The 112,065-nt window shown below is 62.9% G+C and carries 119 protein-coding genes and 3 riboswitches (2 of these 122 running past the window's edge); of the genes, 55 read left to right on the top strand and 64 right to left on the bottom strand.

The annotated features are described in order from the left end of the window. The 11 genes from RQP55_RS01465 to RQP55_RS01415 all read left to right on the top strand — a co-directional run. Positions 1-868 carry the 3' portion of a GMC family oxidoreductase gene (locus RQP55_RS01465; protein WP_315608401.1) on the top strand. 761 nt of this gene lie to the left of the window's left edge, so the window shows 868 of its 1,629 coding nt (coding positions 762-1,629); the start codon falls outside the window, past its left edge; it ends in the stop codon at positions 866-868. A 68-nt stretch (positions 869-936) separates the two neighbouring features. After that, a complete protein-coding gene (locus tag RQP55_RS01460; protein ID WP_315608400.1) occupies positions 937-1,665 on the top strand; it encodes an enoyl-CoA hydratase-related protein in 729 nt (242 codons plus the stop codon). A 1-nt stretch (position 1,666) separates the two neighbouring features. After that, on the top strand, positions 1,667-2,350 hold the full coding sequence (locus RQP55_RS01455; protein ID WP_315608399.1) for a nitroreductase: 684 nt from the start codon (positions 1,667-1,669) through the stop codon (positions 2,348-2,350). A 250-nt stretch (positions 2,351-2,600) separates the two neighbouring features. After that, positions 2,601-4,496, top strand: a complete 1,896-nt coding sequence (locus RQP55_RS01450; RefSeq protein ID WP_315608398.1) for a DUF3604 domain-containing protein — start codon at positions 2,601-2,603, stop codon at positions 4,494-4,496. A 9-nt stretch (positions 4,497-4,505) separates the two neighbouring features. Beyond that, positions 4,506-5,342, top strand: coding sequence for a peptidylprolyl isomerase (locus RQP55_RS01445; RefSeq protein ID WP_315608397.1), 837 nt, complete (start codon positions 4,506-4,508; stop codon positions 5,340-5,342). Continuing rightward, a complete protein-coding gene (locus RQP55_RS01440; protein ID WP_315608396.1) occupies positions 5,339-6,322 on the top strand; it encodes a HupE/UreJ family protein in 984 nt (327 codons plus the stop codon). The genes RQP55_RS01445 and RQP55_RS01440 overlap by 4 nt, the downstream gene beginning before the upstream one ends. Continuing rightward, positions 6,319-7,296 (top strand): acyltransferase, encoded by a 978-nt coding sequence (locus RQP55_RS01435; protein ID WP_315608395.1) that lies wholly within the window; start codon positions 6,319-6,321, stop codon positions 7,294-7,296. The genes RQP55_RS01440 and RQP55_RS01435 overlap by 4 nt, the downstream gene beginning before the upstream one ends. A gap of 11 nt (positions 7,297-7,307) precedes the next feature. Beyond that, positions 7,308-8,114 (top strand): crotonase/enoyl-CoA hydratase family protein, encoded by an 807-nt coding sequence (locus tag RQP55_RS01430; RefSeq protein ID WP_315608394.1) that lies wholly within the window; start codon positions 7,308-7,310, stop codon positions 8,112-8,114. A gap of 57 nt (positions 8,115-8,171) precedes the next feature. Beyond that, the gene (ribB, locus tag RQP55_RS01425) at positions 8,172-9,473 is read left to right on the top strand and encodes a 3,4-dihydroxy-2-butanone-4-phosphate synthase (protein WP_315608393.1); all 1,302 of its coding nucleotides are present in this window, start codon (positions 8,172-8,174) and stop codon (positions 9,471-9,473) included. Beyond that, positions 9,473-9,892, top strand: coding sequence for a 6,7-dimethyl-8-ribityllumazine synthase (gene ribH / locus RQP55_RS01420; RefSeq protein WP_315608392.1), 420 nt, complete (start codon positions 9,473-9,475; stop codon positions 9,890-9,892). The genes ribB and ribH overlap by 1 nt, the downstream gene beginning before the upstream one ends. Continuing rightward, on the top strand, positions 9,889-10,809 hold the full coding sequence (locus tag RQP55_RS01415; RefSeq protein ID WP_315608391.1) for an aldo/keto reductase: 921 nt from the start codon (positions 9,889-9,891) through the stop codon (positions 10,807-10,809). The genes ribH and RQP55_RS01415 overlap by 4 nt, the downstream gene beginning before the upstream one ends. Before the next feature lie 199 nt (positions 10,810-11,008). Here the strand turns inward: RQP55_RS01415 and RQP55_RS01410 are convergent, their stop codons facing one another. From RQP55_RS01410 to eno, 5 genes are all read right to left on the bottom strand, one after another. Next, positions 11,009-11,536, bottom strand: coding sequence for a DUF1254 domain-containing protein (locus tag RQP55_RS01410; protein WP_315608390.1), 528 nt, complete (start codon positions 11,534-11,536; stop codon positions 11,009-11,011). Then, positions 11,533-12,117, bottom strand: coding sequence for a DUF1214 domain-containing protein (locus tag RQP55_RS01405; RefSeq protein WP_315608389.1), 585 nt, complete (start codon positions 12,115-12,117; stop codon positions 11,533-11,535). Before RQP55_RS01405 ends, RQP55_RS01410 begins: the two co-directional genes overlap by 4 nt. Continuing rightward, positions 12,107-13,192, bottom strand: a complete 1,086-nt coding sequence (locus tag RQP55_RS01400) for a hypothetical protein (protein ID WP_315608388.1) — start codon at positions 13,190-13,192, stop codon at positions 12,107-12,109. The genes RQP55_RS01405 and RQP55_RS01400 overlap by 11 nt, the downstream gene beginning before the upstream one ends. Before the next feature lie 107 nt (positions 13,193-13,299). Continuing rightward, positions 13,300-14,376: a phosphotransferase family protein gene (locus RQP55_RS01395; protein WP_315608387.1), complete on the bottom strand. Its 1,077-nt coding sequence runs from the start codon at positions 14,374-14,376 to the stop codon at positions 13,300-13,302. A 77-nt stretch (positions 14,377-14,453) separates the two neighbouring features. Further along, positions 14,454-15,737 carry a phosphopyruvate hydratase gene (eno, locus tag RQP55_RS01390; protein ID WP_315608386.1) on the bottom strand — a complete coding sequence of 428 codons (1,284 nt, stop codon included), beginning with the start codon at positions 15,735-15,737 and terminating at the stop codon, positions 14,454-14,456. Positions 15,738-15,897: 160 nt separating this feature from the next. Here eno and RQP55_RS01385 point away from each other — a divergent pair, with 160 nt between their 5' ends. The 5 genes from RQP55_RS01385 (at position 15,898) to RQP55_RS01365 (ending at position 17,970) form a co-directional block, all read left to right on the top strand. Then, complete coding sequence (locus RQP55_RS01385) at positions 15,898-16,482, top strand: hypothetical protein (protein WP_315608385.1); 585 nt, start codon at positions 15,898-15,900, stop codon at positions 16,480-16,482. A gap of 31 nt (positions 16,483-16,513) precedes the next feature. Next, the gene (locus RQP55_RS01380; RefSeq protein WP_315608384.1) at positions 16,514-16,900 is read left to right on the top strand and encodes a phage holin family protein; all 387 of its coding nucleotides are present in this window, start codon (positions 16,514-16,516) and stop codon (positions 16,898-16,900) included. Further along, positions 16,897-17,235, top strand: coding sequence for a hypothetical protein (locus RQP55_RS01375; protein ID WP_315608383.1), 339 nt, complete (start codon positions 16,897-16,899; stop codon positions 17,233-17,235). The genes RQP55_RS01380 and RQP55_RS01375 overlap by 4 nt, the downstream gene beginning before the upstream one ends. Continuing rightward, a complete protein-coding gene (locus RQP55_RS01370; protein WP_315608382.1) occupies positions 17,232-17,669 on the top strand; it encodes a hypothetical protein in 438 nt (145 codons plus the stop codon). Before RQP55_RS01375 ends, RQP55_RS01370 begins: the two co-directional genes overlap by 4 nt. 73 nt (positions 17,670-17,742) lie before the next feature. After that, on the top strand, positions 17,743-17,970 hold the full coding sequence (locus RQP55_RS01365) for a DUF4170 domain-containing protein (RefSeq protein WP_315608381.1): 228 nt from the start codon (positions 17,743-17,745) through the stop codon (positions 17,968-17,970). Positions 17,971-18,051: 81 nt separating this feature from the next. Here the strand turns inward: RQP55_RS01365 and greA are convergent, their stop codons facing one another. The 3 genes from greA to carA form a co-directional block, all read right to left on the bottom strand. After that, a complete protein-coding gene (greA, locus tag RQP55_RS01360; RefSeq protein WP_315608380.1) occupies positions 18,052-18,528 on the bottom strand; it encodes a transcription elongation factor GreA in 477 nt (158 codons plus the stop codon). A 106-nt stretch (positions 18,529-18,634) separates the two neighbouring features. Then, complete coding sequence (gene carB / locus RQP55_RS01355) at positions 18,635-21,958, bottom strand: carbamoyl-phosphate synthase large subunit (protein WP_315608379.1); 3,324 nt, start codon at positions 21,956-21,958, stop codon at positions 18,635-18,637. Continuing rightward, positions 21,958-23,124, bottom strand: a complete 1,167-nt coding sequence (carA, locus tag RQP55_RS01350) for a glutamine-hydrolyzing carbamoyl-phosphate synthase small subunit (protein WP_315608378.1) — start codon at positions 23,122-23,124, stop codon at positions 21,958-21,960. Before carA ends, carB begins: the two co-directional genes overlap by 1 nt. 137 nt (positions 23,125-23,261) lie before the next feature. Here carA and RQP55_RS01345 point away from each other — a divergent pair, with 137 nt between their 5' ends. From RQP55_RS01345 to rpsD, 10 genes are all read left to right on the top strand, one after another. Further along, positions 23,262-23,714 (top strand): GatB/YqeY domain-containing protein, encoded by a 453-nt coding sequence (locus RQP55_RS01345; protein ID WP_315608377.1) that lies wholly within the window; start codon positions 23,262-23,264, stop codon positions 23,712-23,714. 120 nt (positions 23,715-23,834) lie between these two features. Beyond that, positions 23,835-24,182: a GIY-YIG nuclease family protein gene (locus RQP55_RS01340; RefSeq protein WP_315608376.1), complete on the top strand. Its 348-nt coding sequence runs from the start codon at positions 23,835-23,837 to the stop codon at positions 24,180-24,182. 79 nt (positions 24,183-24,261) lie between these two features. Then, positions 24,262-26,064: a DNA primase gene (dnaG, locus tag RQP55_RS01335; RefSeq protein WP_315608375.1), complete on the top strand. Its 1,803-nt coding sequence runs from the start codon at positions 24,262-24,264 to the stop codon at positions 26,062-26,064. A gap of 29 nt (positions 26,065-26,093) precedes the next feature. Beyond that, the gene (gene rpoD / locus RQP55_RS01330) at positions 26,094-28,115 is read left to right on the top strand and encodes an RNA polymerase sigma factor RpoD (protein ID WP_315608374.1); all 2,022 of its coding nucleotides are present in this window, start codon (positions 26,094-26,096) and stop codon (positions 28,113-28,115) included. Between the two features lie 54 nt (positions 28,116-28,169). Further along, positions 28,170-28,250, top strand: a riboswitch (ZMP/ZTP riboswitch). 18 nt (positions 28,251-28,268) lie between these two features. Beyond that, a complete protein-coding gene (gene rpiB / locus RQP55_RS01325; RefSeq protein WP_315608373.1) occupies positions 28,269-28,706 on the top strand; it encodes a ribose 5-phosphate isomerase B in 438 nt (145 codons plus the stop codon). A gap of 11 nt (positions 28,707-28,717) precedes the next feature. Next, on the top strand, positions 28,718-30,019 hold the full coding sequence (glyA, locus tag RQP55_RS01320; RefSeq protein ID WP_315608372.1) for a serine hydroxymethyltransferase: 1,302 nt from the start codon (positions 28,718-28,720) through the stop codon (positions 30,017-30,019). Positions 30,020-30,022: 3 nt separating this feature from the next. Further along, a complete protein-coding gene (locus RQP55_RS01315) occupies positions 30,023-30,223 on the top strand; it encodes a hypothetical protein (RefSeq protein WP_315608371.1) in 201 nt (66 codons plus the stop codon). Positions 30,224-30,226: 3 nt separating this feature from the next. Then, entirely contained in the window at positions 30,227-30,688 is a 462-nt protein-coding gene (gene nrdR / locus RQP55_RS01310; protein WP_315608370.1) for a transcriptional regulator NrdR, read from the top strand. Continuing rightward, positions 30,672-31,403, top strand: coding sequence for an RNA methyltransferase (locus tag RQP55_RS01305; RefSeq protein WP_315608369.1), 732 nt, complete (start codon positions 30,672-30,674; stop codon positions 31,401-31,403). The genes nrdR and RQP55_RS01305 overlap by 17 nt, the downstream gene beginning before the upstream one ends. A 166-nt stretch (positions 31,404-31,569) precedes the next feature. Further along, positions 31,570-32,184, top strand: a complete 615-nt coding sequence (rpsD, locus tag RQP55_RS01300) for a 30S ribosomal protein S4 (protein ID WP_315608368.1) — start codon at positions 31,570-31,572, stop codon at positions 32,182-32,184. Between the two features lie 71 nt (positions 32,185-32,255). Here rpsD and RQP55_RS01295 read toward each other — a convergent pair whose 3' ends face one another. From RQP55_RS01295 to RQP55_RS01250, 10 genes are all read right to left on the bottom strand, one after another. Continuing rightward, positions 32,256-33,113 (bottom strand): hypothetical protein, encoded by an 858-nt coding sequence (locus RQP55_RS01295; RefSeq protein ID WP_315608367.1) that lies wholly within the window; start codon positions 33,111-33,113, stop codon positions 32,256-32,258. A 113-nt stretch (positions 33,114-33,226) separates the two neighbouring features. Beyond that, on the bottom strand, positions 33,227-34,021 hold the full coding sequence (locus RQP55_RS01290; RefSeq protein ID WP_315608366.1) for a class II aldolase/adducin family protein: 795 nt from the start codon (positions 34,019-34,021) through the stop codon (positions 33,227-33,229). Between the two features lie 79 nt (positions 34,022-34,100). Further along, positions 34,101-35,426, bottom strand: coding sequence for an alpha-amylase family glycosyl hydrolase (locus RQP55_RS01285; RefSeq protein WP_315608365.1), 1,326 nt, complete (start codon positions 35,424-35,426; stop codon positions 34,101-34,103). Between the two features lie 90 nt (positions 35,427-35,516). Next, the gene (tgt, locus tag RQP55_RS01280) at positions 35,517-36,647 is read right to left on the bottom strand and encodes a tRNA guanosine(34) transglycosylase Tgt (RefSeq protein ID WP_315608364.1); all 1,131 of its coding nucleotides are present in this window, start codon (positions 36,645-36,647) and stop codon (positions 35,517-35,519) included. Between the two features lie 10 nt (positions 36,648-36,657). Beyond that, positions 36,658-37,083, bottom strand: coding sequence for a hypothetical protein (locus RQP55_RS01275; protein WP_315608363.1), 426 nt, complete (start codon positions 37,081-37,083; stop codon positions 36,658-36,660). 55 nt (positions 37,084-37,138) lie between these two features. Continuing rightward, positions 37,139-38,179, bottom strand: a complete 1,041-nt coding sequence (gene queA / locus RQP55_RS01270; protein ID WP_315608362.1) for a tRNA preQ1(34) S-adenosylmethionine ribosyltransferase-isomerase QueA — start codon at positions 38,177-38,179, stop codon at positions 37,139-37,141. A 48-nt stretch (positions 38,180-38,227) separates the two neighbouring features. Beyond that, positions 38,228-38,902: a peptidylprolyl isomerase gene (locus RQP55_RS01265; protein WP_315608361.1), complete on the bottom strand. Its 675-nt coding sequence runs from the start codon at positions 38,900-38,902 to the stop codon at positions 38,228-38,230. An 86-nt stretch (positions 38,903-38,988) separates the two neighbouring features. Further along, complete coding sequence (gene coaD, locus RQP55_RS01260; RefSeq protein ID WP_315608360.1) at positions 38,989-39,498, bottom strand: pantetheine-phosphate adenylyltransferase; 510 nt, start codon at positions 39,496-39,498, stop codon at positions 38,989-38,991. Beyond that, entirely contained in the window at positions 39,498-40,424 is a 927-nt protein-coding gene (locus RQP55_RS01255) for a farnesyl diphosphate synthase (RefSeq protein WP_315608359.1), read from the bottom strand. Before RQP55_RS01255 ends, coaD begins: the two co-directional genes overlap by 1 nt. Then, positions 40,405-40,662, bottom strand: a complete 258-nt coding sequence (locus RQP55_RS01250; RefSeq protein ID WP_315608358.1) for an exodeoxyribonuclease VII small subunit — start codon at positions 40,660-40,662, stop codon at positions 40,405-40,407. The genes RQP55_RS01255 and RQP55_RS01250 overlap by 20 nt, the downstream gene beginning before the upstream one ends. Positions 40,663-40,724: 62 nt before the next feature. Between RQP55_RS01250 and RQP55_RS01245 the strand changes: the two genes are divergently transcribed. From RQP55_RS01245 to RQP55_RS01230, 4 genes are all read left to right on the top strand, one after another. Next, complete coding sequence (locus tag RQP55_RS01245) at positions 40,725-41,126, top strand: DUF2177 family protein (RefSeq protein WP_315608357.1); 402 nt, start codon at positions 40,725-40,727, stop codon at positions 41,124-41,126. A 23-nt stretch (positions 41,127-41,149) separates the two neighbouring features. Further along, positions 41,150-41,797: a hypothetical protein gene (locus RQP55_RS01240; protein ID WP_315608356.1), complete on the top strand. Its 648-nt coding sequence runs from the start codon at positions 41,150-41,152 to the stop codon at positions 41,795-41,797. 41 nt (positions 41,798-41,838) lie between these two features. Then, positions 41,839-44,019: a phosphoribosylformylglycinamidine synthase subunit PurL gene (gene purL, locus RQP55_RS01235; RefSeq protein ID WP_315608355.1), complete on the top strand. Its 2,181-nt coding sequence runs from the start codon at positions 41,839-41,841 to the stop codon at positions 44,017-44,019. 64 nt (positions 44,020-44,083) lie between these two features. Next, the gene (locus RQP55_RS01230) at positions 44,084-44,434 is read left to right on the top strand and encodes a DUF3052 family protein (protein WP_315608619.1); all 351 of its coding nucleotides are present in this window, start codon (positions 44,084-44,086) and stop codon (positions 44,432-44,434) included. Positions 44,435-44,443: 9 nt separating this feature from the next. On the opposite strand, the gene RQP55_RS01225 is transcribed toward RQP55_RS01230, so the two are convergent. Together RQP55_RS01225 and serB are read right to left on the bottom strand one after the other, a co-directional pair. After that, positions 44,444-45,283 (bottom strand): Coq4 family protein, encoded by an 840-nt coding sequence (locus tag RQP55_RS01225; RefSeq protein ID WP_315608354.1) that lies wholly within the window; start codon positions 45,281-45,283, stop codon positions 44,444-44,446. A gap of 84 nt (positions 45,284-45,367) precedes the next feature. Beyond that, entirely contained in the window at positions 45,368-46,243 is an 876-nt protein-coding gene (gene serB, locus RQP55_RS01220) for a phosphoserine phosphatase SerB (protein WP_315608353.1), read from the bottom strand. Here serB and miaA point away from each other — a divergent pair. The 4 genes from miaA to ilvC all read left to right on the top strand — a co-directional run bounded on the left by miaA (position 46,236) and on the right by ilvC (position 50,696). After that, a complete protein-coding gene (gene miaA, locus RQP55_RS01215) occupies positions 46,236-47,198 on the top strand; it encodes a tRNA (adenosine(37)-N6)-dimethylallyltransferase MiaA (RefSeq protein ID WP_315608352.1) in 963 nt (320 codons plus the stop codon). The two genes, serB and miaA, sit on opposite strands and share 8 nt — an antisense overlap. A 149-nt stretch (positions 47,199-47,347) precedes the next feature. Next, positions 47,348-49,090, top strand: coding sequence for a biosynthetic-type acetolactate synthase large subunit (gene ilvB / locus RQP55_RS01210; protein WP_315608351.1), 1,743 nt, complete (start codon positions 47,348-47,350; stop codon positions 49,088-49,090). Positions 49,091-49,103: 13 nt separating this feature from the next. Then, complete coding sequence (gene ilvN / locus RQP55_RS01205) at positions 49,104-49,619, top strand: acetolactate synthase small subunit (protein ID WP_315608618.1); 516 nt, start codon at positions 49,104-49,106, stop codon at positions 49,617-49,619. A gap of 57 nt (positions 49,620-49,676) precedes the next feature. Further along, positions 49,677-50,696, top strand: coding sequence for a ketol-acid reductoisomerase (gene ilvC, locus RQP55_RS01200; RefSeq protein WP_315608350.1), 1,020 nt, complete (start codon positions 49,677-49,679; stop codon positions 50,694-50,696). A gap of 119 nt (positions 50,697-50,815) precedes the next feature. On the opposite strand, the gene RQP55_RS01195 is transcribed toward ilvC, so the two are convergent. Further along, positions 50,816-51,472, bottom strand: a complete 657-nt coding sequence (locus RQP55_RS01195) for a response regulator transcription factor (RefSeq protein ID WP_315608349.1) — start codon at positions 51,470-51,472, stop codon at positions 50,816-50,818. Between the two features lie 591 nt (positions 51,473-52,063). On the opposite strand from RQP55_RS01195, the gene RQP55_RS01190 reads away from it, so the two are divergent. The 5 genes from RQP55_RS01190 (at position 52,064) to RQP55_RS01170 (ending at position 57,355) form a co-directional block, all read left to right on the top strand. Then, the gene (locus RQP55_RS01190) at positions 52,064-52,651 is read left to right on the top strand and encodes a helix-turn-helix transcriptional regulator (RefSeq protein WP_315608348.1); all 588 of its coding nucleotides are present in this window, start codon (positions 52,064-52,066) and stop codon (positions 52,649-52,651) included. Positions 52,652-52,759: 108 nt separating this feature from the next. Then, entirely contained in the window at positions 52,760-53,224 is a 465-nt protein-coding gene (locus tag RQP55_RS01185) for a hypothetical protein (RefSeq protein ID WP_315608347.1), read from the top strand. Between the two features lie 94 nt (positions 53,225-53,318). After that, complete coding sequence (locus tag RQP55_RS01180; RefSeq protein WP_315608346.1) at positions 53,319-54,071, top strand: hypothetical protein; 753 nt, start codon at positions 53,319-53,321, stop codon at positions 54,069-54,071. A gap of 40 nt (positions 54,072-54,111) precedes the next feature. Beyond that, positions 54,112-56,517 carry a hypothetical protein gene (locus RQP55_RS01175; protein ID WP_315608345.1) on the top strand — a complete coding sequence of 802 codons (2,406 nt, stop codon included), beginning with the start codon at positions 54,112-54,114 and terminating at the stop codon, positions 56,515-56,517. After that, entirely contained in the window at positions 56,486-57,355 is an 870-nt protein-coding gene (locus RQP55_RS01170) for a hypothetical protein (RefSeq protein WP_315608344.1), read from the top strand. Before RQP55_RS01175 ends, RQP55_RS01170 begins: the two co-directional genes overlap by 32 nt. Positions 57,356-57,457: 102 nt before the next feature. Here RQP55_RS01170 and RQP55_RS01165 read toward each other — a convergent pair whose 3' ends face one another. The 3 genes from RQP55_RS01165 to RQP55_RS01155 are packed head-to-tail and all read right to left on the bottom strand — an operon-like array spanning position 57,458 to position 60,207. Continuing rightward, positions 57,458-58,585 (bottom strand): epoxide hydrolase family protein, encoded by a 1,128-nt coding sequence (locus tag RQP55_RS01165; protein WP_315608343.1) that lies wholly within the window; start codon positions 58,583-58,585, stop codon positions 57,458-57,460. Position 58,586: 1 nt separating this feature from the next. Further along, a complete protein-coding gene (locus RQP55_RS01160) occupies positions 58,587-59,006 on the bottom strand; it encodes a PaaI family thioesterase (RefSeq protein ID WP_315608342.1) in 420 nt (139 codons plus the stop codon). Position 59,007: 1 nt separating this feature from the next. Next, positions 59,008-60,207, bottom strand: coding sequence for a serine hydrolase domain-containing protein (locus RQP55_RS01155; protein WP_315608341.1), 1,200 nt, complete (start codon positions 60,205-60,207; stop codon positions 59,008-59,010). Positions 60,208-60,461: 254 nt separating this feature from the next. Between RQP55_RS01155 and leuA the strand changes: the two genes are divergently transcribed. Continuing rightward, complete coding sequence (gene leuA, locus RQP55_RS01150; protein WP_315608340.1) at positions 60,462-62,138, top strand: 2-isopropylmalate synthase; 1,677 nt, start codon at positions 60,462-60,464, stop codon at positions 62,136-62,138. Here the strand turns inward: leuA and RQP55_RS01145 are convergent. Together RQP55_RS01145 and RQP55_RS01140 are read right to left on the bottom strand one after the other, a co-directional pair. Continuing rightward, positions 62,135-63,175: an alcohol dehydrogenase family protein gene (locus RQP55_RS01145; protein WP_315608339.1), complete on the bottom strand. Its 1,041-nt coding sequence runs from the start codon at positions 63,173-63,175 to the stop codon at positions 62,135-62,137. The two genes, leuA and RQP55_RS01145, sit on opposite strands and share 4 nt — an antisense overlap. Before the next feature lie 3 nt (positions 63,176-63,178). Further along, on the bottom strand, positions 63,179-64,405 hold the full coding sequence (locus RQP55_RS01140) for an acyl-CoA dehydrogenase family protein (protein WP_315608338.1): 1,227 nt from the start codon (positions 64,403-64,405) through the stop codon (positions 63,179-63,181). A 121-nt stretch (positions 64,406-64,526) separates the two neighbouring features. Between RQP55_RS01140 and RQP55_RS01135 the strand changes: the two genes are divergently transcribed. Beyond that, on the top strand, positions 64,527-65,573 hold the full coding sequence (locus RQP55_RS01135; RefSeq protein WP_315608337.1) for an amidohydrolase family protein: 1,047 nt from the start codon (positions 64,527-64,529) through the stop codon (positions 65,571-65,573). A 39-nt stretch (positions 65,574-65,612) separates the two neighbouring features. Here RQP55_RS01135 and RQP55_RS01130 read toward each other — a convergent pair whose 3' ends face one another. From RQP55_RS01130 to rpmF, 6 genes are all read right to left on the bottom strand, one after another. After that, positions 65,613-67,046, bottom strand: coding sequence for an NAD-dependent succinate-semialdehyde dehydrogenase (locus RQP55_RS01130; protein ID WP_315608336.1), 1,434 nt, complete (start codon positions 67,044-67,046; stop codon positions 65,613-65,615). A gap of 28 nt (positions 67,047-67,074) precedes the next feature. Continuing rightward, complete coding sequence (locus RQP55_RS01125) at positions 67,075-67,479, bottom strand: MerR family transcriptional regulator (protein ID WP_315608617.1); 405 nt, start codon at positions 67,477-67,479, stop codon at positions 67,075-67,077. Positions 67,480-67,520: 41 nt separating this feature from the next. Then, positions 67,521-67,817: an integration host factor subunit alpha gene (locus tag RQP55_RS01120; protein ID WP_315608335.1), complete on the bottom strand. Its 297-nt coding sequence runs from the start codon at positions 67,815-67,817 to the stop codon at positions 67,521-67,523. Between the two features lie 113 nt (positions 67,818-67,930). Continuing rightward, complete coding sequence (locus RQP55_RS01115; RefSeq protein WP_315608334.1) at positions 67,931-68,899, bottom strand: beta-ketoacyl-ACP synthase III; 969 nt, start codon at positions 68,897-68,899, stop codon at positions 67,931-67,933. After that, the gene (gene plsX / locus RQP55_RS01110; protein ID WP_315608333.1) at positions 68,896-69,948 is read right to left on the bottom strand and encodes a phosphate acyltransferase PlsX; all 1,053 of its coding nucleotides are present in this window, start codon (positions 69,946-69,948) and stop codon (positions 68,896-68,898) included. Before plsX ends, RQP55_RS01115 begins: the two co-directional genes overlap by 4 nt. 25 nt (positions 69,949-69,973) lie before the next feature. Then, positions 69,974-70,153: a 50S ribosomal protein L32 gene (gene rpmF, locus RQP55_RS01105; protein WP_147091317.1), complete on the bottom strand. Its 180-nt coding sequence runs from the start codon at positions 70,151-70,153 to the stop codon at positions 69,974-69,976. 149 nt (positions 70,154-70,302) lie between these two features. Between rpmF and RQP55_RS01100 the strand changes: the two genes are divergently transcribed. Beyond that, positions 70,303-70,698: an MAPEG family protein gene (locus tag RQP55_RS01100; RefSeq protein ID WP_315608332.1), complete on the top strand. Its 396-nt coding sequence runs from the start codon at positions 70,303-70,305 to the stop codon at positions 70,696-70,698. Here RQP55_RS01100 and RQP55_RS01095 read toward each other — a convergent pair whose 3' ends face one another. After that, positions 70,699-71,367: an MBL fold metallo-hydrolase gene (locus tag RQP55_RS01095; RefSeq protein WP_315608331.1), complete on the bottom strand. Its 669-nt coding sequence runs from the start codon at positions 71,365-71,367 to the stop codon at positions 70,699-70,701. Between the two features lie 41 nt (positions 71,368-71,408). Further along, positions 71,409-72,059, bottom strand: a complete 651-nt coding sequence (locus RQP55_RS01090) for a S24 family peptidase (RefSeq protein WP_315608330.1) — start codon at positions 72,057-72,059, stop codon at positions 71,409-71,411. A gap of 116 nt (positions 72,060-72,175) precedes the next feature. On the opposite strand from RQP55_RS01090, the gene RQP55_RS01085 reads away from it, so the two are divergent. Continuing rightward, a complete protein-coding gene (locus RQP55_RS01085) occupies positions 72,176-72,364 on the top strand; it encodes a hypothetical protein (RefSeq protein WP_315608329.1) in 189 nt (62 codons plus the stop codon). Beyond that, on the top strand, positions 72,354-72,722 hold the full coding sequence (locus RQP55_RS01080; protein ID WP_315608328.1) for a hypothetical protein: 369 nt from the start codon (positions 72,354-72,356) through the stop codon (positions 72,720-72,722). The genes RQP55_RS01085 and RQP55_RS01080 overlap by 11 nt, the downstream gene beginning before the upstream one ends. Here the strand turns inward: RQP55_RS01080 and RQP55_RS01075 are convergent. The 8 genes from RQP55_RS01075 to fsa are packed head-to-tail and all read right to left on the bottom strand — an operon-like array spanning position 72,719 to position 80,358. Next, a complete protein-coding gene (locus RQP55_RS01075; protein WP_315608327.1) occupies positions 72,719-73,657 on the bottom strand; it encodes a D-2-hydroxyacid dehydrogenase in 939 nt (312 codons plus the stop codon). The two genes, RQP55_RS01080 and RQP55_RS01075, sit on opposite strands and share 4 nt — an antisense overlap. Beyond that, on the bottom strand, positions 73,654-74,013 hold the full coding sequence (locus RQP55_RS01070) for a hypothetical protein (RefSeq protein WP_315608326.1): 360 nt from the start codon (positions 74,011-74,013) through the stop codon (positions 73,654-73,656). Before RQP55_RS01070 ends, RQP55_RS01075 begins: the two co-directional genes overlap by 4 nt. A gap of 53 nt (positions 74,014-74,066) precedes the next feature. After that, entirely contained in the window at positions 74,067-75,542 is a 1,476-nt protein-coding gene (gene cysS, locus RQP55_RS01065; RefSeq protein ID WP_315608325.1) for a cysteine--tRNA ligase, read from the bottom strand. A 31-nt stretch (positions 75,543-75,573) separates the two neighbouring features. Continuing rightward, positions 75,574-76,473, bottom strand: a complete 900-nt coding sequence (locus tag RQP55_RS01060; protein ID WP_315608324.1) for an EamA family transporter — start codon at positions 76,471-76,473, stop codon at positions 75,574-75,576. An 8-nt stretch (positions 76,474-76,481) separates the two neighbouring features. Continuing rightward, positions 76,482-77,153 carry a nitroreductase gene (locus RQP55_RS01055; RefSeq protein ID WP_315608323.1) on the bottom strand — a complete coding sequence of 224 codons (672 nt, stop codon included), beginning with the start codon at positions 77,151-77,153 and terminating at the stop codon, positions 76,482-76,484. A gap of 12 nt (positions 77,154-77,165) precedes the next feature. Beyond that, the gene (locus tag RQP55_RS01050; protein ID WP_315608322.1) at positions 77,166-77,843 is read right to left on the bottom strand and encodes a nitroreductase; all 678 of its coding nucleotides are present in this window, start codon (positions 77,841-77,843) and stop codon (positions 77,166-77,168) included. Between the two features lie 38 nt (positions 77,844-77,881). After that, positions 77,882-79,696, bottom strand: coding sequence for a cobaltochelatase subunit CobT (gene cobT, locus RQP55_RS01045; RefSeq protein WP_315608321.1), 1,815 nt, complete (start codon positions 79,694-79,696; stop codon positions 77,882-77,884). Positions 79,697-79,707: 11 nt separating this feature from the next. Continuing rightward, entirely contained in the window at positions 79,708-80,358 is a 651-nt protein-coding gene (fsa, locus tag RQP55_RS01040) for a fructose-6-phosphate aldolase (protein ID WP_315608320.1), read from the bottom strand. Between the two features lie 97 nt (positions 80,359-80,455). Here fsa and RQP55_RS01035 point away from each other — a divergent pair, with 97 nt between their 5' ends. From RQP55_RS01035 to RQP55_RS01025, 3 genes are read left to right on the top strand one after another with little or no spacing between them, the layout of a single operon-like run. Then, entirely contained in the window at positions 80,456-82,621 is a 2,166-nt protein-coding gene (locus RQP55_RS01035; RefSeq protein ID WP_315608319.1) for a primosomal protein N', read from the top strand. Then, positions 82,618-84,192, top strand: a complete 1,575-nt coding sequence (locus RQP55_RS01030; RefSeq protein WP_315608318.1) for a cryptochrome/photolyase family protein — start codon at positions 82,618-82,620, stop codon at positions 84,190-84,192. The genes RQP55_RS01035 and RQP55_RS01030 overlap by 4 nt, the downstream gene beginning before the upstream one ends. Then, positions 84,186-84,818 carry a glutathione S-transferase gene (locus RQP55_RS01025; protein ID WP_315608317.1) on the top strand — a complete coding sequence of 211 codons (633 nt, stop codon included), beginning with the start codon at positions 84,186-84,188 and terminating at the stop codon, positions 84,816-84,818. Before RQP55_RS01030 ends, RQP55_RS01025 begins: the two co-directional genes overlap by 7 nt. Here the strand turns inward: RQP55_RS01025 and RQP55_RS01020 are convergent. The 3 genes from RQP55_RS01020 to RQP55_RS01010 form a co-directional block, all read right to left on the bottom strand. Further along, positions 84,811-85,698: a type II CAAX endopeptidase family protein gene (locus RQP55_RS01020; RefSeq protein ID WP_315608316.1), complete on the bottom strand. Its 888-nt coding sequence runs from the start codon at positions 85,696-85,698 to the stop codon at positions 84,811-84,813. The two genes, RQP55_RS01025 and RQP55_RS01020, sit on opposite strands and share 8 nt — an antisense overlap. Before the next feature lie 34 nt (positions 85,699-85,732). Then, positions 85,733-86,782, bottom strand: coding sequence for a methylated-DNA--[protein]-cysteine S-methyltransferase (locus RQP55_RS01015; RefSeq protein WP_315608315.1), 1,050 nt, complete (start codon positions 86,780-86,782; stop codon positions 85,733-85,735). A gap of 79 nt (positions 86,783-86,861) precedes the next feature. Further along, on the bottom strand, positions 86,862-87,542 hold the full coding sequence (locus tag RQP55_RS01010) for a dienelactone hydrolase family protein (RefSeq protein WP_315608314.1): 681 nt from the start codon (positions 87,540-87,542) through the stop codon (positions 86,862-86,864). Positions 87,543-87,700: 158 nt separating this feature from the next. Here RQP55_RS01010 and RQP55_RS01005 point away from each other — a divergent pair, with 158 nt between their 5' ends. Genes RQP55_RS01005 through RQP55_RS00985 form a run of 5 tightly spaced genes read left to right on the top strand, consistent with a single transcriptional unit; the run spans position 87,701 to position 92,465 of the window. Next, positions 87,701-88,255 (top strand): F0F1 ATP synthase subunit delta, encoded by a 555-nt coding sequence (locus RQP55_RS01005; protein ID WP_315608313.1) that lies wholly within the window; start codon positions 87,701-87,703, stop codon positions 88,253-88,255. A gap of 2 nt (positions 88,256-88,257) precedes the next feature. After that, positions 88,258-89,787 (top strand): F0F1 ATP synthase subunit alpha, encoded by a 1,530-nt coding sequence (atpA, locus tag RQP55_RS01000; protein ID WP_315608312.1) that lies wholly within the window; start codon positions 88,258-88,260, stop codon positions 89,785-89,787. 23 nt (positions 89,788-89,810) lie between these two features. Then, positions 89,811-90,689 carry a F0F1 ATP synthase subunit gamma gene (locus tag RQP55_RS00995; protein ID WP_315608311.1) on the top strand — a complete coding sequence of 293 codons (879 nt, stop codon included), beginning with the start codon at positions 89,811-89,813 and terminating at the stop codon, positions 90,687-90,689. A 25-nt stretch (positions 90,690-90,714) separates the two neighbouring features. Beyond that, positions 90,715-92,202 carry a F0F1 ATP synthase subunit beta gene (gene atpD, locus RQP55_RS00990; RefSeq protein WP_315608310.1) on the top strand — a complete coding sequence of 496 codons (1,488 nt, stop codon included), beginning with the start codon at positions 90,715-90,717 and terminating at the stop codon, positions 92,200-92,202. A gap of 5 nt (positions 92,203-92,207) precedes the next feature. Continuing rightward, entirely contained in the window at positions 92,208-92,465 is a 258-nt protein-coding gene (locus RQP55_RS00985) for an ATP synthase F1 subunit epsilon (protein ID WP_315608309.1), read from the top strand. 55 nt (positions 92,466-92,520) lie between these two features. On the opposite strand, the gene RQP55_RS00980 is transcribed toward RQP55_RS00985, so the two are convergent. From RQP55_RS00980 to RQP55_RS00970, 3 genes are all read right to left on the bottom strand, one after another. Then, positions 92,521-93,357, bottom strand: a complete 837-nt coding sequence (locus RQP55_RS00980) for a PhzF family phenazine biosynthesis protein (protein WP_315608308.1) — start codon at positions 93,355-93,357, stop codon at positions 92,521-92,523. A 5-nt stretch (positions 93,358-93,362) separates the two neighbouring features. Further along, positions 93,363-93,824, bottom strand: coding sequence for a DUF6265 family protein (locus RQP55_RS00975; RefSeq protein ID WP_315608307.1), 462 nt, complete (start codon positions 93,822-93,824; stop codon positions 93,363-93,365). Positions 93,825-93,907: 83 nt separating this feature from the next. Further along, positions 93,908-94,822, bottom strand: coding sequence for a DMT family transporter (locus RQP55_RS00970; protein WP_315608306.1), 915 nt, complete (start codon positions 94,820-94,822; stop codon positions 93,908-93,910). A gap of 173 nt (positions 94,823-94,995) precedes the next feature. Here RQP55_RS00970 and RQP55_RS00965 point away from each other — a divergent pair, with 173 nt between their 5' ends. Further along, the gene (locus tag RQP55_RS00965; protein ID WP_315608305.1) at positions 94,996-96,519 is read left to right on the top strand and encodes a CpaF family protein; all 1,524 of its coding nucleotides are present in this window, start codon (positions 94,996-94,998) and stop codon (positions 96,517-96,519) included. Here the strand turns inward: RQP55_RS00965 and RQP55_RS00960 are convergent. Further along, a complete protein-coding gene (locus RQP55_RS00960) occupies positions 96,516-96,731 on the bottom strand; it encodes a hypothetical protein (protein ID WP_315608304.1) in 216 nt (71 codons plus the stop codon). The genes RQP55_RS00965 and RQP55_RS00960 overlap by 4 nt on opposite strands. A 111-nt stretch (positions 96,732-96,842) precedes the next feature. On the opposite strand from RQP55_RS00960, the gene RQP55_RS00955 reads away from it, so the two are divergent. Next, positions 96,843-96,977 (top strand): entericidin A/B family lipoprotein, encoded by a 135-nt coding sequence (locus tag RQP55_RS00955; RefSeq protein WP_315608303.1) that lies wholly within the window; start codon positions 96,843-96,845, stop codon positions 96,975-96,977. 142 nt (positions 96,978-97,119) lie between these two features. Further along, positions 97,120-98,292, top strand: a complete 1,173-nt coding sequence (locus RQP55_RS00950; RefSeq protein ID WP_315608302.1) for a hypothetical protein — start codon at positions 97,120-97,122, stop codon at positions 98,290-98,292. Positions 98,293-98,296: 4 nt separating this feature from the next. On the opposite strand, the gene RQP55_RS00945 is transcribed toward RQP55_RS00950, so the two are convergent. The 15 genes from RQP55_RS00945 to RQP55_RS00875 all read right to left on the bottom strand — a co-directional run. Beyond that, a complete protein-coding gene (locus tag RQP55_RS00945; protein ID WP_315608301.1) occupies positions 98,297-98,773 on the bottom strand; it encodes an ABA4-like family protein in 477 nt (158 codons plus the stop codon). Between the two features lie 6 nt (positions 98,774-98,779). Further along, positions 98,780-100,339 (bottom strand): aminomethyl-transferring glycine dehydrogenase subunit GcvPB, encoded by a 1,560-nt coding sequence (gene gcvPB, locus RQP55_RS00940; protein ID WP_315608300.1) that lies wholly within the window; start codon positions 100,337-100,339, stop codon positions 98,780-98,782. Next, positions 100,336-101,691 (bottom strand): aminomethyl-transferring glycine dehydrogenase subunit GcvPA, encoded by a 1,356-nt coding sequence (gcvPA, locus tag RQP55_RS00935; protein ID WP_315608299.1) that lies wholly within the window; start codon positions 101,689-101,691, stop codon positions 100,336-100,338. Before gcvPA ends, gcvPB begins: the two co-directional genes overlap by 4 nt. Before the next feature lie 4 nt (positions 101,692-101,695). Beyond that, positions 101,696-102,067 carry a glycine cleavage system protein GcvH gene (gcvH, locus tag RQP55_RS00930; protein WP_315608298.1) on the bottom strand — a complete coding sequence of 124 codons (372 nt, stop codon included), beginning with the start codon at positions 102,065-102,067 and terminating at the stop codon, positions 101,696-101,698. A gap of 5 nt (positions 102,068-102,072) precedes the next feature. After that, on the bottom strand, positions 102,073-103,218 hold the full coding sequence (gene gcvT / locus RQP55_RS00925) for a glycine cleavage system aminomethyltransferase GcvT (protein WP_315608297.1): 1,146 nt from the start codon (positions 103,216-103,218) through the stop codon (positions 102,073-102,075). A gap of 32 nt (positions 103,219-103,250) precedes the next feature. Continuing rightward, a riboswitch (glycine riboswitch) is annotated at positions 103,251-103,352 on the bottom strand. Continuing rightward, positions 103,353-103,459: riboswitch (glycine riboswitch) on the bottom strand. 72 nt (positions 103,460-103,531) lie between these two features. Further along, positions 103,532-104,209 (bottom strand): NAD(P)H-binding protein, encoded by a 678-nt coding sequence (locus RQP55_RS00920; protein ID WP_315608296.1) that lies wholly within the window; start codon positions 104,207-104,209, stop codon positions 103,532-103,534. Next, positions 104,202-105,359, bottom strand: a complete 1,158-nt coding sequence (locus tag RQP55_RS00915) for a deoxyguanosinetriphosphate triphosphohydrolase (protein ID WP_315608295.1) — start codon at positions 105,357-105,359, stop codon at positions 104,202-104,204. The genes RQP55_RS00920 and RQP55_RS00915 overlap by 8 nt, the downstream gene beginning before the upstream one ends. Before the next feature lie 212 nt (positions 105,360-105,571). Further along, entirely contained in the window at positions 105,572-106,522 is a 951-nt protein-coding gene (locus RQP55_RS00910; protein ID WP_315608294.1) for an alpha/beta hydrolase, read from the bottom strand. After that, positions 106,519-107,508, bottom strand: coding sequence for an SO2930 family diheme c-type cytochrome (locus RQP55_RS00905; protein WP_315608293.1), 990 nt, complete (start codon positions 107,506-107,508; stop codon positions 106,519-106,521). The genes RQP55_RS00910 and RQP55_RS00905 overlap by 4 nt, the downstream gene beginning before the upstream one ends. Then, positions 107,505-108,707: a parallel beta-helix domain-containing protein gene (locus RQP55_RS00900; RefSeq protein ID WP_315608292.1), complete on the bottom strand. Its 1,203-nt coding sequence runs from the start codon at positions 108,705-108,707 to the stop codon at positions 107,505-107,507. The genes RQP55_RS00905 and RQP55_RS00900 overlap by 4 nt, the downstream gene beginning before the upstream one ends. A 78-nt stretch (positions 108,708-108,785) precedes the next feature. Further along, positions 108,786-109,097 carry a hypothetical protein gene (locus RQP55_RS00895; protein ID WP_315608291.1) on the bottom strand — a complete coding sequence of 104 codons (312 nt, stop codon included), beginning with the start codon at positions 109,095-109,097 and terminating at the stop codon, positions 108,786-108,788. Further along, complete coding sequence (locus RQP55_RS00890; RefSeq protein ID WP_315608290.1) at positions 109,084-109,980, bottom strand: YeeE/YedE thiosulfate transporter family protein; 897 nt, start codon at positions 109,978-109,980, stop codon at positions 109,084-109,086. The genes RQP55_RS00895 and RQP55_RS00890 overlap by 14 nt, the downstream gene beginning before the upstream one ends. Positions 109,981-109,985: 5 nt before the next feature. Continuing rightward, a complete protein-coding gene (locus RQP55_RS00885) occupies positions 109,986-111,398 on the bottom strand; it encodes an NAD(P)(+) transhydrogenase (Re/Si-specific) subunit beta (protein ID WP_315608289.1) in 1,413 nt (470 codons plus the stop codon). A gap of 2 nt (positions 111,399-111,400) precedes the next feature. Continuing rightward, positions 111,401-111,682 carry a proton-translocating transhydrogenase family protein gene (locus RQP55_RS00880; protein WP_315608288.1) on the bottom strand — a complete coding sequence of 94 codons (282 nt, stop codon included), beginning with the start codon at positions 111,680-111,682 and terminating at the stop codon, positions 111,401-111,403. Between the two features lie 2 nt (positions 111,683-111,684). Beyond that, positions 111,685-112,065: the 3' portion of a hypothetical protein gene (locus tag RQP55_RS00875; RefSeq protein ID WP_315608287.1), read on the bottom strand. 45 nt of this gene lie beyond the right edge of the window; only the last 381 of its 426 coding nucleotides appear in the window; its start codon lies beyond the right edge, outside the window — the gene reads right to left on this strand; its stop codon occupies positions 111,685-111,687.

Raw genomic sequence — 112,065 nt, 5'->3', positions numbered from 1 at the left:
TGGTGCCTACCACAGTCCCAAATTGCTAATGCTGTCTGGGATAGGCCCGGCGGCCCATTTGGCCGAACTGGGCATTCCGATAATCCGCGATTGCGCGAATGTCGGCGCCGGCTTGCAGGACCATTATATTCTACCGATGAGCTGGCAGCTCAAGCCCGAGGCCTTCAGCTACAACCGGGAGCTATCGGGTGCTCGGCTTGTTTGGAATGTCCTGCGCTACTTTGCCACACGCCAAGGTGCAATGACGATCCCGGCCGCCCAAACTGGCGCCTTTGTCAAATCCGACCCCTCGCTTGACCAACCCGATCTCCAGTTCCACTGCTTGCCGGTCAGCGGTGAGTTGGATGCGGCATCGACCGATAGCAAGCCACAGCTATCATCCTATCCAGGCCTGACACTTGCCCCGACCGTACTTCGCCCCGAATCCAGAGGGCACGTCAGGTTAGCGAGCCCGGATCCGCGCGCCACACCTGAGATCGTCCATAACTATCTCGATGCCAAGGCTGACCGCTACCTATCGCTCAAGGCCATGCGAATGACCCGAATGCTGGCCGAAGCTCCATCACTGGCCCGACTGATAGTGCGGGAAGCCTATCCAGGACCGGAAACCATCAAGGATGACGCCTTGCTTGATTACGCTCGGCAGACCGGGAACACTGGCTACCATCCGGTTGGCACCTGCCGGATGGGTATTGACGAAGCGGCAGTAACCGATCCGCAATTGCGCGTGCGCGGGGTTGAAGGGCTCCGAGTTATCGATGCTTCGGTCATGCCCCGACTTATCTCCGGCAATACCAATGCCGCAGCTATCATGATTGGAGGCAAAGGCAGCGACCTGGTGCTGAAAAATGGAGGATACGACGCATGAAGCCTGATGGCCGCCCAGATAGCGTGGGGCAAGAGGTTCTGTTCAATGTGGCAGGCCAAGTCGCCACGGTGTTGCTGAACCTGCCGGAAAGCCGGAACGCAATAAACGGCAGGGTCACACGTGCCTTGCGCTGGATCATCGACGAAATCGAACAATCATCGTCGATTGCCATTGCCGTGCTTGGATCGAGCACACCCGGCACGTTCTGTGCTGGCGCAGACCTTGCGGAGATCGCAAGGGGCGGCGGGGCTGATCTGGTCGACCATGAGTATGGCTTCGCAGGTTTTGTCCGCGCCCCTCGCGCCAAGCCTTGGATTGCCGCCGTAGACGGACCGGCAATGGGCGGCGGTTTCGAGCTTGCCCTTTCGTGCGAAATGATCGTCGCGTCCGATAAGGCGCTGTTCGGTCTGCCGGAGGTCAAGCGTGGCCTGATGGCAATGGCAGGCGGCGCCATCCGGCTTCCGCGCCTACTCCCGCGGGCACTGGCGATTGAGGCATTGATCACAGGTGATCCAATCGGTCCCGATACAGCTCAAGCGCATGGACTTGTGAACAAGGTGGTCAAGCAGGACGAAGTGCTTTCTGCGGCTCAAAGCCTTGCCGAACGGGTAGCACGAAATGCGCCCATAGCCCTTCGTGAAAGTCTCGCCCTGGCGAGAGCTGCGAGCACAGGCGATGAGAGCACGCTGTGGGCAGCAAGCGATGCCGCGATGCTGCGGGTCGCTTCTAGCGAGGATGCTCGTGAAGGTCCGCGCGCCTTCATGGAGAAGAGAGAACCCAAATGGAGTGGTCGCTGAGATGAACGTTGCAACTGTAAGTCAGGCCGTTGCCTCGCGCCGATCCATTCGGGAATTCGATAGCCGCCCAGTCGACTCCACCCTTTTGCGAGGCATTCTGGACAAGGCACGGCAGTCTCCATCGGGCGGCAATCTGCAGCCCTGGCATGCAACCGTGCTGAGCGGAAAACGGCTTGATCGGCTGCGGCAAGAAGCCCGGACTGCCATGATGAAGGGACTGGATGGCGTGGAAACGCCAGAATACCAAATCTATCCCGCTGACTTGCAGGACCCTTGGCGCAGCCGGCGCGGCCATAATGGTGAGGCAATGTACACGGCGCTTGGCATTGGGCGCGATGACAAGGCGGCCCGCATGGCTGCTGTTGCTCGAAACTTCGACTTTTTTGGCGCGCCGGTAGGACTGCTTCTGCACACGCCACATTGGATGGGAAAGCCGCAATGGGCGGATATGGGTATGTGGCTACAGACCTTGATGCTCTTGCTGGTCGAAGCAGGCCTTGGATCGTGCGCGCAAGAAGCCTGGTCAACCTATCCCGAAACCGTAAAGCGTGTGGCCGATATTCCAGCGGATCACACTTTCTTTTGCGCCCTCGCGATCGGCTATCCAGCTATCAACGCTCCCATTAACAACTTCCCCAATCCCAGAGCTCCACTCGATGAAATCGTTCGCTTCTTTGAAGATTGACCTGCGGTAGGCAAGGCTGACTTGAATTTGCAGCGTGGCCGATCAAATGATCATCTTCGTCCTACGCAGCCGCACAGAATCCAATATTAGCGGGGCATATCGGCCCGAACACTGAGCTTCACCTGCCTGTACAAGGTCTGTGGCAGTTTCTGTGCCCCACACCCCGTTTAGCCTTGCCGGGATTGACGCGGCGCGCTGAATTGGCAAGGTGCATTTCAAAGCAAAACCGAAATTGCACGTGGAGGGGATAATGCGGCGGAAACTGATGCTGGCGGCGATGCTGCTGGGGACGAGTGCGCTGGTTGCAGGCTGCGATCAGGTCAAGCAAGTCATTGGCAAGGATGCGGTTGCGGTCAAGGAAACCGAATATCCCGAGAAGGTCCTGTGGGGTGACACGCACGTCCACACCGCCAATTCGGTTGACGCTTTCGGATTCGGTGTTCGCCTCTCCCCCGAAGACGCCTTGCGCTTTGCCCGCGGTGAAGAGGTGACCTCCACCACCGGTGTAAAGGCCAAGCTGCCCCGCCCGCTGGATTTCATGGTGATTACGGATCACGCCGAAGGCCTGGGTGCCACCAAGGCACTTTACGACGCGCCGCGGATGCTGATCACCGATGCCCGGATGCGGCGCTGGTACGACATGATGCATGAAGGGCCAGAAGGCTCGCAGCGTGCCATGGCCGAATTGCTTGATGCTCGTGGCCGCAATGATCTGCCCGACGCCATGCTCAACCAGTCTGACACAGCCGAACGCACCAAGTCGGTCTGGAAATCAAACATGGAAACCGTCGAGGAGTACAACGAGCCAGGCAAGTTTACTGCCTTCCACGGCTTCGAATATACCTTGATGCAAGGCGGCAATAACCTTCACCGAAACGTGATCTTCCGCGATGGCGCCGACAAGGTGAAAACCGTGGCGCCGATTGACCCGACCTACAAGGCCACCCCGGATGAAATCTGGAACTACATGGAAGCCTATGAAAAGGCGACCGGTGGCCGCGTTCTGGCTATCCCTCACAATTCGAACTTGTCCAACGGCCTGATGTTCGAACTGACCCAACCCGGCGGTGGCCCAATGACTGCCGCCTACGCCAAGCGTCGCGCCAAACTTGAGCCGGTGGTTGAGATCACCCAGATCAAGGGCGACAGCGAAGCGCACCCCTTCCTCTCGCCGAACGATGAATTTGCCGGCTTTGGTGTTGCGGGCTGGGAAATGAACAACCTGATCGGCAATCAGGCAAAAACGCCAAACATGTATGCTGGCGAGTACGTTCGCGAAGCCTTGAAGCGGGGCCTGATGCTCGAGGCGCAGATGGGCGTAAACCCTTACAAGTTCGGGGTGATCGGTTCGACCGATACCCACACCGGGCTTTCAACGGCAGACGACAATCAGTTCTTCGGCAAGCATAGTGGGAACGAGCCGAACCCGAAGCGGGTCATGCAAGAGCAAAACCTCGGCACGAACCGAGGACGCTTTGGCTGGCATTACCTCGCCAGCGGTTACGCCGCAGTCTGGGCAAAGGCCAACACGCGCGCGGCAATCTTTGATGCGATGCAGCGCCGTGAGGTTTACGCCAGCACTGGTCCGCGCATGACTGTGCGGTTCTTCGGTGGCTGGGACTTCAAGGCCGACGATCTCAAGGGTAACTGGGTCCAGGCCGGCTACAAGCGCGGCGTGCCGATGGGAGGGGAACTCTCCGGCGGCAAGAAGGGCGCGCCCAGCTTCATTGTCTCGGCGCTCAAGGATCCGATCGGTGCCAATCTTGATCGCGTACAGGTTGTCAAAGGCTGGGTCGACAAGGCCGGCAAGAGCCACGAAAAGGTCTTTAACGTCGTATGGAGCGATCCGGCCAAGCGCAAGCTGACCGGCGGCAAGCTTCCGGCGGTTGGCGATACGATCGATCTGGCCACGGCGACCTACAAGAACACGATTGGCGCTGCGACCCTGGCAACTGTTTGGACAGATCCGGAGTTCGATCCGGCAGTGCGGGCGTTCTATTATGTCCGCGTGATCGAAATCCCGACGCCACGGTGGTCCGCCTACGACGCGGTTCGCTTCAAGCTGAAGCTGGCCCCCGATGTGCAGGTAAAGCAGCAGGAACGCGCCTACACCTCGGCCATCTGGTACAACCCGATCAAGTCTTAAGGAGCCTGCATGATCGCCTGGCGGACACGCGCAGCAGCCCTGTTGCGCGAACCTCTGTTGCATTTCCTTGCTGCAGGGGCGGTGATTTTCATCGTCCTGTCCGGGCAGCAGCCTGACGCGGGCGAGCGTCGGATCGTGGTCAACGAAGCCGCCGTCTCCGGGCTTGTAAACCGGTATATCCAGGCATTCCGCCGCCCACCTACGGATGAAGAGCTCGACGGCCTGATCCGCGACTATGTGCGCGGTGAAGTCTACTATCGCGAAGCCTTGCGATTGGGGCTCGATCAGGATGACGAAGTCGTCAAAAAACGGCTTCGCAACAAGATGCTGGCAATCGCCGGCGCGGAAGCCGAAGCCACCCGGCCCAGCGATGCCCAATTACAGGCGCTGTTGGACCAGAACCCGGCACGCTATGCCGAACCGCCGCGTTATACCCTGGAACAACGCTATCTGGGGGCTGACAATCCGGCATTGCGCGCTGCGGCACGCGCGCAGATTGCCGCACTGAAACCCGGCGAAAGTCCAAGTGTGCCAGAAGAGCCGATCCCTCTCCCCGGCCGACTTGAAAGCAGCGCGCTCCTCGATATCGCCACGCAGTTCGGAGACGACTTTGCCGCCGCACTGGAACAGGCCCCGCTGGGGCAATGGAGTGGTCCGGTCGGGTCTGGCTTTGGTCTCCATGTGGTCAAGGTCGTCCGCCGCGAACAACGTCCAAAGCCGGATCTGAACGCCATCCGCCAACGCCTGGAAAACGACTGGCGGAGCGCCGCCGTGCGCAAGGCCGAGGATGAAAATCTCGCCGCCCTGCTCAAAGGCTATGACGTCGTAATCGAGCGCCCCAGGTGAAGGCCTTTTTCCGCCTTGTTCTGACCATAATCGCGCTCGCTGGTGCCCTGCCGGCTCAGGCCGACGAGTTGCGGCCAGGCTACCTTGAACTGACCCAGCAAACCCAGTCCGAATGGAAACTGGTCTGGAAAGCGCCGATCCTGGGCGGGCTGGCCACGCGGGCCGAGCCGCTGCTGCCTGATTTCTGCCAGTTAAAGCTTGAAACACCGCGCCTTTCTGGACCGGCCGTTGTGGCTACTGGCAAGGTCAGCTGCAGCAAGCCGCTGGAGGGGGCGACTGTCGGGCTTAAAGGCATGGAACCGGGTTCCACCGATGCCCTGCTCCGCGTTGCACCACTGGGTAGGCCGGTCCAAACTGAACGGCTAATCCCCGACAATAGTAGCTACACGGTCAGCACCGTCCCCGACGGATGGCAGGTTGCACGCACCTATTTCGTGATTGGGGTTGAGCACATCCTTGCCGGCTTCGATCACTTGCTGTTCGTGATTGCCCTGGTCCTGTTGCTGCAGCGCGGACGGCCAGTCGTTGCCGCTGCTACTGCATTCACCCTCGCCCACTCACTGACACTCGCTGGAACAACGCTTGGCCTGTTTGGCCTGCCACAGGCTCCAGTCGAGGCCACCATTGCGCTTTCCATCGTGTTCCTGGCGGTTGAAATTGTGAAGGCAAGCCCCGGTGAACTCCGCCTGTCCGAACGTCTGCCCTGGGTGGTCGCATTTCTGTTCGGCTTGCTGCACGGTTTCGGCTTTGCCGGGGCACTGCGCGAAATCGGGCTCCCCGAAACAGATGTGCCGGTGGCCCTGCTCACCTTCAACCTTGGTGTTGAGGCAGGGCAACTGGTGATCATTGCTGCAACGCTCGCCGTGCTGGGCGCGCTTGCCCGGTTTGCACCGACGGCCCGGCGTCCGGCTGTCATTGCCAGCACCTATGCAATCGGCGCCGTGGCCAGCTTCTGGTTCATCGAACGCATCTGGGCATGAGCGCAAGCACTCGCCTTGCCGGACTGGATGCGCTGCGGGGCATTGCGGCACTGTTGGTGATGGGCCTGCATGCCAATGCCGTTTTCGGGGGGATGCCGGCTTTTTCCAAGGGTTACCTGGGGGTCGATTTCTTCCTGATCCTGTCAGGCTACCTGATGGCCAGGATTACGGAGCCGCGTCTGGCAGCCGGTCTTGCGCCGCTGCGCTTCATGACCGCGCGCTACAAGCGGTTCTGGGGCATGGTAGCGCTGGGGTCGCTGATCGGAGTTCCCTATCTGTGGATCCGTTCAAGCGGTGAATGGTGGCCGTTCCTGCCTGCCCTGATTGCCAACCTCGCGCTATTGCCATGGCCCGTCGCCAATCTGCTCTTCGCGCTCAATATCCCGGCGTGGACTATCTTTGCCGAGCTCATCGCCAATGGCGTGCATGTCATGGCGCTGCGCCGCCTGTCCAACCGCGCGCTTGCAGTCATAGCGATCGTCCTCGCCGGATTGACGATCGGTGTCGCGATCACCTGGGGTTCGCTTGATGTCGGTGCGCGGCCTGGTCATGTCTGGGCGGCTATCCCGCGCGTGTTCCTTGCCTATTGCCTGGGCATCACTCTGTGGCGATGGCGACAAGAGCGGGCCCTGATCACCCTACCTCCAACGATGGTGCTTGCCGCCCTGCCGGTGGCGATCATCGGCAGCTGGTACGGACAGTGGCGCGATTGGTCGTTCGATCTGGCCTTTGTCCTGCTGCTGTGCCCGCTGATCATTTCCGCAGCAACCGCGATCGTCCGACAGCACTGGCTTGGCTGGCTGTCTGCAGCCATTTCCTTCCCGCTGTTCGCAACCCACCTGCCGATCCTGGAGGCTGTGCGCGAACTCGGGGGCGACAAAGAACTGGCAATCCCTCTCGCCCTTGCAGCCGCGCTAACAATCGTGTGGTGGACAAACCGCCGCGATGCCCGCAAGGCTCTGGCCAAGACTTAAAGGAGACCCCGATGGAACCCGCCGTCCTGTTTGACCTTGACGATGCCGGCATCGCGACGATTACTCTCAATCGTCCGGAGATGCGCAACCCGATCTCGGGAGACGAGGTGGTCGATGGTCTGTGCGACACTCTGGCGGCAATGGAGGGCAATCCCAAGGTCCGCGTCGCAATCCTGACTGGCGCGGGCAAGGCCTTCTCCTCGGGCGGAGATATCAACGCGATGAAACCCGGCGGCGGCGGCCTGAATGCCGGTTTCCCGGCCGGCACACGTGGGAATTACAAGCGCGGTATCCAGCGCATCCCGCTCGCTTTCGCGGCGCTTGAAGTGCCGGTCATCGCCGCAGTCAACGGCCCGGCCATCGGCGCCGGACTGGACCTTGCCTGCATGTGCGATCTGCGTATCGCCGGAGAAAGCGCCAAGTTCGCCGAAAGCTTCGTCAAGCTGGGGATCATTCCGGGCGATGGCGGAGCCTGGCTGCTGCAACGCGTTGTCGGCTTTGCCAAGGCCGCTGAGATGTCGCTGACCGGCGACATGCTCGACGCTACCGAAGCCCTCACCTGCGGCCTTGTCTCGCGCGTCGTTCCCGATGCGGATCTGCTGGACGAAGCCCGCGCGCTCGCTGCCAAAATTGCGGCCAACCCGCCGCACGCTGTACGCATGACCAAGCGCCTGCTGTGGGAGGCCCGCCGTGCCGACCTTGCAACGGTGCTGGAAATGTCCGCAGCAATGCAGGCCGTCGCCCATGCCACCAGCGATCATGAAGAGGCCGTCAACGCCTTCCTCGAAAAGCGCAAACCGGTGTTTAAGGGCGACTAAATCACATCCAATGTGATTTTCCTGTTCCATCACACTACGGTGTGATAGGCGAGTCGCATGTCAACAAATCTCATTGAACGCGTGCGGCGCCTCGTCACTGACGGGGGTATGTCGCGTGCCGGGCTTGCTCGCGCTGCCGGACTTCATGCCAATACCTTGCGCGATTGCACCGAGGCGGACTGGAATCCAACCGCCGAGACGCTCGGAAAGTTGGAGCGCTTCTTGTGGGACAGCGATGACGAGCCGGTGCTGGTGCCGATCAAGGACATCATCGAGGAAGCCCGCAACGGGCGGATGTTCATCCTGGTTGACGATGAGGACCGCGAGAACGAGGGCGATCTGGTCATCCCCGCGCAAATGGCGACGCCGGATGCGATCAACTTCATGGCGATGCACGGGCGCGGCCTGATCTGTCTGACCATGACGCGTGAGCGGACTGACCAGCTTGGGCTTGAGCTGATGGCCCGTAACAATGGCACCCGGCACGAAACCGCTTTCACCGTCTCGATCGAGGCGCGCGAAGGCGTGACCACCGGGATTTCCGCAGGCGACCGCGCTCGCACCGTGGCCGTGGCGATTGATGCCAGCAAGGGACGGCAGGATATCGTTACCCCTGGCCACGTTTTCCCGCTGATCGCGCGCGATGGCGGCGTGCTGGTTCGCGCCGGGCACACCGAAGCCTCGGTCGACATTTCCCGGCTGGCCGGCCTTAATCCCTCGGGCGTGATCTGCGAGATCATGAACGAGGACGGGACCATGGCCCGCATGGACAACCTGATCCCCTTCGCCCGCAAGCACGGGCTGAAGATGGGCACGATCCGCGACTTGATCGCCTATCGCCGCAAGCACGACCATCTGGTCGAGCAGCGTGCTGAACTGCGCTTCCAGAGCCAGTGGGGCGGCGAATGGACGGCCTATACCTTCTTCAACAAGGCCACCGACGACGAGACCATTGCGCTGGTCAAGGGCCACATCACGCCTGACAAACCCACTCTGGTCCGCATGCACACCATGAGCATGTTCGTCGATGTCTTTGGTGAAACAAACGAACGCTCAGGTCTGCTCTCGCGCTCGATGGAAATCATCGCCGAGGAAGGCACCGGGGTGCTGGTGCTGATCAACAAGCGCATGCCAGGCATGGTTTCGCGGTTCATCGAATTGCGACACCAGGGCAAGGGTGCGGGCGCGCCGGAAGTCGAGCAGCTTCGCGACTACGGCGTTGGCGCACAGATCCTTGCGGAACTGGGCGTGCATGACATGATCCTTCTTACCAACACGCATCACACCCTTGCCGGGCTCGAAGGCTATGGCCTGTCGATTGTCGGCGAACGGGCCATCACGGGAACGGCAGGCGAATAATGGCAAAATTTCTTATCGTCGAAGCGCGCTTTTACGACCACCTCAACGATCAGCTGATCGCCGGGGCCAAGGCCGCGCTCAAGGCAGCCGGCCATCAGGCTGACGTGATCACCGTGCCCGGCGCGCTGGAGATCCCTGGTGCGATCGTGCTGGCCGATCAGGCCCAGCTCTATGATGGCTATGTCGCGATTGGCGTGGTGATCCGGGGCGAAACCTATCACTTCGAAATCGTTGCGGGCGAAAGCGCGCGCGGGATCATGGCGCTGACCATGGATGGCATGGCCATCGGTAACGGCATCCTGACGGTTGAGAACGAAGCCCAGGCGCTCGTTCGCGCTGATCCGGGCCAGAAGGACAAGGGCGGCGAAGCAGCCAAGGCCGCGATTGCCCTGTTCGAACTGCGCGAAAAGTTCGGATGAGCGCGAACCCCGCCATCTCCGGCATCCCGCTGGTCCTAGGCGGGAATGTCTTTGGCTGGACCGCAGACCGCGACACGAGCTTTGCCGTGCTAGACGCCTTTTACGAGGCCGGCGGGCGCATGATCGACACCGCCGACGTCTATTCGGCCTGGGTGCCGGGTCACAAGGGCGGCGAGAGCGAAACCGTGCTGGGCGAATGGCTGGAAAGCCGCGGCGTGCGGGCCGACATGCGGATCCACACCAAGACCGGGATGCTGGGCGCGGCCGAGCTTTATGCGCCGGAACGGATTGCCCAATCGCTGGACCGCTCGCTGGAGCGGCTGCGGACCGATTACCTTGACCTGTACTATGCCCACCGCGACTATGCCGAACTGGCGATTGACGAGATTGCCTCCGCTTTTGCGGCAACCGTAGCCAGCGGCAAGGTCCGGGCCATTGGTGCATCGAACTTTGACGCCGCCCGCCTAGGTGCTGCACTGCAAGCCGCCAAGGCCGGAGGTTATGCCGCGTTCCAGGTGCTGCAGAACGAATACAACCTGGTCTCCCGCGCGGCTTATCCGACAGACCTCCAGGCACTTTGCACCAGCAGCGGGATTGCCATGCTGCCCTTCTTCGGGCTGGCTTCGGGCTATCTCACGGGCAAGTACCGCAGCGCTGATGACCTTGCGCAATCGGTGCGCGGCACCCGCATGACCGAGCTGGTGACCAAGGGGGTGCCGATGCTGGCCGCGATGGATGCGATTGCGGCGGAAAGCGGGGCCTCGCACGCGGCGATTGCCCTTGCCTGGCTGCGCAACCAGCCCGGAATTCCGGCGCCGATTGCCAGTGCCACACGGGTTGAGCAGCTGGCGCAATTGATCGAAAGCACCAGGCTGGAATTGCGCGCCGACCAGCTTGCGGTGCTCACTGCCGCCTGATCGAGGCAAAGGCTGCACAAGGCCGCACAAGCGTACTCAGCGACAGCAAGCCAGCAACAGGCGGCGTCATAGCCGCGCACTCGCCCCTGCCGTTTGCCGGAAAAGCGCCGGGGGCTGAGCACTGCAGATGAAAGCCAAAAGTTGGATTTCGATCACATTGCGCACATTGCAGTGTGATTTATGTTGGAAATTGTAGGACTTACCCGGTCAGCGGCGCGCAGCTATCGGCGCGGCGGGCCTGGTCAACCTGGGCGAACAATTCCGCCGTCGGGGCAAGCCGCCGATCAAGGATGATGCCCTTGTCCGAAGGCGATTCCACCACCTGCGTGCCAGCGGGAACCGCCTGCCCCTTCCGCGCCAGGACAAAGCGGATACCTTGCGGGTACTGGCTGGTGTCCAGCGCAGCGATATTGTCCGTGTTGGCCGCAAAGACCGAGAGCGAGGCATAGCCCTGATTGGGGGAAGGTGCCGCCGTTACCAGCAGTGGGCCCTTGCTGAGATCATAGACGCAAGAGGCATAGGCCAGATCAGGCGAAGGCCGCACAACGCCGCGCGAATCCTTGGTGGTGCGCGGCCCGAACTTGAACTGGTTGGTGACCCCGTCTCCGCCGGAAATGCGCCCCATCGCAATGGTCATGAGCGCGTGCGGCACCGCCAGCACCAGCCCGACATGACCGACGATGGCACTGGCCACAAACAGACCCAGCAGCTTCACTTTCCGGTTCATGCTGCACCTCCGCAATCAAGCTTGGTCACCTTGGGCATCGGGATTGAGGCATAGTCCTGCTGCGCCTGCGTGCTGGGCAGGTAAAGCCGCAAGGTAATGTCATAGTCACCCGCTTTGCTGGTCGAAGCCCAGGCCCCGCTTTCCGGGCGCTTGGGCGAAAGCGTGGCCGTCCATTCCGACTTGCCATCCGGCTGCGCCTCGGTCTGGTCGAACGACAGGGCGTCATCGTTGTTGAGCGGCAGGTAGTTATCCGCTGCATAGACCGTGATCGACCACCAGTGCGCGGGTAGGGCCCCGCCGGTTACGCGATAACGGCAATCCTCGCGCAGGCGCGCGCCGCTGTCATCGGTGTTGCGGCTGAAGTAGATCGCCTGGCTCTTGTTCAGCGCCAGCAGGCCGGAAACCGCAACCCGGGCGCGGGTCCAGGGATCGGCATCGACCGAGCCGGTGACCTTGCTGCCGTTCCACCCGGAGTAGGTTTCCCCCTGCACCATGCCATGCTGCAAGGTGTACCAGCCCGACGCCGCGCCGGCCAAAAGCCCCGCGACGATCACGCCGGTGGTGATCAGTTTACCCGACATCCAAGAACTCCTTCAGGCCAAGCGGCGCATAGGGGCCGATAATCAGCTGCTCGAACACGCCCATTCCATCGCCATAGCGCTGCGAACGGACGCGCGAGACGAACTGGACGTGGTAGTTATCCATGGTGCGCGGGTCGCATTGCGCCAGACCGAAATCCTCCCGCTCGACCGCCAGTTTGCCGTGGTAAAGGCCGTGCCCCCATTTGGGCGAGGTATAGCCAAGACCGCGCATCTGGAACCGCCCCAGCAGTTCGAAGGTGATCGTGTCCGGCCCGTCCGGCGTTTCGACCGAGATCGTCCCGCCGCCGGGCCAGCGGGTTCCGGCTGCAAGGGGTGCGGCCATCCGGGCAGCGGGCGTTTCGTACAGTCCTTCAGCGCCGCTGCCATCGGGGGCAATCACCGCGCGGGTGTTCCAGGCATGGCCGCCGGCATCGGCGTTGATGTGGAAGAAGACCGAGCGGTCACCAAAGTTGAGCGGGGTCCATTGCCAGAAGAAACCGGGGATCACGCCGTGGCCGTGTGGTTGCTCATCACGCGCGCCGACCGGGCGCACACCCCAGGAGCGGTCACGGGTGCCGGCGGTGCCCGGCGCGCAATCCTGCCGTACGCCATCAACCTCGATCCATCCGGTGTAATGCCCGTTCTGGGTCAGCCGGGTGTAATCCATGAAGGTGCGCGGCCCGATCCGGTGGGTGAAGCGCGGTTCCTCAATCGGAAAGGCGCGGCCGGTAAAGGTCAGGTCGGCCTTCAGCCCTTCCCCATCGACCACCACGCGCAGCTGGTGCAGCGGCTCGATAATTTCGATCCGGATCGGTCCGACCTGCAAGTCAAGCCGCTCCATATTCAATTCGCGGCTGGCGTGGAGGTTGTATTGCACCCCGTCGCGGATCGCGGAAAAGTGGGCGTCTGCCACACTGAGGTGCGGATAGATGCCCAGCGCCACCGCGAAGAAGCCCGAACCATCCGGGGCATAGCCATTAAAGAAATAGCGATCGTAGAAGTTGCGATCGGTCCCGGCATAGGCGACCGGTTCGGGGGTCTGGTGCAGCGGAAAATCGTCGCCCTTGGTCAACATCTACCTATCTCCATTCACCCAAACCCGTTCGTGTCGAGCGTAGTCGAGACACCTTGCGAAGTGTCTCGACTACGCTCGACACGAACGGTGAAAGGGGCAGATTCAATTCACGTATTCCTGAGCTTGGCGATGCTGCCGTGTTGCAGCGCCAACGCGCAGCCGCCACGGGCCATCGACAGGAAGTTGGCATCGCCGCGGGTCGTACGCTCGACATAGGCAGCGCTGAACACGGCGGTTGAAACCCCGTGGAGCGCGCCGATCACGTAATCGTCCCAGATTGCATCGCGGGTCAGCGGCACGCCGCGTGCGCTCATCTCGGCGCAATAGAGATCGAGCAGTTCCCCTTCGTGCGCGCGGCGCAGGTCGTCGCCGATCCCGGTACCCAGGAAATAGCCGATGTCGGTCAGGCCATTGCCCAGCGCGACGGTCTGCCAATCGAGCACGGCGATCGGTTCCGCCCCGCCCTTGATATCGAACAGCATGTTATCAAGCCGGAAATCACCGTGGATCAGGCATTGCGGCGGCGCATCGCGCCCGAACCAGAGCGGGCCGGCTTCGGCCAATTGCTCGCAAACAGCCATGAATTCAGGCTCTAGGCTATCGGCATAGCGTTCGCGGAAGATCGCCTGGGCATTGGGATAGAGTGCCTGGACCTGGGCTGACTGCTCCGGCTTGGGCTGCAGCCATTCCGTGGCGAGTATCTCGGCATGGCCCCAGCTTGGTGCGTGGAGCGCCGCAGCCTGGATCACCCCGGCGCGGGCATCGGCGGGCGAACAGCTGGCCAGCTGATTGCCGCCGCGTGCGGGACCAAGGTCTTCAAACAGCAGGATGAAATCGACGCCATCTTCGGCAATTTCGGCGGCGATGGTTTCGGGGACCCGCACGCCAAGGTGGCGGTTCAATTCGCGATAGAAGCCGACTTCCTTGGCATAGAGGCCAAAGGCGGCGGCTGTGCCGCGGCTGGTCGGGTCGGCCGCGGGAAACTTACCGGCCAAGGTCGCCGGGCCAATACCTGCCTGATCGAAAGTCAGGTGGAAGCGGACACTGTCACCGACCTGGCCGGTGCCGATCGGTTCCCACTTCACAGCCGTGACCGCACCCTGCCCCATCAAGCCCGAAGCGCGCAGGCGCTCGGTCAGCCAGGCAGGCGTAATCGAATCTGGGTGCGACGGTATCGCTGTCACCCGGCCCTCTCCTCCGGTCGTTTAAACGAACGATTAAACGAGCCGGAAGCGGGTGGCAATGGACTTAAACGAGGGCCTCAGGCAAGTCGGCCGAAAGCAGCCGCACCGGCATAGCGCGCGGCATCGCCCAGCTCTTCCTCGATGCGGATGAGCTGGTTGTACTTGGCAAGCCGGTCAGAACGGGCGAGCGAGCCGGTCTTGATCTGGCCGCAGTTGGTGGCAACCGCGAGATCGGCAATGGTTGCGTCCTCGGTCTCGCCCGAACGGTGCGACATGACCGCGGTGTAGCCATTGCGCTGGGCAATGCTCACGGCGTCAAGCGTTTCGGAGAGCGAGCCGATCTGGTTGACCTTGACCAGCAGCGAATTGGCCAGGCCCTTGCCGATGCCCATGGTCAGACGCTTGGGGTTCGTCACGAACAGGTCATCGCCGACCAGCTGGACCTGATGGCCGATCTTGTCGGTCACGGCCTTCCAGCCTTCGAAATCGTCCTCGCTCATGCCGTCTTCGATCGAGATGATCGGATAGTCGTTGCACAGCGCGGCAAGGTAATCGGCCATTTCGACCGGGCTGAGCGAGAGGCCTTCGCCGCTGATCTCGTACTTGCCGTTCTTGAAGAACTCGGTCGCGGCGCAATCGAGCGCCAGCTTGATGTCGGTCCCGGCCTTGAACCCGGCCTTTTCGACCGAGGCCATGATGAAATCAAGCGCGGCGCGGGTGCTGGACAGGTTCGGGGCAAAGCCGCCTTCGTCGCCCACGGCAGTCGCCAGGCCCTTTTCGTGCAGGCCCTTCTTCAGCGTGTGGAACACTTCCGCACCCCACCGCACGGCTTCGGCCAGCGTCGGCGCGCCGACCGGCATGATCATGAATTCCTGGAAGTCGATCGGATTGTCGGCATGCTCACCGCCGTTGATGATGTTCATCATCGGCACCGGCAGGACATGGGCCGAAACGCCGCCGACATAGGCGTAGAGCGGCAGGCCGCGGGCATTGGCCGCAGCCTTGGCGACGGCGAGCGAGGTGCCGAGGATGGCGTTGGCGCCGATCCGGCCCTTGTTCTCGGTCCCGTCCAGCTCAATCATGACCGCGTCGATATCGCGCTGATCCTCGGCATCGCGGCCCAGCAGGGCATCGCTGATTTCGGTGTTCACGGCGCGAACGGCACCCAGGACGCCCTTGCCCATATAGCGGGCCTTATCGCCATCACGCAGTTCGACCGCTTCGTGCGCCCCGGTCGAGGCGCCCGAGGGAACCGCGGCACGACCGAACGAACCATCATCCAGCAGCACGTCAACCTCGACAGTGGGGTTGCCCCGGCTGTCAAGAATCTCGCGGGCGTGGATGTCGATGATCGCGGTCATGGCTGATTTACCCTTCATATGGCTCGGTTGGGCCGCTCCTAAGCAGCAGAGCCTTGGCAGGCAAGCTGCATTGCAGCATAATCGGCCTTGCAGCGCAGCCGTAGCGTTACCACATTTGTATTCATTGCCGCGTGTTGCGGCGCAGAAAAAGGCAAAGACCATGGCCAAGACCCCCGCCGCCGCGAAGAAGCCAACCAAGAGCACTCCGGCTAAAGCCACCGCCAAGTCGGCCGCCAAGAAGCCCGCAGCCAAGGCCGCCGCCGCCGGCAGCGCCGATACCAAGGCAAAGTTCACCAAGGCGATCGAGGAAGCCAAGGCCAGCGCCACTGCCCTGACCGCCGAAGCCAAGGCCAAGGCCGAGGGCTATCGCGACCAGCTTTCCGCCAAGAGCGCTGACTGGGTGGAAGAGGCGAAGGACATTGCTGGTCAGGCCAAGGGCCGCGCGGCGGACCTTGCCGTCGAAGGCAAGACCAAGGCCAGCGACGCGATCGCCACGCTGGGCAAGCTGGTGGGCGATAACGCGACCACGATCGATGAAAAGCTTGGCACCCGCTATGGCGACTATGCCCGGACCGCAGCCCGGACCATGCAGGAATCGGCGGCCAAGCTCGATTCCAAGGACCTGAACGAGCTGGGCGATGACGCGAAGGAATTCGTGCGCAAGAGCCCGGGCCTCGCGGTGGGCATTGCTGCTGCAATTGGCTTTGTGATTGCCCGCCTGTTCAAGGGATCGGCAAAGAACTGAGCCGCAACCGAGCCAGCCCCGGTCCTCGCTGATGGAACAGCCTGAAACGCCGCTTGTGCAGGACGCGCCAATCGACGCGGCCGAGCGTTCGCTTGTCGATGACGTGCGAGACCTTGTCAGCGATGGGCGCACCTTGCTGGAGGCGGAACTGGCCTACCAGAAATCCCGCGCGGCATTGGCGGGGCGCACCGCCAAGAGCATGGCGGGCTGGATCGCGCTGGCGCTGAGCCTGGTGTTCTTTGCCCTCATGGCGCTGGTCATGGGGCTGCTGTTGATCCTGGCCCCGCTGATCGGTGGACTGGGCGCTACGCTGCTGGTGGTGGCCGGATTGCTGGCGTCTGCCGCGCTTAGCGGCTGGGTCGCGGCGCGGCGCTGGCAGGCCATGTCACGCCGGCTGGCTGAGGATGACGCGGCATGAGCGGTTTCGAAACCGATCGCGCCAACCGCAAGGCTGCCTGGTCGCTGTTTGAAAATCGGCTGACCCAAGTGAAGGATGATCTTGCGGCGCGCAGCATCGGCGGGCGGATCGCGGCGAAGGCCAAGGACGACGCCCTGGCCATCGCGGATGAGGCGGTCGCGGTGGCCAAGGACAACAAGGGGCTGGTGGCGGCGACGATTGCCGCCTTGCTGGCGTGGTTCTTTCGCGAACCGCTGCTGGAGTTACTGTCATCCCGCAAAAACCGGCCAGCTCCGGTTCAGCCGGATCCCGCCAATGATGACTTTGACGAACTGACAAAGGAGCCGGCGCAATGAGCAGTATCGAACCTCGCCAGGAACGGATCGCCGCAAAGATCGCCGCCTCGCAGGAGCGGCTCGATCGCTACAGCCCCAAGCGGCCTGTGCTGCCGGCCAAGGATGCCTATCCGCCCGAAGACTATCGCTCGCTGATCGCGGAATATCCCTGGCTGGCCGTCGCTGCCGGCATGGGTCTTGGGCTGCTGGCCGGGGCGCTGACCCCGAAGAAGACCAGCAGCGGCTTCGGCAAGCGCGCGCTGGGCCTGGCCATGGCCGCGGGCGAATTGGGGCTCGCGCTGAGCAGGCAAGCCGGCGAACGTGCCAGCGAAGCAAGTCGCGACGGGCTGGCCTTAGCCAAGGATAGATCGCAGCAGATGCGCAATACGGCGCGCAGCACCGGGGCAACGATCGCGCGCGAAGCGATCAAGCTGGCAGCGCGGGTCCGGAAATAAACCTTCGTCCCCCTTGCGCGAAACGCAAGGAACGCTAAAGGCGCGCCATCCACCCTCCCCCGGGATATTTGCGATGAGCAACCAGAAACTTCACCTTGTGATGGGCGGCCGCGTCAGCGATCCGCAAACGCTTGAATTCACGGACCTCGCCAGCCTTGATCTGGTTGGCGTCTATGCAACCTATGCCGAGGCCGAAGAGGCCTGGCGCGACAAGGCGCAGCGTACGGTTGACGATGCCGAAATGCGCTATGTGGTGGTGCACCTGCACCGCCTGCTCGAACCGGAACAGCTCAAGCGGTAAGTGCGCCCCTGCACCGCAGGGACCACTTGGCAGATTGGCAGGTTTTGGCTGGGCCCCCGCCATGGCGGGGGCTCGCGGCAATCAGATGAATTCGATCTTCTGAACCAGGTACGAGCGGTCGCCCGCCGGCACGGTCACTTCGATTTCATCCTCAACCCGGCGGCCGATCAGGGCGCGACCGAGCGGTGAATTGTAGCTGATCCGGCCGAGCTTGGCATCGGCCTCGTAGGGGCCGACAATCTGGTACTTCACCGGCTTGTCGTCATCGTCGAGCAGCGTGACAGTCGCGCCGAAGATGATTTTGTCGCCCGAAAGCGTGGTCGGATCGATGATCTGCGCACGGGCTACCTTGTCCTCCAGGTCCGCGATCGACATTTCGACCTGGCCCTGGCGCTCCTTGGCAGCATGATATTCAGCGTTTTCGGAGAGATCGCCATGGGCGCGCGCCTCTTCAATGGCGTCCACAATCAATGGACGCTCATCGCGCAGAGCCTTGAGCTCGCCAATCAGCCGCTCATAGCCTTCCGCCAGCATGGGCAGCTTTTCAACACTTGCCATTCTCGCCTCTTTCTCCTGACCGCCCCGCGTAGCGACTAGAACCCTGCCCCGCATCCCGATGGGATTGCAGGCCTGGGGGTCGCGATGTGGGGAGAACGCGATCTACTCAAGCATAATAGTCTTGCAGGCTGCGAACTTCAAGTTTCGCCCCCCGCAAAGCTGCAATTGCCTCCGCCGCGGCAACGGATGCCGCCGCCGTGGTGAAGTATGGCACCTTGCCGGTCAGCGCCGAACCGCGGATCGACTGCGAATCCTTCAGGCTCTGCCAACCCTCGGTGGTGTTGAAGATCAACGCCACTTCGCCATCGATAATCCGGTCAACGATATGCGGTCGCCCTTCGGCCACCTTGTTGACCGCTTCGACCGGCACGCCGGCTTCGGCCAGGTATCGCTGGGTTCCGCCGGTGGCGATGATGGTGAAGCCCAAACTGACGAGCTGCTGCACCGCCGGCAGGATCACCGGCTTGTCGGTATCCTTGACCGAAACGAAGACCACCCCGCCCTGCGGCAGGACCATCCCGGCACCCAGCTGCGCCTTGGCAAAGGCTGTGGCAAAATTACGATCGATTCCCATGACTTCGCCGGTAGACTTCATCTCTGGACTGAGCACAGGATCAACCCCTGGGAAGCGCGCGAACGGGAAGACCGCTTCCTTGACCGCCATGTAATCAAGTTCACGCTTGAAGGGCGGGAAGTCCTTGAGCTTTTCGCCCGCCATGACGCGCGCGGCGATCTTGGCGACCGGCTGGCCGATTGCCTTGGCGACAAAGGGCACGGTGCGGCTGGCGCGGGGATTGACCTCGATCAGGTAAACCTCGCCATCCTTGACCGCGAACTGCACATTCATCAGCCCGCGCACACCCAGCGCCATGGCCAGCGCATCGGCCTGACGCTCCATCTCGGCCACGATCTCGGCGGACAAGCTATAGGGCGGCAGGGTGCAGGCGGAATCGCCGGAGTGGATCCCGGCTTCCTCGATATGCTGCATCACCCCGGCAACCACGACCTGATCACCATCGCACAGGGCATCGACATCGCATTCGATCGCATCGCGCAGGTACTGGTCGATCAGCACCGGGCTATCGCCCGAAACCTGCACGGCGGTGGTGATGTAATCATCCAGCTGGGCTTCGGAATCGACGATTTCCATGGCCCGGCCACCCAGGACATAACTGGGGCGCATCAGCACCGGATAGCCGATGCGGTTGGCCACGGCGACCGCCTCATCCCGGCTGCGGGCGATACCATTGGCCGGTTGCTTCAGCCCCAGCTTGTTCACCAGCGCGGCAAAGCGTTCACGGTCTTCGGCCAGGTCAATCGCATCGGGCGACGTGCCAAGGATCGGCACGCCGTTGTCTTCCAGTGTCTGCGCCAGCTTGAGCGGGGTCTGGCCGCCATACTGGACGATCACGCCCAGCAGTTCACCCTTGCTCATTTCAACGCGCAGGATTTCCAGCACGTCTTCACCGGTCAGCGGCTCAAAATAAAGGCGATCAGAGGTGTCATAGTCCGTGCTGACCGTTTCCGGGTTGCAGTTGACCATGATCGTTTCATAGCCGGCCTCTTCCAGCGCGAAGCAGGCGTGGACGCAGCAATAGTCAAACTCGATCCCCTGCCCGATCCGGTTCGGACCGCCGCCCAGAATAACCACCTTCCTGGCCCCGGACGGCGCAGATTCGCATTCCGGAGCGCCAAAGCTGGGCCCTTCATAGGTCGAGTACATATAGGGCGTGACCGCCTCAAACTCGGCCGCGCAGCTGTCGATCCGCTTGAACACCGGGTGGACGCCCAGTCGTTGGCGAAGCTCGCGCACTTCCTCTTCGCTGGTCGCCCCGGCCATGGCGCGCAGGGCATCGTGGAGCAGGCCGGAGCGGCGCGCGGAGGTTTCACCAAGCCCGCCGGCCACGTGGATCCCGCGCACCGCCAGGATCGCGAGGCGCTTGTCGGAAAAGCCCATGGCCTTGAGCCGGCGCAGGCCAGCTGCATCGGTCGGCAGACCATTTTCCATGATCACGGCTTCTTCGGCGATGATTTCGTGGATGTGGCGCAGGAACCAGGGATCGTAATGGGTGATCGCGTGGACTTCATCGACCGTGAAGCCTTCGCGGAAGGCCTGGCCCACGATCAGCAGCCGGTCTGGGGTCTGCTTTGACAGCGCCGCGATCATCGCATCGCGGCCCGCGCCCTCAAGGTGCAGCACGCGGTTGAAGCCATCGAGCCCGGTTTCGAGTCCGCGCAGCGCCTTTTGCATCGATTCCTTGAAGTTGCGGCCAATCGCCATCACCTCACCCACCGATTTCATCGCGGTGGACAGCAGCGGTTCGGCGCCCTTGAACTTTTCAAAGGCAAAGCGCGGGATCTTGGTAACGACGTAGTCGATCGACGGCTCGAAGCTCGCCGGGGTGGCCCCGGTGATCTCGTTGGTCAGCTCGTCGAGCGTATAGCCCACCGCCAGCTTGGCGGCGACGCGGGCAATCGGGAAGCCGGTGGCCTTCGAGGCCAGTGCCGAGGACCGCGAAACGCGCGGGTTCATCTCGATCACGATCAGGCGGCCATCCTTCGGGTTAACTGCGAACTGTACGTTCGAACCCCCTGTTTCCACACCAATTTCACGCAGCACCGCCAGGCTGGCGTTGCGCATGATCTGGTATTCCTTGTCGGTCAGCGTCAGCGCCGGTGCAACGGTGATCGAATCCCCGGTGTGCACGCCCATTGGATCGACGTTCTCGATCGAGCAGATGATGATGCAGTTGTCGTTCCGGTCACGGACGACTTCCATCTCATACTCTTTCCAGCCGAGCAGCGATTCCTCGATCAGAACCTCGGTGGTTGGGCTGGCATCCAGGCCGGAACGGACAATCGCCTCGAACTCGGCCTTGTTATAGGCCACGCCACCGCCCGTGCCGCCCAGGGTAAAGCTGGGGCGGATGATCGAAGGCAGGCCGGTGCGTTCGAGTACGGCAAAGGCTTCCTCGATCGTGTGGGCGACGCCCGAGCGGGCCGATTCCAGCCCAATCTTGTCCATCGCCTCGCGGAAACGCTGGCGATCTTCGGCCTTGTCGATCGCATCGGCATCGGCGCCGATCATTTTAACGCCGAACTTTTCCAGCGTGCCATCGTTGAACAGCGCCAGTGCGGTGTTAAGCGCGGTCTGCCCGCCCATCGTCGGCAGCACGGCATCGGGCCGCTCCTTCTCGATGATCCGGGCGACGATTTCGGGCGTGATCGGCTCGATATAGGTGGCGTCGGCGAATTCCGGATCGGTCATGATCGTCGCCGGGTTCGAGTTGACCAGGATCACCCGGTACCCCTCTTCCTTCAGCGCCTTGATCGCCTGGGTGCCGGAATAGTCGAACTCGCAGGCCTGGCCGATGATGATCGGGCCAGCGCCGATGACGAGGATCGAGGAGATGTCAGTGCGCTTCGGCATCAGGCGAGGCCTTCGATGAATTTCTGGAAGAGGTAAAAGCTGTCCATCGGACCGGGCGAAGCCTCTGGGTGATATTGCACCCCGAAGGCCTTCTTACCCCGAACCGCGATGCCGCAGTTGCTGCCGTCGAACAGCGAAACGTGGGTTTCCTCGACATTGTCGGGCAGCGCGGTGTTATCGACCGCGAAGCCATGGTTCATCGAGGTGATTTCCACCACGCCGTCTTCCAGCCGCTTGACCGGATGGTTGGCGCCGCGGTGGCCCTGGTGCATCTTGGTGGTCTTCGCGCCGGCGGCAATGGCCAGCATCTGGTGACCAAGGCAGATCCCGAAGATCGGCACGTCACGCTCCAGCAGGCCCTGGATCACCGGGACGGCATAGGCGCCCGTCGCAGCCGGATCACCTGGACCATTGGAAAGAAACACGCCGTCCGGCTCCAGCGCCAGCACTCCGCTCAGCGGCGTCTGCGCGGGGACAACCGTAACCTTGGCCCCGGCCTTCACCAGGTTGCGGAAGATATTGTCCTTCGCACCGTAATCGATCGCCACCACGTGCGGGCGCTGGTCATGCGGCGAACGGGCATAACCCTTGCCGAGCGACCAGACGCCGCCTTCCCAGTTCTCGATCGCTTCGCGGCTGACCACGCGGGCCAGGTCCATCCCTTCCAGCCCGGGCCAGTCGCGCGCGCGCTTGATCAGCGCGGGAATGTCAAACTTGCCGTCGGGCGCGTGCGCGATGACCGCGTTGGGCGCTCCGGAAAGGCGGATGCGGCGGGTCAGCGCGCGGGTATCGATCCCGGCGAGGCCAATCTTGCCCTTGGCCGCCAGCCAATCGCCAAAGGTGCCTTCCGACCGGAAGTTGCTGGGCGCGGTCACATCTTCGCGCACCACGCAGCCAACCGCGCCATCGACATGGCTTTCCAGGTCTTCCTCGTTCACGCCGACATTGCCGATGTGCGGGAACGTGAACGTAACGACCTGCCCGGCATAGCTGGGATCGGTCATCACTTCCTGATAACCGGTCATCGCGGTGTTGAAGCAAACCTCACCCACTGCGGCACCAGCCGCGCCGAAGCCGTGGCCCCAGAGGACCGTGCCATCAGCAAGCACAAGGACTCCCGTCGCACCCTGTGGCTGGGGTGCGTGCGAAGAGGCGGCGTCGGCCATGAAGAGGCGCTCCGAATAAAGGGGTTCCAGCGATGTCGCTAAGGCACCGCCGCTAGAGTGGAAGAACCCTAGCGTCAACCTAGGAAAACGCGAAAATTCCGGCTAGGCGGGTTCTTTCCCCAATCCCGAGAAAGATAATGCTCAGAGATACGATCAAGGCCGCCCAGATTGAGTCGATGAAGGCCGGCGACAAAACCCGCCTGGCCGCCGTTCGCCTCATCCTTGCCAAGTTGAAGGACAAGGACATCGAACTGCGCACCGCCGCCAATGTTCCCGATGATGACGTGGTGGTGACCGACGTGCTGCAAAAGATGGCCAAGCAGCGCCGCGAATCGATCACCCTCTACGAACAAGGCGGACGCCAGGAACTGGCCGAGGTCGAAAAGTCCGAGCTGGCGGTGATTGAGACATTCCTGCCGCAGCAGATGAGCGACGATGAGGTGCAGGCCGCCATCGCCGCGATCATTGCTGAGACCGGCGCCGAAGGCATGAAGGACATGGGCAAGGTGGTTGCCGCGCTCAAGGCCAAGCACGGCACGCAGCTGGACATGGGCAAGGCCAGTGGGCTCGTTAAAGCTGCGCTGGGATGAGGCTGCGTTTGGTGTCTCTACTTCGGCCTTCGGCCTGCGCTCGACACGAACGAGGATTGGGTTTCAACGCCTTCCAACATCCGTTCGTGTCGAGCGAAGTCGAGACACCGCAACGATAGGATGGCCTTCTGGTGCTACATCCTGCGCTGTGCCGACGGGAAGTTCTACACCGGCCACACCGATGATCTCGAACGGCGGATCGCCGAGCATCACCACGGCGGATATTGTGCCTTCACTACCAAACGCCGCCCGATCGAGCTCGCCTGGTGCGCTGATTTCCCCACCCGGATCGAAGCAATCGAAGCGGAGGTGCAGGTTGGCAAATGGTCGCGCGCCAAGAAGGAAGCCTTGATAAAACGAGATTGGAACCGGGTATCTTACTTCGCCCGCGCGCCGCATGAGCGGATAGGGCCACCGCCGCGCCAAGGTGTCTCGACTTCGCTCGACACGAACGGCGGTGGGGATTAATCTTCAGCAGTTCTAGCCAATACCCTCCCGTTCGTGTCGAGCGGAGGGCGCAGCCCGCAGACGAGACACCACACTTCACATGGCCCTCTCCCCCCAATGGCTTGATGAACTCCGCGCCCGGGTGACGCTTTCCAGCGTTATTTCCCGGACGACGCGGCTCACCAAGGCGGGGCATGAATTCAAGGCCTGTTGCCCGTTTCACAACGAAAAGAACCCAAGCTTCACGGTCAATGACCAGAAAGGGTTCTATCACTGCTTTGGCTGCGGGGCGCATGGCGATGTGATCCGCTGGATGACCGACCAGCGCGGCCTGTCGTTCATGGATGCGGTTAAGGAACTGGCGAGCGAAGCCGGGATGGAGGTCCCTGCCCCGGATCCCCAGGCAGCCAGAGCGGCTGAGCAGCGCGATACCCTGCATGACGTCATGAAGGCCGCGCAGGACTGGTTCGTCGCACAGCTGGCCGGGCCAGAGGGAGAAAAGGCCCGCGCCTATCTCGTCACGCGCGGGTTCGATGCCCACACGCTACAGCGCTTTGGCTTTGGCTATGCGCCCGAGGGGCGGCAGGCGATGAAAGCGGCGCTGAAGGATGTTCCCGAGGCCAAGCTGATCGAAGCGGGCCTGCGCATCGCGGTAGAGGACAAGGAACCCTATGACCGGTTCCGCGGCCGCCTGATGCTGCCGATCGAGGATGCCCGGGGGCGGGTAATCGCCTTTGGCGGGCGCATCCTTGATGCGCAGAAGACCGATGCGCCAAAGTACCTGAACTCACCCGACACGCCTTTGTTCGACAAGGGCCGCACGCTTTACAACCTGCACCGCGCCGGGCCTGCCAGCCGCCAGACAGGGCGGATCGTGGTGGTTGAAGGCTATATGGACGTGATCGCCCTGGCTGCTGCCGGAATAGCCGATGCCGTCGCGCCGCTGGGCACGGCGCTGACCGAGCGGCAGATCGAACTGCTGTGGCGGCTGGTTGAAACCCCGATTCTCTGCTTCGACGGAGACGCCGCCGGTCAACGCGCGGCGATGCGGGCGATCACTCGGGCACTGCCGCTGCTCCGCCCGGCCCATTCGCTGAAGATCGTCCGCTTGCCGCCCGGTCTCGATCCTGATGACCTGATCAAGCAGCAAGGCACCAAGGCGATGGAGCTCCAGCTTGCGAATGCCCGCTCGCTGGTCGAGGTTCTGTGGGAGCATGAGCGCGATGCCGCGCCGCTCGCCACACCAGAGGACAAGGCCGGGCTGAAAGCGCGGCTGATGGCCCACGTCGAGACGATTGCCGATCGTGAGATCCAGTCGCTGTACCGGCGGGAATTGAGCGAGAGGTTCTCTGCCTTTGCCTTTCCCCGGCGTGAAAGCGGCGATTGGCGCAAGGGCCCCGCCCCCACGCGTTCGCGCGTGGCCGCCCGCCGCGCCCCACCCCGCGATGCCCTGTCAGCAGCGATCCTCTCTGGATTGTTGCGCTTCCCCGACCAGATCCACCGCCATGCCGAAGCGCTGGGCCAGGCCGGTCTGGCTGACCCGCGGTTCGATGTGTTGCTCGATGCGGCCGACTCGGCGGCGACGCTTGAAAAGGACACGATGGAACCCATATTGGCTCAGCGGGGTATGGCTGCCCCGACGCCCGAGGAATATGCCGCGATGCGCTTTGGCTTCCTGGCCGACGCTATTCCGCCGGATCAGGCCCGCGCCGAACTTGCTCAGGCAATCGGCCTGCTGGTTGAACGACCGGCGCTGGAAGCGGCTCTTGATGCGGCGACAAAGCGCTTTGAAAGCGACCTTTCCGAGGGGGCCTATGCTGAACAGCAACGGCTGTTGAAGAGAAAACTGGAATTCGATGCGCGCTTGCGGCAAATGGCCAGCGCGCGAGCGGGGGCGGCGTAACCTTCCCCTGCCAAACCAATGGCGGACTGATGGACGAAGACGATAACATCGGCAGCGGTAATGAGGGCGGCGACGCTCCGCTGATCGATCTCAATGAAGCCTCGATCAAAAAGCTGATCGCCCGTGCCAAGCGGCGCGGGGTGATCACGGTTGACGAGCTGAACGAAGCCCTTCCGCAGGACCAGATGACCTCTGAGCAGATCGAGGACATCATGGCCGCGATCAGCGAGATGGGCGTCAATATCGTCGAAAGCGACGAGGACGCGGTCGATCCGGACGAAAAGGAAGTCGAGGAAATCGACGAACAGCCGGACGGCATGGCTGAGCGCCCTGACCTGATCAAAAAGAAGGAAACGGTCGAGCGGACCGATGACCCGGTGCGCATGTACCTGCGCGAAATGGGTGCGGTCGAACTGCTGAGCCGCGAAGGCGAAATCGCCATCGCCAAGCGGATCGAGGCCGGTCGCGACACGATGATTCTGGGCCTCTGCGAAAGCCCGATCACCTTCCACGCCATCATCCAGTGGTCCGAAGCCCTCAACAATGAGGAAATGCAGCTGCGCGAGATCCTTGATCTCGATGCCATGCTCTCAAAGGAACCCGCACCGGAAGCCCTTTCCGAAGACGGTGAAGCTGAAGGCGACGGAGAAATCTCCGAAGCAACGGCTGGCCCCTCCTACAAGGAGGAAGAGGATATCGAGGAAGAGGAATCGGCCGACGACGAGGATGAGGACGGCATCGAGCGCCGCGCCCGTCGCCCGGTTGAGGAAGAGGAAGAGGATAACACCCTCAGCCTCGCGCAGATGGAAGCCCAGCTCAAGCCGCACGCGCTTGAAAAGTTTGCCGAAATTACCGCGCTCTTCAAAAAGTTTGAAAAGCTGCAGGCCGAACGGCTTGAGGTAATGGGCGCTGGCGGGGTCTTCTCTGCCGCCAAGGAAAAGACCTATCAGCAGCTGCGCGAAGATCTGACTGCGCAGGTCGAATCGGTCCAGTTCCACGCGACCAAGATCGAATACCTGGTCGACAACCTCTATGCCTTCAACCGCCGCCTGACCGCTCTGGGCGGCCAGATGCTGCGTTTGGCTGAGCGTCATAAGGTCAACCGGAAGGACTTCCTGGATTGCTACGTCGGCCACGAGCTGGACGATGGCTGGCTTCAGGCGATGGCCGGCAAGGACAAGAAGTGGGCCGCCTTCGCCGAGAACGAGGCCGACGCGGTTGAGCGCATCCGTGCCGAAATCGCCGACATCGCTTCGGCCACGGGCATGAGCCTCAACGAATTCCGCCGGATCGTGAACATGGTCCAGAAGGGTGAGCGCGAAGCGCGCATCGCCAAGAAGGAAATGGTTGAGGCGAACCTGCGGCTCGTGATCTCGATCGCCAAGAAGTACACCAACCGCGGCTTGCAGTTCCTTGACCTGATCCAGGAAGGGAACATCGGCCTGATGAAGGCGGTCGACAAGTTCGAATACCGCCGCGGCTATAAGTTCAGCACCTATGCCACCTGGTGGATCCGACAGGCGATCACCCGTTCGATCGCCGACCAGGCCCGCACGATCCGTATCCCGGTCCACATGATCGAAACGATCAACAAGCTGGTCCGCACCTCACGCCAATTCCTGCACGAGCAGGGCCGCGAGCCCACGCCCGAGGAAATGGCCGAGCGTCTTTCGATGCCGCTCGAAAAGGTGCGCAAGGTGATGAAGATCGCCAAGGAGCCGATCAGCCTCGAAACGCCGATTGGCGACGAGGAAGATTCGCACCTGGGCGATTTCATTGAGGACAAGAACGCGATCATCCCGGTCGATGCGGCGATCCAGGCTAACCTCAAGGAAACGGTAACCCGGGTCCTGGCCAGCCTGACCCCGCGTGAGGAACGCGTGCTGCGCATGCGCTTCGGCATCGGCATGAACACCGACCATACGCTGGAAGAAGTCGGCCAGCAGTTCTCGGTGACGCGCGAACGTATCCGCCAGATCGAGGCCAAGGCGCTGCGCAAGCTCAAGCACCCGAGCCGGTCGCGCAAGATGCGCTCGTTCCTGGATCAATGATGCAATTGGCGGCGGGGCCCGGCTTGCGGTTCCCGTCGCCAATGCCTATACCGGCCTCGTTCACGTAACTGACGAGTCAGGCGGATCACCGCCGGGGAGCGTGAAACGTAGTTGCCGCTCGTCTGGGCACCCCCACTAACCCTATGGTGTGCCATGCGCATTGCGATCGCATCTGATCACGCTGCTTTCGACCTGAAGGCCGAACTGCGCGAATACCTGATCGAACTGGGCCATGAAGTGGCCGATCTCGGCCCCGAAACGGCCGACCGCGTTGACTATCCCGACTATGGCTATCTGCTGGCATCGGTCGTCGCCGATGGCACGGTGGAACGCGGCGTGGCGCTGTGCGGATCGGGCATTGGCATTTCGATTGCCGTCAATCGCCACCCGGCGTGCCGGGCAGCGCTGGTCTCCGAGCCACTTTCAGCCGCACTGGCCCGCGAACACAACGACGCCAATGTCATCGCCATGGGCGCGCGCCTGACCGGCAGCGACATGGCCAAAGCCTGTCTTGACGCTTTTCTCTCGACCGAGTTCGGTGGCGGCCGCCACGCTGGCCGTGTCGACAAGCTCTCCAATCCGTCCGCCTGAGGAACATCCCCGTGACCACCACTCCCGCGATCCGCTCTGCCGGCTTCTTCACCGAGCACCTGGCCAGCGCCGACCCTGAAGTTTACGCCGCAATCCGTTCGGAACTGCATCGCCAGCAAACCAAGATCGAACTGATCGCCAGCGAAAACATCACTTCGCTCGCCGTGCTGGAAGCGACCGGATCGGTCTTCACCAACAAATATGCCGAGGGCTATCCGGGCAAGCGCTATTACGGCGGCTGCGAATATGCCGACGTGGTGGAAAACCTGGCGATCGAACGCGCCAAGGCGCTGTTCGGCTGCCAGTTCGCCAACGTTCAGCCCAATTCGGGCAGCCAGATGAACCAGGCCGTGTTCCTGGCCCTGCTGCAGCCGGGTGACAGCTTTATGGGGCTGGACCTCAATTCCGGCGGGCACCTGACCCACGGTTCGCCGGTCAACATGAGCGGCAAGTGGTTCAAGCCGATCCCCTATGGCGTGCGCGCCGAGGATGAGATGCTCGATATGGCCGAGGTTGAGCGCCTGGCCCATGAGCACAAGCCCAAGCTGATCATCGCGGGCGGAACGGCCTATTCGCGGGTCTGGGATTTCCAGAAGTTCCGCGAAATCGCCGATGCCGTGGGCGCCTGGCTGCTGGTCGACATGAGCCACTTCTCGGGCCTGGTCGCGGGCGGTGCACACCCCTCGCCCTTCCCGCATGCCCATGTCGTCACCAGCACCACGCACAAGAGCCTGCGCGGGCCGCGTTCGGGCATCATCCTCACCAACGACGAGGATCTGGCCAAGAAGTTCAACACCGCGGTCTTCCCTGGCATGCAGGGCGGCCCGCTGGTCCATGTGATCGCTGCCAAGGCCGTGGCCTTTGCCGATGCGCTGAAGCCCGAATTCAAGGCCTATGCCGCGCAGATCGTCAAGAATTCGCGCACACTGGCTGAGAGCCTGACCCAGAACGGCCTGCGGATCGTTTCGGGTGGGACCGACAACCACCTGATGCTGGTCGACCTGACGGCTAAGGACGTAACCGGCAAGGCGGCCGAAAAGGGCCTCGATCGCGCCTGGCTGACCTGCAACAAGAACGGCATCCCGTTTGACAAGCGCTCGCCCTTCGTCACCTCGGGCATCCGGCTCGGCACGCCCGCCGGGACGACGCGCGGATTTGGCGAGGAAGAATTCCGTCAGGTCGGCGCGCTGATCGCCGAAGTGGTTGACGGCATGGCGCGTAACGGCGACGAAGGGGATGGCCAGATCGAAGCCCGTGTCCGCGGACAGGTGGAAGAGCTCTGCGCCCGCTTCCCGATCTATCCGGAGTTGTAAGCCATGAGCGACAATCTGCTGCAGGACGCCAAGGAAGAAATCATCGGCATGGGCAAGGAAGGGATGGCTCATCCCTCAACCAAGCCGGTGTTGACCGGAGCAGCCGTTGGCGCGGTAGCCGGGGCGTTGCTCCCGGTCCTGTCGCTGCCGGTCGGCCTGATCGCCGGTGCCGGGTTCATGCTGTACAAGCGACTGCGCCCCTAACGCATGCGTTGTCCCTTTTGTGCCAATGACAACAGCCAGGTAAAGGATTCGCGGCCCACCGAGGACAACACCGCGATCCGGCGCCGCCGGCAATGTGAAGGCTGTGGTGCGCGCTTCACCACGTTCGAACGCGTGCAGTTGCGTGAGATCACCGTGGTCAAATCGGGTGACAAGCGCGAGCCGTTTGACCGCGCCAAGATCGAACAGTCCGTCGCCCTCGCCTGCCGCAAGCGCGGAATTGCGCAGGAACGGCTTGATCAGCTGGTGTCCGGCATCCAGCGCCAGGTTGAAACGCTGGGCGATGCCGAAGTCAACGCCAAGCAGATCGGTGAAATGGTGATGGACGGGCTGCGTCAGCTCGACAGCGTGGCCTATATCCGCTTTGCCTCGGTCTATCGCGATTTCAGCGAGGCCAAGGACTTCGAAGACTTCGCCAGCGCGGTGCAGGATGCCGCCAAGCACTAACCAGCCCGCCATCGTGCTGGTCCGGCCCCAACTTGGCGAGAATATCGGCAAGGCGGCGCGGGCCATGCTGAACTTTGGCCTCACCGACCTGCGCCTGGTTACCCCGCGCGATGGCTGGCCCAATCCCTCGGCTGGCCCGGCTGCGGCCGGGGCTGACATCGTGCTCGAACAGGCCAGGGTCTATGACAGCCTGGCCGCGGCCGTGGCCGATTGCGCCCATGTCTATGCGACAACGGTGCGCAAACGCGGCGTGACCAAGCCCGTGGTCGATCCCGAACAGGCCGCCCGCGCCATCCACGGCGCGGCGGGACGGAGCGCCTATGTCTTTGGCCCCGAGCGATCGGGGCTGGAAACTGATGACGTTGCCCTGGCCCGGACGATCGTGACCGTGCCGATCAATCCCGAATTCGGCTCACTCAACCTGGCCCAGGCGGTGATTCTTTGTGCCTATGAATGGTCCAAGCAGGCCGGCCTGACCCAGCCCACGGTGGAAGATCTGCTGCCCCCTGCCCCGCAGGATGAGCTGGAAGGGATGATTGCCCAGCTTGAAGCCATGCTGGAACCCCGCGGCTATTACCACCCGGCCATCCGCGCCGCAGCGACCCGGCGGACCCTGCGCGGGCTGTTGACCAAGCCGGCCTGGAACCACTTGGAGGTCCGCACCCTGCGCGGGGTGCTGTCCACCCTCGCCAAGGGGCCGCGCGAATCCGAATAGGGCTCATTTCCGCTTGAAATTCGCCCCGGGCACGGCTAGGGGCGCCACTTCGCAATTGACCCCGCACTCCGGTGAAGCGGTGGTCGCGTCCGGCACAGTCCGGGCGGTGCGGTTCCGGACCAGAAGCCCCGGGCAGTTCCAGGGCATGCAAATTGAAGGATGCGCCATGTCGAAGCGCAATGCATCGAAGTATAAAATTGACCGCCGGATGGGTGAAAACATCTGGGGTCGTCCCAAGAGCTCGGTCAACCGTCGCTCCTATGGCCCGGGCCAGCACGGCCAGCGCCGCAAGGGCAAGATGTCGGACTTCGGCCTGCAGCTCCGCGCCAAGCAGAAGCTCAAGGGCTACTACGGCGACGTGACCGAAAAGCAGTTCAAGCGCACCTACCAGGAAGCTTCGAAGATGAAGGGCGATACCGGTCAGAACCTGATCGGCCTGCTCGAACAGCGCCTGGACATGGTTGTGTACCGCGCCAAGTTCGCGCCGACGATCTTCTCGGCCCGCCAGATCGTTTCGCACGGCCACATCTATGTGAACGGCGTGAAGTGCAACATCGCCAGCCGCCGCGTGCGCCCGGGCGACGTTGTCAGCCTTGGCAAGAAGGCCAAGGAAATGGCCCTGATCGCCGAAGCCCAGACCCTGGCCGAGCGTGAAATCCCGGACTACGTCGCGCCCGACGGCACCGACAAGATCACTTTCGTCCGCGTTCCGACGCTGGACGAAGTGCCCTATCCGGTGAAGATGGAACCGAACCTGGTCGTCGAATTCTATTCGCGCTAAGTTTCGACCCTGCCGAATGCAAAAGGGCGGTCCCGCGGGGCCGCCCTTTTTTGTTTGGGTTCACGATTGTCCTATTGGTCAGCGCGCTCTGCCTCCATGATCGCCTCGACCATCGCTGCGTTCAGTCGAGCGCGCTGTCGCCATAATGGCCGATCTGGCGGGATCCGATAGAGCGCCCGAAGGTAGGCACGGTCCCAAACGGTCAACTCACGAAGCGCGTCCAGGCGCGGCGAGACGCGGTCAAAAATGCCAAGAATCGACGGAGCCTTGGCCAACCGGCCAGCGGAAACCTGGATCTGCGCAAAGGCGATCATTGCCACGTAGCTGGCGATCGAATCCAGCGGATAACCGTCGGATAGGCCAACGTCGACGATGACCACTATCGAAGCCAAGGTTATGGCGATTCCAGAGGAAATCAGGCTCGCATTGGTGCGATAGGTCGCACCATCGATCACAGGCTCCCCATCGACACCGATCAGCGCAGTATCGTACCACCACTTCACAGGCGCCCGGGCGTGAAGCTGCCGCGCCTTCGCATCGGATTGGAGCCGACGAACGAACCCCGGATTCCCAAGTTGAATCTGTTTGAGCAGGCCGGCCGAATCCGATGTGAAGATAACAAACAGATCGGGTTGGCAGCCAGCAGGCCCGGCGCGAACCTTCCGCGTAGCCTTGGCGGCATGTTCCAGCTTCGTCAGAATGATGCGATGATAGGGATCAGGCAGTCCGATGATCCTGGGGCAATAGGTGCTGCCGCGCCTTGCGAACTGCTCCTGACCTGTAATGTCCGCAACCTGGCGCGAAAACTGGCTCACCTGCTGCTTAAGCGTTCCCTCACTACGCGACGGCGCGCTCACAATTATCGGATCACCTTCATCGGCCACAACCGGCCCGCTGATGAACAGCATCAGCGCGAACAGCCATACCATCGGCCTAGCACTTGCCGTGCGAAAAGAACCCGGAAAATTCATGCAGCCAAGCTATAGCTACTTAAATTTTCAGGATAAAATCAAATCGACAGCCGAACCCAGCAGGACTCCCCTCAGTTCCTGAACGAGGGATCAATCCGGTCCAGCTTGCGCAGCAGTGCCGGCCAGGCGAGGCCGTTGGCGATCATGCCCATGCCGGCTGGCGGGGTCTGCTCCTTGACCTTTTCCGGCGTGCCCTGCGGGGGGTTGTTCAGGCCATCACGCCCGGCCGAGAGCATCTTGACCTGGGCATCGCAGGCGCGCTCCAGGAAATAGAGCCGCAGGAAGCATTCACCCACGGTCTTGCCGATGGCCAGCGTGCCGTGGTTGCGCAGAATCATGACGTGCTTGTCGCCCATGTCGGCAACCAGCCGCTCGCGCTCATCAAGGTCGGTCGCGATGCCTTCATAGTCGTGATAGGCAATGTCCGAGCTGGCGATCATCGCGGTCTGGGTGTGCGGCAGCAGGCCTTCCGACATGGCGCTGACGGCCTGGCCGGCGGGCGTGTGCAGGTGCATCACCGCGTGGGCATCCTCGCAGTTCATGTGCAGCGCCGAATGGATGGTGAAGCCAGCCGGATTGACCGGATGCGCGGTCGGGATCACCGGTTGCCCCTCGACATCGATCTTGACCAGCGAGCTGGCGGTGATCTCTTCAAACATCATGTCATAGGGATTGATCAGGAAGTGGTGTTCCGGCCCCGGCACGCGCACCGAAAGGTGCGTAAAGATCAGGTCATCCCAGCCATAGAGCGCCACCAGCCGATAGGCCGCGGCCAGATCGACGCGAACCGCCCACTCTTCCGCGCTCACAGAACCGCGGACGTGATCGTCATTCGCACTGGTTTTGGTTTCAAGGACGGTGGCCATCATCTCTCTCCTGGTCTCTTTGGAGCGAGACTAGGACGATTCGGGGCGCTTGTCAGTGCCCGAATGCGGCTATCAACGGCTAGTCTATCCGCCAGCCCCACCCCTTCAGGCTGATTGGCTTGCCGGCGGGAATGCGCACCGTTACCGGTTCGGCCGAGAGGTTCACCACCACCCGCACCTTGTCCTTCCCGGCAATTCGCCGGAACGCGAAGACCCGGTCATTGCCGGTTTCGAGGATCTCCATGTTCCCGGGCTCGTGGCTGTTGGTTAGCGCCGGGTGCTTCTTCTTGAGTGCCAGCAGGCGGCGGTAAAACTCTGAGCGGGAATAGCTGCCCCACTCGATCTGGTCCTTGTCAAAGAACTTGAGGCGGCGATCAAAGGCGGATTCCTGGCCGCTATAGACCAGCGGCATGCCCGGCAGGGTTGCGGCGAGTACGGCCATCGCATCGGCGCCGGCGCCATAAAGCTCTCGCTCTGTCCCGTGCCACGAGTTTTCATCGTGGTTGCTGGTGAAGGTCATGCGATAGGAACCGGCCGGGTAGCGCCGCTTCGGCTCGGTATAGAGCCTCGCCAGATCGCGCGCATTGGCCCGCCCCTTGCCGATATCAACCAGCTTGTGGAACAGCGTCCAGTCATAGGTCATGTCGAAGGCCCGCTGGTGCATTTCTGGGGTATCGGCTTCGGCCAGCAGGAATACCGGCTTGATCGCATCCAGCTTGGCGCGGGCATCGTCCCAGAAGGCCACCGGCAGGGTCCAGGCAACATCGCAGCGGAAGCCATCGATATTGGTCTCGCGCACCCAATAGCTCATCGCCTCGATCATGCCCTGACGCACGGCCGGCTTGGTGTAATCAAGGCCGATGACATCGGCCCAAACCTCTTTCTTGCCGGTGCTGAGATCGGTGTAATTATAGCCTTCCAGCTCACCCGCGGCATTGCGCAGGTACCAGTCGGGGTGCTGCTCCACCCAGACATTGTCCCAGCCGGTGTGATTGGCGACCCAATCGAGGATCACCTTGAAGCCCTGTTTGTGCGCAGCATCGACCAGGTGCTTGAAATCGGCCAGGGTGCCGTATTCCGGATTGACCGCGTAATAGTCGCTCACCGCGTAATAGCTGCCAAGCGAGCCCTTGCGCAGCTTCTTGCTGATCGGATTGATCGGCATGATCCACAGCACGTCCACGCCCATCTTGCGCAGGCGCGGCAGGTGCGGTTCAAACGCCTTGAACGTGCCTTCCGGCGTGTATTGCCGAATATTCACTTCATAGATCGTGGCGGATTTGGACCATTCGGGATGACGAACCTGGCTGACGCCTTCGGTCAGCGGCAGTTGCTGCGCGCTGGCCGCAATGGGGCTTGCCGCCAGCATCAGCGCCACAGCGCTGCCAATCCATCCATTCCGCATCATCGCCTCTCCCAGACTGCTTGAGCGCCCCGTCTAACGCGATGTGCAGCACCCGTGCAGCCGAGTACGAAGAGGTATTCGTATGCGTGATTACCCGCCGTGGTAATCCGCCCGGAACTGCGCGGCAAACGCGGCAAAGCGCCCTTCGGCAATCGCGGCGCGCATTGCGGCCATCAGCTGCTGGTAGAAGGTCAGGTTATGCTCGGTCAGCAGCATGGCGCCCAGGATCTCGCCGCTCTTGTGCAGGTGATGCAGGTAGGCGCGGCTGTACTTGGTGCAGCAATCCCCCGGGCAGCGCCCATCCAGCGGCGCAGTGTCTTCGGCATGCCTGGCATTGCGCAGGTTGACCGGGCCGTTCCAGGTAAAGCCCTGCCCGTTGCGGCCTGAGCGGCTGGGCAGGACACAGTCAAACATGTCGACCCCGCGCTCCACCGCGCCGACGAGGTCATCGGGCTTGCCCACCCCCATCAGGTAACGCGGACGGTCTGCGGGCAGCATTCCGGGCGCGAAATCGAGCGTGGCAAACATCGCCTCCTGCCCCTCGCCCACGGCCAGGCCGCCGATGGCATAGCCATCGAAGCCAATGTCCTGCAGTGCCTGGGCGCTTTCGCGGCGCAGGTCTTCGTTAAGTGCGCCCTGCTGGATACCGAACAGGGCAGATCGCTCCGCATGTTCCTCCCCGCTATCGAACCCGGCGCGGCTGCGCGCCGCCCAACGCATCGACATCCGCATCGATTGGGCAATCGTCTCATACGGCGCATCGGCGCGCGGGCATTCATCAAAGGCCATGACGATATCGCTGCCCAGCAGGCGCTGGATTTCCATCGAGCGTTCGGGCGTGAGCAGATGGCGGCTGCCATCAAGGTGGCTTTTGAACGTCACCCCGTCTTCGGTGATCTTGCGCAGCTCTGACAGGCTCATCACCTGGTAGCCGCCGCTGTCGGTCAGGATCGGACGATCCCAGTTCATGAACTTGTGCAAGCCGCCCAGCCGCGCGACCCGCTCCGCACCGGGGCGCAGCATCAGGTGATAGGTATTGCCCAGCAGGATATCGGCGCCTGTTGCGCGCACGCTTTCGGGCTTCATCGCCTTCACTGTGGCGGCGGTGCCAACCGGCATGAAAGCGGGCGTGCGGATCTCGCCCCGGCGCATCCGGATCGTGCCGGTGCGGGCCTTGCCATAGGTGGCGTGGATATCGAACTGGAAGCGCGGCGCAGTCATGGCCGCCCCGCTAGACGAAACGGTTGCGCTCGACCAGCCCGACCAGTGCTTCGCGCATTTCATCCCAGGCCTGCTGCTCGGCCGCATCGACCGCCGGCACGCCCGCTTCGACCACATCGATCAGCGTATCGATCATCCCGCGGAACCAATCCGGCGGCACATCCAGCGCGACGCGGTGGTGCGGGACCGAGGTATCGAAATAGATCCGTGCCTCGACCGGCGACTGGAACCAGGTCATGACGTAGTAAAGCGTATTGCCCACCATCTCAGCCTCCAGCCGTTCCGGTCCATGCGGGGCATGATGGGCAAAGCTGGCACGGGCTTCAGGAAAACGGCGATAGTATTCCGCCATGACAGGGGCGGTCAGATCCCCCAGCTGTTCGGCTGCGCGTTCAAGCCGCGCCTCGATTGCCGCCTGGCCTGCCTGACTGGTCATCGGTCCCTCCGCCACGCAGGCTAGCCGCAGCGCAGGGTGAAAGTCTTGTCCAAAATCACCGCGCGGCGGCAGGCAGCAACAGCGAGGAATCGCCGTAAGAATAGAACCGGTATCCGTTGGCGATGGCATGGGCATAGGCCGCCTGCATCCGGTCCAGCCCCATCAGTGCCGAAACCAGCATGAACAGGGTGGACTTGGGCAGGTGGAAGTTCGTCACCAGCGCGTCGATCCCCTTGAAACGGTAGCCGGGGGTGATGAAGATCGCGGTATCACCTTCAAACGGATGGATCACGCGGGCATCGTCCGCTGCGCTTTCCAGCAGGCGCAGGCTGGTTGTGCCGACCGCGACAATCCGGTTGCCGCGGGCCCGCACCGCATTGAGCCGCGCCGCGGTTTCGGCCGAGATCACGCCCCATTCGGCGTGCATCTGGTGGTCTTGCGTATCATCGGCCTTGACCGGCAGAAAGGTTCCCGCCCCGACATGCAGCGTCAGCGTTTCATGCCCGATGCCGCGCTCGGCCAGCGCATCCATCAGGCGCGGGGTGAAGTGAAGCGCCGCTGTGGGCGCCGCAACGGCGCCGTCCTTGGCCGCAAACATGGTTTGGTAGTCGGACTTGTCCTGCTCATCGATCGCGCGCTTGCCGGCGATATAGGGCGGTAGCGGGACTTGACCCGCACGATCAAGCAGGACTTCGACTGGCTCGTCACCCGCAAAGGCCAGGGTCCAGCTTCCGTCGGCATGGCGTTCTTCTGCGCTCGCGCGAACCCCGGCGGCAAATTCGATCAGGTCTCCCACCTTTAGCCGCTTGGCATTGCGGACAAAGGCCTGCCAGCGGCGCAGATCGATCCGCTTGTGCAGTGTCGCGCCGATCCGGGCGGCGCCGCGATAGCCTTCGAGCTGAGCGGGAATGACGCGGGTGTCGTTGAAGACCAGGACATCGCCAGGTTCCAGCAAGCCGGGCAGATCCAGCACGCCTTGATCGGCAAAGTCCCCCTGCCCCGGCACGAACAGCAGCCGCGACGCATCGCGCGGGCGCGCCGGGCGCAGGGCGATCCGTTCAGTCGGAAGGTCGAAATCAAACAGGTCAACGCGCATGGCCGCGCCCTAACCGGACCCGGCCCACGGTCAAGCCTGCCATTGGGCTCAGTTCGACTTGGATTGGCTCAACATGTCGGCCGAGATCGCGGTTGGCGCGGACGAAACCGGCACGGCCGGGCGCGGCTTGCCTTCGCTCAGCATCGATGCCTGCACGATCTTGGTCGGGTTCGCCGGCGGTTCACCGCGTTCGATCACATCGACATAGTCCATGCCCGCAATCACGCGGCCAAAGTTGGTATAGCGATGGTCCAGCGCGAACCGCGGATAGAACACGATGAAGAACTGGCTGTTCGCCGAGTCCGGCTGGTCCGTGCGAGCCATCGAGACCGAACCCCGCACGTGCGGGATAAAATTGAACTCTGCCTTGAGGTCCGGCAGCGCCGACCCGCCCTGCCCGGTACCCGTCGGGTCCCCCGTCTGGGCCATGAAGCCATCGATCACGCGGTGGAAGATGATCCCGTTGTAAAAGCCCTGGGCAGCCAGAGTCTTGATCCGCTCGACATGGCCGGGGGCCCACTGCGGCATCAAACGGATCAGCACGCGGCCGCCGTTCGACAGGTCCAGGGCCAGAATATTCTCTGGCTCAAACGCCGGGTCCGGATTGATCACGGCACTCAACGTCGGTGCGGCCGGGGCTGGCTGCGACTTGTCCTGCGCCAGGCTGGGTACGGCAAGCAGGGCAAGGCCCAGGGCAACGGCGGAAAGCTTGGCTCGGATCATCAGAGTTTGGTCTCAAAAACTGGAGGGACGCAATTACGAGTGCGGGATAGCCGCGTCAGTCTGTCGTGGCAATGAACAGCCGCAGACTATGAACCGCGGGGAACACCCGCCTTGCCGATTTGCGTAAGGACATCGGCACATACGGTCGGTGTCACAAATTTGGAAATATCACCGCCATAGACCGCGATCTCCTTCACCAGGCGCGAAGCGATCGGCTGAAGCGAGACATCGGCCATCAGGAAGATGGTTTCTACCCGGGCGTTGAGCTGGCGGTTCATGCCCGTCAGCTGGTACTCGTACTCAAAGTCCGTGACGCCGCGGATCCCGCGGATCACCACCGATGCACCCTGGCTTTCGGCGAAATCCATCAGCAGCGAGTTGAACCCGACCACTTCGATATTGGTCACCCCCAGGTTGGCGACTTCACGCTTCACCATCGCAATCCGCTCTGGATCGGAAAACATCGGTGATTTCGCGATATTGGTGGTGACGCCGATGATCAGCCGGTCAACCAGCTTCGCTCCGCGGGCAATGATGTCCATGTGACCCAGCGTGATCGGATCGAACGTTCCCGGATATACCCCAACCCGTTCCATCAGTGGTCCCTCTCCACAATGAACCGCGCGAGATCACGCAGCAGGTCTGCCTCTGGCCCATGCTGGGCAAGATGTGCAATGGCTTGATCCACCAGCATCCGTGCCTGTTCACGCGCACGGTCTGGCCCAAGCAGCGAGACAAAGGTGGCCTTGCCGGCCGCAGCATCCTTGCCCACAGCCTTGCCGGCCTTTTCGGCATCGCCTTCGTGGTCCAGCAAATCGTCCGCGATCTGGAAGGCCAGGCCGATATCGCGGGCATAGGCCCGCAAATGCCCGCGCCCTTCTGCCGGCACGCGCCCCAGCACCGCCCCAAGCTCAACCGAAGCGCCCAACAGGGCCCCGGTCTTGAGCTGCTGGAGCTTGGTGATCGTGTGCAAGTCGAAGGTGGTGGTTTCGGCAACGATGTCCATCATCTGGCCGCCGGCCATGCCGTTCCACCCGCTGGCCGTTGCCAGCACCTGAAGCAGCTCGGCGCGCACGAATGGATCACCGCCGCTCGCAGGATCGGCCAAGATCTCAAATGCGAAGTCATGCAGAGCATCGCCGGCCAAAACCGCCGTTGCCTCATCAAAGGCAAGGTGCGTGGTTGGCTTGCCATGGCGCAAGGCGTCGTTGTCCATGCACGGCAGATCATCATGGACCAGCGAATAAACGTGGATCGCCTCGATCGCGCAGCCCACCCGCACAGCAACGGCGCGGTCCACCCCGTATAGCGCCGCGGTCGCCGTCACCAGCAGCGGGCGGAGGCGCTTGCCGCCGCCCAGCACGGCATAGCGCATGGCCTCAACCAATCGCGCGCGGGGATCGGCTGGCACGGGCAAGAGCGCGTCAAACAGGGCAGCAACGTCGCTGCCGATGTCCCGGATGGCCTGGGCCAGCAGGGGCGTCGCCGTGGCTGTCACGGTCTCAGCGGCCGGCTTCCGCATCGAACGGCCGCGTCCCGGTGGCCTGGCCATCGCTCCCAGCGATGATCTGTTCGATCTTGAGTTGGGCAGCATCAAGCCGCGCTTGGCAGTGCTGACGCAGTTTCTCACCCCGCTCATAGAGCGCGATCGAACTGTCGAGCGGCACTTCCCCGCCCTCAAGCTTGCGCACGATATCTTCCAAGGCGCGCAGCGCGTCTTCAAAGCTCAGGCTGGCAATATCGGAATTGTCTTCGTTCATCACCGCACAGCATTGACCGCGCCCGCCGCGCCGGTCAAGTTGATCGGCAAGGGAGAATTACGATGCAGTGGATTACCGCCTATATTACCGCCGCAGTGGCCTTTGGTTTGCTTGACGCTCTGTGGCTGCGTTGGGCCGCACCCAACCTATACCGCCCCCTGATTGGCGAACTGCTGGCGGATTCGTTCCGGATGGTCCCGGCGCTGGTGTTCTATGCGCTGTATATTGCCGGAATGGTCTGGTTCGCGGTCCGCCCGGGTATGGCGCAAGGCGTGCCCTATGGCGTGCTGAACGGCGCGCTGTTCGGGGCTATTTGCTATGCGACCTATGACCTGACCAATCAGGCAACGCTGAAGGTCTGGTCCACCCAGATGACGCTGATCGACATTGCCTGGGGCGCAGCGGCAACCGCGCTGGCCAGCGGCATTGCCGTCTTCGCGGTGCAGAAGCTCGCTTCGCAATAGGGGTTCAACGGAAGGGGGAAGGCATGTTCATCGGTCACTGGGCCCCGGCCCTCGCCGCTGCCGCGGCCAGCAATCGCGCGCCGAAAATCGGCATGCTGTTTATCGCCGCGCAGCTGGTTGACTGGGCCTTCTTCGGCCTGCTGCTGGCCGGGGTGGAGCACATGCGCTTTTCCCCAGGGATCAGCGCGATGAACCCGATGGACCTGTACCACATGCCCTTCACCCACAGCCTGCTGGGTGCGACTGGTTTCGCAGTAATGTTCGCGGCGCTGGTCTGGCTGGCCAGCAAGGACCGCGTCGCGGCACTGATCGCCGGAGCGGTCGTGCTGTCGCATTGGCTGCTGGACCTGCTGGTCCACGTGCCCGACCTGACCCTGGCGGGCAGCCCGCCCAAGCTGGGCTTCGGACTGTGGAACCATCCGGCGATCGAAATGCCGCTGGAAGTGGGAATCACACTGGGAGCGCTGTGGTGGTATGCAAAGGCACGCCAACCTGCCCGCCTGCCCGTGTTGACGCTGTTCGCCGTGCTGCTTGGCCTGCAGGCGGTGAACTGGTTTGGGCCAGTCGAGCCCGAGGTGACAGCAGGAACCAGCCTGCTGGCCTTCTTCGCCTTTGGCCTGGCCACCGTTTTGGCCTGGTGGATGGGGAAAACCGGGCGCGCGGCGGGCTGAACAGACTCGCCTTAGCCACACGGGCTCGCTAAGGGCCGCGAATGGCCGAAATCACTCCCGATGTCGTCGCCCAGCACGGGCTTTCCGAGGATGAATATCAGCGCGTGCTGCACGCCCTGGGGCGCGAGCCGAACCTGGTTGAGCTGGGCATCTTCTCGGTCATGTGGTCAGAGCATTGCTCTTACAAGTCGAGCCGCATCCATCTGAAGAAGCTGCCGACCGAAGCCCCCTGGGTAATCTGCGGCCCGGGCGAAAATGCCGGCGTGATCGATATTGGTGATGGCCAGGCCGCCATCTTCAAGATGGAGAGCCATAATCACCCGAGCTACATCGAGCCCTATCAGGGCGCGGCGACCGGCGTGGGCGGCATCCTGCGCGACGTGTTCACGATGGGCGCACGGCCCGTCGCCAACATGAACGCGCTGCGCTTTGGCCGGCCCGACCATCCCAAGATGAAGAGCCTGGTCAAGGGCGTGGTCGCGGGCATTGGCGGCTATGGCAACTGCGTCGGCGTGCCGACCGTTGGCGGCGAAACCAACTTCCACAAGGCCTATGACGGCAACATCCTGGTCAATGCGATGACCGTGGGCGTGGCCGATACCGACAAGATCTTCTATTCGGCCGCCACCGGGATCGGCAATCCGATCGTCTATGTCGGCTCCAAGACCGGCCGCGACGGCATCCACGGCGCGACCATGGCCAGCGCCGACTTTGACGAAAAGAGCGAGGAAAAGCGCCCGACCGTGCAGGTGGGCGATCCCTTCACCGAAAAGCTGCTGATCGAGGCCTGCCTTGAACTGATGGCGACCGATGCGATCGTCGCGATCCAGGACATGGGGGCGGCGGGGCTTACCTCCAGCTCGGTCGAAATGGCGACCAACGGCAAGGCAGGGATCATCCTCGACATGGACAAGGTGCCATGCCGCGAGGAAGGCATGACGCCGTATGAAATGATGCTGAGCGAAAGCCAGGAGCGGATGCTCATGGTGCTGAAGCCCGGCAAGGAAGCCATGGCCGAGGCGATCTTCAAGAAGTGGGAGCTCGACTTTGCCGTGATCGGCGAAGTGACCGACACCGGCCATATGGTCTTGACCTGGCAGGGCAAGACGGTTTGCGACATCCCGCTGGGCCCGCTGGCCGAAGATGCCCCGCTGTATGACCGCCCGGCACTCAGTCTGGCGGAGTACAAGGCCTGGGCCAAGGTCAAGCCGCTGGGCGATGTGCCACAGAGCGCGGATCTGGGCGCGGACCTGCTCAAGCTGATGGCCTGCCCCGATCTCGCCAGCCGGCGCTGGATTTGGGAGCAGTACGACAGCCAGGTTGGCGCGGACACCATGCAGAAGAGCGGCGGCGATGCGGCCGTGGTGCGTGTTCACGGCACCAAGAAGGCGCTGGCGATCAGCACCGATTGCACCCCGCGCTATTGCTATGCTGACCCCTATGAAGGCGGCAAGCAGGCCGTGGCTGAAACCTATCGCAACATTTCGGCAGTGGGCGCCAAGCCGCTGGCGATCACCAACTGCCTGAACTTCGCCAATCCGCAGCGGCCCGAGATCATGGCCCAGATCGTTGAAGCTCTGCGCGGCATGGGCGATGCCTGCCGCGCGCTCGACTATCCGATCGTTTCGGGCAACGTCTCGCTTTATAACGAGAGCAAGGCAACCGGCGGCGGCTCGGCGATCCTGCCCACCCCGGCCATCGGCGGCGTTGGCCTGATGGCGGACCACGACGTGATGGCAACGATCGCCTTTAAGGCCGAGGGTGAATGCATTGCCATCATCGGCCCGAGCTATCCCGAACTGGGCCAGTCGCTGTGGCTGCGCGAGATCCATGGCCGCGAAGATGGCGATCCGCCGCAGGTCGACCTGGGCGATGAGCGCTTCCACGGCGAAGTGATCCGCCAGCTGATTGCCGAGGGTGCCGTTACCGCAGTGCATGACATCAGCGATGGCGGCCTGCTGGTGGCAATCGCCGAGATGGCGCTGGCCGGGAACCTGGGCGCGACGATCGACCCGATGGACACAGCCTTCGCCTTCAACGAATCCCAGTCGCGCTATCTGGTTACCTATCCAGCCGACAAGCCGCTCGACCGCAGCAAGGTGCCGTTCGAGAAGATCGGCTCCGTGGGCGGCGACGCGCTGGTGATCAATGGCCAGCCGGTCAAGCTCAGCGCGCTGCGCGAGGCGAACGAAAGCTTCTTCCGCGACTGGATGGAAGGCTGAACCGGTGAGCGAGGCGGGCTATTCGGGCACGCCGCTGGCCAAGAAGCTGAACCTGCGTGACGGGATGCGGGTGTGGTTTGATGCCATGCCCGAAACCGTAGCCGACGAAATCGACGACTACGCGCTTGAGCTGTACTTCATTGGCGACCCTGCCGAGGGGATCGATGCCGCGCATGTGTTCGTGACCGAACGCGCAGTGCTGGAAGCGCACCTGACCACACTGCGCCACCAGATCGCGGCGGATGGTCAGGTTTGGGTCAGTTGGCCCAAGCAGGCGTCAAAAGTCCCATCCGACATCACCGAGGACACCATCCGTGAGATCGCCCTGCCGCTGGGGCTGGTCGATACCAAGGTCTGCGCAGTGGACGATGTCTGGTCAGGCCTGAAGCTGGTGATCCGCAAGGAACTGCGCTGAACGCAGCGTTCAGGCGGCCTTCTGGACCGGCGCCATCAGATCATAGGGATCAATCCCGGCCGCCCGCCACATGGCATGGGCCTGCTGGTAATATTGACCCTGGCTGATGCCAAGCTTCTGACGGGCTTCTTCCAATGGCATGGCGAGCAGATCGCGGATCGACATTTCGACCAGCCGCGGACAGGCCTTGCCCGACTTCTGCCCTTCCCGCACGGCGCGGAACACCGGGACCTTGACCGTGGCGCGGCGGGCGATCTCGTAGGCCCCGGCATAGCCGAGGAACAGGTGAGCCAGCGCCGGCTGCTGGCTGTAGGTAAAGGCCAGCACGCACTGTTCGCCCAGCGCATCGCGGCCATAGCCGGTCAGCACGTGCATCAGGTCATGCGTGTCGCGCAGGCGGCGGAAATACCAATCAACCTGATCGTTGAAGTACATGTCAGCCGGGCGATACTTGTCGAGTTCGTCAACCAGGCCCTGGGCCGAGAGCCCTTCGCGCTCCATGAAATCGCAATAGGCGTGGGCGACTGTGCCCTTGGGCAGACGGCGCAGGCTGGCGTGATCATCCAGGATCGAGACCAGATCGGGCTCACTCGCCCGGATGCGCTGGCCGCGCTCGGTCGAAAGGAACGCCTTGGCCGCATCATAGACTCCGCGCCAAGGCAGAGCCTCAAAAATCTTGGCCACTTCGGCCGTGTTTTCCTTGTCCTTCACCAGTTCCTTGAAATGGTGCCAGGCCTTCGGGAAGTCATACCGCATCTTCGGACGCCCCGGCAGCATGAGCGGCAGATCGCCCTCCGCGCCCAGCGGCGTGTCATTAGCGGCGGTAATCGAAACGGAAAGCGAGTCCATGTTGCGGCACCTGCTGGTTACTTACATGAGTGTCATTAACAGATTCGCGATCTAGCTGCAAACCGGTTTCAAAACACCTACCGGTCAGCCGGCAACCCAATCTTCCTGCCCAATGCCCAGCAATAACAGCACGCTGGTCAGATCACCGGCCGCGACATAGCCATGCGCGGCTTCCTTGGCCTTGGGCTTGGCATGATAGGCGATCCCATGGGTGGCCGCGCGCAGCATCGGAATGTCGTTTGCGCCATCACCCGTGGCCAGGCTGGTCCCGCCGCGCAGCGCCACTTCCTCGCGCAGGACGGCTTCCTTGACCGAACTGTCCACAATCCCGCCGATGAGCCCACCGGTCAGCGCCCCATGTTCAACCGCAAGCCGGTTGGCCACGACCCGTTCAAAACCAAGCTGATCCGCCACCGGATCGGCAAATTGGTGAAAGCCGCCGGTTACCAGCACTGTGAAGCAGCCATGATCCTTCAGCGTCGCAACCAGGGTCGCGGCTCCCGGCATAGGGGGCACGCGCTCGGCCAGGCATTCGGCAATCGCGCCCTCACCCAGCCCGCCCAGCAGCCGCACCCGCTCGGTCAACGCCTCGGCAAAATCGAGCTCACCCTGCATGGCGCGCTCGGTAATCTCGGCGATCTGGTCCTTCAGGCCGGCAAAGTCAGCCAGTTCATCGATGCATTCAGCCTGGATCATGGTCGAATCCATGTCCGAGACGAACACCTTGGGCACGATCGGCTCCTGCGCGCTGACCAGCAGGTCGGCATCGGGGAACTGCCGTTCAAGCACGGCGCGCATCGCCGCGGCGCCACCTTCGGCGGCGATTTGGAGCACCGTCTCGATCCCGCGCAATGGCTCGGCCGAATGGACCGCAAGGCCCGCCGCTTCAAGGGCGTGGATGGTGTCGGATACTTTTGCCGACAAGGCCGCCGGTTCTGCTATCACGCGGGCAATGGGCACGCAGGATTCCCCCATAGATTCGGGCCAGGACCGGCCGCCGCTGGCGCTCATCGCAGGGCCGACCGCGAGCGGCAAGAGCGATCTGGCGGTGCGACTGGCCCTGGCGCTGATGCAACAGGGGCGGCAGGCCGTGGTCATCAACGCAGATAGCGCGCAGGTTTACGCCGACCTTGGCGTGCTGAGTGCGCGCCCGAGCGATGCCGAAATGCAGGGTGTGCCACACCGGCTGTTCGGTGCCTGGGACGGCGCCTCGGCCTGTTCTGCCGCCGACTGGGCCGAGGCTGCCCGCGCAGAGATCGCCGCTGCTCAAGCAATCGATGCCGTTCCAATATTGGTGGGCGGAACCGGACTTTATCTGCGCACCCTGCTCGATGGGATCGCCCCCGTGCCGCCCATCGATCCAGAAGTGCGACTTCACGCGAGACAGCTGCCCCTGCACGAGGCGCGGGATGCCTTGCTGCACGAAGATCCGGAAGCGGCCGCCCGGCTGAACCCGAATGACACGACCCGGATCGTCCGTGCGCTGGAAGTGGTGCGTTCAACCGGTCGGCCGCTGGCGGCCTGGCAAGTCGATAAGGTGGGCGGGATTGGCCGATCTGTCGAACTGCACGCCGCGGTTCTGCTGCCGGACCGCGAATGGCTTTATGATCGCTGCGACCGGCGCTTTGCCCTGATGCTGGACCACGGCGCAATTGCCGAGGTGGAGGCCCTGCTGGCCCGCCGGCTTGATCCCGACCTGCCCGTGATGCGGGCGATTGGCGTCCCGGAAATCAAGGCTTTTCTGGCCGGTGAGATCAACCGGGGGGCGCTCATCGAACGCGGCGCCCAGGCCACCCGCAATTATGCCAAGCGCCAATACACCTGGTTCCGCAATCAGCCCCCGGAAGATTGGCGCAGGATCGAGTCTCATAATGTCTCAGTAGAGAGGCATTTCGCATCTTTATTACAACAATAGTGCTTGACACGTTATTTCCTGTCGCTTAGGGCCGGATCACTTCCTGCCCATGGCAGGCCCGCGCGAGTTGGAGAGGGCGACCCGGCACAGGCAACTGTGCCGGGTTGGTTCTTTCAAGGGCGCCGGAGATTACGCGAAGGACTGTTACGGTGAGTGAAGAGCGCAGCGGCGCAAGCATCCTGGTCGAAAGCCTGGTCCGCCAGGGGGTCGAATTCGTCTTCGGTTATCCCGGAGGCGCGGTGCTGCCGATTTACGATGCGCTGTTTGCCGATCCCCGCATTCGCCACATCCTGGTCCGGCACGAGGCCGGCGCTGCCCATGCGGCAGAGGGCTATGCCCGCTCCACCGGCAAGCCCGGCGTGGTGTTGGTAACGTCCGGCCCGGGCGCAACCAATGCGGTTACCGGGATTGCCGATGCCTTCATGGATTCGATCCCGCTGGTGGTGATCACCGGCCAGGTCGCAACCGGGCTGATCGGCTCGGATGCGTTCCAGGAAGCTGACACGGTGGGTATCACCCGCCACTGCACCAAGCACAATTATCTGGTGAAGGACCCGTCGGACCTGGCCGCGACCATCGACGAAGCCTTCCAGATTGCCACGCAGGGCCGCCCCGGCCCGGTGGTGATCGACATTCCCAAGGACGTGCAGGTTGCCGTTGCCAGCTTTGGCGATGGCGCACCGCAACGCGCCAACCGCTATACCCCTACCCTGCGCGGGACCGACAAGGACATTGCCCGCGCGATTGAACTTCTGGCCGATGCCCGCGCGCCAATCTTCTATACCGGCGGCGGCGTGATCAATTCCGGCCCACGTGCCACCGAACTGCTGCGCGAACTGCAGGCGAAGACCGGTGCGCCCGTCACCTCGACGCTGATGGGGCTTGGCGCTTTCCCGGCTGATCACGCCGATTGGCTGGGCATGCTGGGCATGCATGGCACCTATGAAGCCAACATGGCGATGAACAAGGCAGACCTGATGGTCTGCATCGGCGCCCGCTTCGATGACCGCGTCACCGGCCGGCTGGATGCCTTTGCGCCGCATTCGACCAAGATCCACATCGATATCGACCGGTCATCATTCAACAAGACCGTCCCGGTCGATCTGCCGATCCTGGGGGATTGCACCCTGGTGCTGGAGCAGCTGCTGGCCGCCTGGGGAGATCGCAAGGCCCAGGACCTGACCGAGTGGAAGGCCCGGATCAATGGCTGGCGCGCCCGGCAGAGCCTGGCCTATCCCAGCAGCAAGCAGGCGATCATGCCGCAGCTGGCGATCGAACGGCTTTATGAACTGACCAAGCACCGCGATCCGGTGGTTGCCACCGAAGTGGGCCAGCACCAGATGTGGGCGGCGCAGTATTTCCCCTTCTTTGCCCCGAACAAGTGGCTCACTTCGGGCGGGCTTGGCACGATGGGCTATGGCCTGCCCGCCGCAATCGGTGCGCAGCTGGGCAATCCGGACAGCCTGGTGATCGACATTGCCGGCGATGCCTCGATCCAGATGAACATCCAGGAACTGGGCACCGCCACGCAGTACCGCCTGCCGGTCAAGGTCTTCGTGCTCAACAACGAATGGATGGGCATGGTCCGCCAATGGCAGGAACTGACCTATGAAAGCCGCTATTCGGAAAGCTATTCCGATAGCCTGCCCGATTTCGTGAAGCTGGCCGAGGCCTATGGCTGGAAGGGCATCCGCATCGAGGATGAAAGCCAGCTGGATGCCGGCATCCAGGCGATGATCGACCATCCCGGCCCGGTGATCGTCGATTGCCTGGTCCACAAGGAAGCCAACTGCTTCCCGATGATCCCATCGGGCGCAGCGCATACCGACATGATCCTCTATGGTGACAGCGTTGCCGGGACCATGGACGACGAAGCCAAGGCGCTGGTGTAAGGGGCAGGCCATGATGAAGATCAAGCAACAGGAAGCCGAACGGCACGTCCTGACCATCACCGTCGATAACGAAGCGGGGATCCTCGCCAAGATCGCCGGTCTGTTCACCGCGCGCGGCTATAACATCGATAGCCTCACCGTGGCCGACATTACCGAGAACCACGCGGTCAGCCGGATCACCATCGTCACCCATGGCCCGCCAGCGGTGATTGACCAGATCCACGCCCAGCTCGAACGGCTGGTGCCGGTGCACAAGGTGATCGACCTCACCGAAATGGGTGCCCACGTGGAGCGCGAGCTGGCGCTGGTCAAAGTGGCCGGGGTTGGCGAAGCGCGGGTCGAGGCCCTGCGCCTGGCTGACGTGTTCCGCGCCAAGGTGGTCGATACCACAACCTCCAGCTTCATCTTCGAATTGACCGGCACGCCGGACAAGATCGACCGCTTTGTCTCGCTGATGCGCGAACTCGGGCTGGTCGAAGTGGGCCGCACCGGGGTGGTCGGCATGATGCGCGGGGCCGAAGCGGCCTGATTTCACACAACTACCGCCCGGCAAGCGCTGGGCACTCTGCAAAAGAATGGGACTGACATGAAGGTTTACTACGACGCCGATTGCGACCTGAACCTGGTCACGGGCAAGAAGATCGCCGTCCTTGGCTATGGCTCGCAGGGCCACGCCCACGCGCAGAACCTGCGCGACAGCGGGATCAAGGACGTGGCAATCGCACTGCGTCCCGGCTCGGCCAGCGCGCGCAAGGCCGAAGCCGCCGGCTTCAAGGTCCTGTCGAACGCCGAAGCCGCCAAGTGGGCCGACATTCTGATGATCCTCGCCCCCGACGAGCACCAGGCCGCGATCTGGGAAAACGATCTCAAGGGCAACATGAAGCCGGGTTCGGCCCTGGCCTTCGCCCACGGTCTCAACATTCACTTCGGCCTGATCGAAGCCCCGGCTGATATCGACGTGATCATGATCGCGCCGAAGGGCCCGGGCCACACCGTTCGCGGCGAATATCTGAAGGGTGGCGGCGTGCCGTGCCTGGTTGCCGTCCACCAGGATGCCACGGGCAATGCCCTCGACGTCGCGCTCGCCTATGCCTCGGGCGTTGGCGGTGGCCGCTCGGGCATCATCGAAACCAACTTCAAGGAAGAATGCGAAACCGACCTGTTCGGCGAGCAGGCCGTGCTCTGCGGCGGGATCACCCACCTGATCCAGGCCGGCTTCGAAACCCTGGTTGAAGCCGGTTACGCACCGGAAATGGCCTATTTCGAATGCCTCCACGAAACCAAGCTGATCGTTGACCTGCTCTATGAAGGCGGCATTGCCAACATGCGCTATTCGATCAGCAACACGGCCGAATATGGCGACATCACCACCGGCCCCCGCATTATCACCGCCGATACCAAGGCGGAGATGAAGCGCGTGCTGGCCGATATCCAGTCGGGCCGCTTTGTGAAGAACTTCGTGCTCGACAACCGCGCCGGCCAGCCGGAGCTGAAGGCTGCCCGCAAGGCCGCCGAAGCCCATCCGATCGAGCAGACCGGCGCCCGCCTGCGCGCCATGATGCCCTGGATCGGCGCCAACAAGCTGGTCGACCAAGACAAGAACTGAGCCGACCTACCCGGCCAAAACAATGCCTGCCGCGCCCTCACGCGTGGCAGGCATTGTTGTTTGACCGCTGCCTTTCCGGCACAAACCAGGCTCTGGCACCACCCACCCAGAATGCGCGGTCAGCCCTCTTCTGGCGGTCTAAGCTCCATGGTCAATTGCTGCGGCTGACGCACCTGATGCCACTGTTGCTTGGATCCCAGGCCGGCCGCAAAAGCGATCGCCAGCACTTCTGCCAGGCTTGTTGAATCCAGCTTGGCCATCACATGCGCGCGATAGACCTCCACCGTCCGCGCGCTGATTCCAAGATCATGAGCAATTGTCTTGTTCGGAAAGCCACAGGCAAGACCATGCAGCACCTGCCGCTCGCGTTCGGTTAGCCTGGCCAGTGCGGATTGGGCCCAGTCCCGATTACGGCGCAAGGCCTCTTTATCCGCAAGCGCCGCGAAACCATCGTCCAGCGCACCAATCAGCCGATCCGGCGCAAAGGGTTTTTCGATGAAGTCCCGCGCACCCGCCTTCATCGCCTCAACCGCAAATTCAATCTCGCCATGACCAGTCAGAATGATCACGGCGATGGATTGCCATCCGCGCGTCAGGCGCTCTAGCATGGCAAGCCCGTCCCGCACCGGCATCTGCAAATCGAGCAACAGGCAAGCGGGATCGGTACAATCCGCGCATCTCAGGAATTCGGCACCATTGCTCCAGGCAACCGTCTTGTAGCCGGCATTGCGCAACATGAAATCCAGCCCACGGCGGGCCAGAGGATTGCCATCCACAATGTGAACCAACCCTCCCCGTTTGGCCGCATGATCCATCTTAGACCTCCGACATGGCTGGGATCGATCCCTGCCACCTGGCAAGTTCGATCGTGTCCAAATCCAGATCGACCGTCACCCGCCGGACCTGCCCTTCTCCGACGCATGTCAGCAACCTGCCCTCCACCTCCCGGATGTTGCGATCAACTCGGCACGAGAAGGGATTAAGTGACTGCAGAATAGGACAAATACCAATAGCGCCTGACGCCTCTTTGTTTGACAGCTCTCCGCCTGACTGCGATCATCAGATCCTTATCGACTAGTAAAGATACTTATATTGAGCAATGTCAACGAACGGTAACCAGGCGTGCAAATTTATCGATTCGGCACACGATTCTGCGACAAGCGCCCATAATGTGTCGACAATACAATAACTTACTTTTATTGACGGCCGAGCGATTACCCCACCCGCAGATTGAATACGTATTATTACGTATTTCGACACCTTCCGGCCACTGTGCATGTTGCCAACTCGCCATCGAGCGGGGCCTTGGCGATTACCTCATCACCTCGCAACCGGATCGCATCTAGTCTCTCAGGGGATGTGTCGGCATGAACTTGCTCCAGGATCCGCATACCGCCAACAACACCGAGATACGCTCAGCCTGTTTTGATCAGGCAGAATACGCCTACGTGCTGATCGAGCGCGATCTTTCCGTTGTTGATTGCAATCGAAGCGGCGCCCGCCTGCTTGCGGGCAAGACGATTTACCGCGATGCGCAAGGCAAGCTCGCCCTCACAGGCGACCGCGGCTCCACCAAGCTGCGCTTCAATGTGGAGCAGGCCCTGAACCGCGGTTCATCGCGTACTCTGTTTTCTCTTACCCCGCGGGTCTGGCTCAAGCTCGAATTGACCAGAGTTGAAACACGTCAGCAGTGCCACGCACTGGTCCTTCCCCGCACGATCCAGCTTGATGCAACGCCTGATGTCGAGGCTGCAACGCGCCTGTTCGGTTTGACTGACTGCGAGAGCGCAGTTCTTATCGGCGTAGCCCGGGCGCTGCGCCCAAAAGAAATTGCTCGCCACCTGGATGTGTCAATTCACACTATTCGCGCACATATACGATCAATTTACGCCAAAATGGGCGCTCATTCAGCAGTAGAAATGCAGAAACTGGTAACCATACTCGAAGATCAATAGTCAATTTTGATTACCTATCATTGTTAGCAATCTGTGTGATTTCGAATCGTATTACGAAAAATAAACAGCGGATGCCCTGATCGAAGGGTTCCACTGAAAGGAAACGTCATGAAAAATCTCAAGTACGCCGCTTGCAGCGTTCTCGCCTCGTTGTCGATGGCTGGTGCAGCCCATGCTGGCACCCTCACCACCACCGGTTCGATCCCTGCGGTTTGCAAGGTCGACGTGACCCAGCGCAGCTTCGACGTGACCAAGACCACGCTGCAGAACATTGCTGGCGTGCTGGTGACTTGCAACCAGGCCGGCAGCAAGAGTCTGACAGTTGATGCCACCAATGGCCACTTTGACGGTCCGGGCTTCACCAGCGTCGACTACACGCTGACGCTCGACCTCGATGGCGGTCTCCTGCCGTTCAACAACACCAATCTCGGCACGGCTCCGGTCAGCTCGCCGATCGGCGCACCTGATGCGACGGTTGCGGGTGGCCTGCCGGGCAACTTCTCTATCACGCTGCTGAGCCGGCCTTACCTCGCCGGCACCTACAGCGAGAGCTGGGACGTCACCGTCGGGTGATGCCTAGTTGGGCGGGACGGGCGTCATCAGCCAAGCCCCCCGCCGAGAGGCACGCCCTCCCGCCCAATCCTTTTTCTGCAACAGGGAGATTTCGATGAACGCCTTTGTCCGCGCAAGTGTGCTGGCTATCGCCTTGGCGTGTGCCGGGGGTCTCAGCGCCTACAGCGTTCAGCCGATGATCTACACTCTTAACCCAACCGGCACTGGCGCTACCACGCGGCTGACCGTTTCCAACACCCGCGATGCCGTCCTGAATGTCGAGATCGAACCCTATCGCGTCGTTGCTGATGAAGACGGCAAGCGGACCTTCACCCCGGCGCCTGAAGACTTCATCGTCTTCCCTCCGCAAAGCAGCATTCCGCCAGATCGCAATCAGGTGTTTCAGATCCGCTACACCGGTCCAGCCGACCTCGCAGCCGGCCGCACCTATGTGCTGCGGGTACGCCAGACGAACACGATCGAACTGGCAAGGCCGGCCGAACCCGATGCGACGACCAGTACGCACCTTGGCATGTCGATCAATTTCAACACGACCGCGATCGTTCAACCTCGGACTTTCCAGCCTAACCTGGTGGTTGAAAAGGATCTTGCCCCCGGGGTCGACGGCGCATTGCATGCCCGCCTGCGTAACGACGGCTTGGGCGTCGCCGACCTGGGCCGCGCGACATGGCAAGTTGTGACCAATACTGGCCGCGAGGACATTCAGGTCGATACGGTCAAATATGGCGATGCCGTTTTCCTTGATCCGGGAGCCAGCAGAGAAGTTACACTGGGCAACAAGCCAGGCGCCGTCGGCCATCTGGAAGTGCGGCCCGCGGGGGGCAACCGTGGGCGCTCACCGCAATAGAACGGGTCCGCCGGCCCTTCGCCCGATCCCTATCGGCACCTTGCTGTTCGCGCTCGCCGCCTTTTCAGCGCGGGCGACGGCAGCCGAAGCCCCACCATCGACCAGCGCGACCGCAACCCTCAGCGAGATCGAAGTTCCGCTTGTGCTGAATGCCACACTGCTGGGTGAGCTTTCCGTGCGGGTCGATCCGACCGGCACCCAACCCGGTGATGTCGATGCGCTGCGCTTGATGACCTTGCTACGCCGCTCCATGCCGGAGCAAAGCCTTGCGCCCCTGACCCAGCGGATCGGCAATCGCGCGCGTGTGCCGCTGGCAGAATTGAGCGGACTACCGTTTACGATCGAGTTCGACACCGGCAATCTGCAGTTGCTCGTCACAGCCAGCACCGATCTGATGCGCGTCTCGCGCATTGATTTGAGCGGTTCGGACACTCCTGACCTGTCTGGCTATCAGCCTCAGTCACGATTTGCTGGCGGGTTGGCAATCGCCGCAGAGCAGCAGTGGCGCCATTCCGGGCCAAGCGCAGGACGCGAGCCACTGCGATTGACGCTCGACGGCTTTATCACCGCGGGCCCCTTTCCCGGCATCACCCTGCGAGGCGGAGCGGATTTGATCGAACGAACTGATCGCAGCGGCTTTGCTGTGGTGCGCAACCCGGTCCGCGCCAGTTATGATCTTTTCGATCAGGCTTCTCACCTTACGGCGGGTGAGATTACGCCGCCAACGACCGGATTTCAGGGCTCCGGGCCGCTGCTCGGATTCGCCGTGGCGCGGGATTTCAGCGCCATCAGGCCATTTGAAAATGTTCGCCCCGCTGCCCGCGGGTTCATAACCCTGGACCGCCGCTCCACGGTGATTGTGGAGGTCAACGGCCTTGAAACGCGCAAACTGTTGTTGGAACCCGGACGCTATGAGCTGGCGAACATCACCGGTCCGTTTGGTGCCAGCCTGGCGCGGCTCTACATCGAAGATGATCTTGGCCGCCGCGAAATCACCATGGCCAGCTTCTTTACCGCAGCCACGCTTCTGGGCGATGGCCTGTCGGAGTTTGGCTTTTCCGTTGGCAAGATCGGTTCCGGCAGCGGCCGCTACAACGGCCCATTCGTTGCCAGCGGCTATCTCCGGTGGGGCGCCGGCAATCAGATCACGCTAGGAGGCGGTGCACAGTTTGCGGACGGTAACTGGCAGACTTCGGGCGAGATAATCTGGGGCACTGTGCTGGGCGTTATCCGCTTGCAAGGCGCGCTCAGCCATGTCGAGGGTCAGGCTGGCCGCTCGGCAAGCCTTGACTGGCTGCACACCACCGAGTTGGCCCAAGGCAAGCTCAACCTGGCCCTTGCCGCATCGGTTACCAGTCGGCGCTTCGGTTCACCTTTCGACAGCCTGCCGCCTGATAATGACAGTCGCTGGCGCATCGATGCGCGTGCCGACTGGCAACGCGGCGCCTGGGGCCTGATCGCCGCTGGCAGCTTCAACGGCACGCGGAGCGGCAGCGCAGAACAGGGCTATAGCCTGACCGGTTACTGGAGCGGCCAGCGGCTGAGCCTGACCGCCTCTGCCGGAGCTTCCAGGTTTGGCGCGGGCCGCTGGGCAGCGCGCGCCTCAGTTGGCATCTCGCTGCGCCTCGGGCGGCGCGGTAATCTCTCGCTGCGCGGAGACAGCTACCGCTCGTCCGGCTCACTTGAGCTCGCCCGCTATCCACGCGATGAAATCGGCGATCTTTCCGGCCGGGTCCGGCTGGATCGCGATGACCGACGACACGGCGCGACGGGAAGTCTGCGCTATTTTGGCAACCGGCTGTTGGTGAATGCCGATCAGGACTGGTATTCATCGGCCACACCAGACCTGCCCGATCAGCGTTTCACCCGCTTGCGGCTTGCCACGTTCGTTGGCTTTGCGGATGGCATGTTTGGGATAGGTCGACCGCCGACCTATGGCTTTGCCATCTTCAAGCCCCACTCCAGCCTTGGTTCTGCGAAAGTCCTGGTGCGGGATGAGGCCGGCTTCAAGGTCGGTCGCCCTGGCCTGCTAGGGCCAGCGCTGGTGCCATTAAACCGTTCGTTCTCTCCGATAGAGCTGACGGCCGATGCCGATCCGCTGCCTGCCGGCTATAATATCGGTGACCCCAGACTAAAGGCCTTCCCCGGCAGCGCTTCAGCCTATGGGGTGCGGATCGGGTCGGATGCCTGGCGCATTGCCAGCGGGTTCCTGCTTACACCCAATGGCCCACTCGCCGGGATCGCCGGGACGGTTGAAAAAATCGGCGACAAAAAGTTCGAAAAGCGCCTGTTCTTCACCAATTCCGCAGGACGCTTTGCAGTCGATCAGCTTTCGCCGGGTGAATACCGGATGATGATTGGCGAGCACGAGCTGGCCCGCTTCAAGGTGGATCCAAATGCAAAAGGAATGATCGATGTTGGCAAAATCACTGTTGCCCGCCCCTAAGTGGCTTACCTGCATGTTATGCGCCGCGATGCTGGCCGAGGGCGCTCCGACCATTGCCCAGCCTGCGACCTGCCCCGTCACGATCACCGCCTTCAGTGTGGAAGGTGCGCGTTACGATCCCCTTGGCGATGGGTTTTCCGGCACTATCACCGCGCAGGTCGAAAGCCGCACAGATGAACCCTGCGAAGCCGAACTCCAGTTGACGGACAGCAGCGGCAGCCGGCTTCGCTTGCTTGATCTGCCTGGTTATACCCTTCCGCTCCGCCTTGAGCTGCTTGCCGCGCCGGGCGTGACCCCCCTTGCCCATCCTGCCACGGCCCGGTTTCTGATTCCGACCAACTCCCCCCCATTGAAGGTACATTGGTTAGCCTTTGCTCAGGCCAGTCAACTGCTCCCGCCGGGCGACTATGCAATGCCAATCACCGCCCGGAGCGGCGATGCAAGCCTGACATCACAGTTGGCCTTTGCCAGCCCAGCACGGGCGCAGGTCAGCTTTGCTGGCGGCAGCCCAAACCAGACAATTGACCTTGGCGTGCTGCAACCGGGCAAACGGGGCCGCGCCGTCTTGCAAGTGCGCGCCAATACCCACCCCTCGATCACATTGGTCTCTGCTAACCGAGGGCATCTCAGCAACGTCAATGTGCCCGGTGCAACGATACCCTATGCCCTCACACTTGATGGCACGCCGATCGACCTGCGCAGTGAATGGCGTCAAGCCATGACCGTACCAACCAACCAGCATGGGCAAATGCTGCAGATTGAAGTTTCAATTGGCGAATTCGCTGGCGCGCTGGCCGGCTCATACCGAGACGATGTAACCATCGAGATCTCGCCCTGAATTAGCCCAGCCGGCCCTGGCGCTTCTGCTTAACGCCTGTACCGCCTTTTGCGGTGGAGCCCCCCAGCTGGCCCCAGCCCCATCAGCGACCAAGCGGATGGTTTACGCCATCGCGCCGAACGCCAGACGCAGCTCGCGCACAAACGCCTCGGGCTGTTCCCAGGCAGCGAAGTGCCCGCCGCGCTCCATGTCACCCCAGTGGACCAGTTTGCGGTAATTGCGCTCCGCCCATTTGCGCGGGGTTGGCAGGATCTCTCGCGGAAAGGCGCTGGCCGCAACCGGAATGACGATTTCCTGCGGGGCGAAGCTGCCGAAGCTCTCCCAATAGAGCCGCGCCGATGACGCCCCATTGGCCGGCAGCCAATAGAGCATGATGTTATCAAGCACCTGATCCCGGCTCAGCGCATCCCAAGGTGATCCACCATTGTCCGTCCAGGCCCAGATCTTTTCCAGAATCCAGCCGGCGAGCCCGACCGGGCTGTCAACCAGGCCATAGCCTACGGTTTGCGGCCGGGTCTGTTGCTGCTTGGAATAGCCCGAGTCCCAATCCTGATAATGCTTCAGCGCGCCAAGCGCCTTAAGCTCTGCCGGGGTCGGATTGGCCAGGTCTGCTTCGGTCGGACGGCCGATAGGCATGTTGAGGTGAATTCCGGCGCAACCGGGAACCTGCTGGACCGCGATCGCCGTCGTCACGGCTGAACCCCAGTCCCCGCCCTGCGCGAACCAGCGATCATAACCCAGCCGCGCCATCAGTTGGCCCCAGGCCCGGCCAATCTTTTCCACCCCCCAGCCGGTGACCTTAGGCTTGCCCGAAAAACCATATCCGGGGAGCGAAGGCAGGACGATGTGGAAAGCCGGAGCGGCCGGATCGTCCGGATTGGTGAGCCGATCGATCACCCCCATGAATTCGATCACCGAGCCAGGCCAGCCGTGGGTCATGATCAGCGGCATGGCGTCTGCGCGGGCCGAGCGAACATGCAGGAAATGGATATCCAACCCGTCAACCTCGGTGATGAACTGGCCCAGCGCATTGAGCCGCGCTTCGCAGGCACGCCAATCGTATTGGTTGCGCCAATAGCTGACGAGGTCTTTCAGCGCCGCCAGCGGCGTCCCTTGCGACCAGTCGGCAACCGGCTCCTTTTCCGGCCAGCGGGTCAGGTCGATCCGTGCCTTGAGGTCATCCAGTTCCGCTTCGGGAACAGCAAGCGTGAACGGCCGGATCATGCTCATCCTATCCCCCAATTGCCGCCTTGGCCGCGGCTTCCACCTTGGCCCGATCAAACAAAGTTGCGGTCGATGTACCCTTGGCAAGAAGATTGCCGGCTTCGTCGAGCAGCCGCCCTTCCAGGAATGCGGTCTTGCGGCCACGCCGTTCGATCCAGCCCTCGGCCACGACCAATCCGGGACGGACCGGTGCGAAAAAGCTGACCTTGATCTCAAGGCTCATCGGCGTGATGCCATCGCCCATCGCCGCAATCACCGCATGGGCCATGGCGGCATCGATCCAGCCAGTGACGAAGCCCCCCTGCACCACGCCGCCCGAATGGCACATGCCCGGCTTGGCGATGTATTCAAGCCGCGAGCGGCCTTCGGGGTTCATCTCGACAATGCGGTGCAGGCCCATCGTCTCATAGAGGCTGTCGACACTCATCTTACACGAGCGCCGAGTAGATCAGCGTCTTGAGCTCGCGCCGGATCGGATAGGTGCTACTGGGCGCCAGCTGAGTCATGAAGACCATGGTGATCTCCTCAACCGGATCGACGAAGAAAGCGGTCGAATACATCCCGCCCCAATAGAATTCACCGACCGAACCGGGGATCATCGTCCGCACCGGATCGAGATTGACTGCAAAGCCCAGGCCGAAGCCGACCCCGGCGTTGGTGGCTTCACTGAACAGCGAGCGCGACCAGGACGCCAGATCACCATCATCCGGCAAGTGGTTCAGCGTCATCAACTCGATCGACTTGCGGCCGAGAATGCGCGCGCCATCCAGTTCGCCGCCGTTCAGCAGCATGGTGTTGAAGCGATGATAGTCAAGCGCAGTGGAAACCAGCCCACCGCCGCCGGATAGCAGCCGCGGCTGCCTGGCCCACATGCTTTCAGCCCCGCGATCGGCGAGCACCTTGCCCTTCCCGGGCACGAAGCTGTAGCAATCGGGCAGGCGATGGGTCTGTCCTTCCGGCACCATGAAGCCGGTATCGTCCATCTTCAGCGGCGCGAAGATGTGCTGGCGGAAATATTCGTCGAGCCGCTGGCCCGATACCCGCTCCACCACCGCGCCCAAGACATCGGTCGAAACCGAATAGTTCCAGGCCTCGCCCGGCGAAAACTCGAGCGGCAGCTTGCCCAGCGCGCCGATGAATTCATCCAGCGTCAGGTTGCCGTGCCAGTTCTCGATCTTCCCTTCGCGGTAAGCGGCATCGATGTTGGTGCGGTTCTGGAAGCCATAGGTCAGGCCCGAGGTATGGCGCAGCAAGTCAACCATCTGCATCGGGCGGGCGCAGCCCTTGGTCAGGAACGGCACGCCAGCCCCGCCGCCGTTGTAGACCGCCAGATCCTTAAACTCGGGCAGCACGTGATGGACCGGCGTATCAAGCGAAACCTTGGCCTGTTCCAGCAGTTGCATGAAAGCCACCGATGTGACCGGCTTGGTCATGGAAGCGATGCGGAAGATCGTGCCTTCGTCGATCGGCGCTGCCGCCCCTTCGCGCGCTGCGCCTTGCGAAAAGAAATGCACGATCTCTCCGCGATGCGCGACCAGAACCTGCGCATGCGGCAGCTTGCCGCTATCGAGATAGCGTTCTTTCACGAAAGCGGGAATGCGGTCGAGGCGGGCGGGATCGAATCTCATTCGGTCTTTCCAATGGCTATGTTCGGCAACCCTATTGCCGCGTGTGTCGCGCCAAAGCAACGAAAGTGCGATGCCCGCTTTACAGGCGCCGCTCGGGTTGCCATAGGCTTAGCCCATGATTTCTCCGCTTGGCCTTACCCTGCGACTTACACGCCCTTGGGCGTGAGCTGGCGTGCCATCCAAGGGTGCGCCGCAGCGCCCAAGGGAACAGAGAGCACCGCCTGATAGTCGCAGTTCCAAGTCGAGACCACGCCATGACCATGCTGAAGAACCCCGGGGTCAAGTACCGCCCCTTCCCGCCCATCAACCTGCCTGACCGGCAGTGGCCCAGCCGCGTGATCGAAAAGGCACCGCGCTGGCTTTCCACCGACCTGCGCGATGGCAACCAGGCGTTGATCGACCCGATGGGGGCTGAAAAGAAGAGCCGGTTCTTCGATCTGCTGCTGAAGGTTGGCGTCAAAGAGATCGAAGTCGGTTTTCCGGCCTCTGGCGCGACCGATTTCGATTTCATCTCCGGGCTGGTCAAGGCGGGGCGAATCCCGTCGGACGTCACCCCGCAAGTGCTCACCCAGTCGCGCCGCGACCTGATCGAGACCACCTTTGCCAGCCTTGAAGGCGCGGAAAAGGCGATCGTTCACGTTTACAACGCGGTCTCTCCAGCCTGGCGCAGGATCGTCTTCGGCATGAGCCGCGCAGAGATCAAGGCCATCGCGATCGAAGGCGCCAAGGTCATGCGTGATCAGGCTGCCAAGTACCACGGCACCAACTGGCAGTTCGAATATTCGCCAGAGACCTTCTCGACCGCCGAGGTCGATTTCTCGGTTGAAGTCTGCGCAGCAGTGATGGACGTGCTCCAGCCGACCACCGACAACCCGATCATCTTCAACCTGCCGGCCACGGTCGAATGCGCGACGCCCAACGTCTACGCTGACCAGGTCGAGCTGTTCGGGCGCTCGATCCCGGATCGCGACAAGGTTGTGATCAGCCTGCACACCCATAACGACCGCGGCACCGGCATTGCCGCCTGCGAGCTGGGCCTGATGGCTGGCGGTGACCGTGTTGAAGGCTGCCTGTTCGGCAATGGCGAGCGGACCGGCAACTGCGATATCGTGACAGTAGCCTTGAACATGTACACACAAGGCGTTGATCCCGAATTGGATTTTTCGGACATCGACGCCATCGCCAAGACGGTGGAATACTGCAACCAGCTGCCGATCCATCCGCGCCATCCCTATGTCGGCGAACTGGTCTACACCTCATTCTCCGGCAGTCACCAGGACGCGATCAAAAAGGGGTTTGCCGCCCGCGAGCAGCAGAACGACGAAACCTGGGAAATGCCCTACCTGCCAATCGACCCGGCCGACCTGGGCCGCGATTACGAAGCAGTGATCCGGGTCAATTCGCAATCCGGCAAGGGTGGATTCGCCTGGGTGCTGGAACAGGACCAGGGGCTGAAGATCCCCAAGAAGATGCAGGCGCACTTTTCCAAGCACGTTCAGGAGCTGGCCGACGAAGTGGGCCGCGAACTGTTTGCCGAAGATATCTGGACCGTCTTCCAGAAGACCTATCACCTCAGCACGCCGCAGCATTTCCAGCTGCTGGATTACGAGGAATCAAAGGCCCCGGATGGCACCCGCGTTTTCGCCGGGAAGATCGCGGTTGATGACCGCGAGCAGTCGGTTTCCGGGCGCGGCAACGGCCTGATCAGCTCGGTCGTCGCCACGATTGCCGAAACCTTTGGCGTCAAGCTTGAGGTGAAGGACTATGCCGAACACGCGATGACTGCGGGTTCTGACGCGCGCGCCGCCGCCTATGTCGAATGCACCGGACCAGACGGCAAGACCGTTTGGGGCGTGGGTATCGATGAAGACGTCGCCACGGCCTCGGTCCGCGCCGTGCTGAGCGCGGCCAATGGAGCGGCGCGAGCCTAATCCGGCAGCAAGACCATCTTCAGCGCGCCGGCTTCGCGCGCCTCGAACAGCCGGTAGGCCTCCGCCCCTTCACTTAGTGGCAGGCGGTGGCTGACATAGCGTTCGGGGCGCAGCCGGCCCGACTGGACCAGCGGAAACAGGGCGGGCAGTTCCTCGGGTACCGAACAGGTCCCGACGCGGAAGGTCAGCCCGGCGGCAAAAGCACGCTCCAGGGGGAAGGCAAAGCGCTTGCTCTGCTGCACCCCGATCACCGAAACCGTGCCGCGCCGCCGCACCAGCCGCAGGGCAAAGTCAACCGTGGCATCGCTGCCGACAACCTCTACCACGCAATCAACCTTGTTGCCGTGCGTGTCGTCCTTGATCCGCTCCAGCGCCTCATCGGGGTGAAGCGCGATTGCACCGCAGGCCTCGGCCATGGCGCGGCGCTCGGGAATGGGATCGATCGCGTAGACAACATGCGCGCCCATTACAAAGGCGCTGTCGACCGCCATTAACCCGATTGGCCCAAGGCCGACGACCGCCACGCTTGACCCCGGCCTGATATCGGCGTTGCGCGCGCCGAACCAGGCGGTGGCAAGCGCATCCGTCATCATCAGCGCCTGTTCCATCGAAACGCCATCTGGCACCGGCACCGCGTTCATGTCTGCAGCCGGCACCCGTACCGCTTCCGCCTGAGAGCCTTGCAACTTGGCGGAGAGCCCATAACAGGCCCCGGCATTAAACTCGCAATTGGCGACATTGCCCGCAAGGCAGGAGCGGCAGTCACCGCAGCCCACAGCCGCAGGCAGCATGACCTTGTCGCCCACTTTCAGCCGGTGCACGGCCCGCCCCACTTCGACCACCTCGCCCACTGCTTCGTGGCCAACGCAGAAGCCCACGTCCTCGGAAAAGCCGTGGCCATGGTAGATATGCAGGTCAGACCCGCAGATCGAGCAGGCCGAAACCTTGATCACGGCATCGCGGTCTGACTGCGGCGTGGGATCGTCCATCGCCTCATACCGGACATCGCGCGCGCCATAGTATCGCAGGGCCTTCATGGCTTAGCGCTCGTTCATCGCGGAATATTCCTTGATCTTCTGCTTGCCGAGCTGGCTCATGTGCACTTCATCCGGGCCGTCGGCGATGCGAACAAAGCGGTTGAGCGTGAAGAACCGGGCTATCGGTGTGTCATCGCTGACGCCCATTCCGCCATGCATCTGGATGCCGCGGTCGCAAACGGTTTGGGCCATCTGCGGGGCGACAACCTTGATCGCGGCGATCAGGTCCTTCGCCACCTTGTTGCCATGGCGGTCCATCGCGTCTGCCGCCTTGAGCGTCAGCAGGCGGGCCATTTCGATCTCGCAGAAGCTCTTGGCGATATCCTGACGGATCGAGGACTGATCGGCCAGCTTCTTGCCAAAGGCGGTGCGGCTGTCTGCGCGACGGGCCATGATTTCCAGCGCGCGCTGGGCCTGGCCGATCGAGCGCATGCAGTGGTGGATGCGTCCCGGCCCGAGGCGTCCCTGGGCAATCTCGAACCCGCGCCCTTCGCCCAGGATCAGGTTCTCCTTCGGCACGCGGACATTGTCGAACCGCAGTTCGCACTCACCGCCCGGTGAATTGTGCGAACCAAAGACTGTCAGGTGACGGACGATGGTGATCCCCGGCGTAGCCGGCTCAACCAGGATCTGCGAATGCTGGGCATGGCGCGGGGCGTTGAAATCGGTCTTGCCCATCACGATCCAGATCGTGCAGCGCGGGTGCATCGCGTTGGAAATCCACCACTTGCGGCCATTGAGCACATAGTGATCGCCGTCCGGGGTAATCGACAGCTCAAGGTTGGTTGCATCGGACGAGGCAACCTGCGGCTCGGTCATCACATAGGCCGAGCGGATCGTGCCTTCGAGCAAGGGCTTCAGCCACTTTTCCTGCTGCTGCGGGCTGCCGTACTTGGCGAGTACTTCCATGTTGCCGGTGTCGGGCGCCGAGCAATTGAGCACCTGGCTTGCCCAGGGCACACGGCCGAGCAGTTCGGCAATCGGAGCATATTCCAGGTTGGTCAGGCCGGGCGAGAACGCGCCATATTCGTGCGGCAGGAACAGGTTCCACAGGCCCTGCGCCTTTGCCCTGGCCTTGAGGTCCTCCATCCCCGGCCATTCCTGCCAGAGATTGGCGGGATCGGTCACGAAGTCATGATAGGCTTGCTCGTTGGGATAGATGTGCTCGTCCATGAAGGCACCGACCTTCGCCAGCAGAGCCTTGACCTTGTCGCTGTGTTCGAAATTCATCGCCCCATCCCCTCGTCCACATATTTTTAATCGCACGATTAATGCGGGGCCGGTCTGCGCTTGTCAAACCTGCTTGGGGCCATAAGCTGCACCACAAAGAGAACCGGAGAGGAGTGACCCTGTGAGCGAAGCGATCCTGGAGCCCGACCTGCCAATCATCGACCCCCACCACCACCTGTGGGACCTGCGACCGATCATGGGCGCCTTTCCAGAGCCGCTGCACCCCTTCGTCGCCAGCGTCGCGCTATCGCCCTATTACACCTTCAACGAACTGCAGGCAGACACTGCCAGCGGCCACAAGGTGATCGGCACGGTCTTCATGGAATGCGGTGCCTTCTACAAGGCCGGCGCCGGTGACGAGCTGAAGGTTGTGGGCGAGGTTGAGTACGTCAACGGTGTTGCCGCGCAAAGCGCCAGCGGGCTCTATGGCAACCAGCGCCTGTGCCATGCCATCGTTGGCCATGCTGACCTGACGCTGGGCAGCCAGGCCGGCCAAGTGCTGGATGCGCTCACTGCTGCAGGCGGCGGGCGGTTTCGCGGCATTCGCCATGCGGCAGCCTGGGACGCCGACCCGGATGTGCTGGGCCCGCCGTTCCACCACCCGGCCGGGCTCTATCTCGACGCCAAGTTCCGAGAAGGTTTTGCCGAACTGGGCAAGCGCGGGCTCACCTTCGACGCATGGCTGCTGGAGCCGCAGCTGGATGACCTGCTGAGCCTGGCCAAGGCTTTCCCCAACCAGCCGATCGTGCTCGACCACTGCGGCACGCCGCTGGGCATGGGCTCCTACCACGGCAAGCTGCATGAGCGGTTCGATACCTGGCGCGCCAAGATCCGGGCAATCGCCGAATGCCCCAACGTCTCGATCAAGCTGGGTGGCCTCGCCATGTCCTTTGCCGGCCTGCCCGATCACGGACCGGCCGCGGGCCTCTCGTCCGAAACACTGGCGGCCATGTGGCGACCCTATATCGAGACCTGCATCGAGGCTTTCGGCCCGGACCGCGGGATGTTTGAAAGCAATTACCCGGTCGACAAATGGGGCGCGAGTTATCCCGTGCTGTGGAACGCCTTCAAGCGCCTGACGACCGGCGCCAGCGCCGAGGAGAAGCGCGCGCTTTATGCCGGCACTGCAGCCAAATTCTATGGGATCGAGGACCTGCTACCCGCCTGAACCGGTGCCGGGGGTGCCATGCCAGGCACCCCCGCCCGATCAGGCCATGTGGATCGCCTTGGTAACAAGATAGCTTTCCATCCCCTCGACCCCGCCCTCGCTACCGAAGCCTGAGTCCTTGACCCCGCCAAACGGGGAATCCGGCACCGAGATGGCAAAGGTGTTGATCCCGACCATGCCCGATTCCAGCGCATCGCCGATCAGGTTCGCGCGGCGCAGCTGATCGGTGAAGGCAAAGGCAGCGAGGCCATAGGGCAGCCGGTTGGCCTTGGCGATAGCATCGTCCAGATCGGTGAACGGCGCAGCCACCGCCACTGGCCCGAACGGCTCATTCGCCATGATATCGGCGCTGTCCGGCACGTCAGCCAGCAGCGTTGGCTGGAAGAAGAACCCGCCCTTCCCGCGCTCACCACCGGCCATGACGCGCGCGCCTTTGGCAGCGGCATCGGCAACCAAGGCTTCGATCGCTGCTGGACGGCGAACATTTGCCAGCGGCCCCATATTGGTATCGCTTTCCAACCCGCTTCCGACCTTCACCCTTGCCGCGCGCGCAGCAAAGCCTTCGACAAAGCGGTCATAAATGCCCTGCTGGACATAGAACCGGGTCGGCGAAACGCAGACCTGCCCGGCGTTGCGGAACTTCTGCGGCACGACCATGTCGAGCGTCTTTTCCAGGTCGCAATCGTCAAAGACCAGCACCGGGGCATGGCCGCCGAGTTCCATCGTTACGCGCTTCAAGCCATCGGCGGCGAGCCGCATCAGATGCTTGCCCACCGGAACCGATCCGGTGAAGCTGACCTTGCGGATCACGGGCGATGCCAGCAACTGGCGGCTCACCGCATCGGGTATGCCGTGGACCAGCTGGACGACATCAAGCGGCAAGCCAGCATCATAAAGGCAGCGCACCAGCGCGCCGGTACTGCCTGGGGTCTCCTCGGGCGGCTTGGCGATTACCGAGCATCCTGTTGCAAGCGCCGGGGCCAGTTTCTTGGCCAGCAGGTAGACCGGGAAATTCCAGGGACTGAAGGCCGCAACCGGGCCGACCGGCTGTTTGGTCACAAGCGCCCGCTGCCCGGTCGGTCGGACCAGTACGCGCCCGTAAATGCGCGATGCTTCCGCGGCGCACCATTCAAACAGGCTGGCGCTGGATATCACCTCTCCGCGGGCCTCGGCCAGCGGCTTGCCTTGTTCCATGGTCAGGATGCGGGCAATGTGGTCTGCGCGTTCACGCAATAGCGCCGCAGCCTTATTCAAAACGGCGGCGCGCTGTTCGGCCGGGGTTGCCTTCCACAAGGCAAAGCCGCGCTCTACCGCTGCCAGTGCCGCATCAAGATCGGCCGGGCTAGCCAGCGGGACTTCGGCGATTGTTTCGCCACTGGCCGGGTCGACGACGGGGAACAGGTCACGCCCTTCCCCGATCTTCCAGCCGCCATTGATGAACAGCGCCAGGTCGGCGTCGTAAGTCTTTGTCATGGGAATCCTCACTCTCTGAAGAGCAGGATTAGCTGTCGTGCAGCGCCTTGACCAGCGTGGCGCGCAGAGCGATCAGTCGCGCGCGGTGACCAAAGTTATTGGTGGGCGCCGGGCTTTCGACCAAGGCCGCGGCAGCCGGCACCGGAGCAGCGGCAGGTTCAGCCTTGCTCCCCTTCCCCTTCGACAGCGCCTGCCGGGCACCACGCAGCGTAAAGCCTTCGCGATGGACCAACCGATCGATAGTCTCAACCAGGGTGATGTCTTCAGGGCGATAATAACGGCGGCCGCCACTGCGTTTCAGCGGCTTGAGCATCGGGAACTGCTCTTCCCAATACCGCAGCACGTGCTGGCGAATACCAAGCGCCTTGGCGACTTCGCCTATCGTCCGCAGTGCGCCCTCTTCCTTGCCATCGCCAAGCTCCGGGGATGCAATCCCCGGGGCCTGCGATTCGTCAGAAAAGAACGTCTCGTCACTCACCCTTTGGCGATCCGATCCTTCAGCATCTGGCTGGCGCGGAACGTGAGGACGCGGCGCGGCGTGATTGGCACTTCTACGCCGGTCTTCGGGTTACGACCGATCCGCTGCGCCTTGTCACGCAGCAGGAAAGTCCCGAACCCGGAAATCTTCACGTTCTCGCCCTTTTCCAGAGCGTTGCTCATGTGGTCGAGGATTGCTTCAACCATCCCAAGCGATTCTGAGCGGGAAAGGCCCACTTTGCGGTTGATCGCTTCGGCCAAGTCAGCTCGGGTCAACGTGTGCATGGAGCGCATTGCGCCTTTCTCCCCTCGAAGAATTAAAAGCACGACCCGAGCCATCCGTCATAACGATTTTTGGGAACTATGCAATCAAAGCACCTGAAAAACCTGCCTTGATCTGGGGAAAGTCAGAACCGAACGAGGCTGGCTCCCCAGGTGAACCCACCACCCATGGCTTCAAGCATGACCAGATCGCCGGGCTTGATGCGCCCATCCCGAACCGCGGCATCAAGCGCCAGCGGAACCGAAGCCGCCGAGGTGTTGGCGTGGCGATCCACCGTAACCACCACCTTTTCGGGCGGTAATCCGAGCTTCTTGGCCGTGGCATCGAGTATGCGCTGGTTGGCCTGATGCGGCACAACCCAATCGACATCCTCGGGCTTAAAACTGGTGTCGGCCAGGACTTCGCCCAGCACGTCGGCAAGATTGACCACGGCGTGGCGGAAAACCTCGCGGCCTTTCATGCGGATATGGCCGACCGTACCAGTGGTTGAAGGCCCGCCATCGACATAGAGCAGCTCATTATGGGCACCATCGGCGTGGAGACGGCTGGCCAGGATGCCCGGGCCGTCTTCGGCCACTTCGCGGGCCTCCAGCACGATCGCCCCTGCCCCGTCACCAAACAGGACGCAGGTGGTGCGGTCTTCCCAATCGAGGATCCGGCTCATCGTTTCGGCGCCGATCACAAGGGCACGCTCTGCCGCCCCCGTGCGCAGCATCGAATCGGCCACGGTAACGGCATAGAGGAAGCCGGAGCACACCGCGCCAACATCGAAGGCAATCCCCCCTTGGCAACCCAGCCGGTCCTGCACGATCGTGGCCGAAGCCGGGAAAGTCTGGTCGGGCGTGCAAGTCGCAAGGATGATCAGCCCGATATCCTGCGGCGCGATCCCCGCAGCGGCCAGCGCCGCGCGCGCTGCATCGGTCGCCAGGCTGGCCGTGGTTTCACCCTCGCCCGCCAGATGCCGCGAACGAATGCCGGTACGCTCGACAATCCATTCGTCGCTGGTGTCGACACGTTCAGACAGTTCCTGGTTCGAAACAGCGCGGATCGGCAGGGCAGAGCCCGTGCCGACGATGACGGAACGACGCGTCATCCCGCTGCCTTACCGCCGCTGCGGATCGATTCGGCACCAAAGTGCTCCAGCTCGGCGGCAATCCGCTCGGTCAGTTTTTCTTCGAGCAGCCGCGCCGTAACGGCAACGGCGTTGGCCACACCCAGCGCAGAGGCAGAGCCGTGGCTCTTCACGACAATCCCGTTAAGCCCCAGGAAAACCGCGCCGTTGTGGTTGTTGGGATCAAGGTGGTGCTTGAGCAGTTCGGTCGCCGGGCGCGAAATCAGGAACCCGACTTTCGAACGCAGCGAAGAAGCAAAGGAGCGGCGCAGCAGATCGGCGACGAAGCGAGCCGTGCCCTCAATCGCCTTCAGCGCGATATTGCCAGAGAAACCGTCCGTCACCACCACGTCGACATCGCCGCGATTGATCTTGTCTGCTTCGGTAAAACCATCGAACTGCAGCGAAAGTTCACTGTGGCTGTAAAGCTGGGCCGCGGCATCGCGCAGCACGTCAGTGCCCTTGGTTTCCTCGCTGCCGATGTTGAGCAGCCGGACCCGCGGACGATCACGACCGGTAATGATCCGCGAATAGGCCGCTCCCATGATCGAGAATTGGACCAGGTTACGGGCGTCGCATTCGGTGTTGGCGCCCAGATCGAGCATGACCACGTCATTCTCGCCAAGAGTGGGCATCAGAGCTGAGAGCGCCGGCCGGTCAATTCCCGGCATGGTGCGGAGCGCCAGCTTGGCCATGGCCATCAACGCACCGGTGTTGCCCGCGCTGACTGCGGCACCAGCCGCGCCGGTCTTCACGGCGTTGATCGCAAGGCCCATCGACGTGGTCTTGGCGCGGCGCAGCGCCTGAGTCGGCTTCTCATCACCAGCGACGACATCGTCGCAATGGAGGATTTCGGAAGCGGCGCGCAGATTCGGGTGATTATCCAGCGCGGCATTGATCCGCGCTTCATCCCCAACCAGCAGGAATTTGAAACGATCGTGGCGCCGGCGTGCAAGCGCGGCGCCCTCGATCATCACGCGAACGCCCTCATCGCCGCCCATCGCATCGATGGCGATACGCGGCAGGCTCATCGCGCTATCCCCCCGTTAAATGGGCTTAGAGCCCAACGGCGATGACTTCGCGACCGTTGTAGTGGCCACAGGCCGTGCACAGGTTGTGCGGGCGCTTCAGTTCGCCGCAGTTCGAGCATTCGTGGAATGCTTCGACCTTCAGCGCATCGTGGCTGCGGCGCATGCCCCGGCGGGACGGGCTCGTTTTTCTCTTGGGGACAGCCATCGCGGCACCTGTTCCTGAAATTCGTATGGTCGACTAAAGTTGCCGCGCTGGACCAAAGGGCCGGCGGCTGCGAAGGCGCGCCTATAGCGAATATTGCGCGCGTTGCAAGCACCGTCCTGCCCTTTACCGCACCAATAGGGGAGAGAAATATGTTGCTACCCACTACGCTGTCACTGGCCGCTGCCGCAGCGATCATCAACCTCTGGCTCGGCATCCGCTGCGGACAAGTCCGCGGCAAGGCCGGGATCAGCATCGGCACCGGCGGCAATGAGCTGCTGGAGCGGCGGATGCGCGCCCAGCTGAACTTCGTGGAAAACACCCCCTGGGTGCTACTGCTGATCGGTGGAATCGAGCTGGCCGGCAAGGGTGGCCAGTGGCTCGCCATCGTTGGCGCAGTCTATATGCTGGGCCGCGTTGCCCATGGCCTGGGCATGGACGGCACCGGCGCAGTCGCCAAGGGCCGCATGGTCGGCACGCTGATCACCATGCTGTCCCTGCTTGGCCTGGCTACGGTTGCCGTGCTGGTCGTCCTCGGCAAGATGTAATCAGCTGAGAATGTAGTCGCTGACGTAGGCGTTGGTCTTGCGTTCGGCGCCGAAAGTGCTGGTGGGGCCGTGGCCGGGAACAAAGGTCACGTCCTCACCCAGCGGCCAGAGCTTCTGGGTGATCGAATCCACCAACTGCTGGTGATTGCCCTTCGGAAAGTCCGTCCGGCCGATTGAACCGGCAAACAGGACATCCCCAACAATCGCGAAGCGTGAGGGCGCGTGGAAAAAGACCACGTGACCCGGCGTGTGGCCGGGACAATGGATCACATCGAGCTCCAGCTCGCCCACCGTTACCTTGTCACCATCAAGCAGCCAGCGGTTCGGCTCGAACGTTTCGGCATGCATGCCCCAGCGTTTGCCGTCATCATCGAGCTGGGCAATCCAGAACCGGTCTTCCTCATGCGGGCCTTCGATCGGTACGCCCAGCTCTTTGGCCAGAATCCCGGTCTGGCCGCAGTGATCCAGATGCCCGTGCGTGACGAGCAGTTTTTCGATCGTGACGCCGCACTTGGCGACCGCAGCCTTGAGCTGGTCCAGATCACCACCGGGATCGACCAGCGCACCTTTCATCGTCTTGGTGCACCAGATCAGCGAGCAATTCTGCTGGAGCGGCGTGACGGGTACGATCCCCACGCGCATCGGCGGTTCGGCTTTGGTTTCAGTCATGGCCCGAGATTTGGCGTGATGCAGCCCAAAGCGCAACCGGATTAAAGCCGGCCGCTTTTCCAGACCACCCTGCCCACAACCTCAAGCTCATCAGGCGCAAGTGCGATCGGGCGATAGGCCGGATTGTCGCTGACCAGCGTAATCGCGCCGGGGCGGCCAAGGTCAACCCGCTTGACCAGCAGCGCATCGCCGGTGCGGACAACATGGATCCCATCGCGCAAGGGGCGCGGGCTGCGATCAACCAGAATTTCATCCCCGTCGCGCAAAGTGCCCTCCATCGAATCCCCTTCAACCCGGATCGCCGAAAGCATCCGCGGATCGAGCCCCTGCTCCCGCAGCCAGCGGGCTGAAAAGCGGAACGCGCCAATCGGCAGCTCCTCTGCGGCAACGGCACCCGGTCCGGCTGATGCCCCCAGCGCCAGGCGCGGCACATCGACCCAATCACCGCGCAGCGGTTTGGGGGCTTCCGGCAAGGAAATTTCCTCTGGCGCGCCCAGCTCCGCCTCATCCACACCGAAGAACCGGGCGAGCGTGCGTCGATCGGTCTCCTCCAGCTTGCGCGGGCTGCCCTTGCGAATGAACTGTTGAAGATAAGTCGAATTTCTTCCGATCAGGTCAGACAAGGCCGACAAGCTGGCGCCCCGCTCGGTGGCGAGTTGCAGCAGGCGCTGGCGGGGATCGGGGATAACCATCATTTGATCCTACACGATGTATTTTTCCTAGACAAGTAGGATTTCGCCTTCGACATAAGGATTATTCCCAGCTTCGATTCGCGGATCGATGCCCATCGCACAACGGAGACAATGCCATGCTGATACGCCGGATCGAGCAATTCCTGCGCGAAACCGGAATGCCGTGGACCAAGTTCGGCCGCTTGGCCGCGCACGATCCGCGCTTCGTGCAAGACCTGCGGAACGGCCGCACCCCCCGAACTGCGACGGAATTACGAGTGGAACATTTCATGAACACATTTCGGGAGAACCAGCATGCAGCATGATCCAGCCATTCTCCGCACCCTGGCCGCATCGGCCCAGCGTAAGGGCCGCCGCCCCTGGCTATCGCTGCTGTCAGCGCTGTTTGAACTGGGTCAGGGGCAAGCAGAGCTGGTGCGTCATTCAGAGCGGAACTGGGCCAGCGCCACCTTTGCCGGCACGCGCCACAACGTCGTTCTGGCCTTCTCAGGAACAGACGCAATCGCCGCAGGCGAAACGCTGATCGCGGCGCTGCCCGACCACGAGTTTACGGTTCCTGGCCAGTTGGTTGCCGATGCTGCTGTTATCGCGCTTGACCAGACCGCCCTGCCCCAACCGCGGCTGGAGCTGGAATTGGAGCTGCTGCTGCTGGAAGACGCCTAGTATCCGCGCAACAGGTCCATGACCGGCTCCAGTGCCTCGCCCTGGCGATAGCGCTCCAGATTGACGAGGAACCGTTCGACCGAACGGATGAACATCTTGTCCTGCGCGCGGCCCGACAGGTGCATCGTCACATGGGCATTAGGCAGGTCCCACAGCGGATGCTCGGCAGGCAGCGGCTCGGGCGTGGTGACATCGAGAAACGCCGAGTGGATCTGGTTGGCTTTGAGCGCCGCGATCAAAGCATCCTGATCCACCACCTGCCCGCGGGCGATGTTCACCAGCACGGCGTCGCTCTTCATCGCCGCAAGTTCGGCCGCGCCAATCAACCCATCGGTTTCAGGCGTGGCGGGCACGGCCAGGATGACCCAGTCAAACTCACCCAGCTTGGCGCGCCATTGATCAGGCGCCAGCACGTCCGGCCCCGGTGTGCGGCGAACCTTGGTGACTTCGACCCCGAAGGGCGCAAGACGTTCGGCAATCAGCGAACCGATTGCCCCCACGCCGAGCAGCAGCGCCTTGCTGCCAAACAGCTCGCGCTTGCCCGGTGAATCCATCAGCCATTCATGCCGCGACTGGGCATGGACCACCTCGCGATAGCCCTTGGCGACCGTCAGCATGCCCATGACAACATATTCGGCGATGGTGATCGCGTTGATCCCAGCGCCATTCGTAACGGTAACGCCACGCTCGTGCAGCAGCGCGAGCGGCATGTGATCAAGCCCGGCATAGATCGAATTGAGCCACTTCAGGTTGACCGCGCGCCGCGCAGCCTCGGCCATGTCTTCCTTCTTGTAGAGATCGAACCAGCCGATCTCGGCCTGGTCGGCAATATCCAGCAGTTCCTCGGTCGTGGCGAACCAGCGCGGCTCGATCCAGTTTGGCAGGCGCGGTTCAAGGATTGGGCGGGCAATTGCGGAGAGGACGGCAATGGTCATGACGGTTTGAAAGCTCCCCAAAGGGCGAAGGCAAGCACCGGAAGCCCGAACAGGTCAACCCGGGCGATAGTCCGCAAGGGCGCCGGTGAACCCGCGCGCCAAAAGAGCCACAGGAAACCCAACATGGATATAGCCGTCACCAAGCCGGCGACTTGGCGTGCCTCAGGGCGCCAGGCCGCCCAGAGACAGGCTACAACAACCGCCAAAAACAGTGCCGCACGGTGGTGCAGCAGCAAGAATAGGCGATTGTCCGCATTAATCCCGTAAAGCGCGGTGAGCGTGGCAGGACGGAAAAAGGCGAGCGCCGGCATCAGATGCACGAGCGCAAGCGCGATCCAGGCAATAGGTTGCAGCATGCAACTAGACTAGCGCCACCGCGCAGCTTGGCAAGCGGCTGCTTCTGGCGCACTCACTCGCCCAATTTCCAGTCCCAGCCGAGCGGGTCTCCGTCCATCACTTCAACGCCCTGCGCGGCAAGTTCATCGCGCAAGCGGTCCGACGTGGCGAAGTCCTTCGCGGCGCGCGCGTCCTTCCGTTGGGTCAGAACGGTTTCGATCTCGGCTTCAGTGATGGTCGCGGCCTTCGGGCGGATGCGGAGGTCGGCACGCTCGAGCTGATCGAGGCCAAGACCCATGACCCGGTCCATGTGCGATACGGCTGTTGCCACGCATTCAGGCGCGGTTCCCTTGAGGGCAAGGGTCTCTTCCAGCACGGTCAGTGCATCGGCGGTATTGAGATCTCCGGAAACAGCGGCATCGAACCGGGCAACCAAGGCGTTGGTCACACGCTCACGCTCCCAGCTATCGCCCGGTGTCATGCGCCCTTCCTTCAGCTTCTCGGTCCATTTGCGGTGCGCTATGAGCATTCGCTTGAGCCGCGTCAGCGCCGCACCCAGGCCATCCCAACTGAATTCCAACTCGCTGCGGTAATGCGCCTGCAAGCACATCATCCGATAGGCCAGTGGGTGATAGCCCTTGTCGATCAGCAGTTGCAGCCGCAGGAACTCGCCCGAGGACTTGCTCATCTTGCCCGAGCGCTCGACCAGGAAGTTATTGTGCATCCACACGTTCGCGCCGGAATTGGCGGGAACGTTGAGGCCATTGGTGCAGCAAAAGGCCTGATTTTGGGCGATCTCGTTCGGGTGGTGAATCTCGCGGTGATCGATCCCGCCGGTGTGGATGTCGAACGGGAAGCCCAGCACCTGCCCGGACATGACCGAGCATTCCAGATGCCAACCCGGCGCGCCCTTGCCCCATGGCGAATCCCATTCCATCTGCCGCTTTTCGCCCGGCGGGGTCTTGCGCCAGATCGCAAAGTCAGCGGCGTTGCGCTTGCCCTCAACCGCCTCGATCCGCCCTTCCCCATCCTCGGTCTGGGCGCGGGCGAGGCGGCCGTAATCGGCCACGGTCGAGACATCGAAATAGAGCCCACTGTCGAGCTCGTAGCAGTGCTTGTCCGCGATGCTTTTGGCGAAATCGATCATCGCTGGCACGAATTCGGTGGCGATGGTCCACTTGGCCGGCTGTCGGATGTTGAGCGCCTTCACATCGGCCCAATAGGCTTCGGTATAGTGCCGGGCGATGTCCCAGATGGATTGCGCGCGTTCGGCCGCCATCTTCTCCATCTTGTCCTCACCGGCATCGGCATCGTCGGTCAGGTGACCCACGTCGGTGATGTTGATCACATGGGTCAGCTTGTAACCCTTGAAGCTCAGCGTGCGGCCCAGCACGTCGGCAAAGACATAGGCCCGCATGTTGCCGATGTGCGGATAATTGTAGACCGTCGGCCCGCAGGAATAGACGCGCGCCTCACCCGGGTGAACGGGCTGGAACTCTTCCAGCTGGCGGGTCAGGCTGTTGAACAGCTTCAGGGGCGTCGTAGTCATCCCTCGCGCCTTACGCGGGACAGCGGCTTGGTCAAGCCGCCAGCGAGGCGAGCAGCAGCCCCAACCCGGCCATGACGATCAGCAATCCGGCCAGCTCGTGCCGGCTGGTGGCCTTGCCGGTAAGCCGGCCAGCCAGCAGCGCCGCCAATGGCATCTCGATCAGGCCCAGCGTGCGGACATTGGCCGCCGGGGTCAGCGCGAAGGCCGTGAACCAGCAGGCCGAGGCGAAAGCCCCAAGGAAGCCGGCGCCAAGGCTGGTCCGCCAGACCCGCAGGCTGCCGGTAAAGGCTTCGCGATCGCGCGCCACCAGCCACAGGCCAAGCAGCCCGGCCTGGATCGTCAGGCTGATCGCCAGCACGGTCAGCGCGCGGATCAGGAAATCGCCGCCCTCCAGCGCGCCGATCCCGCCGCGAAAGGCAATGGCGGAGAGGCCGAACAAGCCGCCTGCGCCGACGCCTGCGGCAATCATCCGGCCTTCTTTCAGGAGATTGCGATAGTCCCCCGGCTTGACCGAGGCCAACAGCACGCCGGCTGTCACCACTGCGACTGCCAGCCAGGCCAGCGGGCTAAGGTGATCGCCCAGCAGCAGTACGCCAAGCACCGCCACCAGCACCGGCTCGGACTTGATATAGGCATAGGCCACCCCGAACGCGCGCTGGTGCATCACCACCAGCATGAGCGCGGTACCAAGGATCTGGCAAACAGCGCCAAAGGCAGCCCAGGCCATTGCGGGCCTGGTCAGGCCCGGAAGCGACTGGCCGCTCAGCCAAAGCGCGGCCACAAGGAACAGCAGCGCAAAGGGCACTCCAAAAACAAACCGCACCTGGGTCGCTCCCAGCGTGCCGATTGTCTTCGTAAGGTTCGCCTGGGCTCCATTACGAAAGACCTGCGCCGATGCCGCGGCGATCGTTACCGGCACCCACAGCAGCATGGAGAGGCTCAGAAGCCCTCCCAGCGGATCGCTTCATCCAGCGGCGCGCGCGGCACCGGGAAATTGTTGACCGGCGCAGCAGGATCGCGCCAGCCCACTCCCAATCCGCAGAAAAAGATATGATCGTCCGGGATATCGACCACGGCGCGGATCTGTTCCTGATAGATCGCCCAGGCTTCCTGCGGGCAGCTATCCAGCCCTTCCTCGCGCAGCAACAAGCAGACGGTTTGCAGCCACATGCCGATATCCGACCACTGCGGCCGGCCCATATAGCGGGGCGTGTGGATCAGCATCAGCACCGGCGCGCCAAAGGCCTGGAAGTTTCTGGCAAACCACGCAAGGCGGCCCATCTTGTTGTCGCGCGGGATTTCCAGCGCGGCATACATCGCTTCACCCACGCCCTTGCGGCGCTCGGCATAGGCACCGTCGAGTTCGGGCGGATAGATATTGTACTCGGGCCTATGCCGCGCCGGTCCCTCAGGCAGGATCGCTGCAACATCGGCCAGCAGCTTGGCCAGCGGCGCACCCGTAATCACCGTGGCATTCCATGGCTGGGTATTGCCGCCCGATGGGGAATTCTGTGCCTTCTCCAGCACCCGTCGCAGCACGGCCTGATCGACCGGCTTGTCCAGAAACGCCCGCACAGTGCGGCGGCTGGCGACGGCTTCAGAGACGTTCATGCCAAGCCAGTCCTATTGAAAGCCAAGGAACTGGATCTTGCTTTCCAGCGGTTCGCGCTTGCGATCGAACCCGTTCACGGGATCCTCTTCATCGCGATAACCAATGGCGATGCCGCAGAAGAAGATGTGGCTCTCATCCGAAACGCCAAGGAAATCCTTGATCAGCTTGGCGTACATCGAGAGGAATTCCTGCGGGCAGGTATCGAGCCCCTGTTCGCGCAGCAGCAGCATGATGGTCTGCAGCCACATCCCGACGTCCGACCACTGCGGCGGCCCCATCACCCGCGGGAAATAGACCATCAGCACCGCCGGCGCGCCAAACGAGGCGATATTCTGGGCCATGAAATCGCCCCGCGCCGCCTTGTCGCCACGCTCGATATTCATCGCCGCATACATATCGGCACCAACCTGCTGCAGGCGGGCCTTGCACTCGGGCAGCACTTCAGGATCGCTCCACGAGTATTCCTGCGGATTCTGCGGCGGCGTATTCCGCATTTTTTCCTGCAACTGGCGCAGCGGCTCACCGGTCAGGATCGCGCCTTCCCACGGCTGGAAATTACAGCCGGAGGGGGTCCAGCGCGCGGTTTCCATGACCTGCTGCAGGATTTCGAGCGGGACGGGCTTGTCGCTGAAAGACCGGATCGAACGGCGCGACATGACGGCTTCGGTGGTGCTGGTGGCTTTGTTCATGGCGCGTTTAATCGTGCGGTTAAACGCAACGGTCAAGCCTATTCGTCCTCGAACAGGCTAGCCAGCTGCTCGATCATCGTGCCGCCAAGCTGCTCAACGTCCATGATAGTCACGGCGCGGCGGTAATAGCGGGTGACGTCATGGCCGATGCCGATGGCAACGAGCTGGACCGGCGATTGCCGCTCAATCCAGTCAATCACCTTGCGCAGGTGCTGCTCAAGATAGCCCGCCGTGTTGACGCTCAGGGTTGAATCGTCAACCGGCGCACCATCGGAAATGACCATCAGGATGCGGCGGTCTTCTGGCCGTGCGAGCATCCGGGCGTGGGCCCAGAGCAGCGCCTCGCCGTCGATGTTTTCCTTGAGCAGCCCTTCGCGCATCATCAGGCCCAGGTTGCGGCGGCTGCGACGATAGGGCTCGTCGGCCTTCTTGTAGACGATGTGGCGCAGATCGTTGAGGCGGCCCGGCTGGGTCGGCTTGCCGCCCGTGAGCCAGGCTTCGCGGCTTTGCCCACCCTTCCAGGCGCGGGTGGTGAACCCCAGAATCTCGGTCTTTACCCCGCACCGTTCGAGCGTGCGGGCCAGCACGTCGGCGCTGATCGCGGCGATGGAGATAGGCCGCCCGCGCATCGATCCGGAATTGTCGATCAGCAGGGTAACGATCGTGTCCTTGAACTCGACATCGCGCTCAACCTTGTAGGACAGCGACTGGCCGGGCGAGATCACAACGCGGGCCAGCCGCGCGGCATCGAGAATGCCTTCTTCCTGGTCAAAATCCCATGAGCGGTTCTGCTGCGCCATCAGGCGGCGCTGCAGCCGGTTGGCGAGCTTGGTGACGATCCCCTGCAAGCCCTTGAGCTGCGCATCGAGATAGGCGCGCAGCCGGGTCAGCTCTTCCTCATCGCAAAGGTCCTGCGCGGCGACGACTTCGTCGAACTGTTCGGTGAAGACCTTGTAATCAAAGTTGCCCGGAATGTCGGTCCATGGGCGGTTCGGGCGGACCGGAAGCATCCCCTCCTCGCCATCGTCGCCGGCCTCAGCCTCGGCATTGTCGTCCTCGACCTGCTGCTCGACCTCGCCCTCGCCGTCCTCTTCGCCCTCGGTCGGCTCACCGGCGACTTCGCTGGGTGCCTGGTCTTCCTGGCTGTCGCCGGCGTCGGGATTGTCCTCGCTGTCGTCCTCGCCGTCCTGGTCCTCGCCCTCCTCGGGTTCGGCCTCGACTGGCTCGGAGCGGGTCAGCTCAAGGTGCTGCAACATGTCGAGGCTAAGCGCCTGGAATGCCTTCTGGTCATCCAGCGAGAGCGCCAGGGCATCGAAATCGGTCCCGGCGCGCTGCTCGATCCAACCGCGCAGCATATCGGTGCCCTTGCGCGCAGCTTCGGGTACCGGTTGCCCCGTCAGGTGTTCGCGCAGCAGCAGCGACAGCGCCACCGGCAGCGGCACTTCATCCGGGCTGGTGGCGCGAGCGATCGGATCGCCGCCAATCCGCACGGCCATTGCCGCATCGAGATTGTCACGCATCCCGGCATAGGCCTGCGAACCGAGGGCTTCGTAGCGAACCTGTTCGACCAGATCATAACAGGCCCGCGCCGAAGGGTCGCTGGGCGCAGCCTTGGCGTGGAGCGCCTCGTTGTGGTGGCGTAGCTTGAGCGCCATCGAATCCGCATAACCGCGCGCTTCCATCGCCTGTTCGCGCGGCAGGTTGCGGCCCGGCATCGGCACCCGCAGGTTCTTGCCATTGGCCACGGCCATGTCGGCCGTCCACGCCACCTCAAGCTCTGGCTCGTGCGAAATCGCCCGGCTGGCGCCGGTCAGCACGGAACGGAAGCGATCAAGGGGCGTTTCGTCGGCCATCAGCTAGTCGCTCAGATCGATTGGCCCGTCTTGGCCCAATCGGCGAGGAAGCCTTCGATGCCCTTTTCGGTCAGAACATGCTTGAACAGCCCCTTGATGACCGACGGCGGCGCAGTCATCACATCGGCGCCGATCTTGGCGGCTTCGAGCACGTGGATGCCGTGGCGAACCGAGGCGACCAGGATTTCGGTATCGAAGGCATAGTTATCATAGATCAGGCGAATATCGCTGATCAGCTGCATGCCATCAAAGCCGTTGTCATCATGCCGACCGACGAAGGGCGAGACGAAGGTTGCCCCGGCCTTCGCCGCGAGCAGCGCCTGGTTGGCCGAGAAGCAGAGCGTGACATTGACCATTGTGCCGTCGCTGGTCAGCGCCTTGCAGGTCTTGAGACCGTCGATAGTCAGCGGCACCTTGATGCAGACATTATCGGCAATCTTCCGCAGGATTTCCGCCTCGCGCATCATGCCTTCGTGATCGAGCGCGACCACTTCGGCGCTGACCGGTCCGCTGGTGATCCCGCAGATTTCGCGGGTCACTTCGATGAAATCACGACCGGACTTGGCGATCAGCGAGGGATTGGTGGTCACCCCATCGAGCAGGCCGGTGGCGGCCAGTTCCTTGATTTCGGCGATTTCGGCGGTGTCGGCAAAAAACTTCACGGGACAATGCTCCGGCAACGATTCTGCGGATGCTATAGGGAACCCTGCGGCGAGGGCCTAGCCCCCCGCGCGGTTTGTGCGCATAGGGACGCAAGTCATGACCCGCGTCCGCCTTCTTGTCTTCAATCCTGTGCTGTCGGTGCTCGATTACCGGGTGCCGCCGGGCATGGCGATTGAGCTGGGCAGCGTGGTGGTTGCCCCGTTGGGGCCAAGGCAGGTCCTGGGGATTGTCTGGGAGCCGGACCGGCTGGACGGCACCGAAGTGCCCGAGGCAAAACTGCGACCGCTGCTCGAAGCCCTGCCCGTGCCGCCGATCTCCGCGCCGCTGCGGCGGTTGATCGAGTGGACGGCTGACTATTACTGCGCCCCGCTCAATTCGGTGGCTCGGATGATGCTGGGATCGATGGCTGCTCTGCGCGGCGGCGGGACGACCACCGAATATCGCCTCTCGGGCCATGAACCGGCCCGCCTCACCCCGCAGCGCGCGGCCGCATTGGACGCCTTGCAGGGTGAGCAGGCATCGATCCGCGAACTGGCCGAACTGGCCTCGGTCTCGGAAGGCGTACTGCGCGGGATGGTCAACGCCGGCATTCTGGAGCCGGTGACGGTTGATCTTGATCGCGCCTATCCCCGCGCCCGGCCCGACCATGCCCAGCCGGAGCTGTCCGAACTGCAGCAGGCTGCTGCGGACGCTTTCGTTGCCGCGGTTGATAACGGGGGCTTCCAGCCTTTCCTGCTTGATGGCGTGACCGGATCAGGCAAGACCGAATGCTATTTCGAAGCGATCGCCGCCGCGGTTAAGGACAACAGGCAGGTTCTGGTTCTGCTGCCCGAAATCGCCCTGACCGAAAACTTCCTGCGCCGGTTCGAAGCGCGGTTCGGCGTGCCGCCCGTCCTCTGGCATTCCAGCCTCAAGCAAAGCGAGCGGCGGCGGGCCTGGCGGGCGATTGTCTCTGGCGAAGCGCAGGTGGTGGTCGGCGCGCGTTCAGCCCTGTTCATGCCGTTCAGGCAACTTGGCCTGATTGTGGTTGATGAAGCCCACGAGGTTTCGTTCAAGCAGGATGACGGAGTGCGCTATAATGCCCGCGATGTCGCCGTAATCCGCGCGCGGTTCGAGGCGATCCCGGTTATCCTGGCCAGCGCCACCCCGGCGCTGGAATCGCTCCAACTGGCTGAGGCCGGGGTCTATACCAAGATCGACCTGCCTAGCCGTTTCGGCGGGGCCACCCTGCCCCATGTCGAGGTGGTTGACCTGCGCAAGGATGAGCCCCCGCGCCAGCACTGGCTTGCGCCGAGCCTGGTCAAGGCGCTGGAGGAACGCTTGCAGCGCGGTGAGCAGACGCTGCTGTTCCTCAACCGCCGGGGTTATGCGCCGCTGACGCTGTGCCGCCACTGCGGCTATCGTTTCCAGTGCCCCAATTGCTCGGCCTGGCTGGTGGAGCATCGCCTGTCGCGGCGGCTGGCCTGCCACCACTGCGGCCATGCCTCCGAAGTGCCCGAGGCCTGCCCGGAATGCCACACGCCGGACTGTATGGTCGCCTGCGGCCCGGGCGTGGAACGGATCGCGGACGAGGTGACGGCCCTGTTTCCAGAAGCGCGGATCGCCATCGCGACTTCGGACACGCTCAACAACCCGGAGAAGATTGGCGATTTCGTTGCCCGGGCGGAAGGCGGCGCGATCGACGTGATCGTCGGCACCCAGCTCGTCACCAAGGGCTATCACTTCCCCGAACTGACGCTGGTGGGCGTGATCGATGCCGACATGGGCCTTGAAGGCGGCGACCTGCGCGCGGCCGAGCGGACATACCAGCAGATAGCCCAGGTAGCCGGCCGTGCCGGTCGCGGCGTAAAACCCGGCGAAGTGCTGATCCAGACCCGCCATCCCGAAGCCGCCGTCATCGCCGCACTTGCCGCCGGAGACCGCGATGCCTTCTACGCCGCCGAGGCCGAGGCCCGCCGCGATGCCGGCGCGCCGCCATTCGGGCGCTGGGCGGCGATCATCGTTTCCAGCGAGGACGAGGCCGAGGCGCGCGACGCCGCGCGCCAGATCGGCAGTGCCAGCCCGGACTTGCCCGACGTGATGATCCTGGGCCCTGCCCCAGCCCCGCTTTCGCTGCTGCGTGGCCGCTATCGCTATCGCCTGCTGATCAATGCCCGGCGCTCAGCCCAGTTGCAGGACATCATCCGGCAGTGGCTGGGCACCCTGGCCTTTCCGCAGGGCGTGCGGGTTGCCGTCGATATCGATCCCTATTCCTTCGTATGACCGTGCTCGTGCCCATTCTGGGCGATCAGCTTTCGCACGCGCTCGCCAGCCTGCAAGGCTGCGCCAAAAACGACACGATCGTGCTGATGATGGAAGTGGCCGAGGAAGCCACCCACGTTCGCCATCACAAGGCCAAGATCGCGCTGATCTTTTCTGCCATGCGCCATTTCGCGGCAGAACTGCGCGCGGACGGCTGGCAGGTTGATTACATCGGACTGGACGATCCCGAAAATTCAAACAGCTTCACGGGCGAAGTCATCCGCGCTGCCCAGCGCCATGCGCCGCGCCTGATCCGGGTGGTTGAGCCAGGTGACTGGCGGGTTGAACAGGCCATGCTCGATTGGCAGACCTTCACCCCCTGCCCGGTCGAAATCCTGCCCGATAGCCGCTTCCTGTGTTCCCGCGATGAGTTTGCTGGCTGGGCGGCAGGCCGCAAGGAATTGCGGATGGAATTCTTCTACCGCGAAATGCGGCGACGCACGGGCCTGCTGATGGATGGCAAGGACCCGGTGGGCGGCAAGTGGAACTATGACGCCGAAAACCGTTCCGGCCCGCCGCCCGGCCTGAAAGGCCCGCCCCTGCCCAGCTTTGCGCCGGATGGCATAACCGCCGAAGTCATCGATTTGGTTGAAGCACACTTTGCCGATCACTTCGGCGCGCTTGATCGCTTCAACTGGCCGGTCACTGCTGGAGAGGCCGAACTGGCGGCCAGTGCCTTTCTGGCAGAGCGCCTGCCCACTTTTGGCCAGTGGCAGGATGCCATGGTGCGCGGACAGGATTTCCTGTTCCACGCGGTCCTCTCTCCCGCGATCAACCTGGGGCTGCTCGATCCGATCGACCTGTGCCGCCGGGCCGAGGCGGAATATCGTGCGGGGCGTGCGCCGCTGGCCGCAGTTGAAGGCTTTATCCGCCAGCTGATTGGCTGGCGGGAGTACATTCGGGGGGTTTACTGGCTGGAGATGCCGGGGCTGGCCGAGGACAATTTCCTGGAGGCAAACCGCCCGCTGCCGGACTTCTACTGGACCGGCCAGACCGACATGGCCTGCCTGGCCGACTGCGTTCGCACCACCCGCGACAATGCCTATGCCCATCATATCCAGCGGCTGATGGTGCTGGGCAACTTTGCCCTCCTCGCCGGGATCAAGCCGCAGGAGGTGGCCGACTGGTTCCTGGTGGTTTACGCCGATGCCTTTGACTGGGCCGAACTGCCCAACGTGGCCGGTATGGCGCTGTTTGCCGATGGCGGTCGGCTGGCCTCAAAGCCCTATGCCGCGAGCGGCGCCTACATCGACCGGATGAGCACTTACTGCGGATCGTGCCGCTATAAAGTGAAGCTGAAGACCGGGCCGGATGCCTGCCCGTTCAATTCGCTTTACTGGCACTTCCTTGATCGCAACGCAGCCAAGCTGAGCCGCAACATGCGCCTTGCCAATCCCTATGCAACCTGGCGGCGGATGGATGAGAGCAAGCGCGCGGAATATCTTGCCAGCGCAGAAGCCTTCCTGCAGCAATTGCAGCCTGCTGACGCCGGCTGGTCGCGGCAGCACCAAGAGGAGCGTTCCCCATGCTGACTGTCCATCACCTGCGCATCTCGCAATCCGAGCGGATCGTCTGGCTGTGCGAGGAACTGGGGATCGACTACGACCTCAAGCTCTACACCCGGCGCGAGGACAACCGGCTGGCGCCCGACGAATACAAGGCGCTGCACCCGATGGGCATCGCCCCGGTGATCACCGATGGCGATCTGGTCCTGGGCGAAAGCGGCGCGATCTGCGAATACATTGATCGCAAGTACGGCGGCTGCCGCCTGTCACCTGGCGTGGATGATCCTGACTTTGCCGATCACCTGTTCTGGTTCCACTTTTCCAATGCCACCTTCATGACCAACGGCATGATGGGGCTGGTCGCGCAGTCCTTGGGCGCAACCGCGGCGCCGCCCTTCGTCGCCGACCGCGTTGCCAAGGCTTGGGCGATGACCGAGGCTCGACTGGGCGAGGCAGAGTTTTTCGGCGGGCGCAACCTGACCACGGCCGACATCATGATGGGCTTTAACCTGACGACCTCGCGCGCCTTTGGCGGCATGTCGCTGGAGGCCTTCCCGAACATTGCCGCTTACCTGCAACGGATCGGCCAGCGTCCGGCCTATCAGCGGGCCATGGCCAAGGCCGAACCCGGCATGGCGCCGATGCTCAGCTAGGACGGCGCCACGGGGCGGGAACCAGCTTGCCGCCCCTGATTGCCAGCAACAACAGGGTCAGTCCTGCCATAGTCGCGACGACCACCGCCACGGCACTGGCTTCCAGGCCAAAATCGCCGCCGGTCAACCAGTCAGGCCCGATGCGGCGGGTGACTAGCAGGCCGAGTGGAGCCTCTCCTCCCGACACCGGGACCGAGAAAACCCAGCCTTGCGTAAAATTCCACGCCGCGTGGATGCCGATGGCCAACCACAACCGCCGGGTCAGCATATAGGCCGCCCCCAACAGGATCCCGGCTTCCACCGCGATGGCCACGCTCGAATACCAGCTGGCGCCGGGGTTCATGATATGAAGTGCACCGAACAGTGCGGAGGATAGCGCCAGCGCAATCCACGAGCCGAGCCAGGCCTCCAGCTGGCGAAACACGATCCCGCGGAACAGGATTTCCTCGAACACCCCGCTGAACACCGCCATCGCCGCCATTGACCAGAACATGCCAAGGCCGCGGACCCCAAGAATTTCGATGCCGCCCAGCAAGGCGACAATGCCGGTCATGGCCGTGAACAGCAACGCTCCTCCAAGCAGCCCGAGCGATAGTTCACGCCCAGCGCCAACGAATTCTAGCTCGCGGTCCGGGGCGCGCTCGATCCAGCGCTTGTAGCCCTTGTAGGCCCCGATGAAGAGCGCCGCGAGGACCACGGCGGCGATCAGGCGAACCGGTGTGTTCCGCGCTACATCGAGCGCGCCAAACAGCTTGTTGAGCGCAATTGAGCCGAGCCCGCCAACCACCACCATCAGCGCGAAACCGATCAGCAGCAGGCTGGCCGGGTGGGCTATGATGCGACGGGCCAGCGACGGCGCGGCAGGAACTTGTTCGGACATTGATACCCCCAACTTTCAGGGGGCCATCAATGCACTACAACAGGTCCTCGTCAATCGCGCCTTCCTTGGCCAGCAGCTTGCGCTTGATCTCCAGCCCATAGGCATAGCCGCCCATCCCGCCGCCTGTTGCGATCACGCGGTGGCATGGGATCAGCACGGCAACATTGTTGGCGCCGTTGGCAGAGCCCGCTGCCCGCACGGCCTTGGGGCGGCCGACCGCAGCGGCGAGCTGCGCATAGGTACGCGTTTCGCCGGCCGGGATCCGTTGCAGTTCCTTCCACACGGCCTCCTGAAAGGCGGTGCCCTTCACATCGAGCGGAATGTGCGCAAAATCGCCGGGAGCTTCGACCGCCGCGACCACCTGTTCAAGGAGCGCGGCAAATTCTGCCCCGCCCGCTGCCAGCTCGGCCTTGGGGAAGCGGGCTTCCAATGCCTCGCGTCCTTCATTGAAAGACAGGCGGCACACGCCCTTGTCGGTCGCGGCAACCAGCATCGCGCCAAGCGAGGTCGGCACGACAGCCCAATGGATGGTTACGCCTTTACCCCCGTTGGCCCAGGCTGAAGGCGCCATGCCCAATCTCCCCTGATTGCTTTCGTAAAACCGGCTCGGCCCGGAATAGCCGGCGGCATAGATCGCTTCGGTCACCTTGCCCTCGCCCGTCAAGGCCTGGGCGGCCCGTTCCTGCATCAGGGCGCGGGCATAGGCTGCTGGCGAAAGGCCGGTGTGACGGGTGAAGACCCGCTGGAAATGGCTTGGCGAATAGCCGGTTTCGCCGGCCAGCGCGGCCAGGACCAAGGGCTGCTCCGCCGCCTTGATTGCCGCGATGGCCGCCAGCACCGCCCGCTCGTCGCGCGAGACGTCATCGGGCATGCAGCGCTTGCAGGGCCGCAGCCCCGCTGCCCGTGCCGCAGCGCCATCAGCAAAGAAACGCACATTCATCCGCGCCGGATGCCGCGCCGCACAGGACGGACGGCAATAGATCCCGGTGGTCAGCACCCCGGTGACAAAACGCCCGTCAAAGGCCCGGTCGCGGGCGAGCACTGCGGTCCAGGCATCTTCGGCGTCAATCATCGTGGCAGTCATGGCATGGCTCCTTGGTGAAGCAAGCCCTGCCGCAAATAGACTCGCGTTGCGTCCCGGTCCTTGCGCTCAAACTCAAATATCAGCCCCCACAGGCGCGGAACAGCATCAGCGTGCGCTGCTTGGCCAGGTCTGCGCTTTCCGGATGCCAGTCCTTGCGCCGATCAGAATTGAAGCCGTGTCCCGCTTCATAGACAAAAATCTGTGCGGTCGGGTGCTGCTTTTCGATGAGCTTTTCCACCGGGGCGAAGTCCACCAGCGGATCATAGCGCCCGAAATGGCAGATCGTGGCACATTGCGGCGCCTCATCGGCAAAGCGCGTGGCGACATAGCCACCATAATAAGAAGAGGCGGCCGTCAGGTTGGGACTGATCTGCGCCATCCGCCAGGCCACCGACCCGCCGAAGCAATAGCCGACGATGAAGACCGGCCCGCCCCGGTCCGCCAGCCAATCGATACAGACCTGCGTGTCCTTCAGGCCTTGATCCCAGTCATGCTCGGTACGGGCGATCTGCACCGCCCGGTCCCAGTCCGTGCCCGTATAGCCCAGTGCGCAGCCCGGTTCCTGCCGATCAAACAGGCCCGGGCTGAGCACGTCATAACCGTCCCTGGCATATTCATCGCACAGTTCGCGGATATGATCGGTCACTCCGAAGATTTCCTGCACCAGAACCAGACCGCCCCGGCGCTCGCCCTCTGGCGCGGCGTGATAGACCGGCATCTGATACCCATCAGACATAGTCAGAGTGATCGTTTCGCCCATCTATTCGCTTCCCTGCATGGTTCCTGCCCGGCAAAGTCCTAGCCCCACCTTGCATCGCAATACAATCGTCGCTATGCGCGCCCCCGTCCGAGGGGCAGATCTGCGGGCCATGTCCGCGTCCGCCCCATCAATGCACCCGATGCAAGGAACTTGAGCGCGTGGAGAATTCCGGCGGCATTACGGCCAGCTTGCAGGGGCGATACGCCTCTGCGCTTTATGAGCTGGCCAGCGAATCCAAGGCTGTTTCCGCTGTCGAGGGTGACCTCGACAAGCTGGGCGTGGCAATTCTCGGCAATGTCGATCTGGCCGCGCTGATTCGCAATCCCCAGATCGGTCGCGAAGCAGCTGCGGCAGCCATGGCCGAAGTCGGCAAGGTGCTGAAGCTGCACAAGCTGACCCAGAACTTCATCGGCGTGCTGGCGGCCAACCGCCGCCTCGCCGCGCTGCCCGATGTGGTTCGCGCCTTCAGCACCATCGCCACCGCCGCCCGCGGTGAAGTGACGGCTGAAGTGACCAGCGCCCACCCGCTCAGCGATGCCCAGCTCAAGGCGCTTGCCGCCAAGCTGAAGGCGCGTGAAGGCAAGGACGTTAAGATCAAGGCGAATGTCGACCCCGAAGTGCTCGGGGGCTTGGTGGTCCGGATCGGCTCCACCCAGATCGACAGTTCGATCCGTACCCGTTTGAACACCCTCGCGAATGCGATGAAAGGCTGAACATGGATATCCGCGCCGCTGAAATCTCGAAGGTCATCAAGGACCAGATCGCCAGCTTCGGTACGAAGGCCCAGGTCTCGGAAGTCGGCACCGTGCTGTCCGTCGGCGACGGCATCGCCCGCATTCACGGCCTCGACAAGGTCCAGGCCGGTGAAATGGTCGAGTTCGCCAACGGTGTGAAGGGCATGGCCCTGAACCTCGAAGCCGACAACGTCGGCGTCGTGATCTTCGGCTCGGACGCCGAGATCAAGGAAGGCGACACCGTCAAGCGCACCGAAACCATCGTCGACGTCCCCGTCGGCAAGGGCCTGCTGGGCCGCGTGGTTGACGCCCTGGGCAACCCGATCGACGGCAAGGGCCCGATCGAAGGCGCCACCCGCCAGCGCGTCGAAGTCAAGGCTCCGGGCATCATCCCGCGCCAGTCGGTGAACGAACCGGTGCAGACCGGCCTCAAGGCAATTGACGCCCTGGTCCCCGTTGGCCGCGGCCAGCGCGAGCTGATCATCGGTGACCGCCAGACCGGCAAGACCGCCGTCGCGATCGACACCTTCATCAACCAGAAGGGCGTGAACGCCGGTAACGACGAGAGCAAGAAGCTCTACTGCATCTACGTCGCCGTCGGCCAGAAGCGCTCGACCGTGGCGCAGATCGTTCGCCAGCTCGAAGAAAACGGCGCGATGGAATATTCGATCGTCGTCGCCGCAACCGCTTCGGAACCGGCTCCGCTGCAGTACCTGGCGCCCTACACCGGTGCGACCATGGGCGAATTCTTCCGCGACAACGGCATGCATGCCGTGATCGTGTATGATGACCTTTCGAAGCAGGCCGTCGCCTATCGTCAGATGTCGCTGCTGCTGCGCCGCCCGCCGGGCCGCGAAGCCTATCCGGGCGACGTGTTCTATCTCCACAGCCGCCTGCTTGAGCGCGCGGCCAAGATGAACGACAGCCTTGGTGGCGGTTCGCTGACCGCACTGCCGATCATCGAAACCCAGGCCGGCGACGTGTCGGCCTATATTCCGACCAACGTGATCTCGATCACCGACGGCCAGATCTTCCTCGAAACCGGCCTGTTCTACCAGGGCGTCCGTCCGGCGATTAACGTCGGTCTGTCGGTCAGCCGCGTGGGCGGTGCCGCCCAGACCAAGGCGATGAAGAAGGTGGCCGGCTCGATCAAGCTGGAACTGGCGCAGTACCGCGAAATGGCGGCCTTCGCCCAGTTCGGTTCGGACCTCGACGCCTCGACCCAGAAGCTGCTGAACCGCGGTGCGCGCCTGACCGAACTGCTTAAGCAGGGCCAGTTCAGCCCGCTGCCGTTCGAAGAGCAGACCGTGTCGATCTTCGCCGGCACCAACGGCTACCTCGATGCCGTCGCGACCAGCGATGTTGTCCGCTACGAAGCCGAAATGCTTAGCTTCATGCGCGACAAGCACGCCGCCGTGCTCAAGCTGATCCGTGACAGCCGCGACTTTGGCGATGATGCCAAGAAGCAGACGGTTGCCGCGCTCGACGCTTTCGCGAAGCAGTTCGCCTGATCCGATTGAAAGGGTAAGGCTTCATGGCCTCGCTTAAGGAACTCAAAGGTCGGATCAACTCGGTCAAGTCGACCCAGAAGATCACCAAGGCCAAGCAGATGGTCGCTGCGGCCAAGCTGCGCAAGGCTCAGGCCAATGCCGAGGCTGCGCGCCCCTATGCGTCGCGCCTGGCTGATGTGATGGGTTCGCTTGCCGGCAAGATCACGGTCAGCGAGAACAGCCCCAAGCTCCTCGCCGGGACGGGCAAGGATCAGGTTCATCTCCTGGTCGTTGCCAACTCGGACAAGGGCCTGTGCGGCGCGTTCAACTCGAACATCGTCAAGGCCGCGCTGGTCAAGGCCCGCGCGCTCGAAGCCGAAGGCAAGACGGTGCTGTTCTACCTCGTGGGCCGCAAGGGCCGCGCGGTGGTCCGTCGCCTCTATCCCAAGGCCGTACTGGCCATGTTCGACACCACCGATGTGCGCGAGCCTGGCTTTGCCGAAGCTGAAAAGATCGCAGCCGAACTCGTCGCGCTTTACGACGAGGGCAAGTTCGACGTGGCCCACCTGTTCTATTCGCGCTTCCAGAGCGCGCTGGCACAGGTCCCGACCGAACAGCAGATCATCCCCGTCCCTGCCCCCAAGGCTGCCGCTGGCAACAGCGACGGTGCCGTGGTGGAATACGAGCCTGAGGAAGAGGCAATCCTCGCCGAACTGCTACCGCGCTTCCTGCGCACCCAGCTGTTCGGTGCGCTGCTGGAAAACCAGGCTTCGGAACAGGGCGCGTCGATGACCGCGATGGACAATGCCACGCGCAACGCCGGCGACCTGATCAACAAGCTGACCATCCAGTACAACCGCAGCCGCCAGGCCGCGATCACCACCGAACTGATCGAAATCATCGCGGGCGCCGAAGCGCTCTAACGACTTTCAAGGCAAGGAAACGACCATGGCCACCGCAGCCAAGACCACCACTCGCAAGAAGGCCGCTCCCGCGGCTGCCAACGCCGCTGGCGGCAAGATCAGCCAGGTCATCGGCGCCGTCGTCGACGTGACCTTCGACGGCGAACTGCCGGCGATCCTCTCGGCCCTCGAAACCGATAATAACGGTTCGCGCCTGGTGCTCGAAGTCGCCCAGCACCTGGGTGAAAACACCGTCCGCACGATCGCGATGGACTCGACCGACGGTCTGACCCGCGGTCAGTCGGTCACCGCCACCGGTGCGCAGATCTCGGTCCCGGTTGGTCCGCAGACCCTTGGCCGCATTCTGAACGTTGTCGGCGATCCGATCGACGAGCGCGGCCCGGTCAACACCGACCTGCGCGCACCGATCCACGCCAAGGCCCCGGAATTCATCGAGCAGTCGACCGAAGCCGCGATCCTCGTCACCGGCATCAAGGTCATCGACCTGCTCGCCCCTTACGCCAAGGGCGGCAAGATCGGCCTGTTCGGCGGCGCCGGCGTGGGCAAGACCGTGCTGATCCAGGAACTGATCAACAACATCGCCAAGGGCCACGGCGGCGTGTCGGTCTTCGCGGGCGTCGGTGAACGCACCCGCGAAGGTAACGACCTGTACCACGAATTCCTCGACGCCGGCGTTATCGCCAAGGACGCCGATGGCAACGCCACGCCCGACGGTTCGAAGGTGGCGCTGGTCTTCGGCCAGATGAACGAGCCCCCGGGTGCCCGCGCCCGCGTTGCGCTTTCGGGCCTGACCATGGCCGAATACTTCCGCGACCAGGAAGGTCAGGACGTGCTGTTCTTCGTCGACAACATCTTCCGCTTCACCCAGGCGGGTTCGGAAGTGTCGGCGCTGCTCGGCCGTATTCCTTCGGCCGTGGGCTACCAGCCGACCCTGGCAACCGACATGGGCGCGCTGCAGGAACGCATCACCTCCACCACCAAGGGTTCGATCACCTCGGTGCAGGCGATCTACGTTCCCGCGGACGACCTTACCGACCCTGCCCCGGCCGCCTCGTTTGCGCACCTTGACGCCACGACCACCCTGTCGCGCGCGATTTCGGAACTGGGCATCTACCCGGCCGTTGACCCGCTCGACTCGACCAGCCGCGTGCTGACCCCGGCCGTTGTCGGTCAGGAGCACTACGACGTTGCCCGCCGCGTTCAGGAAACGCTGCAAAAGTACAAGTCGCTGCAGGACATCATCGCGATCCTGGGCATGGACGAGCTTTCGGAAGAAGATAAGCTCACCGTTGCCCGCGCCCGCAAGATCCAGCGCTTCCTGTCGCAGCCGTTCCACGTTGCCGAAGTCTTCACCAACATCCCGGGCAAGTTCGTCCAGGTTGAAGACACCGTGCGTTCGTTCAAGGCCGTGGTCGAAGGCGAATACGATCACCTGCCCGAAGCCGCCTTCTACATGGTCGGCGGGATCGACGAAGCGGTCGAAAAGGCCAAGAAGCTGGCTCAGGACGCCTAAGCATCATGGCTCTGCACTTCGAACTCGTCACGCCGGCACGGCTCGTTCGCTCCGAAGACGTCTACATGGTGGTCGTCCCCGGTGCGGAAGGCGAGTTCGGCGTGCTTGAAGGACACGCGCCCTTCATGTCGACCGTCCGCGACGGCGCAATCAAGGTCTACCGGACCGAAGGCGCTACCCCGGAGGAAATCCAGGTCCAGGGTGGCTTCGCCGAAGTCGCCGCAACCGGCCTGACCGTCCTTGCGGAACACGTCGAAGGCTAAGGCTTTCGCCAATCCCGGACAAGCAAAGGGCGGCCTTCGGGTCGCCCTTTTTGTTTCAGATGCTCGCCTTGCCGGCAATCACCGTCACGCACTGCCCGCCGATGTGGATGTCGGCGCCGTCAAAGCGGACGTCGATCCAGCCGTCACGACCAACCTGCCGTCCCTGGCTGGCACGGTAGGTGTCACCGCTGCTCACCTGCCCGGCCATCAACCGGAAGGCCGCCGCCGCGCCATTCCCGCTGCCACACACGGGATCTTCGGGAATACCGTCGCCCGGCGCAAAACTGCGCACGACAACGCGGCCCCCTTCGGCGGCATAGAGCGTCGCGCCGGTCCAGCCCTTGGGCACATAATAGGCCGCCAGCCGGGCTTCATCATGGGCCAGGTTTTCCAGCGCGGCGATCCCATCAACCTCGGCCACCAACCAGACCGGGCCGACGTCCACCGCCTGCGCCGCCCCCTTTACCGGGGCATTGATCCAGCCGGTTGCTTCGGGATCGTTCAGTTCCGTCAGCGCATAGCGCGGGAGACGAAAGGACAGACGGTCCGCGCCAACCGTCAATTCAACCAGGCCCACCGCACATTCCTGTACCAGCCGCCCTTCCCGCGGTTTGGCAATCCCCGCCTCGATCACCGCATGGGCCGTGCCCAGCGTGGGATGCCCGGCAAAAGGCAGTTCGGCCTTGGGCGTGAAGATCCGCACGCGATAGTCTGCGCCGTCCTGCGTCGGCGGCTGGACAAAGGTCGTCTCCGACAGGTTGGTCCAGGCAGCCATTGCCTGCATCTGCTCGGTCGATAGCCCTTCCCCATCGAGTACCACGGCCACGGGGTTGCCCATCAGTGGCACGGCGGTGAACACATCGACTTGGGCAAAACGGCGGGAAAAAGTCATTTGGATTAATCCTGCGGGGGAACGACGGGCCGGTAATTCCAGCGCATGGCCTGGCTGCCGTCGATCTTAGAAATTTCGGCCATCAGCAGCTTGCCTTGCCGCCAATAGCGGATCCGCTGCGGATAATCATGCGCCGGGTTGGCAAATTCAATCGCCTCCTCGCTGACCAGTACCATCGGAAACTCGCTGGCATCCTTGCCGCGCGGCTGGGCAACGAACGCAATCGTGCCATCGGGGCGCTGACGGATCTGGGCCAGTTCCCAGCTATCAAGCCGCGGCCCAAACCCGGTCCGGGCGATGCCAAGCATCAGACCACCGCGCGCATCGGTCCAAACCTCGTCAGACCAGGTGGCGCCGTCTTCGGTCATCCAGGTCCCGGCCATCCATTCCGGCAGGCTGCGCGCCGCGCTTTGCGCGCTCAGCGGGGCTGACAATGTCAGCAGAACGGTAAGGAGCAGCTGCTTCATGATCGGAATCCAGGTTGGGATCAGGCTCTATTCTAGCTGCCACGCGCGACAAGCCAAGCGAGGTATGCTGCGGCTCGTTCGGCCTATGCGTTTTCGGCCGGCTCCTTCACCATACCCGAGCGCCAGAGGTATAACCCGGCACCAACAATCACCACCGCGCCGATCATGGTCCAAACGTCAGGATGGTCGCCGAACCAGGCCCAGCCGATAACGCTGGCGACCAGCAATTGGACGTAGGACATGGGCGCAACCCGCGCCGCGCCTGACTTGGTCGTGCCAATATAGACCAGCCAGTGCGCACAGCTGGCGGTAACCGCAACAACGGCACAGCGGGCTATCACCGTCCAATCCGGGACAAACAGCGCAAACCGCTGGATCCCGGTCAGCGCGAACAGCGGGGCGGCAAGCAGCAGGATTGGCGCGGCATAGGCCGCCACCACGAACTGCATCACCAACCCTGAAGCCTGGCCTGCAACAAAACGATTGCCGATGATCACCATGGCAAAGAACATCGCCGAAACGACGGGTAGCAAGGCCCACCAGCCGGCCGCGGCCAGATTGGGCCGCAGCACGATCAGCACGCCAACAAACGCAACGGCGGAGGCGATCCAAGTCTCCCTGCGCGCGGGCTCCCCCAGCAGGACGGCGGCAAACAGGCCGGTGAACATCGGGCTGGTAAAGGTAAGTGACGTTGCTGTTGCCAGTGGGAGAACGAACAACGAAGTAAAGAAAATCGTTGAAGAAATCGCCAGCGCAAACCCTCTCCCGGCTTGCGGCCAACGCCACAACTCGCGCAGCGCGCTGCGCCCCTCACGGTAAAGCACAATCAAGCCCAGTCCCATGGCTGCAAGGCTGAAGCGCAGAGCCGCAATAGCCACCGGCGACCATTGCCCGGCCATCGATTTGATGAGCCCATCCCCGGTTGAAAGCACCGCAAATCCGGCAAGAGCATAAAGGAGGCCGGAGCGGCTTTCAGACGTCAAAATTCGAACCTTCATATCGCGGAACGGGGCACCCTTAGACGGGCCAACAGATTTGCCAAGCCGCCGTTCCGGCTGGTCCGCAACATTAGGAAATAATCAAAGTTTCCTGTCTATTCACCATCCAGCTTAGCCCTGAGGTAGCCATGAACAATCATGGATGAACTGCGGCACAGTTGGGAATTGTCAGTATGAGCGCATTTGGCCGACGCAACGGAGTAGGTGGCATGGCACCGGGGGCACGCCCCCAGTTCGGTGTCGCACGTCCGATGAAAGGCGGTATCGAGGCGCCGAAGGCCCCGCTTCCCGGCGGTGACCAATTCCCGCCACTGCCCGGTGAAACGCCCGAGGCGGGCGGTTTTGAGAGCGGCCCGGCCCTGAAGGCCGACGCGATGACCAGGTTGCAAGACCGCGTCAACGGCATCGTCGACAACCAATACCACGCCGAAGGCTTCGAAGCCTCTGTTCACAAGATCAAGGAACAGGTGCTGCCGCGCCTGCTTGAACGTGTTGACCCCGAGGCCGCTGCCACGCTGAGCAAGGACGAGCTTTCCGAAGAGTTTCGCCCGATCATCATGGAAGTGCTGGCCGAGCTGAAGGTTACCCTCAACCGGCGCGAGCAGTTCGCGCTCGAGAAGGTCCTGATCGACGAACTGCTTGGCTTCGGTCCGCTCGAAGAATTGCTCAACGACCCGGACGTTTCGGACATCATGGTCAACGGGCCGGACCAGACCTACATCGAAAAGAAGGGCAAACTTCAGCTGGCGCCGATCCGCTTCCGCGATGAAAGCCACCTGTTCCAGATCGCCCAGCGGATCGTAAACCAGGTTGGCCGCCGCGTTGACCAGACCACGCCGCTGGCCGACGCCCGCCTCAAGGATGGCAGCCGCGTCAACGTCATCGTTCCGCCGCTCTCGCTGCGCGGCACGGCAATCTCGATCCGCAAGTTCTCCGAAAAGCCGATCACGATCGACATGCTGCGCGATTTCGGCTCGATGTCGGACAAGATGGCCACGGCGCTGAAGATCGCCGGCGCCTGCCGCATGAACATCGTCATTTCGGGCGGTACCGGTTCGGGCAAGACAACCATGCTCAATGCCCTGTCGAAAATGATCGACCCGGGCGAGCGCGTGCTGACAATCGAAGATGCCGCCGAACTTCGCCTGCAGCAGCCGCACTGGCTGCCGCTGGAAACCCGTCCGCCGAACCTGGAAGGCCAGGGCGCGATCACCATTGGCGACCTGGTCAAGAACGCCCTGCGTATGCGACCGGACCGGATCATCCTTGGCGAAATCCGCGGCGCAGAGTGCTTTGACCTGCTCGCCGCAATGAACACTGGCCACGATGGATCGATGTGTACGCTCCACGCCAACAGCCCGCGCGAATGCCTGGGCCGTATGGAAAACATGATCCTGATGGGCGACATCAAGATCCCGAAGGAAGCCATCAGCCGCCAGATCGCGGAATCGGTCGATATCATCGTCCAGGTCAAGCGCCTGCGCGATGGTTCGCGCCGCACCACCAACATCACCGAGGTGATCGGGATGGAAGGCGATGTGATCGTCACCCAGGAACTGTTCAAGTTCGAGTATCTGGACGAGACCGACGACGGCAAGATCATTGGCGAATTCCGCCCGTCGGGCCTGCGTCCCTACACGCTGGAAAAGGCCCGCCAGTTCGGCTTTGACCAGGCCTATCTGGAAGCCTGCCTCTAGAGCGCGTCACGCAGGATAAAGACTGCGGAGATCAGGACGACAAACAGCGCCAGCACGAAAACGGTGCCCCACGGCATGAAGCCCACGGCATCGGGATTGCTGCGCCGCATGCGCCGCCGCTCGCCCAGCCAGGCGATGATCGCGACCAGCACGGCGCCGCCGCACAGTTCGGCCCAGGGCAGCCATTCCGCGTCAAGCCAATCCCAATTCATCGCGCTGCGCTGCTCGGTTCGTCGCTGGCCGTCAAGGCAGGCGATGCATTCACCCTGTGAAACACTACCTAGCGCAGGTGCGGTCAAATCACTCTGTCGAGGAGACGAACCATGAAGAAGCGCATGATTGCGGCCATTGCACTGGCCTCGCTGGCCATTGCCACGGCGGCCTGCAACACCGTTAAGGGGCTGGGCCAGGACATAGAATCCGTTGGCGAGGCAGGTGATAAGGCCATCAACCGCTAAACGTCTCCGCGTGCCATTGACCCGACCAGGTTTGCACTTGGTCGATCAATGCTGCCTTTGACCCGAAGACCTGATAGGGCGGAATGAACGCTTTTCTTTCAGGATCTTGGTTATGCACCGCGCTGTCCTCCCCGCCCTCGGCATGGCCCTATCGATGGCCTTGGCCGCCCCTGCGCAGGCGGAAGACATTATCGTCACCGGCAAGTCGCTCAAGCAAACCGAAGCCGATCTCAAGGCCTGTCTTGAGCGCAAGTGCCCACCGGACGAAGACATCAAGGCCACGCTGGCCCATGCCGAGAACCTGTTCGTTTCGGGCGACTACAAGAACAGCCGCGCCACGCTGAAGGATTCGCTCGGCCGTAATCGCAAACATGGCGAGGCCTTCCCCGTTCCGGTTTCCGACCTGCTGCGCGCCAATGGCCGGATTTCCGAACAGATGGGCGAAGCAAAGGACTTCCAGCTTTCTGTCCTCGACATGCGCGATACCCTCAAGAAGGGCTTTGGCGAAAATGACTTCCGCACGCTCGTCGCCCAGATCGAGGTGGGAGACAGCCGTGCGAAGCTTGGTTTTTCCAAGGACGCCGAACGGATTTACAAGGACGTAGAGGAACGCGCCCTGGCCGCAGGCCAGCCCCGGGTGGCAAGCTTTTCACGGTTGCGCCAAGCGCTCTATTGGCGGGGGCAATATGATCAGACCCCCAACGCCTACAACCTGAAGAACGTGCAAGACCGGTTGGACGAACTGATCCAGCGCCCCCTGCCCGAAAGCAGCGATTTCGCGCTTGCCGCCGAAGTCATCAAGGCCAAGGTCGATCGCAAGGCCGGCGATGCCGGCAGCACCGATGCCCTTATCAAGCGCTTTGCCGAACGCGGCGGGGCAAGCCGGCCGATCCTGCTTTATGCCGAACCGATCCCCCGGATCGATCTGGACAAGGACCTGCCTGAAGGTCAGCCCGGCCTCAACACGCTGAACCGGCTAACCGCGCTTCAGGGGCGTAACCAGTGGGCCGACGTCGGCTTTTGGATCGACGCCAATGGCCACGTGACCGATATCGAAGCCCTGCGGACCTTCGGTGACAAATCTTGGCTAAAGCCCGTGCTCGCCAATATTGCCAAGCGGATCTACGCACCGCTCAAGAAGGACGGCGGCACCGCGCCGGGCTTTTATATGATCGAACGCTATACACTTACCGCGCGGTTTGAGGAAATTACGACCGGCACCCGCCTGCGCCAGCGCGAGGCAACGCCGCGGATCGAGCGGATCGACCTGACGCCAGAGAACTACGAAGCCCCTTCCAGCAAGGAAGCAGGCTAAGCCCTTACAGCCGGATGCGGTTTTGCGCCGGGTTCATCGCCCGGGCCCGGCGCTCACGCACGATCAGCCAGGTGAACAGGCCAAGCGGGCCGGCCATGAAGGTCGCGAACAGGAACGGCAACTGCGCCGCCCGGCTGAATTCCTTGTTATCGGCATCACGGGCGATCCACAGACCGGTGAACAGGTCAAAGGCCAGATAGTGGGTCCAGCCGATCACCAGTCCGCCGTCTGACATGAATAGCTTGCGCAGGCCCGCGATCGAATAGTCGGACGCAACATAGGGTGCACTGCCCGGCACCTGTCCGGGATCGACGCTGCCGCTCAGCAGCAGCACGAACATCACCGTATAACACAGACACAGCAGCGCCACGCCAAGGTAGAGCACTGCCGTGGTCGCCAGCGGCTTGCGCGGCAGGAAAGCCAGAATGAGCCAGGCGATGAGCACCACCGCATTGGTGAATGAGAACATCGCCTGCCACATCGCCGCTTACTCTCCCTGATCGCCCTTCCAGGCCAGTACGGGCTTGCGCGCCGCCAGTGTTTCATCAAGCCGGCGACGCGGGGCGAAGTGCGGCGCGGTCTTCAGCGCCGGATCGCCCTGCTTGGCCCGCATCGCCACCGAACGCAGCGCGCCGATGAACTGGTCAAGCGCGGCCTTGCTTTCGGTCTCGGTCGGTTCGACCAGCATCGCACCATGAACCACCAGCGGGAAATAGACCGTCATCGGGTGGAACCCTTCGTCGATCAGGCCCTTGGCGACATCCAGGGTGGAGAAGCCCTCGGCAAAGCCGTGGTCGGTGAACAGCGCTTCGTGCATGCACGGACCGGAATGGCCGAAGGGCGCATCCAGCGCGCCTTCGAGGCTGCGCAGCACGTAGTTGGCGTTGAGCACCGCATCCTCGGCCACCTGCTTCAGGCCATCGGCCCCGTGGCTGAGGATATAGGCCAGCGCGCGGGTGAACATGCCCATCTGGCCGTGGAAGGCGACCATGCGGCCAAAGCTGTCTGGCTGGTCGGTGGCCGCCGTCTCTTCCTCAACCAGGCGGAGCGAACCATCGGCGTCGCGCTTGACATAGGGTAGCGGCGCGAAGGGTGAGAGCGCAGCCGACAGCACAACCGGTCCCGAACCCGGCCCGCCCCCGCCGTGCGGCGTGGAGAACGTCTTGTGCAGGTTGATGTGCATGGCATCGACGCCAAGATCGCCCGGGCGCACCTTGCCAACAATCGCGTTGAAGTTCGCACCATCGCAATAGACATAGCCGCCGGCAGCATGGACCGCGTCCGAGATCTTCTTGAGATCGGGCTCAAACAGACCGCAGGTGTTGGGGTTGGTAATCATCACCCCGGCTACGTCCGGCCCCAAACGGGCCTTCAGCGCCGCGAGATCAACCCGCCCGGCTTCCGTCGCCGGGATATTCTCCACGCTGAAGCCGGCAAAGGCAGCGGTGGCCGGATTGGTGCCGTGCGCGCTCTCGGGCACCAGAATGACCTTGCGGTCTTCCCCGCGCGCTTCGAGTGCGGCCTTGATCGCCAGGATCCCGCACAGTTCGCCATGCGCGCCAGCCTTGGGCGACATCGCAACGCTGTCCATCCCGGTCAGCGTCACCAGCCAATCGGCCAGTTCGTGGATCACGGCCAGCGCCCCCTGCACGGTTTCGCGCGGCTGGAGCGGGTGAACGTCCTTGAAGCCCTTCATCCGCGCCACAGCTTCGTTGAGGCGCGGATTGTGCTTCATCGTGCACGAACCGAGCGGGAAGAAGCCCAGATCGATGCCATAGTTCTGGCGGCTGAGGCGGGTGTAGTGCCGCACCGTTTCCGGCTCTGACAGGCCCGGCAGGCCAATCGCATCGGACCGGGTCAGGCCGCCAAGCCGCGACGGCGCGGCAGGAGCCGGATCGATATCGACCCCGGTGGTGCTGGTATCGCCGATCTCGAAGATCAGTCGCTCTTCCAGCATCAGCGCACGGTTGCCGGTAAAGGTTTCGTCGCGGGCGATGTGGCCTTCACCCATTTCAGGGCGCCAGCCGGCGGTGTTCGGGGCGTTCATGCCAGCACCTCCTTCAGCGCTGCTTCAAAGGCAGCAATGTCCTCATCCGAAGCGACTTCGGTAACGGCAACGACCAGGCCGTTCTCCAGCGCCGCCTCTTCCGGATAGAGCCGGCCAAGCGAAACGCCGCCCAGCACGCCCTTGGCGGCAAGGTCATGGACCACGCCGCGGGCGGGCTTGGGCAGGGTCAGGGTGAATTCGTTGAAGAAGCTGTCGTTGACCAGGCTGACGCCGGGGATTGCCGCCAGCCTATCTGCCACCTGAACTGCACGGGCATGGTTCAGCGTCGCCAGGTCGCGCAGGCCGCGCTCACCGAGCAAGGTCATGTGAATGCTGAAGGCCAGCGCACAAAGTCCTGAATTGGTGCAAATATTACTCGTCGCCTTCTCACGCCGGATGTGCTGCTCTCGGGTCGAGAGCGTCAGCACGTAACCACGCTTGCCGGCAGCATCGACTGTCTCACCGCAGAGGCGGCCGGGCATCTGGCGGACATATTTGTCGCGAGTGGCGAACAGGCCAACATAGGGCCCGCCAAACTGCAGGCCGACGCCCAGCGACTGCCCCTCGCCCACCACGATATCGGCGCCCATTTCGCCGGGTGACTTGATCGCCCCCAGCGCAACCGGCTCGGTCACCACCGCGATCAGCAGCGCGCCGGCAGCCTGACAGGCCGCTGCCAGCGGCGAGAGGTCTTCGATCCGGCCGAGCACGTCGGGGTATTGGACCACCACGCAGCTGGTTTCACCGTCAATCGCAGCGATCAGGCGGTCCAGATCGGTTCCACCAAGGCTCGGCGTAGCCGTATCCAGCGCGTCACCGGTAAAGCGGGCCATGGTCTTGGCGACGCTGACATAGTGCGGATGCAAGCCGCTGCTCAGCACCGCCTTCTTGCGGCGGGTAACGCGGCCGGCCATGCCGATCGCTTCCCAGCATGCAGTCGAGCCATCGTACATCGAGGCATTGGCCACATCGCAGCCAAACAGGCGGGCGACCTGGGTCTGGAACTCAAACAGCACCTGCAACGTGCCCTGCGCGATTTCGGGCTGGTAGGGTGTGTAAGCGGTGAGAAACTCGCCGCGCTGGATCAGGTGATCGACGCTGGCCGGCACGTGGTGCTTATAGGCCCCTGCCCCCAGGAAGAACGGATGATCGGAAGCCGCCTTGTTCTTGCGGGCCAGGTTCGAAAAGTGGCGTTCGACCGCCATTTCGCTCTGGCGCAAGGGCAGTCCGGGAACTGGCCCGGGCAAGCGCGCTTCGGCGGGAACATCGACGAACAGGTCATCGATCGTTCCCGCGCCGATCACGCCCAGCATCTCGCTGCGATCATCAGGGGTCAGGGGCAGGTAACGCATGGGCTCAGAGCTCCGCGACGTAGGCGTCGTAGGCGGCCTTATCCATCAGGCCATCGAGTTCAGCGGTGTCGCTCAGGTCGATCCGGAACAGCCAACCGCCCGTTTCGGGATCGGTGTTGACCGTTTCCGGGGCATCGCCCAGCGCATCGTTGGCGGCAGTGATCGTGCCGGAGACGGGCGAGTAGACGTCCGACGCGGCCTTGACGCTGTCAACCACGCAAGGGGCATCGCCCTTCTTCACCGCGGTGCCGGCGGCGGGTAGATCGACATAGGTGATGTCGCCCAGCTGGCTCTGCGCATAGTCGGTGATGCCAACGGTACCGCTGGTGCCGTCAACGTCGATCCATTCGTGGTCCTGGGTGAAATAGCGGGTCATGGCGGTCAGGCTCCTCGGAAGTAACGATGGGGTACGAAGGGTGTGGGGACGATCTCGGCGGCGAGGCGCTTGCCCCGAACCTCGATCTCAAGCTTGGTGCCCGGCGCGGCGTGGGCGGTGGTGACATAGGCCATGGCAATCGGCTGCTCGCGGCTGGGCGAGAACCCGCCAGAGGTGACCACGCCAATCTGGTCAGCGCCAAAGTGGACGGTTGCCCCCTCGCGCGCGGCCTGGCGGCCTTCCAGCACCAGCCCGACCCACTTGCGCGCCGTGCCATCGGCAATCTCGCGCAGGATGCGGTCAGCGCCCGGAAAGCCGCCTTCGGCGCGCCGGCGCTTGTTGATCCCGAACAGCAGGCCGGCTTCGACCGGGCTGGTCTCGGGCGAAAGGTCATGGCCATAAAGCGGCAGGCCGGCTTCCAGCCGCAGCGAATCCCGCGCACCGAGCCCAATCGGCTTCACTTCCGGCTGGGCGCAGATCAGGTCAGCCACGCGCTCCGCAGCCTCGGCAGGGATCGAGATTTCGAACCCGTCCTCGCCAGTATAGCCCGAACGGCTGATCCAGGCATCGACACCGTCGATCTTGAAGGCAGCGCCCTTCATAAAGGTTAGCGACGACAGCGGCTGATCGCCAGCGACGATCCGTTCCAGCGCCGCAGCAGCCTGTGGCCCCTGCAAGGCCAGCAGGGCGCTGTCGTCGAGGTGGTTGATCGTCACCTCGTCGGGCAGATGCTCGCGCAGGTGGCCGATATCGTCCCACTTGGTCGCGCCGTTGACGACGAGGTAGAAGCCGTTGCTCCACCGCGTGACCATCAGGTCATCCAGCACGCCGCCGTTCTCATCAAGCAGCAGCGAATAGCGCGGGCCATTGGGCTTCAGCGTGGCCAGATCGATCGGCAGCACGGCTTCAAGCGCTGGCTCCACGCCCTCACCCGAAATGTAGAGCTGCCCCATGTGGCTGACATCGAACAGCCCGGCGCTGGTCCGCGTCCAGAGATGTTCGGCAATGATTCCTTCGTACTGAACCGGCATCCAGTAACCCGCGAATTCGACCATCCGGCCGCCACGCCCGCGGTGCCAGGCATCAAGCGGCAGGGTGAGCACTTCGGGCTCGCCCACTTCTTCATCATTGATTGAATGGACGTCGCCCACAGCAGAACCCCGCACAGAAATGCACCAAAACCGGTGCCCCCTCTGTCACGGAAACCTGAGAGCTTTCCCCAGCCATAAACCGGGTTACCCCTTCGGCGGCCCCAACGGGTGGGACACTTTCCAGAGTATCGCTATCGACCCACGCGGTCCCTTGTGCCTGAGAGATTCCGGGGCGGTTGCTCCTTCGGCGCCCGGCGACACGTCAACAGACGAATCGCCGGAACTCTCCCGCGCGATCAGCGATGACTTGGGCGATGGCGGTCGGCGGCGAGCGAGTCAATCCCGCGCCTGCGGTCCTTCCCCCGCCAGGTACTCAGCCTGCCTTGCGTGCTGCCCGGAGGATCGCTTCATGCTCAAAAACAAAGCGTCCGGCGGCCTTTTCCTTGGTCAGCCCAATAATGGCCTTCGCGATCGTTTCTGCCTTGATGGAGCGATACTTGGTGTACTGACCATTCAGGAACAGGTCGGCCACCGGGCTCAGCGCGCGGCCAATCAGTTCGGCAGGACGAAATTCCTCGCGCGGGCCGCGCAGCAGGCCCGGACGCAGCACGTCCAGCCGCTGGACGCCAACCCGGCCCAGCCCCTGCTCGGTCTCGCCCTTGACCTTGAGGTAGAAGTTCTTGGCCATGGCATCGGCCCCAACCGAAGAGATCGAGATGATCTGCCGCATCCCCGCCTCTTTGGCGGCTTTGGCGCAAGCCAGGACCAGGTGCTGGTCGATGGCGCGGAATTCGGTCTCGTTCTTGCCCGCCTTTTTCCAGGTCGTGCCGAGCGCACAGGCCAGGACATCCGCATTGGACGCAGCAATGGCATCACCCCAGTTTTCAGGCGGAGCAACAAGCACTTCCATCCGCGCGCCCGGCGGCAAAGGAATTTCCCGCCGGGTAATGGCAACCAGGCGTATATCCGTGCGCCCAACAGCCAGACGGATCAGGCTTTGCCCGACCAGGCCCGAAGCGCCGACCACAGCGATGCGGGTAACTTTAGACATTGCGAAGTCCTTCAGGGGTTCGGCCATAGATCGCAGCGTGGGCGGCAATCGCAAAGCGATCGGTCATCCCGGCGATGTAATCGGTGATGTAGCGGCTGCGCTGTGGCTCGCTTGCGGGCAGACGGCTGGCCCACCCTGCTTCCATCAACGCCGGATCCTGCGCATAGGCAGCAAAGAGCTCTGCCGTCACCGCTCGCGCCCGCTCGGCCGTCTGGAGCTGCTGCGGATGGTGATAGAGCCGGTCATACATGAAGCGCTTGAGCGTGCGTTCGTGCCCCGCCAATCCTTCAGAAAACGCGCAGGTGGCCTGGCTGGCAGCACGGACATCATCAGCGCTCGCCATGCCGGTTGCGCGGCTAGCGGTTTCAGCAATCACATCATTGACCATCCAGCCGATCTGGCTGCGAACCAGCTCGCGCAGCCGGCGGTCCAGCGGAGCGGCGGGGAACTTGCGCTCGATCGCACGCCACTGCTCAGCAACGAAATCAAGCGTCAGCAGCTCGTCCAGTTCAAGGAACCCGGCGCGCAAGCCATCGTCGATGTCATGGTTGTCATAGGCGATATCATCGGCAATCGCTGCAACCTGCGCCTCTAGCGAGGGCCAGGTCTTGAGATCGAGCGGATAGGCCGCGTCCAATTCCGCCAAAGCCCAATTGACCGTGCCAACCGGCCCATTGTGCTTGGCCAGTCCTTCAAGAACCTCCCAGGTGAGGTTCAGCCCATCATGCTCACAATAGGGGCTTTCGATCCGCATTAGCGTACGCAGGGCCTGAGCATTGTGATCAAACCCGCCATGCAGTTCCAGCGCAGCATTCAGCGCATCTTCGCCAGCATGACCAAAAGGCGGGTGACCGATATCGTGCGCCAAGCACAGAGCCTCGGTCAGGTCCTCGTCCAGCCCCAGTGCGCGGGCGATCACCCGGCCGATCTGAGCCACTTCCAGACTATGGGTCAGGCGGACGCGGTAATGGTCCCCATCGGGGGCCACGAAAACCTGGGTCTTGTGCCGCAGTCGCCGGAAGGCAATCGAATGGACAATCCGATCGCGATCACGCTGAAACGCACTACGCGGGCCGCGCGCCAGCGCGCCTTCCAGTGCGAATTCGCGCCCGCGCGATTGCGCAGCATCAGAGGCAAATGCAGCCTTCAAGTGCTTGCCTTTATCCAATTGGCCGCAGCCACTGCGAGGATCCCGGTGAATTCATCTTTCGGCAGGCTATTCGCCGCGCAGCGCCTGGTCCCATCGCCGATCTGACCGATCTTGCGCAAATGCAAATCTCCGTGGGAGCACCCGATTGACAACAGCCCCTTGAAGCCAGCGCCCTTACCGAAGGTGGTCCGACAGGTCCAGCGTAGGTCGGGTCAATGCTGTGGGCTGAGGAAGGCCCTGACCTCTGCCGCGCTGACCGCCGCTGCTTCCTCGTGCGGAAGATGGCCGATGCGCGGAAATATCTTGAGCCTGGAACCGGCAATGCCCGAATTGTACCAGTGCGCGCCGGCAACGGAGATCAGTTTGTCCTCCGCGCCCCACAGGATCAGCGTGGGCGTCCTGATCGCTGCCAAATCGTCAGCCGTGAACGCCTTGCGCGGGGCGGCGAAGCGTTCGGCCGTGGCGGCACGGTTACCCGGATAGCGCAGCAGTTCCCAATAGCGATCGACCACCGCATCGGTGACCACGGCCTGGTTCGAAACGCTTTGCCGGAAGCTGCGTTCAACCAGCCCGCGGGGCGTGATCGAACGCATCAGCAAGTTCACCCCGGGCGTTGCCGCCAGCGTGAAGCCGATATTGCCGCGGCCCTTGCGGCTGGCTGGCTGGGGCGCACCACCCGCGTCAACCAGGATCAGGGCATCAAGATGCTGCGGGTGAACCATCGCATACTTCGCGGCAATCGCCCCGCCCATCGAATTGCCGGCAAGAGCCAAACGCTCGATTCCCAACTTGGCGCGGACCTTCTCGGTCGTCGCGACCATATCCTCAAGCCTGTGCGTCCCCGCCGGATTGGGGCCGGTCAGGCCATGCCCTATCTGGTCAAAGCGGATTACCCGGAACTGGTTTGTGAGTGCCTTGCTCCAGGCATCCCAGGTGTGGAGATCGGCGTTGGAACCGTGGAGCAACATGAGCACCGGTGCACCGCGCGGACCTTCATCGCGCAGGTGAACCGTCAGTCCGCCGCCCAGATCGACAAACTGCGAAGGTGGTCCGCCATATTTGACCTTCATCGTCGCCGGATCACTATCAGGCGTGCGCAGCAGCAGAAACGCCCCGACCAGCACGACGACAATGCCCAGCAGCCACTTGCTCAAACGCTTCACGGCTTCATCTCCCTGATCCACCGCGTGACCGCCGCCTGACCATCAGGATCAATGGTCGAGCGGCCAACTTCCGGCATCGAAATCCCGCCTTCCAGGCTGCCCATGCGATAGAGCATGATCGACTGGTCCGGGTGGCCCGGCAGGACATCGAACTCCAGCCCGCCCGAGCCTCGGCCAGCGGCAACCGGCCGCTTCATCACCCCGAATTTGACCGGGTCCGCCTGCTCCCACCGCAGGTCGAGCCCCGAGTTGGACGCCGAGCCGACCGGATTGTGGCAATGGGCGCAATTGCTATCCAGCCAGCCGCGCGCCACCGGGGCCGCCGCCAGCTTGACGCGGTTCTCCCACAACGGCACACGCGCGGTCACTTTGGGCACGGCATAAAGCCTGCCCGCCTTGTGGAAACTTGCCAGCCAGGCGGCCGAGAGGTTGCGCGCCTTGGGGCCGATCGGCGTGACGGCATCCTTCTGCTGGTGGCATTCCTTGCACTGGTTCTTGTTGGGGATGGCGTAAGAGATCGCCTGCCCCTGGGGCGTGGTCAGCTCCAGCCGGGCTCCGGCCAGGGCCAGCCGGGCCTCGGTCTGTTCGCGGTTCCATTGATAGGGCAGCGCCACCCAGCCATCGGCGCGGTGCAGGAGCACGCGGGTTTCGATCAGGCGGCCATCCAGCTTGAAGGTCTTGATCAGCGCCGCGCCAACCGGAAGGTCAAGCAGGCCATCACCCTGCGCCTTGGCCGTTGTTCCCGCCGGCAGATAGATGAAGCGAAGCTTTTCCGCGCCGTCGGACCATAGCGGGGTCTGGAGGCGATAGGGCGTTACCCCCGGGGCCGGGCGCTGGGCAGCGGCATCGGCGAAGAAACGATAGTCGGCAAGGCTGGCCGGATAGCCAGCCCCCGTTACTGCTTCATCGTTAACCGCCCCGCCCTGCGGCGCGGCAATGGCCATCGCCGCGCCGGCCAGCAAGGCAGCGGCCAGGATCAGCCTCATCGCGCGATCCGGGCTTCCAGTGTGGCAGGAGCACCGACCTTGCCCGGAACAGGCAGGTTCGCGGCGGCTGCGAGTTCAAACGGTGCCGGCTTGGCCTCGGCAGGGCTTGCCCCCTGCTGCGGCAGGTTGAGCGACAGGCCCGGCAACTTCTGTCCGCCGATCAGGGCATCGCTGCCACCCAGGCCATCCCAGATTACTGGCGGCAGCGCACCGCCAAAAGCCGCCTTGAGCTGCTCACCGCCCGGCAGCTGTGGATCATTGCCCCCGCCAATGATCTGGTTCGGACCGACCACAATCCGGCGCGGATAGGGGTTATAGCGGCTGTCCTTGAAGGCATTGGGATAGGCTAGGACCATGACCTGACCAGTCGGGTTGTTGGCCAGCACATTGCCGCGCACCGCCACCAGTTCGTTGGCCATGATCATCACCCCGGTGCCGCGTGGCACCCCGGCAACGATGTTGCCCTTTGGCGCAAAATTGGGGGTATCGTTGTCGATCACCAGGTTGCCTTCAACCACGGTGTTGCCGCCACCCATGACCGGCAGGTTGGGCAGGTCGAACACCAGGATACCGCCCGTATTACGCGTTGCCAGGTTGCCGTGGACAATTGCGTTGCGGCTGTTTTCGATCTCGATCCCGGCCACATTGTATTCCGCCAGCGAATAGCGGACCGTGATGTCCTTGGATTGGCCGACATAGATCCCGGCGTCTGATGCGCCAGAGACTTTGCAGCCATCGATCAACACGCCCGTGCTTTCCACCGGATAGATGCCGTAGGCACCGTTGGTGGTCTTGGCTCCGCCAGTCCAGGTAACGCGGACGCGATAATAGACGATGTTGTCTGCGCCCTTTGACTTGATCCCATCGCCCTTGGTGTTTTCAACCGCGAAATCGCGCAGGGTCACCTCGTCTGACATAACCAGCAGCCCCTCGCCCGCGCCCTTCTGGCCGGTAAAGTCCAGCACGGTGGCTTCCATCCCCGCGCCGCGCACCGTTACGCCTTTAACATCAAGCGAAAGCCCGTCGGTCAGGACAAATCGCCCTGCGCCCAGTTCCACCACGTCGCCCGGTTCGGCCACGATCAGCGCCTCTTGCAGGCGAGCCTGGGCGTTTTCACCGGCGGGAACCGGGATCACCTTGGCATAGGCAGGGGCAGCCAGGGCAAGCGCCGTGGCCGCAGCGATAAGCGTTGTGGACATCCTCATGGGACTGGAGTGTTGAACTGACAGCGGTGTAAGTCAATCCACGCCGCCGCGCGCCACCCAGCAATTAGATCGTCAGCGTTTCTCGCCGGCCAGACCACTGGCGCAGAGCGCGGCGGACGTGGCCGCAACCTTGATCGCTTCGGCATCGCCGACCCGGCGCACGGCCACGGCATAGTCAGCCAGGTTGCGCTTATCCCCCTTCAGCTGCTTGAGTTTTTGCAGCTGGCTGAGCGTCAGCCGGTCAGTCATCCGTTCGGCCATGCAGGCGGAATTGGCTTCGCTGAGCCCGGCGTCGATCATCGCGCTCTTCACCTGACCATAGGCGAGCTTCGATGGCGAGCAGCCCCCAACTGCAAGAAGAACAAGGATACTAAAGTGACGCATGGCCGGGTTCCCTTGTCATCAGCCGGTAGCGCAGACCGCGCAATGCGATCAACGTCATCCAGAAGGCCAGATAGGCCAGCAGCAGCCCCGGCACCAGCAGCGGCACGCCGACGAGCAGCATCGCATCGTTGCTTCCGGGCACCATCGCGCTGCCGGCGCCCAAGAAGAGCCCGCCGAGACCCGATTGCAGCCATTCCCGCACACCACTGGACCGAAGCTGGACCGTGCCGGCAAAGGCCGCGGCGACAATCGATCCACTGATCAGGGCACCCAGGTAAAGCCAGAACCGCATCATATCAAACACGCCCCCGGCTGCGAGCCGCGTCAACCCGCCGGTGTAGGACCAGTCGGCCATCAGCCACAGCAGCAGAGCATTAAGCAGCCCGATCAAGGCCATCCAGGCCGGTGAAGCGCCGGAACGGTCACGCGCCAGCCACCAGGCCACGGCAGCAAGGGCCAGCGCTGCCGCAGCGAAGAGCGGAGAGGTTCGCGGGGCAAGGGTGGCAAGCGGCGCATGCCATTCGCCCCCGTGGAGGACGAGCCGCGCCCCGCAATAAAAACCAGCCAGGGTCGCCAGCCGGTCCAGCCGCCCGCGACCAAGGCTGGCGATGGTCCCCATGGCGCAGCGCCCGTTGAGCGAGGCACCGATCGCCCCAACCACCCCGCCGGCGATGCAGCCCAGACCAATCGCGGCCGTCTGGCGCGGGGCGCTGCCCAAGGCGGCAAGAACGCCCGCCGAAACCATGGCCGCAACCAGGAACCCCGCCAGCCGGTGAGCAGAGCGACTGGCAATGACTTCATCGGCAGCGGATACCGCGCAGGTGCTGCCGCGCTGGTTGGCAATGCCCAGCGCCAGCACCATCAAAACCGCCAGCCAGGCCATGGGCCCTAGTGCGCCAACGCCTTGTTGATGTCTTCGACCATCTTCTTCGCGTCAGCCAGCAGCATCATGGTCTGGTCCATGTAGAACACATCATTGTCGACCCCGGCATAGCCGACGCCGCCCATGGAGCGCTTGATGAAGAAGACCTGCTTGGCCTTGTCGACATCGAACACGGGCATGCCGTAGATGGGCGATGACTTGTCGGTCTTGGCGGCCGGATTGACCACGTCATTGGCACCGATGATGAAAGCCACGTCCGCGGTCGCGAACTCAGAGTTGATGTCCTCCAGCTCGAACACCTCGTCATAGGGGACGTTGGCTTCGGCCAGCAGCACGTTCATGTGGCCGGGCATACGGCCCGCCACCGGGTGGATCGCATACTTCACCTCAACGCCCTTGGCTTTGAGCAGATCGCCCATCTCGCGCAGCGCGTGCTGGGCCTGGGAAACGGCCATGCCGTAACCCGGGATAATGATCACCTTCTCCGCCTCGCCCAGCATATAGGCCGCATCCTCGGCGCTGCCGCGCTTCCATGGACGCTGCTCTTTCGCTTCGCCACTGGCAGCGGAAGCGTCAGCACCAAAACCGCCCGCGATCACGCTCAGGAAGCCGCGGTTCATCGCCTTGCACATGATGTAAGAGAGGATCGCGCCCGAAGAGCCAACCAGCGCCCCGGTGATAATCATTGCGGTGTTGGACAGGGTAAAGCCCATCGCCGCAGCCGCCCACCCCGAGTAGGAGTTGAGCATCGACACGACCACCGGCATATCCGCCCCGCCAATCGGGATGATCAGCAGGAAACCAATGATAAAGGCCAGCGCGGTGAGTGTGGCGATCACCCACAGGCTCTGGTCAGTCATGAAAAAGCCGGTCAGTCCGATGATCGCAATCAGCGTGCCCAGATTGATAACGTGCCGGGCCGGCAACAGGATCGGCGCGCCGCTCATCTTGCCGGCCAGCTTGAGGAAGGCGATGACCGAACCGGAAAAGGTAATCGCGCCAATCGCGATGCCCAGCCCCATTTCGAGCCGCGACACGGCATGGATCGTGCCATCCGCGCCCATGATCCCGAAGGCTTCGGGGTTAAGATAGGCCGCCCAGCCCACCAGCACGGCGGCAAGGCCCACGAGCGAGTGGAAGGCCGCAACCAACTGCGGCATATCGGTCATCGCGATACGGCGGGCAATTATCCAGCCGATGGCGCCACCGATGCCAATCGCGCCGAGGATTTCAGGCAGGCTGGCAATCTCGTGCGTGACCAGCGTGGTCACCACCGCGATCAACATCCCGATCATGCCATAGCGGTTGCCCGCACGGCTGGTGCCCGGGCTGGAGAGGCCGCGCAGGGCAAGAATGAACAGGACGCCCGAGGCCAGATAGGCCAGCATCGCCCAGGCTGGGACCGCAACGTGCTCCATGCTCAGCGATCCTTCTTCTTGTACATGGCCAGCATCCGGGCCGTGACCGCGAAACCGCCGAATATGTTCACGCTGGCCAGAACCACCGCCAGCAGGCCGAGCCACTTGGCCGCCGGGCTCCCCGCCGCCGCGCTCGCGATGAGCGCCCCGACGATGATCACCGAGGAGATCGCATTGGTCACCGCCATCAGCGGCGTGTGCAGCGCGGGCGTGACCGACCAGACGACATAATAGCCCACAAAGCAGGCCATGACGAAGATCGAGAGGATCGAGATGAAGTCCATGTTTAGCTCCGATCGCCCTTCAGAAACGTCTCAACAGCAGTGATAGCCAAAAACACATCGGCTTGAGTCTTGGGTGCTGACGCCCCTAAGCGTTCGCAAATCGCCTGATCCCGAACTGTGCCATTCTTATCTTCCGATCGGACTTGTTGCTGCAAATCAACGATCTCTAGGTCATCCTGAAATGACGACGACTTCACTTCGCCACGAAGGTCGCGAAAAAGATTAACAACCTGCGCTCGTTGATCGGCAGAAGGAGGTGAGCCGCCGATGCTGCATCGAGTGTAAAAGTCGGTAGCCTCTCGAGCCGCACCGTAAACTAAAGCAAAACGAGCGCGATCAATCTTGTCCGGCTTAAACGCAGGACGATTATACCAACACCAGAG

The organism is Novosphingobium sp. APW14 (genome assembly GCF_032337075.1).
Lineage (GTDB): Bacteria > Pseudomonadota > Alphaproteobacteria > Sphingomonadales > Sphingomonadaceae > Novosphingobium.
The sequence above is the reverse complement of the archived record's forward strand: the minus strand, read 5'-3'. Positions and strand labels throughout refer to the sequence as shown.

Coding starts and splice junctions, on each gene's coding strand:
- RQP55_RS01455 (WP_315608399.1), top strand. CDS start 1,667: ATGAACGTTGCAACTGTAAGTCAGGCCGTTGCCTCGCGCCGATCCATT.
- RQP55_RS01450 (WP_315608398.1), top strand. CDS start 2,601: ATGCGGCGGAAACTGATGCTGGCGGCGATGCTGCTGGGGACGAGTGCG.
- RQP55_RS01445 (WP_315608397.1), top strand. CDS start 4,506: ATGATCGCCTGGCGGACACGCGCAGCAGCCCTGTTGCGCGAACCTCTG.
- RQP55_RS01435 (WP_315608395.1), top strand. CDS start 6,319: ATGAGCGCAAGCACTCGCCTTGCCGGACTGGATGCGCTGCGGGGCATT.
- RQP55_RS01430 (WP_315608394.1), top strand. CDS start 7,308: ATGGAACCCGCCGTCCTGTTTGACCTTGACGATGCCGGCATCGCGACG.
- ribB (WP_315608393.1), top strand. CDS start 8,172: ATGTCAACAAATCTCATTGAACGCGTGCGGCGCCTCGTCACTGACGGG.
- ribH (WP_315608392.1), top strand. CDS start 9,473: ATGGCAAAATTTCTTATCGTCGAAGCGCGCTTTTACGACCACCTCAAC.
- RQP55_RS01415 (WP_315608391.1), top strand. CDS start 9,889: ATGAGCGCGAACCCCGCCATCTCCGGCATCCCGCTGGTCCTAGGCGGG.
- RQP55_RS01410 (WP_315608390.1), bottom strand. CDS start 11,536: ATGAACCGGAAAGTGAAGCTGCTGGGTCTGTTTGTGGCCAGTGCCATC.
- RQP55_RS01405 (WP_315608389.1), bottom strand. CDS start 12,117: ATGTCGGGTAAACTGATCACCACCGGCGTGATCGTCGCGGGGCTTTTG.
- RQP55_RS01400 (WP_315608388.1), bottom strand. CDS start 13,192: ATGTTGACCAAGGGCGACGATTTTCCGCTGCACCAGACCCCCGAACCG.
- eno (WP_315608386.1), bottom strand. CDS start 15,737: ATGACCGCGATCATCGACATCCACGCCCGCGAGATTCTTGACAGCCGG.
- RQP55_RS01385 (WP_315608385.1), top strand. CDS start 15,898: ATGGCCAAGACCCCCGCCGCCGCGAAGAAGCCAACCAAGAGCACTCCG.
- RQP55_RS01380 (WP_315608384.1), top strand. CDS start 16,514: ATGGAACAGCCTGAAACGCCGCTTGTGCAGGACGCGCCAATCGACGCG.
- RQP55_RS01375 (WP_315608383.1), top strand. CDS start 16,897: ATGAGCGGTTTCGAAACCGATCGCGCCAACCGCAAGGCTGCCTGGTCG.
- RQP55_RS01370 (WP_315608382.1), top strand. CDS start 17,232: ATGAGCAGTATCGAACCTCGCCAGGAACGGATCGCCGCAAAGATCGCC.
- RQP55_RS01365 (WP_315608381.1), top strand. CDS start 17,743: ATGAGCAACCAGAAACTTCACCTTGTGATGGGCGGCCGCGTCAGCGAT.
- greA (WP_315608380.1), bottom strand. CDS start 18,528: ATGGCAAGTGTTGAAAAGCTGCCCATGCTGGCGGAAGGCTATGAGCGG.
- carB (WP_315608379.1), bottom strand. CDS start 21,958: ATGCCGAAGCGCACTGACATCTCCTCGATCCTCGTCATCGGCGCTGGC.
- carA (WP_315608378.1), bottom strand. CDS start 23,124: ATGGCCGACGCCGCCTCTTCGCACGCACCCCAGCCACAGGGTGCGACG.
- RQP55_RS01345 (WP_315608377.1), top strand. CDS start 23,262: ATGCTCAGAGATACGATCAAGGCCGCCCAGATTGAGTCGATGAAGGCC.
- RQP55_RS01340 (WP_315608376.1), top strand. CDS start 23,835: ATGGCCTTCTGGTGCTACATCCTGCGCTGTGCCGACGGGAAGTTCTAC.
- dnaG (WP_315608375.1), top strand. CDS start 24,262: ATGGCCCTCTCCCCCCAATGGCTTGATGAACTCCGCGCCCGGGTGACG.
- rpoD (WP_315608374.1), top strand. CDS start 26,094: ATGGACGAAGACGATAACATCGGCAGCGGTAATGAGGGCGGCGACGCT.
- rpiB (WP_315608373.1), top strand. CDS start 28,269: ATGCGCATTGCGATCGCATCTGATCACGCTGCTTTCGACCTGAAGGCC.
- RQP55_RS01315 (WP_315608371.1), top strand. CDS start 30,023: ATGAGCGACAATCTGCTGCAGGACGCCAAGGAAGAAATCATCGGCATG.
- nrdR (WP_315608370.1), top strand. CDS start 30,227: ATGCGTTGTCCCTTTTGTGCCAATGACAACAGCCAGGTAAAGGATTCG.
- RQP55_RS01305 (WP_315608369.1), top strand. CDS start 30,672: ATGCCGCCAAGCACTAACCAGCCCGCCATCGTGCTGGTCCGGCCCCAA.
- rpsD (WP_315608368.1), top strand. CDS start 31,570: ATGTCGAAGCGCAATGCATCGAAGTATAAAATTGACCGCCGGATGGGT.
- RQP55_RS01295 (WP_315608367.1), bottom strand. CDS start 33,113: ATGGTATGGCTGTTCGCGCTGATGCTGTTCATCAGCGGGCCGGTTGTG.
- RQP55_RS01290 (WP_315608366.1), bottom strand. CDS start 34,021: ATGGCCACCGTCCTTGAAACCAAAACCAGTGCGAATGACGATCACGTC.
- RQP55_RS01285 (WP_315608365.1), bottom strand. CDS start 35,426: ATGCGGAATGGATGGATTGGCAGCGCTGTGGCGCTGATGCTGGCGGCA.
- tgt (WP_315608364.1), bottom strand. CDS start 36,647: ATGACTGCGCCGCGCTTCCAGTTCGATATCCACGCCACCTATGGCAAG.
- RQP55_RS01275 (WP_315608363.1), bottom strand. CDS start 37,083: ATGACCAGTCAGGCAGGCCAGGCGGCAATCGAGGCGCGGCTTGAACGC.
- queA (WP_315608362.1), bottom strand. CDS start 38,179: ATGCGCGTTGACCTGTTTGATTTCGACCTTCCGACTGAACGGATCGCC.
- RQP55_RS01265 (WP_315608361.1), bottom strand. CDS start 38,902: ATGATCCGAGCCAAGCTTTCCGCCGTTGCCCTGGGCCTTGCCCTGCTT.
- coaD (WP_315608360.1), bottom strand. CDS start 39,498: ATGGAACGGGTTGGGGTATATCCGGGAACGTTCGATCCGATCACGCTG.
- RQP55_RS01255 (WP_315608359.1), bottom strand. CDS start 40,424: ATGCGGAAGCCGGCCGCTGAGACCGTGACAGCCACGGCGACGCCCCTG.
- RQP55_RS01250 (WP_315608358.1), bottom strand. CDS start 40,662: ATGAACGAAGACAATTCCGATATTGCCAGCCTGAGCTTTGAAGACGCG.
- RQP55_RS01245 (WP_315608357.1), top strand. CDS start 40,725: ATGCAGTGGATTACCGCCTATATTACCGCCGCAGTGGCCTTTGGTTTG.
- RQP55_RS01240 (WP_315608356.1), top strand. CDS start 41,150: ATGTTCATCGGTCACTGGGCCCCGGCCCTCGCCGCTGCCGCGGCCAGC.
- purL (WP_315608355.1), top strand. CDS start 41,839: ATGGCCGAAATCACTCCCGATGTCGTCGCCCAGCACGGGCTTTCCGAG.
- RQP55_RS01230 (WP_315608619.1), top strand. CDS start 44,084: ATGCGGGTGTGGTTTGATGCCATGCCCGAAACCGTAGCCGACGAAATC.
- RQP55_RS01225 (WP_315608354.1), bottom strand. CDS start 45,283: ATGGACTCGCTTTCCGTTTCGATTACCGCCGCTAATGACACGCCGCTG.
- miaA (WP_315608352.1), top strand. CDS start 46,236: ATGGGCACGCAGGATTCCCCCATAGATTCGGGCCAGGACCGGCCGCCG.
- ilvN (WP_315608618.1), top strand. CDS start 49,104: ATGAAGATCAAGCAACAGGAAGCCGAACGGCACGTCCTGACCATCACC.
- ilvC (WP_315608350.1), top strand. CDS start 49,677: ATGAAGGTTTACTACGACGCCGATTGCGACCTGAACCTGGTCACGGGC.
- RQP55_RS01190 (WP_315608348.1), top strand. CDS start 52,064: ATGAACTTGCTCCAGGATCCGCATACCGCCAACAACACCGAGATACGC.
- RQP55_RS01185 (WP_315608347.1), top strand. CDS start 52,760: ATGAAAAATCTCAAGTACGCCGCTTGCAGCGTTCTCGCCTCGTTGTCG.
- RQP55_RS01180 (WP_315608346.1), top strand. CDS start 53,319: ATGAACGCCTTTGTCCGCGCAAGTGTGCTGGCTATCGCCTTGGCGTGT.
- RQP55_RS01170 (WP_315608344.1), top strand. CDS start 56,486: ATGTTGGCAAAATCACTGTTGCCCGCCCCTAAGTGGCTTACCTGCATG.
- RQP55_RS01165 (WP_315608343.1), bottom strand. CDS start 58,585: ATGAGCATGATCCGGCCGTTCACGCTTGCTGTTCCCGAAGCGGAACTG.
- RQP55_RS01160 (WP_315608342.1), bottom strand. CDS start 59,006: ATGAGTGTCGACAGCCTCTATGAGACGATGGGCCTGCACCGCATTGTC.
- RQP55_RS01155 (WP_315608341.1), bottom strand. CDS start 60,207: ATGAGATTCGATCCCGCCCGCCTCGACCGCATTCCCGCTTTCGTGAAA.
- leuA (WP_315608340.1), top strand. CDS start 60,462: ATGACCATGCTGAAGAACCCCGGGGTCAAGTACCGCCCCTTCCCGCCC.
- RQP55_RS01145 (WP_315608339.1), bottom strand. CDS start 63,175: ATGAAGGCCCTGCGATACTATGGCGCGCGCGATGTCCGGTATGAGGCG.
- RQP55_RS01140 (WP_315608338.1), bottom strand. CDS start 64,405: ATGAATTTCGAACACAGCGACAAGGTCAAGGCTCTGCTGGCGAAGGTC.
- RQP55_RS01130 (WP_315608336.1), bottom strand. CDS start 67,046: ATGACAAAGACTTACGACGCCGACCTGGCGCTGTTCATCAATGGCGGC.
- RQP55_RS01120 (WP_315608335.1), bottom strand. CDS start 67,817: ATGCGCTCCATGCACACGTTGACCCGAGCTGACTTGGCCGAAGCGATC.
- RQP55_RS01115 (WP_315608334.1), bottom strand. CDS start 68,899: ATGACGCGTCGTTCCGTCATCGTCGGCACGGGCTCTGCCCTGCCGATC.
- plsX (WP_315608333.1), bottom strand. CDS start 69,948: ATGAGCCTGCCGCGTATCGCCATCGATGCGATGGGCGGCGATGAGGGC.
- rpmF (WP_147091317.1), bottom strand. CDS start 70,153: ATGGCTGTCCCCAAGAGAAAAACGAGCCCGTCCCGCCGGGGCATGCGC.
- RQP55_RS01100 (WP_315608332.1), top strand. CDS start 70,303: ATGTTGCTACCCACTACGCTGTCACTGGCCGCTGCCGCAGCGATCATC.
- RQP55_RS01095 (WP_315608331.1), bottom strand. CDS start 71,367: ATGACTGAAACCAAAGCCGAACCGCCGATGCGCGTGGGGATCGTACCC.
- RQP55_RS01090 (WP_315608330.1), bottom strand. CDS start 72,059: ATGGTTATCCCCGATCCCCGCCAGCGCCTGCTGCAACTCGCCACCGAG.
- RQP55_RS01085 (WP_315608329.1), top strand. CDS start 72,176: ATGCTGATACGCCGGATCGAGCAATTCCTGCGCGAAACCGGAATGCCG.
- RQP55_RS01080 (WP_315608328.1), top strand. CDS start 72,354: ATGCAGCATGATCCAGCCATTCTCCGCACCCTGGCCGCATCGGCCCAG.
- RQP55_RS01075 (WP_315608327.1), bottom strand. CDS start 73,657: ATGACCATTGCCGTCCTCTCCGCAATTGCCCGCCCAATCCTTGAACCG.
- RQP55_RS01070 (WP_315608326.1), bottom strand. CDS start 74,013: ATGCTGCAACCTATTGCCTGGATCGCGCTTGCGCTCGTGCATCTGATG.
- cysS (WP_315608325.1), bottom strand. CDS start 75,542: ATGACTACGACGCCCCTGAAGCTGTTCAACAGCCTGACCCGCCAGCTG.
- RQP55_RS01060 (WP_315608324.1), bottom strand. CDS start 76,473: ATGCTGCTGTGGGTGCCGGTAACGATCGCCGCGGCATCGGCGCAGGTC.
- RQP55_RS01055 (WP_315608323.1), bottom strand. CDS start 77,153: ATGAACGTCTCTGAAGCCGTCGCCAGCCGCCGCACTGTGCGGGCGTTT.
- RQP55_RS01050 (WP_315608322.1), bottom strand. CDS start 77,843: ATGAACAAAGCCACCAGCACCACCGAAGCCGTCATGTCGCGCCGTTCG.
- cobT (WP_315608321.1), bottom strand. CDS start 79,696: ATGGCCGACGAAACGCCCCTTGATCGCTTCCGTTCCGTGCTGACCGGC.
- RQP55_RS01035 (WP_315608319.1), top strand. CDS start 80,456: ATGACCCGCGTCCGCCTTCTTGTCTTCAATCCTGTGCTGTCGGTGCTC.
- RQP55_RS01030 (WP_315608318.1), top strand. CDS start 82,618: ATGACCGTGCTCGTGCCCATTCTGGGCGATCAGCTTTCGCACGCGCTC.
- RQP55_RS01025 (WP_315608317.1), top strand. CDS start 84,186: ATGCTGACTGTCCATCACCTGCGCATCTCGCAATCCGAGCGGATCGTC.
- RQP55_RS01020 (WP_315608316.1), bottom strand. CDS start 85,698: ATGTCCGAACAAGTTCCTGCCGCGCCGTCGCTGGCCCGTCGCATCATA.
- RQP55_RS01015 (WP_315608315.1), bottom strand. CDS start 86,782: ATGACTGCCACGATGATTGACGCCGAAGATGCCTGGACCGCAGTGCTC.
- RQP55_RS01010 (WP_315608314.1), bottom strand. CDS start 87,542: ATGGGCGAAACGATCACTCTGACTATGTCTGATGGGTATCAGATGCCG.
- atpA (WP_315608312.1), top strand. CDS start 88,258: ATGGATATCCGCGCCGCTGAAATCTCGAAGGTCATCAAGGACCAGATC.
- RQP55_RS00995 (WP_315608311.1), top strand. CDS start 89,811: ATGGCCTCGCTTAAGGAACTCAAAGGTCGGATCAACTCGGTCAAGTCG.
- atpD (WP_315608310.1), top strand. CDS start 90,715: ATGGCCACCGCAGCCAAGACCACCACTCGCAAGAAGGCCGCTCCCGCG.
- RQP55_RS00985 (WP_315608309.1), top strand. CDS start 92,208: ATGGCTCTGCACTTCGAACTCGTCACGCCGGCACGGCTCGTTCGCTCC.
- RQP55_RS00980 (WP_315608308.1), bottom strand. CDS start 93,357: ATGACTTTTTCCCGCCGTTTTGCCCAAGTCGATGTGTTCACCGCCGTG.
- RQP55_RS00975 (WP_315608307.1), bottom strand. CDS start 93,824: ATGAAGCAGCTGCTCCTTACCGTTCTGCTGACATTGTCAGCCCCGCTG.
- RQP55_RS00970 (WP_315608306.1), bottom strand. CDS start 94,822: ATGAAGGTTCGAATTTTGACGTCTGAAAGCCGCTCCGGCCTCCTTTAT.
- RQP55_RS00965 (WP_315608305.1), top strand. CDS start 94,996: ATGAGCGCATTTGGCCGACGCAACGGAGTAGGTGGCATGGCACCGGGG.
- RQP55_RS00960 (WP_315608304.1), bottom strand. CDS start 96,731: ATGAATTGGGATTGGCTTGACGCGGAATGGCTGCCCTGGGCCGAACTG.
- RQP55_RS00955 (WP_315608303.1), top strand. CDS start 96,843: ATGAAGAAGCGCATGATTGCGGCCATTGCACTGGCCTCGCTGGCCATT.
- RQP55_RS00950 (WP_315608302.1), top strand. CDS start 97,120: ATGGCCCTATCGATGGCCTTGGCCGCCCCTGCGCAGGCGGAAGACATT.
- RQP55_RS00945 (WP_315608301.1), bottom strand. CDS start 98,773: ATGTGGCAGGCGATGTTCTCATTCACCAATGCGGTGGTGCTCATCGCC.
- gcvPB (WP_315608300.1), bottom strand. CDS start 100,339: ATGAACGCCCCGAACACCGCCGGCTGGCGCCCTGAAATGGGTGAAGGC.
- gcvPA (WP_315608299.1), bottom strand. CDS start 101,691: ATGCGTTACCTGCCCCTGACCCCTGATGATCGCAGCGAGATGCTGGGC.
- gcvH (WP_315608298.1), bottom strand. CDS start 102,067: ATGACCCGCTATTTCACCCAGGACCACGAATGGATCGACGTTGACGGC.
- RQP55_RS00920 (WP_315608296.1), bottom strand. CDS start 104,209: ATGTCTAAAGTTACCCGCATCGCTGTGGTCGGCGCTTCGGGCCTGGTC.
- RQP55_RS00905 (WP_315608293.1), bottom strand. CDS start 107,508: ATGAGGCTGATCCTGGCCGCTGCCTTGCTGGCCGGCGCGGCGATGGCC.
- RQP55_RS00900 (WP_315608292.1), bottom strand. CDS start 108,707: ATGTCCACAACGCTTATCGCTGCGGCCACGGCGCTTGCCCTGGCTGCC.
- RQP55_RS00895 (WP_315608291.1), bottom strand. CDS start 109,097: ATGCGTCACTTTAGTATCCTTGTTCTTCTTGCAGTTGGGGGCTGCTCG.
- RQP55_RS00890 (WP_315608290.1), bottom strand. CDS start 109,980: ATGGCCTGGCTGGCGGTTTTGATGGTGCTGGCGCTGGGCATTGCCAAC.
- RQP55_RS00885 (WP_315608289.1), bottom strand. CDS start 111,398: ATGGAGCACGTTGCGGTCCCAGCCTGGGCGATGCTGGCCTATCTGGCC.
- RQP55_RS00880 (WP_315608288.1), bottom strand. CDS start 111,682: ATGGACTTCATCTCGATCCTCTCGATCTTCGTCATGGCCTGCTTTGTG.